This is a genomic window from Methanolobus sp. ZRKC4, assembly GCF_045291305.1.
GTDB lineage: Archaea > Halobacteriota > Methanosarcinia > Methanosarcinales > Methanosarcinaceae > Methanolobus.
In genome coordinates this window covers 2534904-2650246 of sequence record NZ_CP146983.1, presented here as the reverse complement: position 1 = coordinate 2650246, position 115343 = coordinate 2534904, and the positions used below count along the sequence as shown (strand labels likewise).

Sequence of the window (115343 nt, the reverse complement as noted above, 5' to 3'; positions counted from 1 at the left end):
TGGCAGGAACAGGCAAAGAGGATATGGAAGTTCCTCCGGACAGGAAGTGAGAAGGATGTCCCTTCCTACTTTGTGATGGGTTTTCATATCGGTCATGACACCTATGTCATGTACAAGAGCTGCAAACCTTAATGTTTGGCGCAGATTATCATTCAGATTGTGAATTGGTTTGAGAGCATCAAACAGTTTCAGGGAATTTTCTGCAACCTTTCGAGCATGGTCCTGTTCAATATTGTATTCCTCGAACATATCCCTGAGAGGAGAATACACTATTTGCTTGTCTTTGGGAATGATCCCATAATCTATTATTTGAGCATCATTTCGAATATTTTCCATGAACAGTGCAAAACCATTGTCAAATTTGGAACTAGTTCCAACAAGCAGACCCACATCATCCCTGAAGAACGAAGCTACCTGATGAAGTTCAGCTTCATTCCCATCACCCACGAGCTCGACCTCAAGCTCAAGATAGCTATTTCTATTTTCATCGCAAGCGACAATTACATCATCAAAACTCAATTCCAAAATGTGTCTTTCTTTGTCGTAGGCCTGAAAGTCCGTCCTTTTGTGTTCCACAGTAAATAATGGAAATAGAGCACCTGAACCTATTATATTCAATATCCGGTTTTTAAGGGCACATTCATCCCACTCTTTAACAGGAAGTTTCTTTGAAAGAGTGAATTCTGTTTCTTCCCTGATATGAATAAGAGAACTGGCACTTTTCAGCGATTTGAGAGTATAGACTACCTTGTCTTTTTTTTCTCTGCACCTGAATGAGAAACCTGAAGCATATATTGCCATGTCCAGAGTATCAAGATAAGTATCCCTGAATTCTTTAGGCACAGGATCTGAAACACTAAACCCAGCTATTGATCTTATACTCATGAGTTTATCAAAGACATCACGCTCTGAAACAAGGAACTTCGCTTCAATTTCCATAAAAGAAATACTATGTCTTAAGTTAAAAGTTTTCTATTAAAGAACAGGGTCATTTTTATGGAATATATAAGACCCTTCACCAGTGCGTGAAAAACCCATCTTTTCCCAGAAGCCGACAGCTTTTGGTCTTACTCTGTCCGCAATGATAGTATTGAAGTGTTCTTTGAACATTTCTATCGTTTTACTGCCATAGTTATTTCCTTCGAATTCTGGAAAAATAATTATAGAATAAATGGTCAAAACATCATCATCTACTCTGCTCCGGGCCTTTCCAACCCTTTGGTCATTAAGATCGATATTCAGCCATCTGTAATCAGAACCTTTCATCGGCAGGAGAAGATCAAATGATAGCTCATGTGGCATGGTAAAGATATCCATCCAGTTACTGTGATCAACCAACTTTTCGATATAGCTGTGCGTTTGCAACAACCGGCTCAAAGAATTTCTGCATTTGTGGAGGAACTTTCTGAGTTTGTTCAGTTGCAAAATAACCCCCATCCAAAGAATCATAGAACATCCTGAGGACTTCTATCTTTTTTTCGTCCTTAAAATGCAAAAGGACATTCTTGCAGAGAATGAGGTTAAAACCTGTCCTGACAGGTTTCAGATCCAAAAGATCATTTTTTGTGAACTCGACGCATTTCCTTATTTCTTTGGAAATCTGGAAGTTGCCAGGCTCATCTGTCGGTGAGAAATATTTGTTCAATATAGGCTCTGGTATCCTCTGAACCATTTCCCGGGGATATATGCCTTTTTTGATTATGTCCCCAAACAGGTTACTATTATCTATATCAGTTGCATGTATCTTGACATTCCGGAAGGTCATACCCATATTCTCTCTCAATGTAATTGCCAGTGAGTAAGGTTCAGGACCCATAGCACAACCAGCATCCCATATGTGAATATAGTGTCTGCTTCGAAGTTCAGGAATTACATAGTCCCTGATCATTTCCAGTGTTTGCATATCCCTGAAAAAATAAGTGAAAGCTATAATTATCCTCTCCTTTTGCCACACAGACATAAAAAAATATATTTACAATTTCTTTCACAAAATGAAACTAATAATAGAACAAGTAAGAAATAGATAATAAAAAGAAAATATCGGTTGCCTGAATATCAGGCAAGACTTGCGATATTTTCAACTTCTTTTTTGTTCAATACCTTAGCAAGGTCAAGAAGTATCAGAAGGCGATCATCCAATTTACCTACGCCCGTGATATATTGCTTGCTTACACTCGACGTGACAAGTTCAGGAGCGGGGTCGATGCTTGAAGCATTTATCCTCAATACTTCATTCACAGAATCAACTATCATACCCACGACATTGTCACCGATCTCAACGACAATTATACGTGAATGCTCATCTACATCCTTGGAACTAAGATTGAAGCGCTTATCAAGATTTATAACCACAATGATCTTGCCACGAAGATTGATAACACCCTCTACATATTCTGGAGATTGTGGTATCTGTGTGATCTCAGGCATCCTTATAATTTCCTGGACCTTCATGATCTCGACTCCAAATTCCTCACCACCTAGCTGGAAAACTACCATTTGTAACAGTTCATCGGTGGAACCTGTTCCAGATATTAAATCATCTGCCATATTATATCACATTCCATTAAACAAGAGCATGTTCCATTTTTTCAATTGATTCGGTTTTTTCTGAATTATCAGTCTGTCCACCTGACGTGGACGTGGAATCCAGTACAAATTTATCGACGACCACTTTCATTTCACCTGCAAGACTTGAGAGATCCTCTGCTGAATGTGAAAGTTCCTGCATTGTGGCACTTTGTTCCTGAACAGCAGCAGATGCTTCCTCAGTTCCGGCAGCCGATTCCTCGGAAATTGCACTGACCTCTTCAACTGAGGACGTAATCTCTTCTATTGAAGCAGACTGTTCCTGTGCGGCAGCCGCAATATCCTGAACCATATTTGCTATCTGGTTACCTGCCTCTACTACATCTTTAATGACTACTGCCACTTCGTTAAGAGCAGTTGCTCCGGTTTCAACCTCTACAGAACCCTGTTGCATGGAAGTCACTGCATTGGCAGTACCTTCCTGTATTTGGCTTATAAGGCCTGCTATCTGTTTGGCGGCATTGCCTGAATCTTCTGCAAGTTTTCTTACTTCATCCGCAACAACTGCAAACCCATGCCCATGTTCGCCAGCTCTGGCTGCTTCAATGGCAGCATTCAGTGCCAGCAGGTTGGTCTGGTCTGCAATGCTGGTAATAAGATTAACTATTTCTCCTATTTCCCTGGATTTGCTGTCAAGATCCATTATAACACTTGAAGACTCTGCAGATGCACTCTTTATGGATTCCATCTTGGCAAGAAGATCATTGGTTACAGAACCGAGGTTGTTTATCAGTTCGTTTGCATTGTTTGCATTATCGGCTGCTTTTTGTGAATTAGAAGCAACTTCCTGTACACTCTGGTTCATATCAGTCATTGCACGAGAAACATCTTCTGTCTTTGATGACTGGGTCTGTGCACCTCTTGAAATCTCAGATACTGTATCAGCTACCTGGTAAGATGAAGATGACATCTGCTCAACGGATGCAGACATTTCTTCCGCTGTCGATGCAACGTTCCTTGAGCTGTCGTGAACCATGGAAACTACTTCATTTAATGACATTCTGGTGTTTTCGACACCATCAGTCAGGACTTTGAACTCGCCAACACCCTGAATTTGAACAGCTCTGCTAAGATCATTATTAGATATGGCTTCAAGAACATCGGAAGAATCTGCAATAATTGCCTGCAGGTTTTCTCCAAAATTATCAAGTGAATCAGAAAATACCTTAAAGTCACCTTTACTTGTGAAACTGAACCTCGCATCTAGTTCACCTTCGGAATAATCATTGACTATGCGCATTGCCTCATTCAGAGGGGTCACAAGTGCATCTACAGCCTGGTTGACAGTGTTGATAGCATCATTAAAGCGTCCTTCGTAGATGGACCCATCAGCCCTGTAGTCAAGGTTTCCAGCCTCTGCAGCATTGCCAAGTTTAATGAACTCATCCACAATTCCTTCTATGTTGCTCATCATTGAGATATAACATGGGATAAGTTCATCGTTGTCTGATCGCTTACCTACTTTCTTGAGTCCAGCAAGATCACTCAGATCACCTACAGCGATTTTCTTGTTCACGCCCATAACAGTCAGGATCCTGTCACGAATACCATTGGTGGCTGATGCCACTTCAGCGAATATCCCCTGATAATTACCTTCAACAGTTCTTGTATGGTCATTATTTTCTATCAATTGCAAAACCTCATTGCTCTCTACAAGACCGGCAAGACCAGCAATACAGTCGTTGATGTTGTTCTTGATATGATTAAAATCACCCTTATATTCAGCAGTTATTCTCTCAGGTACTTCTCCCCTAGATATCTGCTCAACATATTCAGCAGTCATGTTCAATGGGTTGATAACAGCATCAAAAGCATCGTTGACAGTCGTGATAGCTTCGTTGAACAACCCCTGGAAATGTGATGCATCTGCCCTGTAGTCAAGCTTTCCGGTTTCAGCAGCATGACCTAGACTGATAAATTCATCTGCCATACCCTTTACATTTTCCATCATTCCAATGGTATATGGAAGAAGTTTATCATTCTCAGAACGCTTGCCTACTGCTCTGTATTTTTCAAGATCGCTGAAATCTCCTTTGGTCATGTATTCAAAGGTACGCTGAATATTCTGAAGCCTCTTGCAAACTTCATTTACAGCATAGGCATTATCTTTGAATGTCCCATCGTACTGACCTTCAACACTTGTCTCAAAGTCGTTGACAGCCAGTTTAAGCAGAACATCAGTGCTCTCGTTAAGAGGCTTGGCGATGGAATCAAGTGTATTATTGAGATTCTCGATAATGGTCCTGAACTCTCCACCATGGCGGGAAGCATCAGCACGGACATCTACCTTGCCCTGAGAACCTGCTGTTGCGAGCATCTCTGAATCGACAATCAAGGCATTGATAGCATCAACACAAATATTGAGATTGTTTTTAAGATCGTTGAAGCTACCCTTGAACTCCTTTGTTATCTTTGGCGGGATATCGCCATTTGAAAGGCGGGTTACATATTTGGAAGCTGCCATGAAAGGAATAACAATGGCATCTATCATTGAGTTGATACCTGTAACAAGTTCTTTAAAGTCACCTTCAAAGTTCTCAGGATCTGCACGAACATCAAGATGTCCTTCAACAGTAGAGTTTACAAGCAAAGTAATCTGTTCCGAGAGTTTTTCCTGTTGCTCTACCTCATTCTTCCACCCTGTAGCTTTGTCCAGAAACGCATTCAATGCTTCTGACATCTCACCCTCTAATCCATTGGTCTGAGGACTCAACCTTGAATCTGAATTGCCATTATCAATGGAAGTCAGAACATCAATTATCTCATTGTATAGTTTGTTATTTTTCCCTAGCATGTTTTCACCCTGCCGTATCAAAATTGATGCTCGGCGTAAGTTTAACTTTTGCACATTTAGACCTATAAATTTGCATTCGAACATACAATTCTATATAATTATAATTAGGCTTATTTAAAGATAAACACGATATTATAAAAGTATACCTACACAAAATATATATGTACAAATATAAAATAAGATTGGGTAATAAAGAACTAATGTAACTATTCAGCCTGACTGTTTTAATGATGCAAAAAACAATATACTATGGCTTCATTCTATGTGTTAAAAAATATTCAGTAAAATATCATAAAAAACGTCTATCAATCTGAGGGGATTTGTATAGACCGCGAAGAAATACTTGCAGTTTATGAAGCTGGTCCAGAAGCAGTAGTAGAACTTGTAACTCGATTACTTGGGATAATTGAACATCAATCTCTCCAAATTGCACAACTTGAAGAGCGTGTCAGGCATTTGGAAGAAATGCTTGAAAAGAATAGTCGCAACAGTAGCAAACCACCTTCTACTGATTCTTATGCACGGAATAAACCAACCGTTAAAAGTCAAAGAAAAAAGACCAATAAGCATGTAGGTGGTCAAAACGGTCATCCTGGTACTACATTAAGAATAAATGATGATCCGGATGAAGTTATTGTTCATCCTGTTAATCAATGCGTCAATTGTGGGAGATCGTTAGCTTCTGTTCCCTCTGACTATGAAAGAAGACAGGTCTTTGACATTCCTCCTATAACTATCAATTGCATTGAACATCGTTGCGAGATTAAAACATGTCCCAAATGTTCTCATGTAAACAAAGCTCTTTTTCCAGATGGTGTAACTCAGCCGACTCAATACGGTCATCGAGTTAAGTCATTTGCAGTTTATTTGCACACTTACCAATTACTTCCTTATCAGCGTGTTACCAAGTTGTTCTCTGATATTTTGGGATGCAAGATAAGTCCTGCTACTTTGGTGAACACGGAACGTAGTTGTTTTGAGAAGCTTGGAGCTTTTGAAAATACAGTGAAACATCTCCTGAAAGAATCTCCTGTCATCAATCTGGATGAAACAGGAATGAGAATAAATGCAGTTCGTAATTGGCTTCATGTGGCAGGTACAGACAAACTGACCTATTATTTTGCACATCGCAAAAGGGGCTCAGAAGCAATGGATGCTATGGGCATATTACCAGGTTACACTGGTGTTGCAACACATGATTTTTGGAAACCGTACAACAAATATGAATGTCAACATTCATTATGTAATGCACATTTATTACGAGAGTTAACTGGAGCTTCCGAAAACAGGGATCAACAGTGGCCAAAGATAATGAGTGATCTCTTGATATGCATTAAACATCATGTTGATAATGATCTTTTAGATACTGAGCTAATTCAAAGGTTCAGTGAGGATTATGATCACATAACTTGTTTAGGAGTGAATGAAAATCCTCCTGATCCGGAATCAAATGTGCGGTCTAAAAAACGAGGACGTAAGAAGCAGACCACGGTAAAGAATTTGCTGGATAGGTTTATTGGCCATAAAGAGGATATCTTGCGATTTATGTACGACCAAAACGTTCCGTTTGATAACAATCAGGCTGAAAGAGATATCAGAATGACGAAAGTACAGCAGAAGATATCAGGTACTTTCCGCAGTGAACAGGGTGCAAAAAATTTCTGCCGTATAAGAGGATACGTGTCTACTGTTAATAAGAATTCTGAATCTGTTATCGATGCAATTAGTGCAATATTTTATGGCAATTCATTTGTTCCAAAGTTGCAGAATTGATCGTGGATGAAGAAATCAGCTTGGTGGAAGTGAGCTAGGCTGAATAGTTACGAACTAATAATGAAAAGATATGGTGAGAATGATTACGCTATCATTCTCAATTACTCACCCAAGAGTACAGTGAACACATATTATATCACGCCATATAGTATAATATTCTACTATACCAGATATAATCACACAAAAGCATGCTCTTTCTTTTCAATCTCCGGACCTCTTGCAGAACTGGCTACTTTCCCATCTGATCTTGAAGTGGAATCCAGTATGAACTCATCGACAACTGCTTTCATGTCACCTGCAAGACTTGAGAGGTCTTCTGCAGATCTTGAAAGTTCCTGCATTGTTGCTGTCTGTTCCTGTACAGCCGCAGATGCTTCTTCTGTGCCTGCAGCCGATTCCTCAGAAATGGCACTGACCTCTTCCACAGAAGAAGTGACCTCTTCAATAGAAGCTGACTGCTCCTGTGCAGCAGCGGCAATATCCTGTACCATACTTGCAATGATATCACCGGTAGTTACAACCTTTTCAATTACTACAGCAGCCTCATTGAGTGCCTCCGCACCTGTGGAAACTTCTTCAGAACCCTGCTGCATGGAAGTAACTGCATTGGCAGTACCTGCCTGGATCTGACTTATGAGAGTTGCAATCTGTTTGGCTGCATTGCCCGAATCTTCGGCAAGTTTTCTGACTTCATCCGCAACTACGGCAAATCCACGACCATGTTCACCTGCACGGGCAGCTTCAATTGCAGCATTAAGCGCAAGCAGGTTGGTCTGGTCTGCAATGCTGGTAATAAGATTGACGATTTCACCAATCTGTTTGGACTTGCCATCAAGCTCCATTATTACACCGGAGGAATCGGATGTTGCGTCCTTTATACTATCCATTTTCTTCAGCAGATCCTTGGTAATTGTACCAAGATTGTGGATCAGGTCATTGGACTCTTTTGCAGTTTCAGCAGCCTTTTGGGAATTGGAAGCTACTTCCTGAACGGTCATGGTCATGTCAACCATTGCACGTGAGACTTCCTCAGTCTTTACAGCCTGGTTCTGCGCACCCTTGGAGATCTCGGAAACAGTATCCGCAATCTGGTAGGATGATGAAGTCATTTCTTCTACCGATGCAGACATTTCTTCTGCTGTGGATGCAACATTCCTTGAACTTCCATGTACCATTGAAACAACATCATTCAATGATTTTCTTGTATTCTCTATTCCATCTGTCAGCGCCTTGAAATCACCAACGCCATCAATGCCTACAGGATGAGAAAGATCATTTTCAGAAATTGCTGTAAGTACAGCACTTAGATCGGATATGAGGCTTTGCAAAGAATTACCGAATCCATTGAGAGTATCACCAAGTTCTTTGAAATCTCCACGGACATCTATTGTAAATCTTGCATTAAGGTCGCCGTATGCATAGGCATTTATGACTTTTGTAGCTTCGTTGAACGGATGAATGACAGCATCTAGACATCCATTAACGCCCTCTACGATTTTACGGAAATCACCATGATGTCTGGATGCATCGGCACGTGTGCTTAGCTGACCGTTGATTCCTGCCTGGGCCAAATTATTGGCATCTTCAACTAAAGCATTAATAGCATCGATGCAACCATTAAGATTATTCTTGATATCATTGAAGTCACCATAATATTCCTCCGTGATCTTATCAGGAATATCACCTTTGGAAATGTGATCCACGTATTCAGCAGCAACATTGAGTGGAGATATTACTGAATCAAGGGTGTTATTGACAGCTATCATGATCTCATGGTTATTGCCCGTGAACTTATCTGCATCAGCCCTTACATCCAGTTTTCCTTTAACAGCTGCTTCTGCAAGGTTTAGGACTTCTTCGGTAACACCTACCTCAGTAGTAAGGTCAAACACATACTCAAGCGCACCCACTACGTTGCCATCTGCATCTTTAAGTACTGTGGCGGTGTAGCGTATTGGCAAATCTCCCGAAGGAAGTCTTGCAACAGTATCACTCGTACAAACCTCGCCGGTCTTAATGCTTTTTGCAACCTGACAGTTCTCTGTATTACAGTGCGGAGTCTTGAAAAGATCGTAACATTTCTTGCCAGTACATGCCTCGGTAGTGCTTTTAAGTGCAGCAGCTCCGGCAGGATTAATGAACTTGACATTAAGGTCCGTATCCATTGCCATGATTGGTGTTGGAATACTATTAAGATAGTCGACCTTGGTTCTTGCATCTGCTATTGCAGTCCTGATTTGAGTTTGGTCTGTGAATATTTCCAGACAGCCGATAACTTTGCCCTGTCTGTCCTTAAGAGGTGCACCACTACATTCAAGATTAATATCCTGACCTCCAATGCTAGCTACACCCTCACTTTTTTCGTTGTTTCCAGATACCATTGCCATATGGCAGACACATGAATCAGTCCCACAGGCACTGGTTTTGTAAATGTCATGACACTTACGTTCAAGCATGTCACCTAAACTAAGACTCGCCACACCTGCTGCCTGATTATTGACATAGTTAATTGAGTAGTCATTATCAATTATCATAAATGGAACAGGGACATTATCGAGATGGCCCACAAGTGTATTGACAATATCATTCATTTCCTGTATCAGCTTGGCATACTCACCATTGAACTTCTCAGGGTTTGCGCGAACAGTGAGTTTTCCCTCAATTGCGGAATCTGCAAGGAAACTGGCTTCATCAAGGAGTGAATTATAGTTATTAACCAAACTTTTAATACTAATTGAGTATAACAATACTGTATGGCTAAACCCGAACAAATTCCGATAAAGCATCATCTTTCATCAGAAGAATTGCTTAAACATATTAAGTCATTAGAGAAAGACACACGAGTTCTACAACGTTTATATTTTGTTAAACATCGTTATGAAGGAGCTTCTGTTAATGAAGCAGCTAAACTTGTAGGGATATCAAAACCCGTTGCATATCAATGGCAAGAGCGGTGGAATCAAGACGGATATGAAGGATTAAAGCCTAGGTTTTCAGGAGGATGTCCTTCCAAACTCACTGATGATCAAAAAGAAAAACTAAGGGACATGTTACATGAAAGAGATGATTGGTCTACAAAAGAAGTTCAGGAACTCATTTATAATGAATTTAAGGTTCAATACACCATTAAGCAAATACTAGTGATCTTGAAGAAGTTTGGCATGCATCATGCCAAACCATATGCGCATGATTATCGAAGACCACAAAATGCAGAAGATTGTTTAAAAAAAACTTACCGTTAATCGATGATGATTGCGTTATCGGATTTCTTGATGAATCATCTCCCCAAACAACATCAAATACGGTTCGTTTATGGTCTTTCAATAAACCTGCCATCTTCAAAAACACAACCAGGATAAAAGCAAACTCCTTCGGTTTTTATGCATTGAATGGTAATTCTGTTATTGATTTCAAAGAACATTCAACCAAGGAGGATGTATGTTCGTTTTTATCAGCTGTTAAAAACAATAACATGGGAGAGAGAATCGTAATTATTCTCGACAATTTTAGATCACATCGAGCAAAATATACAGTGGAATTTGCACAGGCAAATGATATTGAATTGGTCTATTTACCTCCATATTCACCCGACTTGAATCCAATCGAATTCATCTGGAAAAGTGTCAAAAGAATTATTTCTCGCAATTTTGTGAAAGATCTGGATCATATGAAAAATCTGATTGCTGAGGAGTTTATTGATTGTTCATCGAAGATTAGCTTCGCAAGAAAATGGATTGAGACATTTCTGGATAATAAGTTGAAAATGTTAAGTTAATAACTATAATCGAATCAATGCACATGTTGAGATTGTTCTTGATCTCGTTAAAATCACCCTTATAATCGTCTGTGATCTTTTCAGGAATGTCACCTTTGGAAATACGATCAATATATTCAGCAGAAACATTCAACGGACCCATTACAGCATCCAGAAGCCTATTTATACCTCCAAGAATGTTTTTACAATTGCCATCCAATTCTGAAATATCACCACGTGTATCGAGTTTTCCCTCTACAATTGCGTCGATAAGTAAAAGAACCTCATTTGCAAGTTTTTTGTTATGGACTTCTTCAGCAGCCATTTGCTCCAATCTATTTTCCTTCTTCGATAATTCATTTTTCAAGGAAACATATTCATCTAAGATCAGATTCACTGATTCTGCCACTTTCTTATCTAAAGAACCATTTTTTGGAGATATTCTAACAGCTGAATCCCCAGATTCCACTGCATCAAGTACATTAATAAGCTCAGTTTTAAGTTTATCATTCATTCCTAGCATTTTTAATCCGTCCGTAAATAAATAAGTTTTATAACTCAAATTTTAGCACGTTTCACTTTATTGCAAGAAAACGTGCATTTGATGAGCAGCTTTGCCTTGCAAAGCTGCATATATACAATTGAATTATATAAAATAAATTAGATATTTAAAGTTATTGATTTTTCATGTGTAAAAATTATTTAACACATGTCTGTTGTTTACGAATTTAGAACAATATGTAACGGTGTTAACAATACACTTATATATGCAGTTGTTACACAAAACCGAAATTAGTAACAATCTCACAAATGTGAATACGAAGTAAAAACTTTGCTACACTTGTGCATTACATTTACGTCAAAGAAACTATAGAGAATATATTAATGCGCATATACAAAAAAGAAACAAGTATGATTAAAAATGTTCTAAAAGACAACCCTCGTGGCCTTAGTGTTACGGATATTTCTAAAAAAATAGGCATTAACCGAAATACTGTTGCAAAGTACCTGGAAATCCTTAGAATCAGTGGGCACATTGAAATGGAATCAATTGGTACTGCCAAAATATATTACTTATCGCAAAAGATACCAATCTCAACATTACTGAATTTTACCTCAGATAATATACTGGTAATAGATAGCGAACACAAAGTCGTTCAGGCAAATGAAAGGTTTGCAGACATGCTTGGTATTCCTAAAAAAGAATTAAGTGGCAGGCCAATCGAAGAGCTAATCACTCCAATGATGTCAACTAGGACATTTATAGAAAAAATAGATGAAGGTATCAAAGGAAAAGAACTGGTAGAGATCCTTGACCTGATCATAAAAAATGAACTACGTTTTTTCAAAACTAAAATAATTCCTTCAACGTTCGATGATGGTGAATCAAGCGTAACCGTGATCATGGAAAATATAACTGAAAACATGAATTCTCTAAATTATTTGAAAGAAGAACAGGAAAAACTTGAAATCCTTGTTTCTGAAAGAACATCAGAACTTAAAAAATCAAACGAATTGCTCAAAAAAGAGATCACTGAGAGAAAAGTAGCAGAAGAGAGAATTCTGGAAGAACATGCAAAAGCACAGAATTATCTTGACGTTGCCGGCGTTTTGATAATGGTACTGGACAAGGATAAAAATTGCACTCTTATAAACAGAAAAGGACTTGGTATCCTTGAATGTGATATTGAGGATATTATTGGCAAAAAATTCCTGGACAATTTCCTTTTAGAAGGGGACAAAGATAATGCTCTGATCAGATGCAATAGAATTCTGAATGAGGGATTTGAAACTAACTGTGAAAGCCACATTGTCACATCCACTGGATAAAATAAATTAATCAAATGGATAAATGTAAGCCTTAAAGACAAAAATGGTAACATTTTGGGAATTATCACATCAGGTGAAGATATTACTAAACAGAGAGAAATGGAAGAAAAACTAAAAGAGAGCGAGAGAAAACACCGGCTTCTTGCTGAAAACACCCTTGACAGTATATGGCAACTGGACGAAAACCTTGTATTTACCTATGCCAATCCTGCCACAATAACAATAACAGATCTTAAATCGGAAGATGTCGTCGGGACTAAACTTCAGGACCATTTTCCTGAAAATGAAATAAAAAAAATGGAAGACGCAATGAAGTATTCTGTGGAAAATAGGTATGATGATGAATTTACAAAAATTGAAACGTTCACATACGATAAAAATAGGAAGCTTGTACCATATAAATATACGCTAAAATATTACTTGATGATGACAGGAATTTTTGTGGATATCAAGGAACCAACAGAAAAAGATCAGATGATTGTGATTCACTAAAATAAATCATTCTGACTCCGGAAAAACCAGCATGTTTTTTTATTGATTACTAATTATATTTGATCAATGCCTTCTTTTTTTATTAATTATTGTGTAGGGCAGGCAGAATATATAAATTACTTACCAGAAACTACATAAAAGAACATGATATATAGAATAGAAATCCATCTGAGACGGAGTTAGATGATTCTCTATTATAATTTACCACTCACACTACTACATAATTTCCCGGAGGATTCCCATGAAAGTAAAAATAACTGAAACCATTCTACGAGATGCGCATCAATCACTTATTGCAACCCGAATGCGCACCCGAAACATGTTACCAGTAGTTGACAAACTGGACGAAATTGGATATTTTTCACTTGAGATGTGGGGAGGTGCTACATTTGATACCTCCATAAGATACCTGAACGAAGACCCTTGGGAAAGGTTGAGGGAGCTAAAAAAGCACATGAAGAATACACCGGCCCAGATGCTCCTGCGCGGACAGAATCTGGTTGGTTACAGGCATTACTCTGATGACGTTGTGGAAAAATTTGTTAAGAAAGCCCATGAGAACGGCATTGATATCTTCAGGGTCTTTGATGCTGTAAATGACATCCGAAACATGGAAAAAGCAATAACCGTGGCTAAAAAGGAAGGTGCACATGTCCAGGGAACAATATGTTACACCATAAGCCCGGTACACACCATTGAGAAATATGTCGAACTTGCAAAAGATCTTGCAGAACTGGAATGTGATTCCCTGTGTATAAAGGATATGGCAGGACTGATTTCACCACAGCAGGCACATGACCTTGTGAAAGCCCTGAAAACCGAAGTGAACCTTCCGGTGGACCTGCACTGCCATTGTACATCAGGCATGGCACCGATGAGTTATACCGCTGCATGCAGGGCAGGTGTCGATGTACTTGACACCGCACTTTCACCCTTCGCATGGGGTACTTCCCAGCCACCTACAGAATCTATTGTTGCCGCACTTGCCGAGACAAAACGTGCTACAGGACTGGACCTTGAACTGATAGCCGAAGTTGCCAAATATTTTGCGGATCTCAAAGAAGAATACAGATGCATACTTAATCCGATATCAGAGCAAATCGACACTAATGTATTGCTTTACCAGATACCGGGCGGTATGCTGTCAAACCTGGTTTCCCAGCTCAAGGAACAGAATGCACTTGATAAGTATAATGATGTACTTGACGAGATGCCAAGGGTCAGAGCCGAACTTGGATATCCTCCGCTTGTCACTCCGACAAGCCAGATAGTAGGTACCCAGGCTGTACTCAATGTCCTGATGGGTGAGAGATATAAGGTAATCCCAAAAGAAGTGAAGGACTACGTGCGTGGCCTTTACGGCAGGCCTCCCCAGAAAATTGATGATGACATCGTCGGAAAGATAATAGGAAATGAGGACCCCATAACATGCCGGCCCGCAGATCTTCTTGAACCTGAATACGAGAAGATGAAAAAGGAAGCCGAAGAAATGGGACTTGTAAAGAAAGAAGAAGACATACTCACATACATCCTTTATCCGGCAGTTGCACCTGCTTTCCTAAAGGGAGAGCTTGAAGAGGAAGACCTTGCACCAATCATGGAAAAGAAAAATCCATGCGCTGCTTCATCCGATGTTTCCGGAATACCAACTGACTTCAAAGTAGAAGTTGACGGGGAAATGTTCAATGTCAAGGTCAACCCGGTTGGAGGAGCAGTAACAGTAGAAGCTCCAAAAGAAGAAGTAACTTCAGAATCAGTCCCAGGAGCAGTTACCAGCCACATGCAGGGAATGATTCTGTCCGTTAAAGTCAAAATTGGAGACCAGATAAGCGAAGGTGACACTGTCTGTGTGATAGAGGCAATGAAAATGGAGAATGCCATTCATGCACCACACGGAGGCACCGTGAAAGAGATATTTGTTGCAGAGGGTGATGCTGTAACTTCCGGTTACGTACTTATGAGCATTGACTAGAGGTAGTTATTATGTTCAAGAAAGTACTTGTTGCAAATCGAGGAGAAATCGCCATCAGGGCGATGAGAGCATGCAGGGAACTGGGAGTCAAGACCGTAGCAGTATACTCGGAAGCAGATAAGAATGCTCTCTTTGCAAAGTATGCGGACGAAGCTTATTATATCGGTCCTGCACCCTCAAGCCAGAGTTATCTTAACATGGACAAGATAATAGAGGTGGCCCTTGAGAGCGGAGCAGAAGGCATACATCCTGGCTACGGATTCCTTTCGGAAAACAGCGTCTTTGCAAGAAAATGTGAAGAGGCAGGAATAGTCTTTATCGGCCCGCCCAGCAAAGCAATCGAGCAGATGGGAAGCAAGATAGCAGCAAGAAATACAATGATAAAGGCAGGTGTTCCGGTAGTTCCCGGAACCGAGGGAGCCATATCAAACGAAGAAGAAGCTATCGAAATAGCCGACTCCATAGGTTATCCGGTCATGATCAAAGCATCAGCAGGAGGGGGCGGAATTGGTATGAAGATAGTCCACTCCAAAGAAGGTTTCAAGGCAGCCCTCAATTCAATCCAGTCTGTTGCTGCTTCAGCTTTTGGTGATCCCACTGTCTTCATAGAGAAATATGTCGAGGAACCCAGGCATATAGAATTCCAGATACTTGCAGATAAATATGGGGATGTCGTTTATGTTATGGAAAGAGAATGCTCCATACAGCGCAGACATCAGAAGCTAATAGAAGAAGCACCATCTCCTGTAATGACACCCGAACTTCGTAAGGAAATGGGTGAAACAGCAGTCAAAGCTGCCAAAGCTATAGGTTATGAGAATGCAGGAACTGTAGAATTCCTCTATTCAAAAGGAGATTACTACTTCCTTGAAGTTAACACTAGGTTGCAGGTCGAGCATACCATTACCGAAATGATCACCGGTATAGACCTTGCTAAACAGCAGTTGCACATTGCATGTGGTGAAAAGCTCCCATACAAGCAGGAAGATATTGTCCACAGAGGATGGGCAATAGAGTGCCGTATCAATGCAGAAGATCCGCTTAATGATTTTGCACCTTCTCCAGGTAAGATAAGGAGATATCGCTCCGCAGGAGGTCCCGGCATACGAGTTGACAGCGGAGTACATATGGGATATACTATATCACCATATTATGATTCCATGATCTCAAAACTATGCGCATGGGGACAGACAAGGGAAGAAGCCATTGACCGGATGAAGCGTGCACTCTATGAGTATGTAGTTGCAGGAGTAACAACAAACATCCCATTCCACAAGGCAGTTCTGAGAAACGAAGCTTTCAGGGAAGGTAAACTTACAACTCACTTCATCGACGAATACAATATCATTGAAGATGTCAAGAAGGTCGTGGAAGAAGATACTACCAAAGGTGTTACCCTGGCTTCAGTACTTGATAACAAGGATCTGAAAATAGCTGCCGTAACAGCTGCTGTAGGTTCATATGTAAATGCTGTCAAAAAACAGACAAAGTAACAAAGTTTTGGTAGCAACATATATCTAGATAGGGAATAAACTTTCGAAGGGGGGAATGACTGTGAATGACAACAGAAAAGAAATCATAAGATTGTTAAGACAATCTGAAGGTAAACCAGTATCCGGTCAGGAGATCGGATCGAAACTTGGCATAACCCGTGCAATGGTCTGGAAATATGTCAGAAATCTCAGAAGAGAAGGGTATGACATTCGTTCTTCTCCAAAGGTAGGTTACATACTTGATGCATGTCCGGACAGAATCGATCCTGATGAACTGAAAGCTATTTTGAAAACAAGTCTCATAGGAACTAATATCAGATATCATACTGAGCTGGAGTCAACCAACAATACGGCCAGGGAAATTGCATTAAAATCGCCAGAGGGCACTGTGGTCATTGCAGAAACACAGAAAAACGGTCGCGGACGTCTGGGGAGTGAATGGCAATCAAACCCTGGAGGTGTATGGTTGTCCCTTATTTTAAAACCGGCCATATCACTTGACAACCTGTCAAAGATAACACTTGTAGCAGGCATTGCTGTAACGAATACATTGAGAGATGCGGGAGTGGATGCACGCATCAAATGGCCAAATGACGTACTTGTTAAAGGCAAAAAGATATGCGGAATACTTACAGAGGTCAGTGCTGAAGTTGACAAGGTCGACTATGTAATCCTTGGAATTGGCATAAATGCAAACATCAAACTTGATGGACTTAAAGAAGAAATTAGAAGAAAATCAACAAGTATTACTAATGAAGTAGGAAAAGCAGTCAACAGAACTACTTTCATTGCATCCCTTCTTTATGAACTGGAACAACAATACATAAAGTTTAAAACGCAAAAATTCACGGACATCGTTGATGAATGGATCAATCTCTCTGATACAATTGGAAAGGAAGTCAGGATAAGGACACCAAACAAACTCATTGAAGGCAAGGTTGTTGGAATTACTGAAAAAGGTGCAATTGTTGTCCTTGACAGGGATAAAAAGAGACATGAGATCATTGCAGGTAACTGTCGCTACTGCAATTGATCAAATGAAGTGATACTTTCATGCTATACTCAAACAGAACCTGCAATATTGTAATTGCATTTATACTTTTTTTTCAATGGCATCATCGGCATGTGCTGACTCCGTATTCACAAGGGACTATAATGAACCCTTAATTATAAGAGAGTACAGAGAACCTTTGTTGATAAACGGAACCGGAATATTCCTGACAACCGGAAACTCATGGAATTTCTATCAGGGATATATTTTTACGGTCAGTAGTGTGAATCTTGAGAAAAAACAGGTCTGGGTAAAACTCCTGAAGGAAGATGAACTTCTGAAGGAAGCAATCTTGTCAGAAGATGAGAAGTTTATCTATTGTAAAGACGAGGAAATTTTAAACATTACAGTGGATACGATATACATCAGTTCCGGCAGAGAACTCATTACCTTCAAGCCGGTGTACCAATACCAGGATAGTGACCTCCCAGATGCCGTATTAGAAGAAGATGAAGAGAACAACGGTCAAAGCGATGACAACCAGACATCTGGAAACAGTACTATCGGACAAACAAGCGGATTTACAATATTCCAGACATTCGCATGCATCTCTTTTTTAATGGCATGCAGACGAATTTTAAATTAATTAAAAAAGAATAGTAGAAAAGGAAATCAGAATTTCAGATCTCCCTTCTCCATTAATACCTTAAGGTCCTCAAGACTCAGGCGGCCACTCTTCTCCAGTTTCTCTTTGGCAACCACGAGATGTTCTTCCTGCTTCTTGTCATCTTTTTCAATCTGGATATCGTTGAGCTTTTCAAGATAGACACCAAGCTCATCTCTAAGCAATTCAATCTTCTTCTTAAGAGGATCGATCTTTTCCCTTATAGGCGCAGTTACAGCATATTTCTCCGATATCTGAGAGTGTGCTTCATCGGCAGCTTTTCTGAATTCATCAGCCTGATTATAGAAATCTATCATTTCAAGATGATATTTCTGGGATTCTTCTGCAAGCTTACCAATCTCATCACCAAAGTCTTCCCTTGAATCAAACACATCTTTTGAAGCTTCATATGTTTGCATTAATTTCTGATGGATATCGTTTGCATCAAATGCTGCTCCAAGACGCTCTTTAAGATCTATCAACCTGCTAAAGAGATCGATCTCATGTTTCAACGGAATATCAGCATTCAGGAAGAGATCAAGGTCTGCAGCATAGGCTTTTGAAAGTGTTTCAACACTACCCTTGGATAACTTGTTGAGATCATCCCTCTTTGTCTTGAGTTCATTGATATTATCTGAGAACTTACGTGTCTTTTCATTAACCACATTTCTTGAAGATTTCAAGGCAGCTATCTTTGCATTGATAGAATCTCTCTTAGACTTGACATCACGTGCCTTTGCCACCAGACCCTTTACCTTGGAATTAAGACCATCACGCTTCTTTTTTAAGTCATCTGTGTTGGTTCGATGAAGTTTGAGTTCCCTGAAGATACCTTTAAGTTCACGCTCATGGTGGCCTACTTGAGTACGAATGTCGTTTACTTTGTTCTTCAGCTCTTTTTCATTCATTGATGAAACATCTATATCAGTCATGCTTCAACCTCTCCCGCATCAATCACATCAGGTTGCTTCTCCCAGTGCTGCAATGCCTCTTTATGGCTTTGTATCCTGTTCTCTAACCATTTATACCTTGGAGAGATTTCGTTCATTTCATCCTCAAGTGAAGATATAGAATTATTGTAACTTTCTTCTGAACTATCGATAGAACTTAGTTCTATTTTTGAACTGAGGGCTTGTTTTATCCTTTCATTAATAGCATCAAGACGATCATCAACTCCTGATGCTTTTGAACTGAGAGCGGAGACACTCAGCAAAATAGAATCTACCCGTGTTTGCTCTTCATCAGGAGTAAGCGAACCTTTCACCTTTAAAAGCTTCTCTTTGACAAAAGACATTTCTCTGGAAAACTCGCTGTTATCGGAAACCGAATCATCCAACTCATCAAGCAACTTTTCTGCCTGATGGTAGAACAATTGTCTCTTTTCAGTTAATATCTCTACTTTTTCCAGAACCATTTCCCTATTGTTCTTAGAGGAATCGATATTTTCCTGAACGACTTTCATTTTATTTCCGAGTTCATTGAATTCAGAAGCATATTCATCTAAGAATTTCTTATGCTTCTTAACAACTCCTTCAATGAGTCCTTTTCTGTCAAAGGTGTTTAGCGCATTGTTTTCTACGCCCGAAACCGCCATCTCATCATTCATAACAAAACCTCGTAACATTTATAGCCTGAATACCTGGGCATGTGCTACTTCATTAATAATCCGTACATTATTTTGATTTACTGCACCGCATTTAACGGCGCATGAAACTGCTTTATCGCCAAATATGTTGATATTTGATGCCTTTGATATAATTTTTATAGCATCTTCCTCTGATATGAGTTCCCCTTTGTAGAATTCTTCTGTTATTGTAACAGTGATATCTCCTTCTTTAAGGGTTTTTCCTATCAATTCCCTGTCGCATAGAGCAACGATAGTTGTGTCACCTGATTTGTGGATCTTGATATACATGGGATCACTTCTTCAAACTACTTTAACATGGTCTTTATCTGGCTTGAGCAGGTCACCCGAGCGTCGCATCTTAGATATAAGCTCTTCTGCATGTTGCTTGTCAACCTGCTGGGCCTGTGCTTCAGCATAGACTTCCTCCAGGGGAGCTTTCCCGCCAGGATGCTTTTCACCAACCATCTTGATTATTTCCTTAATTAACTTTATTTTATCCCTCTGGCTCTTAGTAGTACCAGAGGCTATTATATCAACATCCAATGCCCCGGTATCAGGATCGATACCTACCTGTTTCAGGCATGAATATACTATCCTTGTAGTTCTTTTTGCATCATCGAGAGTAGCCACGTTACTGAGCCTTACCCTGGCACTTGCTTCGGCAAGCCTGACCAGAGCTTCCAATTGACGTGCTGTTACAGGTACAGGAGAATCCTTGCCCTCGCCCATCTTACGCAGATCCATGTAAAATTTAACTAGATGCTCACGGGCATCCTCCTCCATGATAGGATAAATGTTTCTTCTGGAATATGCAACGTACTTGCGCATGATATCTGGATCGATGTCAGGTTTTATCACTTCCATATGCTCCTCTACCTGCTCCTGCGTGATCTCACTGGAGAGGATATTATTGCGCTGTTCCGAAAGCTCGCCTGCATAGTGCGACTTGAGAATGTGCTTGGCAATTTTGGAATCCATTTCCTCATTAGGAGTATCCAGAAGCACAAAGATCATGTCGAACCTGGACATAAGTGCCGGAGGCATGTTTATTTGCTGGGCAATACCCTCATATCGATCAAATCGTCCGTATTTAGGATTTGCAGCACCAAGAAGTGCACAACGAGATTTCAGTGTTGCAATAATACCAGCTTTTGCGACTGAGATAGTCTGTTGTTCCATGGCCTCGTGAAGCGCACTCTTGTCTTCTGCGCTCATTTTGTCCATTTCGTCAATTGAAGCAATACCCATATCAGCCATCACCAGTGCTCCTGCTTCCAGGGTCCATCGGCCATCACCAAGATCATCCTTGACCGCAGCCGCTGTCAGACCACTTGAAGACGCACTCTTACCCGAGGCAAAGACCCCTCTGGGTGCAAGTTTTACCATATATCTCAGTAACTGGCTTTTTGCAACACCGGGGTCACCAACGAACAACATGTGAATATCCCCACGCACTCTGGAACCGTCGGGAAGGTGTTTTGGAACACCTGAAAAAAGTTGAAGAGAAAGTGCCTCCTTCACATCCTCATACCCATAGATTGAAGGAGCTATGGACTTGATAACTTTATTGTAGATCTCAGGATTGCGGCTAAGTTCCATGATCTCTTCCTCATCCTCAGGAGATATCTCAAGTTCATCGAATTCCTGATCCACGTATTCAAGGGAATTAGCATGCAATACAAGATCATAGAAAGGGGACTTGCCTTCCCTTGTAGTCCGCTGGTGGGAACGAAGCACACCATTAATGATTACACGATCGCCCGGCTTTACGATACCTGCAAGGTCATCCTCCACATCCACATCAAGACTCTGTGGCTGTGAACCACCTTTAAGGTTCTCCGGGGATTCCTGAACCTGCAACTTCTGGGCATCGATAAAAAGTGACTGGTTTATCATTATCTTGAAAGGTCCTTTCCTGCCACAGGATTCTTCCTCACATTCCACAGGCTCAACGAACTTGAGCTCTGTCTGTGGAATCATAGTAATATGCTCACAGCGCATGCACTTGAAAGCCGCATTGAGTATCTTCGGGCGGACCTCTGTTGCCTTGCGTATCATGCCCTCGATAGCAACCAATTGAAGAAGATGCTTGCTTCGCAAATCACGATTTGGGATCTTGTTTGGAATCCTGGTAAAACGGACCTTTGCATCATCCAGTGACTTCTCAACCGGAAGATCAATATCCTGAAGCGCATTATCAGCTGACGGTATTACCTCGTCAGGATGAAATAGAAGCTCATCCGCAAGTTCCCTGTCAAAAATTTCGAGATCTGAAAAATCAACATACAGACTACGCTGGTCAGGATAATCATTTGCAAGCTGGAGAATGTTGTCCCAGTAATATTTTTTTAGAAAAGTCCTGAACTTTTCTTCCCACTTACCTTCAGTCATAGTTACACAATAATTAGTTAAAAATCATTTAGGGAATCCAACATAGCCTTCAAATGATATGAACATTTCGAAACATATCTCAAATGTCATCATCATCAGAGTCGCTTTCACCGATGTACTGCCTCTGCATCTTGCGAATGATACCACGAAGTGTCTGTACTTCCCTTGGAAGCAGGCAGGCTCTTCCAAATATTCTCCTGAGCATCAGCTCGGTCTTTTCCCTCTTATGCTCCGGATAGTCAATATCATTAAGAAGTTCGGTAAGATGTTCATACAGTAATTGAATATCAAATGGGTCTGCCAGTGGAGTATCACCGTTTGTAATTTCACTTAACTCATAGAGCACAACAGCAACGGCATGTGAAAGATTCATGACAGGATAGACCTCTGATGTCGGGATCGTCATTATCATATCACAAAGCCTGAGTTCCTCCCTGGAAAATCCCTGATCTTCCCTTCCAAAAAGTATTGCCACCCTGCCACTTAAACCATTCAAACGTTCTTTCATCTGGGCAGGAGAGTATCCCGGAACTCTCAGGTGCAGATCAAACCTGGAACCGGAAATACCCGTAGTACCTATGATAATACTACAGTCATCAATAGCCTCTTCAAGAGTTGAAACTATTCTTGCATTTTCAAGCAGGTCCCATGCATGGGAGGACATTGCTCTGGCTTCTATTTCAAGCTTGCATGGATTTACAAGCACAAGATCGGAGAAACCGAAGTTTTTCATTGCCCGGGCAACCGAGCCGACATTTCCCTGATACAAAGGTTCAACAAGTACTACTTTAAGATCCATTTAAAAGCTACAACCATTACATCCTTTTGTGATTTGCGTTACTTAAGCATGTTACGGCATATAAGGTTAATTAGACTGAAACACTTTGCATTTTGTTAATTAAGAACAACAAAAGGGCTACTGATATAGATTTCTTGAATGACAATCTTTAAATAATATAGATACTACAGTCATGCAAACCAAAGCGGTTACTTATAAGTAAAGATGTATTTCGATTCTTAAAATGATAATTATATTTTGTGATGATATATCAGGAGAAAGGTAAAAATGAGTATGGAGTACTTTGCTGGCGTCTCTGATGCCTTAAGGCTTACTTTCGTACAGGTTATGATACTTGCTAACCTGTCAATTGGTATTTTCCTTATTGGAATGTATATAAACCTCAAAAAATGGGGTATGGGTTCAACCGGTTACGGGCTTGAACCTTCGGGAAGTATCCTTGCATTCCCGAAAATGCTTGCATACCAGATGAGCGAACATGCACATGTTCACAATCAATCTGTGCTTTCAACATTCTTCCTTGACATCCTCCTCCAGAGAAGGATTTTGAGAAGAAGTCCACTCAGATGGTTTATGCACTTCACTATATTCTTCGGCTGGATGGCACTTTTTGTCCTCTCAGTTGCGATGTTCCTTGTGGAAATGGTCTATCTGATAGGTGAGCGGGTAGGATATTCGCATTCACTTCCGGAATTCCTGATCCCCGAAATATTCAGAGAGATACTGGCAGTACCAAACGACATTTTCAGTTATATCCTGCTAACAGGAATTATCATAGCGCTTTACAGAAGACTGTTCGTTGCCAAGGTAAGAGAATCAACTATTGCATATGACTCAATACTCCTTATCGGACTGACTGTAATAACTATATCAGGATTTATTGCAGACGGAATCAGGACAGGCAGGTTCTGGTCACTTGGAATCGACGATCCTACCCTGGCACCTCCAGCAGCATTATTCCACGTAGTAATTTCACTGCTGTTCTGTATAGCATACATACCTTTCAGTAAATACATACACATGATAGCAATACCGCTTGCACTCCTTGCAAACAAAGGAGGAGAATAATAATGGCTAAGCGCGAACCTTCAATTAATACAGAAAACCTTACAGCTGTTCAGTTAATGGAACTCGACTCATGCAGTCGCTGTGGCGAATGTGTGAACTGGTGTCCCACCTATGATGCATCCGGAGAGGATCCGGGACTTGCCCCAAGAGACAAGATCCTCAGATGGAGAGAATTTATGAACAAGTCCTATGGACTAAGGGCAAGGCTCTTCGGACCAAAGCAAATACCAGAAGAAGAGATAGAGCAATTCAAGGATGATGTATACGGATGTACAACCTGTGGCATGTGTGCAACTGTCTGTGAATCTGCGATCAATACCGTAGAACTCTGGGAATCCATGCGTGCAAACCTTGTTAAACGCGGAAACGGTCCTTTCGGCAAGCAGGGTGCTTTCCTCAAACTCATCGGAGAGTACAAGAATCCATACATGGAAGATAACGTCAACAGGACCAATTGGTTCCCTGAAGATATCAAGGTAGAAGACAAGGCAGAAATCCTTTACTTCGGAGGATGTACCGCAGAACTCAAACAGAGGAAACTTGCACTTGCAACTACGCGTGTACTCAACAAGCTTGGCATCAAGTTCACAATGCTCGGCGAAGATGAGATATGCTGTGGATCAGCACTTATCAGGACAGGTCAGTACTTCATCAACGATACTGCAAAGGTCAACGCTCAGGCAAATATCGACAACATCAAGGCAAAGGGTGCAAAGCTTGTACTTTACGCTTGTGCAGGATGTTTCAGAGCATCACTTGTTGACTGGCCAAGACTCACAGGAAAGGAACTTCCATTCAAGGTAATGCACATCACAGAGTTCCTTCAGGGCCTTATCGAGAAAGACGAGATCAAATGGGAAAAGTCCATTGACAAAACTGTCACATACCATGACCCATGCCACCTTGGACGTCACGTAGGTTACTTCGAACCACCAAGAGCGGTTCTTAATGCTATCCCAGGTATTAAGCTCATTGAGATGGAAAGGATCGAAGAGAACCAGCGTTGCTGTGGAGCAGGTGGAGGTGTCAAAGCAGGTATTCCTGACCTTGCACTCGGCATTGCTTCAACACGTGTTGAAGATGCACTTGAGACAAAGGCAGAAATTCTTTCAAGTGCCTGCCCGTTCTGTAAGAGAAACCTAAGTGACGGAAGGGATGCAATTGGTGCAAAGGAACTTGAAGTTGAGGACGTTGTAGTTCTCACTGCTGAAGCAATGGGAATTGACCTCAGCGACGCACCAGACGAGTGATTTACTTCACTCTTCTTTTTTTTATTTACAGGACAAATTGAATATACTTATTACTACTATTTACTTTCACATGCAAATCCCTTATGAATTACTTGGTAAGGTCTTTATTATACTCGCAATAGCTGCAATGGTAGTGCTGGGAATAGCACTGTTACTGGGAGCCTACAGCTACAAAAAGCATAAAATATTATTTCCAAATTTTATTCTTTTTATGCTCTACCTTTTCTACGGACCTGCAAAGCTGATATGCAGGATATTTGGTATCAAGGACACTCTGGTCGACGAGATATTAGTAGAAGTCCGTAACGCTGTTATGCTGGAAGGATTCAGGAAAATCAACAATAACAGGGTTATATTCCTGCCACAATGCATGCGCCATCCTAATTGTAAAGCTCGCTGTGACCCGATTAAAGGGTATGAATGTAAGATGTGCGGGCTATGTGACATAGGAACCATATGTAAAGCTGCTAAGGAGAGAAACTTTAAGGTTTATGTAATACCTGGTGGTAGCTTTGTTAAAAAAATAATAAAAGCCAGACGGCCTGAAAGCTGCATAGGTGTTGCATGCTATCCCGAACTTACCGAGTCAATGCAGGGAGCTTCACCATTTATGGTTGTTCAGGGAGTGACACTGATTCAGGACGGATGCTTCGATACAAAAGTCAATGTGGATGATGTTATAAGAAAAATGGAGGAATGTGATGTATAGAACAATAGGAATATTGGTTACTATAATCGTTGTATTGTCCGTTCTGCTGGCACTCATTGCCTTGGCCGTAAGCCGCATTAGCCTTAACAGGCATGTATGGCTTGCAGGTTTCTTTGCCGGAATACTTGACTTCTTTTATATGCCCTTGAAATATTTCTTTTATAAATTCTCAGACCCACGAATACTTGACAAATGGATGGTATCCCTTAAGAACATTTCAAACAAGAATGAGTTCAGTAAGACTCAAAAGCGCATGATAATAGCACCTCACTGTATGCGTTCCATGGATTGTCCTGCAATATCCACAAGAACAGGGATACAATGTGTTTCCTGTGGTAAATGCGTATTTAGCGAACTTAAGGACGATGCAAAAAAATACGGATATGACCTCTATATCGTAACAGGCTCATCATTTGTAAAACATGTTCTGAAGGAGAAGAACTACGATGCAGCTTTGCTGATAGCCTGTGATTATGAGCTAAACAAGGTTATGATGGGACTTAAAGGGAAGAACCTGATAACATATGGTATTCCCATGCTCAATGATGGGTGTTTCAATACAAAAGTTGAGTATGATGAAGTGATTAAAACGTTAGAGATGTTTTCTGAGTGAAATCTCAGAGCTAACACAATTGCAGAAATCAATGTAAGCTCTGATCAAAAAACAGGACGTTGATTTATTGATATATGATTAATTGTTATTGGTGGAGGCTCAAGCGGAGCCATGGCTGCAAAAACATGTGCCGAAAGTGGTATGAGTGTATTGCTTCTGGAAAAAGAAAAAATACCACGCTACAAAGCATGTGGTGGAGCGGTTTCTAAAAAAGCATTTGACCTTATAGGGAAATATGATGAACTTGAACCATTTTTTAATTTATATGGAGCCAGAACCTTTACACCAGATCTAGAACCATTGGTCCATAAATTTGATGATGTTGTCTCAATATTGACATTCAGGAATTCATTTGATGAATTCCTAATCAAAAATGCAGAATCAAATGGGGCAAAAATCATAGAAAATGAAAAGGTTGTAAACATCAACCAGACAAGCGAAGGTGTGGAAGTTTCAACTTTAAAAAACAAATATCTTTCAAAAATACTGATTGGTGCAGACGGAGTTAACGGAATTGTTGCCAAAAGTAAAAACATGAGAAAGAATTGGGGCAAAGGCAACTCCGGCATTTGTGTTGAGTTAGAGATCGAACTTGATGATACCGCAATAAAAGAATATGTTTTCGACCCGCAACTTATTGATTTCTATTTTATTGAAAACTGGGGTTATGGTTGGATGTTCCCAAAAGGAAACATACTGTCAGTTGGAATTGGGGGTATGAGAAATAGAGTAAATGACCCAATGAGTTCATTATCCACTTTCTTACATTTGTTATCTGATGGGAAAAGTACCAAACTGGATGAACACATAGTTTCAAAAAAAGCACATTTAATACCTGCCGGTGGAGTAAATAGAGTCACATATAGTAACCGTGTTATGTTAGTGGGTGATGCTGCTGGTTTTGTTGATCCTTTTCTGGGAGAAGGTATTTATTACGCAATTGCCAGTGGAATAATAGCAGGAGAAGTCGCCACTGAAGCAATAAGAAGCAACGATTGTTCAGCCGACTTTTTAAAAGAATATGAAAAAAGATGTGATAAGGAATTCAACAATGACCTGAGATTTGCATTCAAATTTGCAAAGAATGCATATAATCATTTAGATTTCTTCATGCTTTGCCTGAAAAGCGACCCTATTTTGTATAAGAACTATCTGCTGACTGCGAAAGGGGATTACACATATAAACAATATTTTAATCAATGCGTGAAAAGATTCCCTATAACTGTTGGAAAAATAATATACAAAAAATACGTGAAAATATAAATATTTAGTGAGTGAGGAGAGTAAGCTCCCTTCTGTTGATGCAATACATCATCCTGCCTGGCAGGAGATGTGCTTTGATAAGCTGCATTGACGGCATTCGGCTAAGCGTCATATAACCAGGATGATCAAAGACCAGTCCTTTTCCGACTTGCACCCACGAGGATTCGCCGTTCCATCCGCAATCCATGCGACCTCAGCCTTTCAGCATCACAGCATTAACATGGTACGGTATCGTTTCTGTGCCAGCACGCAGAAGAACTGCATGAGTTGCATTGCAACTGCCCGGACTCTCGCCAGGTGCCTTTTACGGGCACTCGTGTGTTTAAATGGTGGGGAGACTTTCCTCAGGTCTTACGACCCGGTAGCCGCCCTTCCTCTCTCACCCAGAGACTGGATACCATGTCATATATACCTTATGATAAACAAGACAATATTGTTACGCATTTTTAATTTCATAAAGGATTGTAATTTCATAGTTATTTTGTAACTATTCAGCCTGATAAAAACGCTATCAATAACAATCTTGACAAAAAGTTGAAACGTAAATTTCATTCGGATCATTTATTTTGATTGTTGCTATTGATTGCTTTTTTGATTGTTAGATTGTTAGTGAGCAGACATCTCTATTTCGATGAAATCAGTACCAATAGGCAAATCGTGCCAGGCTGAATAGTTACGTTATTTTTAAAAATAAAGCCTCTGCTTAAAATTATTAGACATAAGTCACAACATTTATTAGCTATACAATGAAACAACTAAATGGTTGGTATGAAATATAACAGATACCTTATAGCAGGTATCACTTTGGTAACAATACTATTGTTGTTCATCTTCTCAGGAGCAGTTACTGAAACCGAAACCGAGTTATTCAAAACTAATGGTTTCGATGCGGCAGAGCATGGATACAGTATGTTATTGTTAGGAATAGGATTGCCCCTCCTACTGGCAACAATTTTTATCTTTACCAGAATGAGAAAAGGCGAACCTCTCCAAAAACAAAAGTAAGGTGTAATTAAATTAAAGTTTAAGTACACCACAGCCGCAGCCACGGTTCAGCAGGAAATCAACTTTTGAAATTATCTCTTCCTGATGAAAATCAGATAGTTCTTCGAACTCTTCTTTATGCTTATCCTTTACGTGCTCTATCATTTTGTCCTTAGCTTTTTTTGGATCGTTGTCTACCACAATGAAATCGTCATTAAAACCAAGGTCTCTGCATCTTAGTATATGTACTATGATAAAACCTCCCTGATTTAATTAGAAACTCCTGCTTTATTAATTTTTGTTTTAACTGCAAAAAAGATATTGTAACTATTCAGCCTGGCACGATTTGCCTATTGGTACTGATTTCATCGAAATAGAGATGTCTGCTCACTAACAATCTAACAATCAAAAAAGCAATCAATAGCAACAATCAAAATAAATGATCCTAATGAAATTTACGTTTCAACTTTTTGTCAAGATTGTTATTGATAGCGTTTTTATCAGGCTGAATAGTTACAAGATATTAATAATGGTCGTACTTCAAAGGAAGAATGAGACACCAATCACAATGAACAGGACACCTGCAGCTGTGGAAATGGTTTTCTTGTCAATCCTTTCCATTAATATCCTTCCAACATATACAGCCATAGAGGACAAGATGAGTAAAGCAAGTACCACCCCTATGAACACAAGTACAGGATCGTACTGTGTGGCAAAGAGAGCAGATGCAAGTTGCGTCTTATCCCCCATCTCAGAAACAAGGATTAGAGCAAATCCAGACATAAATGGACTTTTCAGTTCATAAGAGCCATCGTCATCATCATCTTTCCTGTTCAGCAGCGTTGTTAGGCCAAATATTATGAACAGTATGCCTGCACCTATCTGCACATAGTCCATGGGAATCCTGTTTGCTATGAAATTCCCTAAAAGGATAGCAAGACCATCCGTCAATATGAAGGCAAGCATTACACCAGCAAGTAGCGAAACATATTTTGTGGTCTTTGTAGACAGGACAAGCACTGCAAGCTGGGTTTTATCACCCAATTCAGCGAGGCCAACAAGCAGGAATGGAATAACAATGTCCTGAATCATAATCCATAAATCCCAGACCTAGTATAAAAGTTATTCCAAAGACCATCGGAAAATTGGACCTAAATTAGAATTTAAATGAATATTTAATAGCCAGTTCCCTCCCAAGTCAGGCTTGATAACATCTCTCTTTTTAAGATAATCTATCCGATTTTATGATACTACAATTGTTTCAATTTGATACGATAAAGTATATACTCAGAAATCCATCCAAACTGTTAAAAATTTCAAATACTATTAAATACTGCTAGTCGGAAACAGGCTGGCTGTTGTTGGTTATCCAAGCAAAAAAACCATAGATAATAGATACTTATTAATAATAGCATGCACCAACCGTTATCCTACTATTACCACCTACATGGTTAGAAACAGGCTGGAAATAGGAAGACCGACCTGTATCAAATAGTACTGAATAACAGAGGAAGTGAACACGCATGGTCAACCTTAGGCAACCAAATGCAAATGAAGCTACAAAGACCTTCAACAGGTCAAAAAGCGTCGTACCAATGTCAGGAATCTGTACACGTTGTGTGGACGGATGCCGCGGAAATTGTGAAATTTTTAAATCTACTTTCAGAGGACGTGAAGTCCTTTACCCAGGACCTTTCGGTGAGGTAACAGCAGGTGCTGACAAGAACTATCCTGTCGACTACTCCCACCTCAACATTCAGGGATATGCTGTCGGAGCTATCGGCATGCCCGAAGACATGATACCTGGTCCTGAAACCGCAAGATTCCCGAACGTTAGTACGGAAACCGAATACGGATGGGACAAAAAAGTAAAGATGAAGGTACCTATCTTCACAGGAGCACTTGGTTCTACTGATATCGCAAGAAAGAACTGGGAACACTTCGCAATCGGTGCAGCTATCTCAGGTGTTACTATAGTATGCGGTGAAAACGTATGTGGCGTTGACCCTGAACTCAAGAGGGGAAGTGACGGCCTTGTAACAGAATCTCCTGAAATGGACCGCAGAATCGAGCTTTACAAAAAATTCTACGATGGATACGGCGAAATGCTTGTTCAGATGAACGTAGAAGACACAAACCTTGGTGTAGCAGAATACCTTTCCAGCAAGCACGAGATGGACACTATCGAGCTGAAATGGGGACAAGGCGCAAAATGTATCGGCGGAGAGATTAAAGTAAGAGACCTTGACCGTGCAATTGAGCTTAAGAAGAGAGGCTACATCGTAACCCCTGATCCAGAACTTGCATCCGTCCAGGAAGCATTCAAGGTAGGTGCTATCAGAGAGTTCGAGAGACACTCCAGACTTGGATTTGTCACAGAAGAAGGATTCCACGAAGAATGTGACAGACTCAGAGACCTTGGCTTCAAGCGTATCACCTTAAAGACTGGTGCTTACTCCATGGCAGAAACCGCAATGGCTATCAAGTACAGTTCCGATGCAAAGATCGACCTTTTGACATACGACGGTGCTCCTGGAGGTACCGGTATGAGCCCATGGCCAATGATGGAAGAATGGGGAACTCCTACAATATACCTTCAGTCACTGGTTTACGAGTTCGCAGAAAAGCTGAGCTCAAAGGGCAAGAGAGTACCTGACCTTGCAATGGCAGGTGGCTTCTCAAGCGAAGACGGAATCTACAAGGTACTTGCAATGGGCGCACCTTACTTCAAGGCAGTCTGCATGGGCCGTGGTCTCATGATCCCGGGAATGGTAGGCAAGAATATCGGCAAGTGGCTTGAAGAAGATGATCTTCCAAAGACTGTATCCGAATTCGGACACAGAAAAGAAGAAATCTTCACACACTACGAAGAACTGGAAGAACGCTACGGAAGCGAAATGAAGGACATCCCACTGGGAGCTCTCGGAATCTACTCCTATTCAGAGAAAACCAGGGTAGGACTGCAGCAGCTCATGGCTGGTTCCAGGAGATTCAGCCTTCCAACACTCTCACGTAAGGATCTCATGGCACTTACAGAGGAAGCTGCAAAGGTATCCGGTATCGCTTACGTAATGGATGCATACAGAGACGTTGCAGAAGAAATACTCGACGGATAAGTAAGCCCTGCTTACTTTATCCTTTTCTTACTTTTTTCAAATTATAAATTTCCCGGAAAGTTTCAGTCTTCAACTTCCAGGGCCTGTATAATATCGTAGATGTTAAGTTCCCCTCTTGCGACACGTAGCACCATGGGATATATGAAGGAACAATCATCAATTGCGTTCCAACGTTCTTCACCGACAGTCCTTATTAGCTCATCCATAACTTTCCCGCACTCATCACAATATCTTGCATCACTTTCGACACCACAAACAATACAGTTCATGAATTTACCTCCACATTTCAGTCCCACTTGATGGAATAAATTGTTATTTAAAACGTTTGTGTTGATAGTATTTAGTTTTTGAGTTACTCAATAATCAATTGTGTACATATTTGAAAATTCAGACATCCACTAATTTTCTAAAAATACTTTGCACAAGAATTATCCCGATAATACGATCATTCCTACGATATCTTTTAGTACATTAGCATAAAAACGTTAAGCAGTTAATCATAAAATGGGGGAAATGATATTGATACCTAATAATATCGAAAGGATTCATTTTGACAGCATGAATACATGCAACCTGTGCATGATGGAACTGGAAAATGTGTATGATAATCTAATCCTTTCACCTGAAGAAATTGACCTGCTCGACATGCCAAAACGTTCCTTTACGGTTCATTTCCCAGTCCACATGGATTCAGGAGATACAAAAATGTTCGTTGGACACAGAGTTCAGTATAACGATGCACGGGGACCGACAAAAGGAGGTATCAGATATCACCCCGAACTTAACCTTGAAAACCTCAAGAACCTTGCATTCTTGATGGCAATAAAATGTGCCCTGGTAAACATACCTTTTGGAGGAGCAAAAGGTGGAATTGTTGTCAATACGAAGGAAATCAGCAGGGACGAAATGGAAAGGATAACAAGAGCTTATATTCGTGAAATATCGGACATAATCGGACCATTCAAGGACATACCTGCACCCGACGCGTACACTGATGAAAAGGTCATGGTCTGGATACTTGACGAATTCGAAAGGATCAAAGGAAAGCATGTCCCTTCGATAGTTACAGGCAAACCAATTGAACTGGGGGGCAGTGAAGTAAGAAATATTTCTACAGCCCTCGGCGGGGTTTATGTACTTGAGGAAGCCCTGAAAACAACAGATCTGGACAAAGCCACCCTTGGTGTTGCGATCCAGGGATTTGGAAACGTAGGGAGGAATGCCGCTGAGATCCTTTATGAAAGAGGATACAGGATATGTGCTATTAGTGATTCCAACGGCGGAATAGCCAACAAAGATGGCCTTGATATTCCTAAAGTAATAGAGCATAAATACCAGACAGGAACCGTGCTCGATTTCCCAAATAGTAAAAACATAAGCAACGAGGAATTGTTGACATCAGACTGTGATATCCTTATACCTGCTGCTCTTTCAAAGCAGATCGATGGGAAAAATGTCAGGGACATCAAGGCAAAGATAATCATGGAACTGGCAAATGCACCTACAACACTTGAGGCCAGCAAGATGTTGATCGATCAAGGAGTATTGGTCATACCTGACATACTGGCAAATGCAGGTGGTGTAGTGGTAAGTTACTTCGAATGGATACAGAACCTCAATCAAGACTACTGGGAAGAAGAAAGGGTTCTGAAGAAACTCAACCAGACAATGATAGATGCCTTTGCAAATGTCCACATGATCTGCATTGATGAAAAATGCACCATGAGACGTGCAGCACTGCAATTTGCAATAAGGAGTATCCTGCATGCAGAGAGATTAAGGGGCAATCTTTGAGCATTGATTTTTTCATTTATATTCCACTCAAAATTTCTTCATACTACTTTTTTGGTCCTAATCAAAATTACAGCGTTATATTAATAATAGAATCTACCATTATTCAGCGACATAATACCAATTTACACTTACCTGAGGTAAAAACTTGTCAGATAATCTTTTTGATATTAGAGCAGGAATTTGTTCTTTTAAAAATCCCATTGCACTTGCCCCAATGGGAGGAATAACCGACAGTAATTTTGCGAATGAAAAGGCTAATGATGCAGGTCTTGTAATACTTGGAGGATACAATCTTGACTCTGCAACAGAGAAAGCTGCAGCCGATATGGTTGCAAGGGGCAGGGAAGAATTTGTGTCAGAGAAGCCTTTTGAGCTTATTGAAAATGAGATAAAAGCCGTAAATAGCGGACCTGTTATAGGGATTAATGTCAGGAGTTCAACCATTGAGCCACTTATTGAAGCTGCCAGGTTGGTTAATGATGCAGGTGCAATCCTCGAACTGGATGCACATTGTAGGCAGAAGGAAATGACAGATATTGGAGCAGGACAGGCGCTTCTTGGCAATCTTCCAAAACTCCGTGACTGGATAAGCAGGATCAAAGAAACAGGAGTTATACTCTCTGTAAAGGTTCGTGCGAATGTAGTGGATGACATCGAACTCGTTCAGCAGATTGAAGAAGCCGGAGCTGACATACTCCACCTTGATGCAATGCAGGAAGGTGCAGGAGCAGATCTCAACCTCATCAAGAATGTACGTGATTCCACCCGTATGTTCCTGATTTGCAACAACTCAGTCACGGACTTTGAAACAGCTAAGGATATGTTTACAAGGGGAGCAGATATGATATCCGTTGCAAGGGGATTACTTCAGAATCCAAAACTTATCAGCCAACTTGTCACGAATATGTCAATGCTTCAGGAAGACATGGGATGGTACAACGCTCCAAAACATGTATGTAGAGGTGAAGGTGATCTTAGAGGACTGACGTTCTGTTGCCTACCTGTCAAACAATGCCCTGTACATGGCAAGATCGAAAGACTGGGACTGACAGCACAGGAATTTGCAGACCTTAAAATGGAGTTTGCAAAAGGAACAATGCTGGAATACGGAGACAGTACATGCTTTGGAAGCCTCGTATGGTGTTGCAAGATCTCAAAACCATGTTTCCTCAGAGACGGTGTACTTGAAACACTTGGCCTTTCAGATGCTGAATACATGCGTCTTAAGAAAGAGCTTGCCGATTACATAATTGAAAATGCTAAAAAGCCCATCAATGGCTCAAAGAATTAAGCAGACATGAAAGACTCACTTTATGCAATAGACAGAGGGAACTATCCTCTCCCATCCTATATTGCGCGATGTGCCCAGCTTGCAATGTGCCTTGAAGTCTCATCCTCTCCAAAACCCGGCAATGTGGACAGACACGACGATTATGAGGATACGCGTTACGAGCATTTTCTGGCATCTGCTATCAGTATGTATCCGGTTATAGAAGAAGTTTCATCAGAGACAAAGGGTATTGGCAGGTTTATCAGGAATGCTGTTACCGAGAGTGCAAGATGGCAGAAAGGAGGAAACACTCATTTCGGTGCAATTATACTGCTTATACCTCTTTCAATGGCAGCCGGAAAAATTCTCAAGGAAAAGGATACATTTTCACTTTCCGAAATCACCGAATGTGCAAACAGAATCGTGAAAAATACGGATACATCAGATGCTATTGATTTCTATAGTTGTTTTGAAGCTGCCGGGGTGAAGGTCAATCCTGCAGATGAGTTCGATCTTCAGAATCAGGAAGCTATTGATGAGCTAAACGAAAAGGACATGAGTCTCTACAAACTAATGGATATTGCCAGGGGATACGACCTGATAGCAAACGAGTGGGTCACTGGTTTTAAAAGATGTGCTAATTGTGCTGAAATAATAATTGATGGTATGAACGGTAACCTTAATCCAAAGGTTAAAACTGACATCAATGACGTAACCGTCTATGCTTTTCTGAAAACACTTGCTGAGAATGAAGACACCTTCATCAGTACTAAGTACGATGATGAAACTGCTACTTATGTGTCAGGGCAGGCAAAATTAATATTTGGAGAAATATATAAAACGAATGAAGACTTTAATACTATACTACCATTGATAAAAAAACTGGATGAAGAGCTTCTGGAAAGAAAAATAAATCCAGGGTCCACGGCAGACATTGTAATTGCAGGTCTGTTTATCTCATTGCTTGCAGGAGTCAGGTTCTAATGCTTAATAAGATAAAATATGACAATTATGGTATTTATGACGGAATTTCCGAAACTATTGTAACAACTAACAAGGGATGGACGCCAAACGCGGCGCCTATGGGGATAATAAGAAAAAAAGACAAATTATTCGTACGTATGTTCAAAGGTTCTAATACCTACAACAATGTGCTTTCAGAGAAAACTCTCGTCGTAAATATTACTTTGGACCCTTTGGTCTTCGTCAATTCAACATTTACTGACCTTGATGATTCTGATTTTGAAAGCGTGAATATAGGTGGCAGGAATTTTGCTGCTCTTAAAAAAGCCCAGTGCTGGATCGCTTTTGATTGTACGAACACTAAACTTACATCAGAAGCACTTGTAACAGAACTTGTGCCTGTAGGAACCCGTATGAATAAGCCACTAATAAGAGCACCTAATCGTGGATTTTGTGGTGTCATAGAAGCCTGCATACATGCTACCAGATACCAACTGACAGAAGATGAAAAATATCTCAAGCTAATCAAGGCATATGGAGACATCGTGGAAAAATGTGGCGGAGAAGCCGAAAAAGAAGCAATGAAGCTGATATATGAGTTTCTCTAAAATTTCTCCTGTCAGAAAGATATAATATATAAAAAACCGTTTTGTGCGCTATGAAAAAAACAGTTGCATGGGGCATTACTGGTGCAGGACACTTCCTGACATCCAGTTTTAGAATTTTCGATCAAATAAAAAATGAACATGATATCAGAGTGAATACTTTCCTTTCAAGTGCAGCCGAAGAAGTGGTAAGGATGTACGGACTTGAAAAGGATCTGGAAACAATATCATGTGGAGATTACCTTGAAGAGATATTCCTTGAGACCCAGCAGGGTAAAAGCTGGCCCAAAACCGGCCGCTTCCTTCTTGAAAAATATGATGCACTCATTGTCACCCCTGCCACATCCAATACCGTGTCCAAAATAGCACATGGAACCGCTGACTCTCTTGTTAGTAATGCTGTGGCACAGGCAGTGAAGGGAAGTGTGCCTGTCTATGTAGTACCTGTTGACATCGCAGGTGTCGTTGTGTCCGAGCTTCCTTTCGGGATAGACAGGGAACTTTGCCGCAAATGCAATCCATGTCCACCAAAAGACAACTGTCCGAATAATGCCATAGCTGACCAGATAGACCTTCTTAAATGCAACGGATGCGGCCTATGCAAGGAACTTTGCGATTACAACGCAATCAAAGGCGGACCTGTGGAACTGAAAGTAAGGGATGTCGATACAAGGAACGTGGAGATTATCAAAAACCTTGAAGGTATTACCGTCCTTGAAAAGCCGGAAGACATACCTGGAATTCTCGCAGATATCTAAGTTAAGAGAACTTCATCTGATCTTATTATCTTATTCCAAGACGTCTTCCAAGTTTATTCAAATGACCGACAAACATCTGTTTTACAACAAAGGACGTTGGAGTTTTTCCACCACCGGGACTGGTATGGCCTTTGCGTATGGCATCAAGCACAGCTTCAACTGTTCCGGACTCTGCGTCTATATTTGTATATGACCTGCCAACCATCTCTGCTTCGTGAGAATCACTTCCACCGACCATGGGAAATCCCAGTTCCTGAGCAGCTTTTCTGGCTTTGTTATTTGGACCATCAGTTACACAACGGGAATTCAACACTTCCACTGCATCAGTATCCAGCCCTTCAACATAGCCGATGCCGTGGGATGTCATTTTAAAAGGATGAGGAATAACTACAACAGCTCCCTGTTGTCGTGCTTTTTTGATGGTTTCTTCAGGACTTAGTCCCGGCTCTATAGGTTCACGGATACCAAGTACAAGAATATGACCTTTGGATGAACTTACTTCCACCCCTGGTATGACAATAATATCCGAACCGATTTCCTGTGCTCTTTTTGCACACTTAATTCCACCTTCTATGGAATCATGATCACATATTGCAAAACCATCCAGACCATTCCTTGAAGCATACTTCAGGATGTCATCGTGGCTTGCATTGCTATCCTTGGAAAAAAAAGAATGCACATGAAGATCAAACTTCATAGAAGTATCTTAGTCTTCAGAGTTTATAAAGATAATTTAAAAATAGTTGGTTGCGAACGGGAAAATAGAAGTTTGTGGTTGGTTGGGTGGTTGGATAGGATTGGTGGTACATTAGAGAAGTTACCCGTTCGCATGTTTACAAACAACTTTATTCTATATATATATAGCGCTGCTAATAAAATAGTTCAGCACCAAATATCATGTATTTTAAGGTAGTTTTTCCACTAAAGAAATGGCTTTATTTATAATCTTGTCCCTCGCTTCAAAATCGATTGAAATACCTTTATCGTACACTATATTATGAACAAGACCCTCATCAAATATCCATGCTACAAGGGACATCCCTTCCTCGGACATGGGGAAAGAGAGACTGATCCGCTCCCATTCAGGAAGTTGATTACGTATCTGCGCTTTTAAATCATCAAACCCAAAACCACTTTTTGCAGACACAGCTACGGGATTAGGAGCAAGATAACCAAGATCCAACATACGTTCCTTCAGTTCTTTTTCATCTACAAGATCAGTTTTGTTGAAAACTGTAACAATAGACACGTCCTGCAGTTGGTCCCACATCGTTTCATGACATACAAGCAATTTTTTGCGTATATTTTCCGGATCTTCTGAAGAGTCTACAACCAGAAGGACAACATCTGCAAAGAATATCTCATTGAGAGTAGAGCGAAAAGCATCGACCATCCAGTGCGGAAGATCTTCAATGAAACCTACAGTATCCGTAAGCAAAACGTCCCTGCCATCCACATTCAAACAGCGGGTTGTAGGAAGTAGTGTGGTGAACAACATATCCTTAGACTCGACATTCTCACCTACAAGAGCATTGAAAAGGGTACTTTTTCCTGCGTTGGTATACCCGGCAAGTGCCACCAGTGAAAAACCCCGGGAGTGCCTGTGAGCCCGGAGGGATTCGTTGTCCTTCTGTATCGTTTCCAGTTCTTTACTGATACGTATCATCCGATTCTTCACATCCTGGGCATATGAGTCCTCATAACCTCCAAGACCCATGAAACCCGGGCGCTCTTCTTTTTTAAGTATGGAGACTATAGCCCTTGCCTTTGGAAGCTCGTACTCAAGTCTTGCAAGCTCCACTTGCAGTTTTGAACGATGTGTTGTTGCACGGGTTGCAAATATCTCCAGGATGAGCTGGAATTTATCAATAACTTCGCAGCGGCACACCTCAGAGAGATTATATACCTGCATTGTACTGAGCTGATTGTGAAAAATAATCTTATCAGCTTTCAGATGAACGACCATTTGAGCTAATTCATCCACCTTTCCTCTCCCAAGATGAAACTTCCTGTCAGGATGCCTGGTCTGGGTTAGTTCACACAGAACTTCATAACCTGCCGCTTCAGCCAGTTCCCTGAGCTCATTCAACTGAAGTATGTTCTTGCCATCTTCAGACCTTGGGTCATTCCGCTTTACTAAAATAACACTTTTCATAGGGATACCCTGATTTCCTGAATGGTCATTGAATGCCCATCTCTTTAAGAAGGAGTTTCCTTGCACTTAGGGAAACATGATGTGCAATCTCCATGCAACGCCTCTCGCTTAAGGATTCTTCGTATTTGAACTCCGTTGAAAACATGCTGTCGATAAGCCACTGGGGCTTGTTATACATGTCGCCTGGCTCTGTAACAATTGTACCACCGAACCTGAGTTCTGAAACGGTAGCTTCAATCATCTTCACAACATACGGGACGTCAGGGGCAGATCTGCTCCTGAAGGATCTGATGGCTATCTGATTCACTTTCTCAACATGATCAGGAGTTACGGATGCAGCGACCGCCGCACAAACCATGAGATAATAGTCCTTTACCTTGTGGCGGCCCGAAATATCCACCGCAATTATGTTAAACATCTGCTAAAGCAAAGACAGGTATATTATATAAGTTTGAGCAGAATTTTTACATTTGCATTGACACTTACATCTTTATCCTGCCGATATCGATATACTCAAGACCACTTGTAAATTCCACAGCATATAGCATCTGTTTCCTGACACTGTTGGCAAGTCTTACTGCCCTGGACATGAGAGGAAGGAAGAATTCATAGTCCTGCGGAATTGCATGGACCAGGTGATCCGAATGAGGAAGCTTGCTCAGGGATTTAACTTCATTGTATACCCTGAAGTGAGTGCCAAACTTGAAACCGGTCTTAGGCACAAAACCTCTGCTTCGAAGGTCAACATATGTGCTATACTTGCGTTCAAAATCAGGATCAATAGAGGATGCTGTCTCTGAGAATTCGGCAAGGTCAGGAATATTGCCCGTTGTGCCATCCTTTATCTTTATGACACCCTGCTCCATCAGGTAAGCCGACTCTACAAGGGAAAGCTGAAGACGCTCATCATCAAGTGGCTTCCCGTAAAATCCATCTTCATAGAGCAGATGTGAGGCCTGTTCATCCCATATAAGGACACGGTCCTCCAGCATCGTTGCAGGAATTGGTTCATCCTGTGGTAAAATTGTCTCCATGCTCCCCTTTATATCTGCTTTTTTCACTTCATAATATGTGAGATCACTTTCCTCATCAACGATAGCAAGTATCATCTGCTTGCGTACATTTTCCGCAGCATTGACAGACGGAAGCAGATCGGACAATGGCATGGGTATGCGCTCGGACCTGACATAAACAAAGCTCTTTGCAGGCGTTTTCCCAGGATGACCTCCCCTTGGATATACCCTGAAATCGGTGACACCGGACTGCACATAGAAACCTCTTTCCCTGAGGTCTTTGTAGACGATGTATTTCAGTTCGAAATACTGCTGCCTTTTCGCAGCTTCAGTAAAGAATTCCTCAAATACAAGAGTTCTTCCGTCCATTTCAATATCGAGCTTCTTCTTGTAAAGTAGATACGCCGCCTCAACCAGTGTAAGCTCAAGGGTATCACCCTTCTGCCGCCCGTAATAGCCGGTTTTGTAGAGTTCGTTTATTGCCTGTTTTCCCGGCCTTTACCCTATCGTTGACAAGTTTTCCGATCAAAAAGTTCACCTGAATTAAATAAGAATATGTGTAAGAATGTATATGGATTCAAATATTGGACTAACTATTTAACCATAGTGGACTGGAATCTGCAATTTCAAAATAATGACTGGTGTAAGAATAAAAGCAGAACAACAAAATCGGGTGCATGCAGAATAAATTAAAAAATTCGAAAAAGAAGCCTGAACCCTCTCTCAGAGATAGGCTTCTGTCACATACCTTCGCATCATCCTGTGGCAGTTGAAATAGTAGGCTATCATCTCTACGGAGTTCTTCATTATAGTCACCCATTCATCTCTTCTTTCATAATACTTTGGTATTACATTATACTCCAGTTTGTTGTAAAGATCATCAAGTTCCATCATTTCTACTTGTTCCGGGGACTTGTCCACTTCGGGTTTAGGTCCGATGGCATATCCGGTTACGCCTTCCACGCAGCCTTCCAGCCACCACCCGTCAGGTACGCTGAAATTCACAACTCCATTGTGAGCTGCTTTCATACCGCTTGTACCTGAAGCCTCGAAAGGTCTTTTTGGTGTGTTTAGCCATACATCCACACCTGAAACCATTTTTAAGGCAAGATTCATATCGTAATTTTCCAGGAAAGCTATCTTTATTTCGCTTTTGAGTTCTTCAGCATACCTGAATATGCTTTCAATGAACTGTTTACCCTGAATATCACGTGGATGAGCCTTTCCTGCAAAGATCAACTGTATCTTTCCGGCTTCATTCACCTTTCTGAGTCTTTTAAGGTCTGAAAAGATAAAAGTAGGCCTTTTGTACTCAGTAATACGTCTGGCAAAACCAATAGTCAGTGTATCATAATCCATATCAGTTCCGCATTCACTGTTAACATGATCTATCAGCTCTTTTTTTGCATTACCGTGGGCTTCCCATATTTCGCCATCTGGTATGCTGCGGACCCTGACAAGGAGCTCCGGCTCATTTGCCCATCCGGGAAGGTATTTATCGTAAAGCGTTCTGAAATGAGAGCAAACCCATGTATAGGAATGAACACCATTTGTAATCGAATTGAACTTGTATCCGGGGAACATTTTTTCAGATATCTGCCTGTGTCTTTTTGCAACACCGTTGACATAGTTGGAAAGGTTCAGGCCAAGGACAGTCATATTCAACTGGTGCTCTCCACCATACTTCTTCAGGATCTCAAAATCCGAATTATTCCCAATCAACTCCATAACAAGATCATGTGAGAATACATCGTGTCCGCTTTCAATAGGTGTATGAGTGGTAAAAACACACAGTTCTTTGACCGTAGAGAGAGAAGTGCCATTCTGACGTAGTAATTCAAGGGCCAGAAGACTGGAATGACCTTCATTCATATGATATTTGGTTATGGAATGACCAAGCTCTTTCAGCATCCGGACCCCACCGATTCCCAATATCATTTCCTGCTTCAACCGATATTTTCTATCCCCGCCGTAAAGACTATATGTGATCTGTCGGTCTTCCGAAGAATTACCTTCAACATCCGTATCCAGGAAAAGCACAGGAACTGTTTCCCGGGTCTGGCTTCGGTGTTCATAAAGCCATGCTTTTACCTTCACGTCTCTATTATGAATTTGAACAGTCACTTCAGCAGACAAAAGCTTCATGAAATCAGCTGGAGACCACTCTTGGGGATGTTCGGTTTGCCTGCCTGCAGAATCCAGTTTCTGCATAAAGTATCCCCTTCTGTTCAGGAGAGTGACACCAATAAGTGGAAGTCCCAGATCAGCACTTGCCCTTATTGTATCGCCTGCCAGTATACCCAAACCGCCGCTATAGGTCGGAATCTCCTTCTTTAATCCAATCTCCATTGAAAAATAAGCTATCTTACGCCCTTTTTCCAAAATGACATTATCCATATTATCATGCACCTTCATGTTCTATGAAAGATTTAATGAAAATGTTATATTAAAATTCTTTGTAACTATTCAGCCTGATAAAAACACTATCAATAGCAATCTTGACAAAAAGTTGAGACCTACATTTTATTAGGATCATTAATTTTGATTGTTGCCATTGATTGCTTTTTTGATTCTTAGGTTGTTAGTGAGCAAACATCTCCGTTTTGATTAAATCAGTATCAATAGGCTAATTGTGGTAGGCTGAATAGTTACAATTCTTTAAACAATAAAGAACTCCTGTTTAAAGATAAGCTTTCCCTTCAGTCTTTATATAAGTTCAAGGTCTTTTACAACTGCATTCTTCAGTTGTTCTCTCAAGTCAGGTACTGCTGAAAGTGCCCGTTTCCAGTCAGGCATCTGGACACTCTTATCGACTTCAAGATATGAATTACCAGTCTTCAGAAGGATATCGGAGAAAACTTCAACAAACTTTTCCTCAATATGCCGATCATATATCAGATTATTACAGATCGCATCGGCATAATGCTGGCGAATCAAATCCTGTGCAGAGCGCCTGTATTTAACGTACAATCCCTGAATAAAGGGCTTCGATATCTGTATGCTTGTTGTTTCATTGGCTATACGGAGTAAAGTCAATACAATATCATTGACCATCTTTGAAAGGCCTTCGCTGATATTTTCCCCGGTATCTTTGTGCTTATGGTCGTAGAAACCAAGATCAGTTTGACATGTTCGTTTCAACGAACTGTTCCTATATACCTCGGCAAGAAGACCCACTTCAAGCCCCCAAGATGCCGGAAACCTTAAATGAAGTGCTATATCGGATGTGAGGGCAAATTCACCTGCAAGAGTGTACCTGAATGCCTGAAGATAATCAAGAACTTCCGATTTATAGCCTACATCTGTTTGTAATGCTTCGATAAAAGGTCTGACAAAAAGCCTGAATACCCTCCCATACATCATCCTGTTTTCTTTATTGATGCGTGCATAATATCCTTTGTTGAAAAGGAAGTTTAATTTCGGATTGAGTATCGGATATAGCAATTTAGCAGGAAAACTCTTGGAATATGTAAGTATATCCGCATCGTGAAGTACAATAGCATATGCATCAAGAGTCGCAATACCCATAGCCAACCAGACATCTTTTCCTTTTCCTTTGAACTGGGAAATATCCAGGCCTTTTTCTTTCATATCTTCAATGACCTTTGAAACACACGGACCATTACACCATACAACTAAATGGATCAGGTTCAGGTTCTTAAAGAAACGAACCACCTCCTCGTACTCTTCTTTGTTGCTGGCAGCTAATGCAATGATAATTTCCGAAATGAAATTACATTTGTTCAGTTCATAAACGATATTCACAAGACTTGGATTTTCTATTTCCGAATATAACATAGGAATTATTAAGGCTGAACGTCTGCTTACTACAAGTTCCTGCAGATGATTTATTATCATGTCACCGTCATTTGAAAAATCATGTATCGTTGTTATTTTTTCCTGATAAAAATCCATTTAACCCCAGTCCCCTTTTGACTATTAATGACATAGTCCCAAATTCACACTTTCATTTAGAAGAATTGCCAGCTCCAAATCTATTGACAAAATTGTTGTAAGCACGAAGATATTCCGCATGTGGCCATATCAGAGGAATTGTCACATAAGCCAGACCATCATTCCATTTTGGATGAGAGCGTACATTCTTGATCATGGTCATTTTACTTTCCCTCAGTATGTTGGCATTTGTATAATCCTCTAACCAGAGTTCAAACCTGTCAATCGTGGAAATATGTTCAGGCAGCATGTGATTGTGGGCCATGTCCACCACCCATCCCAGATACATTTCTGCCATATCCATGTTATCAGTTTCAACATAATGATTAGCCAGTTGACATGTAAAATGGCACCAGGGACCATAACCTCCATTGTTTCTTCCCCAGTATTCAGGATACCTGTTAAGCCCGCCTATCTCAGAGTCCCACAATCTTTCATGTATTCTTTTTACCGTGGATTTTATCTTAATATCAGAATCATCCAGAAGCTCAAAATAGGCAGGTGAATATTCTACTGCATCCACATCGATGACAGTTGATGCAAAAGCATCATACCCTATGGGTTTACTGTTACGGTCTTTGACCCGGATACATTTGATAAATGACCTTCTTCGGGGACTATACAGACGAGTTAGGATGGATTCACGTATCTTTTCTGCCTCAGCCTTCCATTCAGAAACTTCCTTACCCAGAGCCTCAGCCATTTTCACAGAAGATAATATTCCAGCACAGCAAGCACAATTAGCATATATCTCAAAACCATGTTCGTAAGCAGGATATTCATGAATACTGTTGATAGTATGGATCAGGTCCACCTCATCATTCTTGTTCATGAGAATGAATCCAACAGCTTTTTCAATCTTCTCCCAATGTTTTTCTACGAAAGCCCTGTCTGCCATCTCATCAAAAAAGGAGGCACCAGTAGCTTCAAAATATTTACCGAGGGCAAAGAGCACAAGACCATTACCGTCTATTTGAAGGTCCTTATAACTTGCATCATTACCATCGACGTCATACCTCTGGGAGAATTCCCCGAGTGGTTTCTGTGCATTAAGAACGAATTCAAGAGCTTTTTTTGCCTCATCCAGCATCCCGGCAGCTACAGCCCCAAGAATATCCACAGAATGGTCTCTTGGGTATATGAACGGATAACGTGTACCTGGCGGACTTGCATAAAATCCACCATTTTCATGTTGGTTCTCTTTTAAAATCTGGATGCTGTTTTCATATATCTTGAGAGCTTCGGAATAATTCAAGATGCTCACTCCTTTTCAAGATATTCTATCCTATATATACAAAAAGAACGGTCAAGCAGTTCACTTACCTGTTCTTTTGTCATCCTGGTCTTTTCAATGGCTTCTTCGTTGTACACTTTTACATTGCTCATAACTGACTTACTGCCTACATTGTATATCCTTGTATCAGCAAGCTCAGCGCGACGTTTGCTGTAGCTGTTATGAAGTATGCCAATCACGCTTGAAAGAGCAGGAAAATTCCATGGTTCATCAGATTCTTCTTTCAGCTTATTTACAAAATTGATAAGTGCATTGAACTGGGAAGGTGTTTCACCATAGATGTTGTTGAAATCAATTAATTCGTTGCCAAAAGGACAAATCGGTAAATAGTTTATATCATCTTCCCAGGCCCCTTCAAATCCCGGTCCTTCGATATCAGCAAGTTTGATACCAATAGAAGTCATCCATTGGTATGTCTTTTGGACACCTGCAATGTCCACCATTTCCACAATACCAATTAAGAATGCTTTAGGAAGTATATTCTTTAATCGAATCATCTTCTACCCCATCTTCGTGATGATTTCGGCACAATCTACATTGATGGCCCTACCCATAAGCCCGGAAGCTATGGATTATCAAAGTCAAATGCTAAGTCTCCCAAATATATATTCTGCATTGACCGTATAAATAATGATAAGCAACAACTCACGAAAATGAACTTGAATAATATATTACAAGTAAAAACAACACAAAAAAATAACAATGTCCATGATCATTTTACCAGACCTGATATCGCCATATTCCATCCCACAGGGCCGACACCTCCAACCCTGTTGACCCTCTCATCCGTGATATTTGAATCATATTTCCCACCTGGTTTCTGCACAAGAAAAGCAATATCCACCACTTTTAGCATGGGATAGTCATTAAGACTATCACCAAGTCCAACAGTTTTTACATCCCCGAATTGTTTCCGATATATCTGTGTGAGAATTCGAACCGCTTTTCCCTTATCGTTGTCACCGATTATGTGCCAGTACCTTCCGCCACGTGTATAGTTGAGTCCCTTTGCCCTGATATCCCTAATTAACTTCTCAGCATCGCTTTCGTCACCATCCAGTTTGAAAGCTTCATCATACTCCCGCTGCTTCGCAAGACAGGCAGACTCTTGATCAAGCCCGGTATCCTCGCTCACCCCTACATCAGTCATGTCACCAAAACCCATTACATCAAACCCCCCTGATGCCGCTATATTCAACAACACGTTCCTCAGTAGATTGTAATCCGTACCAAGCTCAATTATATCATACTTATCCGTGGACCTGGAAGAAACAAAGTCCACATCAAAATACCCATGTGGAATAAAAATAGCTCCTCCATTCTCAGATATGAAAGGATGTACAATATCCAGCTTATCCACATAGACCTCAATCTCTGCTCTGGTCTTGCTGGTACAGAATATAAGCGGTATGTCTTTTTCCTTTAATTGGTTAATTGCTGGCAGTGCTGCCTCGTACGAGTATGTATCGTGATCTACCAAGGTGCCGTCAAGGTCTGTAAAAACGATGTATTGCATGTATCCAACTCCCAAAAATGGTTATGATAATATTTTGGAGGGAATTGTTGTTAAAATGATTGAATGAGAAATAAAATTGATTTTATTTAATCTGAAGCACAAAATCCACAAAACTCTTTGTAAATTCCCTGTAAGAGCTCGCAACAAGATGAGCATAGCAGCCCAGCGTGTTATTAACTGTTAGTCCATCCCAGCCATCAATGATACCCGTTCCACGGGAGAGTTTAATAGCGAATTTCGCATCCTTGGGAATTCCGGTAACTTCGGAGTGGTGGAACTCGTGGCCACGGAAAGAATTGCCCGTTTTACCGATAACCGCATCCATTGCCAGAGAGCCGATATTGTAGCTGACCACACGTTTATGTCCCATTAGAGTATGGCCCGGAAGCGCACCCACCATCTCATGAGTGGACTCCGGCATCTCTGCCATATGATGAGCTCCTTTACCTTTTACACCTGTGCTCAGCTTTTCTGTAAGGTACATTAAGCCACCGCACTCTGCATAGATTGGCAAGCCGGAACGTGATGCATCCAGAATATCATCTCGCATGGAGACATTGTTTTCAAGTTTTGCTGCAAAAAGCTCAGGATAGCCACCACCAAGATACAGGCCATCCACATCAGGCAGCTTACTATCATGAATCGGGCTGAAGTATTTGATTTCGGCACCAGCCATTTCCAGCAGTTCGATGTTGTCATGGTAATAGAAATTGAAAGCCTCATCAAAAGCAACACCGATTGCAGGATGCTCATCTTCAATCTCCCGTGGGGAGAAAACTGTCTTCGATGGCCTCTCAAGATCAGGAGCCTCATGAGCCATCTCAAGCAGACGGTCGACTTGTACCCCTTCCTTGATAGTATTTTTGATGAAATCGATCCTTTCATCAAAATTATCAGCTCTGCGACGCTCCTCAATAGCAGGAACAAGTCCCAGATGCCTCATGGAGATCTTCATGGAATTATTGCGGCGAATTACACCGATAACCGGAATGCCGGTGTAGTGCTCAATGGCCTCTGTAGCTTTTTTAGCATGCCTTGGCCCACCAATGTTGTTAAGGATAACACCTGCAATATGCACGTCCCTGTCAAACTCCTTGAAACCATTAACCAGGGCAGCAGCAGAGCGAGTAATGCTCCTTGCATTGATGATAAGTATGACAGAACATTTCAGTATCTTTGCGATCTGTGCCGTGCTGCCGGTATCTGTAAAACTGTCAAAGCCTTCATACAGGCCACGCACACCCTCGATAATTGCAATGTCAGCATCCCCATCGGCCTCCGCACCGTGGATAAATACATCCCTAACACCCTCCTCATCCATCAGGAAACCATCGATATTTCGGGCTCTGCGACCTGTAATCTCAGAATAGTAACTTGGATCAATATAATCCAGCCCCACCTTATACGGCTGGACTTTGTACCCGGCTTCTACAAGGGCAGCAAGCAGACCAATTGTGATGGTGGTCTTTCCCGAAGAAGAACTGCCGGCTGACAGGAGTATTCGGGGTATGTTCTTTGTCTCCGGTACATGAGGCTTCTCGGACATTGGAACCAACCTTCAGCGTGTTAGCTCACGCAGCCTTTCGTCTTCAAGAGCCGCAGGCAGGACTGAGCTTTCGTTGGTCATAATAGCCTGTGCAAGCTCACGGTAGACACCTGCAACGGATGAATCAGGAGCTTTTTCAAGCACAGAAAAACCATCCCTTTCACAATCCTGTACAATCTGCTCTTTTGGTATGAAAGCCATTAGTTTACTTCCGATTTCCTCGGAAAACTTTCTCACAATTTCCTCTTCGCGGGTTACACTTCTGGAATTGCATATTATGCCGGACAATGGCGTATCAATCTTGGCAAGTCCTCTGCATATGTTATTTGCAGCGTAGAGCGGCATGTATTCGCCTGAAGTAAGAATATAGGCTTCGTTAACAAGTCCCTTGCGTATGGGTGCAACAAATCCTCCACATACGATATCACCGGGTACATCGTAGATTATCAGGTCCATGTCACCCATAGATTTGCAGACTTTGCTTAATTTCTGTATGGCAACAATAATACCGCGACCAGCACAGCCAATACCAGGCTCCGGTCCACCGACTTCCACGCATTTAACACCCTTGTAACCTTCAAAAACTACGTCCTGTTCGGTTACATCGATCTTCTGTCTCAGCAGATCCAGAATAGTTGGTATTCTCTTTCCACCGAGAAGCGTAATGGATGAATCACTTTTAGGATCGCATCCTATTATCATTACCTTGTAACCCTCATCAGCACAGGCTGCTGCAACATTGGAAGCAGTGCTTGATTTACCGATACCACCTTTCCCGTATATGGCAATTCGTTTCTGTGCCATTATGCAATCTCCTTGTTCTCTTCCTGCATATCCTTTGCAAGCTCACGCATTGTTGCACCAAACTCCGATTCTACGATATGGTTAACACCAAGAGTTTTCGGATGCAGATCGATCTCCACGAGAACATGCTCATGTCCCATTTCCTTTAGGGGAATAACCTGCCTCGGACCATTGGTCACGGATATTACTTCCATTCCCTTGAGATTGTCCATAGGTATTGCATGTGGAACACCGGTAATGACAACAAAATCGAAATCCCCGTATTTTTCAGCGATGAGTTCACTTACCCTTTCCCCGGCAATAGGATACTCATCCATGCCACCAATATTCTCATGGATTGTAACACCCTTTTCTCTAAAGTCATCCATTATGCTTTTTGCATGGTAGCGAACACGTGGAAGACCTACGCTGTCATCCACATTTGCCATGTTGATAACATTGTCTTCCCTGCCAAGCTGAGCAGCCACTTCATTGATAGCAACTGTGATATCAGCAAACATGTAACCGGTTTCCTTCTTGGCGTTCATTATTGTCAGGCAGCGTTTGCCTTCTTTCAGGTAGTTGATAACCTTTTCAGCGACCTTGTATTTTACATCGCCCCTGGAAGGTTCCAGATACTCCCTGCTTGCCGCACCATGACGTTTCTCGACATTGGTGGCTTCCTCAAGAAGGAATTTCTGCCTTTCAAGCTCCTCTGCATCGATTATATCTGCATCACATGCAGATTCAAGTGCAAGAAGAACACCTTTTGTGTTATTCGGATATCCTGCATGTACTTCAACCTCTATGACAGGTACATCAAGATTTGCATCCTGCACAGGTTCGCGAAGCTCCTCACCTATTATCATGCTGGCACATGTTCCCACCACACCTATCAGTTTAGGCTGGAACATTTCATTGACTTTTTCCAGCAGGGAAGAAAGCTCTTCACGTCCTCCGAAGACAAAACCGTTTTCATCAAGGGCCGTTGTAACAACATGTATACCATCTTCCTCAAGGAGTCTTGCATGCTTGAATGAACAGCCTGGTGGGCCGTGGAGGATAGCAACATCAACATTCAGGTCACGTAACGTGTATAACGCTGCCACAATAGAACTTGGCCGCGGATGTATGATTGATATATCATTTTCCGCCATATCGATCCCTTTTATTTTCTACTAGAGTAATCTAATTAGTATAATTGTTAAATTTCGTATTAAATAGTATACTTAAAGTATAGGTGTTTTCTGCACTATCTAGTTCTTTATCGTATAAAAGCACTAATCATAACAAAAAAACAGAGGATAAAATAAAGATAAAATCAATTATAAAAGGAGCTTGTATCACCTGAAACATTTCACACACGACAATATAATATCACTTTGTGAAGAGACTTCAAGTGCCGTTTCAAGCCCTTCCCCTATTCCGGGAGCATATGCAACATTTACCCCACCTATCCCCTGCATCCTTTCACCCACTAGTATCAACTGTCCTATATCATTACCACGCCTCATGACAAACTCTGAAACCTTCTCAGGGGGAAGACCTTCACAAACCTGGGCAGCTTCTTCCCCAAGCACCATTATAATTCTTTTGGACTCGGTCTTACTTTTATTCAAAGCATAATCCAATGAGCTTTCTGCTGAGCGTATATCCATGCCGGAATTGGAATTATCAATTAGCTTTCTTCCGGAAAGTTCCTTCTCCTGCATCCTTCCCTGCAAACCTTCAAAAGAGCCAATGACTTTGGATATATCCTTTGTAGATACTCCCATCCACATTGCCACGGAAACTGAAGCTGCAAAAGCAGTCGCATATGACCTGTAATTGTAACTGGACGATAGTGGTGAGGTAAAACTAACATCTCTGTGATCCATAACTAAAGAGTCGTCCTCAAAATTAAGCTTAAGATCAGCGTTCACTTCTGCAGAATCACTGAACGTGAAAAACGTCCTGCCATTTTCCCCTGCCTTAGCCACTGCCTTACAATCCCTTGCATTCAGGAAGAATACCTCTTCTGGTTTGCATTGGGAAAGTGCCCCCATCTTGGAATCGCTTGCATCAGAAGTTGAAGCCGCTATCCTGTAATCAGGTTCCAATGTGGTAATTATCCCCACATCAGCAAATCCGGTCAGACCTATTGAAATTTCAAGAATATAGCAATCTGCAGCAATATCTAACTCAGCCAGCATGTCAACTGCAAGCAATATGCTTCCGGGAGCTATGCTTAAACCAAGGTGAACTGTACTGGAATGTCCCTGTTCCCACAATTCAAGGCCTCTGGAAGTATGGAGTATGACCTTCATCTTCCTTGAAAGCATTTCAGCAAGTAGGGATGCAGAACTTGTTTTGGCTTTTGAACCTGTTATCTCGATCACAGTAGCACCATCAAGAACACCAGTCATGGACAATATCAAACCCACGGCTTTGTGATGGGTAATGATATCAATGCCCTTTTCCCTGGCATCTGCGAGCATGGCATATTCCGGATCCAGATGCGCAGGACTTACTATAAGCTCGAATCCAGCAACATGTATAGGGTCCTTTGAAGTTAATATACCATAATCGGATTCCATTTTTGAGAGAATATCCTCGTCCACGGTCCCGTAAACATCTATTGCTGTCACATTGTAACCAAGGCCAGCAAATTTTTCTGCGATGATAATGCCTGCATGCGTCAGGTCAAGGACTGCAACGTTGGTATGATCTAACATAGTACCAGTATGATATAGAATTTAAAAGAGAAAAAATAAGTTAAAGATAATAATGAAAAAAAGAGAATAGAAAGAACTCAGTTCTTTCCATCGTCCTCTTCATCGTCCTTGTAACTGTCCGAGCCCACCATTGCAGCTGAAATTGACTCTATTCCATCAAGCCATTCCGCTACAAGTCCGTATGGAACTTCTTCCATAGTCTTATCGGAGAAGCTATTTCCTTTCAGGATCAATGCTCCGATCTCGGCGACCGTAGCAAGGGCGATCTCTATGTCATCTGATGCCTCTGCTTCAAGGGCAACCTTTACCAGGTCGTCAACACTGTCTTTTTCGTCGTAATCGCCACCAAGGTAGCATTCACATGCTGCAAAACTTCCTATAAGAGAAGTCTGGAGCGAATCAATCATAAGATCTGCATCCTCGGAGATAGAGTCTATTTCCGCAAGTGCGACATCCCTTATCTGTGCAACATACTCCAATGCAGACTCCGGAGATACCTGCTTCTTTTCACATTTTGCAATTATTTTCAAACAGGCAAGGATAATATCGTCTTCCATATTGACAAAAATAGCTCCTTCTTTTCCCTGTGGCTCATCGGATTCCTCGAACTTGAAATCACTCTCTTTTACCTGGTTTAACCAGTTGTTCCAACGCTCTGCCGTATAAAAATCATGATGTAACACATCACCGTCCTTCCCTGCCATATAATTACCTCTGTATGATAGTATAAATTTAATATTTCAGCTTATTATTACGAATTGCTTTTTATATAAAAGATGTTCGCAACGAAACTATACTTTTAGTTCCACCATTTTAAGAGAACATCCTGAAACCATGTCCTCATCCATAGGACCAAGTACCTTAACAACTGTACATTTGTCCCCTTCCTTAAGACCTTCGGGATAAAAGATGTCATAAACACTGTCATCGAAAGTCTGGCATTTTGGGTGTTCGTAGCTAATCTTAGAACCTTCCACTGCCTTGCGGGACTCAATCGCCGCAACGATCGGGGAACTTTCAACATCAACAGTCAGCACTCCACTATCATGAATGAAACATTCGTGAACTGTATCGCTTCTGACCTTTGCAACACGATACTTGCGACCAGGTACAAGATTCAAACAGGTACGCCTCAGCTTGCATTTCTTACATTCACGGGACTCACCCATAAATATGAAATCCTCGCCTTCTTTTGCAAGCCTTGAACCAATAAGTGTAATGGTAGTATTATTATCTGTCATATAAATCACCTTGATCAATTGAATTTAGCTATCCTACTATGAAATAACTTTTGTTAAGCGTGCGACTTTCTCTGCAGCCTCGGAAGTAAGACCTGCACCAAGTATAGTGTATCTTTCCGGGCGGATCGTATGTGCAACAAGAAGCGCCTCTAATATATACTTATCTTCAATACCAAGTTCTTCAGCGGTCGTAGGTGCTCCTATGATTTCCAGGCATTCTTTTATACTGCACCAGTCACCACCATGCAGATACATCATCATAATTGTTCCGATTCCGCATTGTTCTCCGTGCAAAGCATGTTTTGGAGCTACCGTGTCCAGAGCATGACTGAACATATGCTCCGATCCGGATGCCGGCCTTGATGAACCTGCAATGCTCATTGCAACGCCACTGGATACAAGAGCCTTTACAACCATTCTTACAGAACTTTCCAGATCCGGTTTTATAGAATCAGCAGAATCGATTAGTATCCTTGCAGTCATCAGGGACAGGGCTGCAGCATATTCACTAAAAGATTCATTAGTCAGGCGATGTGCAAGTTCCCAGTCCTTCACGGCCGTATAATTAGAAATGATATCTCCGCATCCTGCTGCAAGCAAACGGTAAGGCGCACTGGCTATTATATGGGTATCCGCTATCACAGCCATGGGAGCATTTACCTCGATTGATGTTTTTTTTCCCTTGTCGTGTATTGAAGCCCTAGAAGATACAATGCCATCATGTGATGCAGCTGTAGGGACACTTATGAAGGGAAGATCGAGCTGTGTGGCGGCAAGTTTCGCCACATCTATGGATTTACCGCTTCCGACTCCGATCAAGTATTTAGAATTTGATTCCTTCGCCTGTGCAGCCGCTTTTTTGACTTCGGCCATGGATGCTTCTTTTGAAACTGTGATAGATGGGTCGTAACCACATTCAGACAGCAGGTCAAATACAACATCTCCTGCTATCTTCTTAGTATTGTTTCCCGTAACAATAAAAGCACCTTCCCTAAGTTTCAGGTCATCGCAAACATCCTTCATGTCATAGATAACATCAGGACCTACAACAACATCCCTTGGTAATTGCATCCATTTTTTCTTGCCTATTGTCGGGATCACTCATATACCTGCCAAAAACTGAATAATTAAATTTTTAATAATCAAATACTATCAAGCATTAGCTGCAAATAGGAACATGACTTGATTTGGGAAATTTCTTTTGATATATTAGGTACTTCCCATAAGCTATTAAATATTAGTTGTATTTAGGATATTCCTATATTATGCTACTGCTGTGATTATAATGCCATTAATAGATAAAGTTACCCGATTCATTAACGATTATTACATAGACCCCATTCTTCATGATAGTGGTTACAATATCGTTAATACAGTTACATGGGCGATATTGCTGGGAATATGTATTTTCGGCGTTGTAAAGTTGTTGAAAAAACTGGATATAGAGATAGATGACAGGTTCACAGTATCTGTTATTCCTTTCATCCTTGCGGGTTCATCCCTCAGGGTTATAGAAGATACGGGAATCCTGACCGCCCCTATAAGTTACCTGTTCATAACCCCAAATATCTATTTTGTTGTATTTGCAATAACAGTGTTCTTCCTGGTCCTTTCAAAATGGATCGTGAAGTTAAATGGAACAGGAGATTATCGAAAGAACTTTGCAGGTTTTGGACTCGCATGGTTCCTTGTGAACCTCACAATCCTGTCCTATCTTGAAGACATGATACTCCCATGGGTGCCTGTTTTTGTCGTATGCGCAGCAAGCCTGATAGTATATTTTACAAAATTCGTATTCGACCGTATAGGTTTTGACCTGCTCAAAAGTAAGATCAATATAGCAATACTCTGGGTTCACCTTATGGATGCATCTTCAACTATTGCAGGAATTGATTTTCTCGGATATTACGAAAAGCATGTAGTACCATCATACCTTATCGACCTTACAGGCACTGCATTTGTGATGTATCCGTTAAAACTATCTATATTCATCCCGGTACTGTATATACTGGATAATCATTTTGACGAGGACGAAGAATCACAGACATTAAAGACCTTCCTTAAACTAGTCATCATAGTCCTTGGATTATCACCTGCATGCAGGAACACTATCAGGATGGCATTTGGGGTTTAAGCCAATGCATAATGAAAACACAAAAGAGGCATTCAGGACATACATTGATGAGCTGATACCTTTCGTATGGATCAGTCTTTTATTTTTTGTATTGTCAACTATTGCAGGTTACGCCTATTACACAATTGAACCTTCATACGCATTGAATTCACTTAGCGGGCTGGAAGAACTCGCAGAAATGCTTCAGGGCCTTTCTGCTTTTGAGATTATGCTGCTTATTTTTGTGAATAATTCTGTGAAAATGTTCTTCTCGATACTGCTTGGTTTCGCCCTGGGTATAATTCCCTTTGGATTTTTGGTGCTGAACGGCTTTATTCTGGGAGTATTCGCACATTATCAGGCAGTTGAAAGTGGAACCCTGTTTATAATTGCAGGCCTGACACCTCACGGAATAATAGAGATACCCATGCTCCTTATTTCATCTGCTATTGGATTGAAGATAGGATACGTGGCACTAAATACCATCCGCTCACAGCCTGCTGACCTTAAGGGAGAGATTATCAGGGGAATTAAATTCTACCTGCACTGGTTGTTCCCACTCATATTACTTGCAGCTATTATAGAGACTTTCATAACACCCGTGATAATTTATCTGGTGGCTGGAATTTGAAATTCCAAACAAAGCATTTTGACGTGAACAGATTTATTAATACTAAATACAATGTCTGGAAAAAGATCGAGGTCGTACGATGATAGACAGAAAAGAGATCATAGAGATTATCGAAGATTATGACATTGACAAATTAAAAATAGGCGCTGTTGCCTCACACTCAGCACTGGACATCTTCGACGGTGCAATTGAAGAAGACTTCAGGACACTGGCCCTTTGCCAGGAAGGCCGTGAAAAAACATACACAGATTATTTTAAGTCACAGAGAAACGCCAATGGCAAAGTTACCAGGGGAATAGTGGACGAATCCATATCCCTGAAAAAGTTCAATGAAGTCATCAAAGCTGAGAACCAGCAGAAGCTCATTGATGAAAATGTACTTTTCATACCAAACAGATCATTCACTTCCTACTGTGGCATCGATGATGTGGAGAACAATTTCAAAGTCCCGCTTGTGGGCAGCAGGAACATGCTCAGGAGTGAGGAAAGAGGAATGGAAAGGGACTATTACTGGTTGCTTGAGAAGGCAGGCCTGCCATTCCCTGAAAGAATAGAAGACCCACAGGATATAGATGAGCTTGTGATGGTCAAACTGCCTCATGCTGTAAAGAAACTTGAAAGGGGTTTCTTCACCGCAGGTACATATGAGGAATATCTTGAAAAATCACAGGCACTCCTGAAACAGGGAGTCATAACAGAAGAAGCTCTTAAGAGTGCAAGGATTGAGAGATACATAATAGGACCTGTTTTCAACCTGGATATGTTCTATTCACCCATCGAGTCAGAGATGAATAAACTCGAGCTGCTGGGCGTAGATTGGAGGTTTGAGACAAGTCTGGACGGTCATGTCAGACTACCTGCACCCCAGCAGATGAATCTGGCAGAACACCAGCTGACTCCCGAGTATACTGTGTGTGGTCACAACTCTGCAACCCTTAGAGAATCACTCCTTGAAGAAGCATTCAGGCTCTGTGAGAAATACGTGGAAGCTGCAAAGAAATATTATGATCCGGGAATCATAGGACCCTTCTGCCTGCAGACCTGTGTCGATAAGGATCTGAACTACTACATCTACGATGTAGCACCAAGGGTAGGCGGAGGTACTAACGTCCACATGTCTGTTGGTCATCCCTACGGCAACACCACATGGAGAAGACCAATGAGCACAGGTCGCCGTGTTGCCCACGAGATCAGAAGGGCTATTGAGACCGATCAGCTCGACAAGATAATAACATAAACGATCTTTTTTGTAATGGTCTGGACAGTTAAGTTCAGACTTTCTTTAATTTTTCAGTTTGCATCAACATGAATTAATATACAGAAGTAAATAAAAGTCTTTTTATACAACTGTGTGCATACTATCATGCGCATGGAAATCAACAGGGTTCCAACAGGAATCTATGAACTTGACGAAATACTCGAAGGTGGGTATCCTTCACAACAGGGCATTCTGATAAGTGGACCCCCTGGATCGGGAAAAAGTATCCTTGCAACTCATTTTCTTCACAGGTCATGCAAAGACGGAAAAAAATGTATGCTAATGCTCACCCAGGTTAACGTTGAGAGTTACCTTGAACAGGCTTTGAGCATAGGAATTGATTTTCAGACTTGCATTGACAAAGGAACCCTGCTTATTACTAAATCATTTGAAACCCGCACGAACAAAATATATAATGCTGAAAGACACGGAACAGGAATAGGATTCCTTGAAAAGGATTGTGTCCAGAACGTACAGGATATACCTGATGACGTAGAGATCGTAGTAATAGACAATCTTGACATGTTGTCCCTTTATCACAGCACAGAAGATTTTGCGGACAAGTTCTTTGCTATAAATGACATCCTATTCGCTAAAAAATGTACAACACTTTTTTTAATAGGTCAGGAAGACTCTAAGACAAAACATGCTATTGCACAGCACACGTCTTTTGGGAACATTGAACTTTATACGGACCGTGATCCTGCAACCGGAAGAGGTATGCGTCAAATGTATATTCCAAAAATGAGATGTACCTATCTTTCACTTGACCCCCTTAATTTCAAGATAACAAAAGAAGGTATAAAAATAGAGAAGATATTCCAGAGGGATGAGATCATAAAAGATGCCCTCAATGCTTTTGTTTGAGAACTGTAAATTCAGGCCCTATCTTCTATGTACTCTTTTTCGTAGTAAGCTATATACACCATTAAAAGAATAAGAACTGTTTTGCCATACTATAGGCATTTGTACTTTCTGTTTTGTTTGAAATCATTTAAATATGATTAATTGAATGATAGCACAAACCTAAACTGCAATCAATAAAATCTTTCATATATTTTGTACATTCGAATTATTGCTCAACCCGGAGGGAAATAAAAAATTGAGTCAACCTAGCGTTAATATCGGCATGGTAGGTCATGTCGACCATGGAAAAACCACACTTGTCAGCGCACTGTCAGGAGTCTGGACAGATACACATAGTGAAGAGATGAAGCGTGGTATATCTATCCGCCTCGGATACGCGGATGCGACATTCAGGAAGTGCCCTAACTGCCCTGAGCCGGAATGTTATACTGTTTCTAAAAAATGTGAAGGGTGTAAAGAGCCCTCTGAAGAGCTCAGGACAGTATCTTTTGTCGATGCACCAGGCCATGAGACACTCATGGCCACTATGCTTTCAGGTGCTGCCATTATGGACGGAGCTATTCTTGTAATCGCTGCTAATGAGGAATGCCCGCAACCACAGACCAAGGAACACTTAATGGCATTGAATATTATTGGCATTAAGAACCTGGTAATAGTGCAGAATAAGATAGACCTGGTATCCAGGGAGCAGCTCATTGAACATTATCACCAGATCAAGGATTTTGTAAAGGGAACTGTTGCTGAGAATGCACCAATCATACCGGTTTCTGCCCAGCAGAATACAAACGTAGATTCCCTCATCCAGGCAATGGAGGAAATCATACCGACACCAGTCCACAAGCTGGACAAGCCGCCACATATGCTTATAGCAAGGTCTTTCGACATTAACAAGCCCGGTACACCTATTAAAGATATAACAGGTGGAGTAATAGGCGGCACACTTACAGAAGGCTCATTGCGTGCCGGTGATGAGATGGAAGTGCGTCCGGGAATAAAGGTTGAAAGCGAAGGAACCACCCGATGGGAGCCTATTAAAACTAAAATATCCAGAATCGTGGCCGGAAAAGAAAATGTGGAAGAAGCAAGCCCAGGCGGATTGCTTGCAGTCGGAACCACACTTGACCCTTCATTGACAAAGAGCGACACACTTACAGGACAGGTCGCAGGTTCACCCGGAACCCTTCCACCAACTCATGACTCATTTGCACTTGAGCTACACCTTCTTGAAAGGGTGGTAGGAGTTAGTGATGAAGAAGAGATCGGGGCCATTAAGACAAGCGAGCCTTTAATGCTCAACGTTGGAACTGCTACTACTGTAGGTATTGTCACCAGTGCGAGGACAGATATCGCCGAGGTCAAGCTAAAGAGACCGGTCTGTGCAGATATCGGATCAACTGTGGCCATCAGCAGGCGTGTAGGATCCCGCTGGCGCCTTATTGGTGTAGGAGTAATTAAGGATTGAAAGTCATTATCGATACAAATGGCCTGATGATACCGGTACAGTTCAATGTCGATATTTTTGAGGAACTCAAAAGACTTGGATATGACACATATCTCGTCCCTACAGCAGTTATCAACGAACTGGATATCCTGATAAAGAATCTCAAAGGCGGAGACAGAACAGCTGCAAAGGTTGCGCGAGCAATGGCAGATAGGTGTGAGATAATCCAGGCAGACGGACATGCAGATGATGTCATCCTGGACCTTGCTATCAGTCATGCGGCATCTGTGCTCACCAATGACATAGGGTTACGGAAAAGATTGAAAAAAAGAGATGTACCCGCCATATGCCTGCGACAGAAAAACAGGCTTGAGAAGATCACAGATGAAGTTTAAAACCAAATAAAGCATTTAAATTAATCATATCGGGATAATTGGAGTCAATCACATGTACAAAAAGATGAAACTAGCGGACACAATTCGTGTGGCGCCAGACCTTTTGGGCGGAGATGTGAAAACAAATGTCAAAGCTGCCCTGAGGGACAAGCTTGAAGGCAGGATCGATAAAGCGCTTGGTGCCATTGTTGCCATTACTGAAATCGATGAGATTGGAGAAGGACACATTCTTGTAGGCGACGGTGCAGTGTATTATGACGTTACTTTTGAAGCAATTGTATTCGTTCCGATAATACAGGAAGTCATTGAAGGAGAAGTTGTCGAGACTGTTGATTTCGGTGCTTTTGTCAGCATCGGAGCAATGGACGGCCTTTTACATGTGAGCCAGATAACCGACGATTTCATGTCTTATGATGGTAAAAACGGCAGGCTTGTAAGCAAAACCGGTGGAAAATCACTTTCTGAAGGTGACAAAGTAAGAGCCCGTATAGTCGCTGTCAGTATCAACGAAAGAGAGCCAAGGGAAAGCAAAATAGGGCTTACCATGAGACAGCACTCTCTCGGAAAGATCGAATGGATCGAGGAACAGAAAAAGCCAAAAGCTGATAAGGCAGAATGATTGGAGGGTGAATAGATGAGTGACCAGGTTTGTCGTGAATGCCATCGCATAATCTCAGGCCAGACATGTCCTATCTGCGGCTCCAGCAATCTCAGTGCAGACTGGAGTGGCATGGTTATTATTATAGATCCGGAACGTTCGGAGATAGCAAAGAAAATCGATGTGAAAGTAGCTGACAAGTATGCTCTGAAGGTGCGCTAGTTGGGCCTTCATTTAACTTTACCCGATACACTGCGACCACGTTTTCGGGAGAGTTTTGGGAGCCTTTACAGAGGAAAAGGCGATGACACTATCAGGAAGCTTTCAGGGGATCTGGGAAGTCCCACAAAACTTATATCCGTAGGTGATGTTACTACATTCCACTTGCTCAACTCAGATATTATACCGGACATCCTGATAGTGGATGACCGGACAAAACGCGGACCGGCTTCTGACCGGGTCGTTGTGGGTACAAAGCATAAAGGCTTCACTGAAATATTCGTTGACAATCCAGCCGGGGTCATAACCGAGGATCTGATAGATGCTGTTGGTAGCGCCATAAGATCAGATGAACGTGTCCGAATATTCGTGCGCGGCGAAGAAGACCTTGCAGCATTGCCCGCAATTCTAATGGCACCTGAAGGCTCAGCTGTTCTTTATGGGCAGCCGGACGAAGGTGTTGTGCTTGTTAAGATAACGTTACCTAAAAAGGAACAAATGAAGAACCTGTTAACTGAAATACTCAAAGAACAGGATCATGATTCAGAAGAAGTAAAAACCATTTGGAGAAAATTAGATGGACATCAAAATCATTAAAGAAAAAAACAACGCACTTCTCAACAGACGTGAGTTGAACCTGGACATTGAATTCGACGGAGCAACACCTTCCAGGGACCAGGTAAAAGGAAAAGTTGCCGCTATGATGAACGTACCTCTGGAACTTGTGATCATCCAGAAAATGGATAACGAGTTCGGTAAGCAGGCAGCAAGCGCATATATAAAAGTATATGAAAATGCCGAAAGGATGAAACAGGTCGAAGCAGACTATGTCCTTAAAAGGAACGTACTCCCTGAGCCTGAAGTTAAGGAAGAGGAAGTAGTTGAAGAAGCAGAAGCATCTGAAACTCCTGAAGAATAAGGTGATATGATGGCAGTAAAGGATTATTACAAAGTCAGTGGCGATTCAATCGAAAGAACACACCAGCCATGTCCCCGTTGCGGTGAAGGCGTATTCCTCGCAGAGCACAAGGACAGACGCTCCTGCGGCAAATGTGGCTACACAGAATTTAAAAAATAATTATTGTATAGTACAGCCCATAAAGGGTTGTCTTCTTTTTTTTAGAACTTTTTCTTAAAAACCAGATGTGCTAGTTACATCTGTATTGAACCTGAAAAATTTACGTTTTAACTATTTTTTGAAGTTACCTCTTTTTTTTCATTATAATAGATAATATATTTTGTATATGTACTGTATCAGCACATTGTGAAATTTTATACTGCCTGATACGCATTTTATGTGAGAACATTCCGAAAGATTTAATAATAGGTAGATTGTTTGCACTTATTAGTTGTAAAGCAAACATGCATAATTTAAATATATATATACATTGTTTAAACTATAATGTATGAGTTGTTTTCACTCATAAAAATTACTCACATCGATATTCATAATAAATTATAAAAAAGAGGAATTCAATGAGCTACGTTTATGCAGCAGTTGTAGGTATCCTTATAGGTATATTCATATTTGGTCTGAAGACCGGAGTAGGATGTGGGTTTTCCACTGTCAGAAAAAGAGATATCCTGATACTTGCAAGCAGTTACTTTGTCATTTCCATAATACTTGGGAGTCTTGTGGAAATAGTGGACCAATCCTATATTGAAGCTATTTCAAATCTTGGAATGACATTACATGTATTCATAGCACTTGTCCTCATTGGTGCCGGGATATATACCCAGAAAAAATGGAACTGCGGACATGATGTTTCAAAGAAAACCTTCCTAGTAATCTCTATCCCCTGCCCGGTTTGTCTTACCGCTCTTTTTGTATCCTGCATGATACTTGCATCCAGTCTTGAAATCAGCGGATGGAAGGTAGGCATCATAGTTGGGATCGTTTTCTTCTTGTCAGTGATATCATCAACCTTTGTTTTCAGGAAGCTGAACCGCTCTCCGGAAGACCTGGGCACAGTGATGATGTTCCTCGGGATATTCTACATGCTCGGAGCAATGCTTGTTCCTGCATATATCAAGGCAAAGAAACTCAACCTGGTACTAAGTAGCGGGGGAGAGTTCGAGATTATTCCACTGTTGGTATTCACCATTTTCATAATAGGGGGCTATGCCCTCAATTATATGAGAGGTCAATAAAAATGGATACAACTTCATCTTTGTTTGGTATACTGTACACATTTTCAGCTTCACTGCTATACCCGGTGATCATTATTCTTATACTGCTCGTGGTATTCTCCCTGATTCTCATCGGAGAATTCCTTTCGGAGTACGCAAAAAGAAACCGTGATATCGAAAATCTCGAACTATGCTGCGATACAGCAAGAAAGCATGTAAATTCCACGGAATTCGGTAAGGCGGCCGGATCTCTGCGTAACGTAAAGCAGAACTTCATGGTCACCAGTTTCGCAAAGTCGGCAGCAGAACATCTTGAAGAGAATATGGTGGCTTCAATCGAATGGCTTTCGCAGGAATATGAGATAAAAATGGCAAAACGACTTGAGCAGACTAGGATCGTTGCAACTATCGCACCAATGCTGGGCCTGATGGGAACTCTAATTCCACTGGGACCTGCACTCATTGGCCTTTCGCAGGGAGATATCGTACAGCTTGCAAACAACCTCATGATCGCTTTTGCTACAACAGTGGTCGGACTGTTCGCAGGAACCATAGGCTATGTGCTTACACAGGTAAGAAAAAGATGGTACTGGCAGGATATGGCTGATATCGACTATATTCTCGACACACTGGAGGTTGGGGAATGAAAAGAAGAAGAAGCCGGCGAACAGGACTTATAAATAATGAGGATGAACAAAACCCCCTTACAGGGGTTGCCAACCTTTTTGATATTGCCATGGTTTTCTCAGTGGCACTACTTATTGCACTGGTTATGTCATACCAACTGCCCGAACTCCTTGCACCGACAGATGATATTACCATCGTAAAAAATCCTGGACAAAAGGATATGAAGATAATCATCAAGGATCAGGGAAAACCAATTGAAGTTCTGAACATGACCGACCAGATAGGCGGTGGAACAGGAGAAGCACTTGGTACTGCTTACAAACTGGCTGATGGAAGGGTTGTTTATGTGCCAGAAGAAGAGGGGGCAAATACTACCTCGACTTAATTTTTTATTTTTTTTTATTATCATGAACGCAAGTTTATTTGTTTTAAAACAATTTATAGTTACTAAACCATAAAAATGGTGGATGAAAAGTCAGTATAAATGGATCAGATGGTGGTCGGTATGATAGAAAAGAGAATAGTTAAAAAAAATTACATCGGAATTGCTGGAAAGATCAGTCTAATCTTTCTTTTAAGCATAGTTATGTTTTCATCTAGTGCAACCGCACTGGACCTGAGCCAGTTTGAGTTTGTTGCGAATACGACCAGTGACTCAAATGGAAATTTTACTTTTGAGAATATTCCAAATGGAGAATACGTCCTGTACTCAGTAAATGAATCATATTCTAAAAAATATGACGAATGGAGATGGTACAATGGAAAAATAGACATAAAAGTAAATAGTTCAGACATTACAGGCCTTGAACTTGAAGTGGCCAGTGGATCAGATATAGATCAAAGCGAAGTATTGGCATATCTGGACAAGTCAGCAATAACAGGAAATACTTACCTCTATGCAATGAGCACCTATTACTACAAAGCAAGTACGTTGGTTCTCATTGACAAACAAACAGATGAACTTATAGCTAACACCACATCTGATAGCAGCGGTAATTTTACTTTTGAAGATATTCCAAATGGAGAATATGTCCTGTACTCGGTCAATGAATCATATTCTAAAAAGTATGATGAGTGGAGATGGTACAACGGAAAAGTGGACATAAAAGTAAACAGCTCAGACATTGCAGGCCTTGAACTTGAAGTGGCCAGCGGATCAGATATAGATCAAAGCGAAGTATTGGCATATCTGGACAAGTCAGCAATAACAGGAAATACTTACCTCTATGCAATGAGCACCTATTACTACAAAGCAAGTACGTTGGTTCTCATTGACAAACAAACAGATGAACTTATAGCTAACACCACATCTGATAGCAGCGGTAATTTTACTTTTGAAGATATTCCAAATGGAGAATATGTCCTGTACTCGGTCAATGAATCATATTCTAAAAAGTATGATGAGTGGAGATGGTACAATGGGAAAGTAGACATAAACATAAAAAGCTCAGACATTACAGACCTTGAGCTTGAAGTAGTCAGCGGATCAGATATAGATCAAAGCGAAGTATTGGCATATCTGGACAAATCAGCAATAACAGGAAATACTTACCTTTATGCAATGAGCACCTATTACTACAAGACAAGTGATCTGGTTCTGCTGAAGCAAAGAGCATCTTCCATCACCAATGAGCCTCACCTGGATGTAGCAATAATTACCGGGTATTCATCATATGAGGAAGAACTTGCCAATTTCACAAACAGGGTTAATTCTAATCCTGAGCTAAACATAAATGTAAGTACATATATCACTACAAAATTGCCTGATAATATTGATCTCAGCAATATGGATATAATTTACATAAAAATGGTTACGCAGAGTGCTTCAGAATTTGAGGATTCGCTTCAGGAAGCTATTGATAATGGCGCATTGGTAATTGGTCAGAATACATATTTGCCTGAGAGCAATTACACACTTCCGTCCAATCCAAATTATGATACAATTACTAAATTCAAAGATCATTTGGACGACTACTGGTCTGGCGCTTCGTTAGATGACACAAACTTTGACAATCTCATATTCTATCTGGCACAGGAATATTATGGTCGTAATGATCTAACTGTAAAAGAACCCAGTGTGATACCAAAGGCAATTTATCACCCAGGAATGGAAAACATGCCTGCTGAATACCTCGTGGTCGATGCAGACGAGTATTTTGGCTGGTATGCCAACAGAACAGATGGACATGCTTTCGATGAGAACGCACCAACCATAGGCATCACATTTTATGGCTCCTACTATCTGGATGACATGGAACCAATTGATAAAATCATAGAGGGATTTGAAAGCAGAGGAGCGAATGTCATTGCATGTTACGGAAAATCAGGCTACTATCTTGAGCCCTATCTGAACCACAGCAGCCAGACAAAAGTTGATGCTGTTGTTTCCTTCCATTATCGTGGAAATTACTTTGATCTTGATGAACTTGGAGTGCCTGTTATGAATGCCATACTCAACGGGTACATGAACACAAGCCAGTGGATGGAAACCAGTACTCCGTTGCCAGTAACTAATATGCTAAGACTTTACAGACCTGAAACTGAAGGTGCTATTGATCCTATTATGATCGGAGCTCTGGAAACGATTGTTGAGGACGACAGTACAGTAGAAAAGTACATTGGACATGATGAACAGATTAACTGGCTAATTGAACGTACAATTGCTCAGGCAGAGCTTGGTATTGAAGAAGAATCTGACAAGAAGATAGCTATAATCTACTACAATCATGGTGGCGGAAAGGACAATATCGGTGCATCATATCTGGAAGTTGCACCAAGTATTGTGAACCTCCTTGAAGGAATGGATGATGCTGGATACGACGTGAATGGAACACTCATACCAAACAAGACAGAACTCGTGGACCTCATGGTCTATCAGGGAAGGAATGTTGGTACATGGGCTCCCGGGGAACTGGACAAGATGGTTGAGACCGGAAAGGTCGAACTCATACCTGAAAGCACATATTTGGGCTGGTTCAATGAACTTCCCGAAGTAAGAAGGACAGAAGTTATCGACATGTGGGGAGAGGCTCCCGGAGAGATAATGGTCTACACCGATGGCAATGATGACAGATTTATCGTCATCCCGAAGATAAGCCTCAGTGACAATGTGATCCTTGCGCCACAGCCAACAAGAGGATGGTTGCAGGACAACGAAGTACTCTACCATGACGAGGAACTACCACCTCACCATCAATACATTGCATTTTATCTATGGATGCAGAACGAGTTCGATGCCGACGCAATAGTTAATATGGGAAGACATGGAACCGTTGAATGGCTACCTGGTAAGGATTTCTGCTTGCTCAGTGAGGAATGGCCTGCTATCATGACAGGTGACATACCTGTTGTATATCCATACGTAATGGATGGTATGGGAGAAGGAATGCAGGCAAAACGCAGAGGCAATGCCGTTATCATTGACCACCTGATACCACCTGTAGTGTCTGCCGGAAGCTACGGTAATTACAGTGTGTTGAATGATAAGATCAATACCTACAAGACATCAGTCACAGAATCCGAATCACTTCTACAGGCTCATCTGCAGGACATAATAACCCTTACACTGGAGCTTGGCCTTGACAGCAGAGTGAACATGAGCCTTGCAGAGAACAATGCCACAGTAGATTTCTTCCTGGATGACCTGGATGACGTGCTAAGGGATCTGAGAAGCCAGTCCATGCCTTACGGACTTCACATACTTGGCGAAGCACCACAGGACGATGAACTTGTAGGTATGATCAATTCCATGCTTGGTGATGACTACACAGAGGCTGTTGCAGTCTACAACGAGTCTGAATCCGCACCATTGGACATACTCAGTCTTGTTCTGCTTGACAGCATGAACACAACAGATGCTCAGATGCAGGTACTACTCGGTAACAGTTCCACAGATTTGGATGGTCACCTTGCCAATGCAATTGATTATGCAGCACTTCTGGTAGAAGCAGATAATGAAGTTGATCAGGTGCTCAAGGCAATGGATGGAGGATTCATCGAGCCAAACCTTGGTGGCGATCCGATACTCCGTCCTGACACTCTGCCAACAGGCAGGAACTTCTATGCATTCGATGAACAATTGATCCCAACAAAACATGCATGGGATGAGGGTACAGCACTGGTAGACCAATGGATAACCGATTACTATGCAGAACATGGTGAATACCCAAACAAGGCAGGATACATACTTTGGGCTGGAGAATCCACACGTCACGAAGGTGTAATGGAAGCACAGATATTCTATCTGCTTGGAGTCAAACCTGTCTGGGATGAGGACGATAGTGAAGTCGTTGATGTGGAACTGATACCAGCAGCTGAACTGGGAAGACCTCGCATCGATGTCATGGTACAAATATCAGGTCTTTACAGGGATACATTCCCAATGAAGGTAGAACTCATCGATAAGGCAGTAAGACTTGCCTACGAGGATGAATCCGGCACCAATTATGTCAGGGAGAACACCGATGCTCTTCAGTCATCTCTTAATGATACCATCAGTAACTACAACCTGTCACTTGATATAGCACAGTTCAGGGTATTCGGTCCGGAGGACGGTTCCTACGGAACGGGAATGTCAAACGCTGTGTCAGCCAGTAACACCTGGGATGACAACAGCGAGCTTGCTGAGCTTTACATCAACAAGATGAGCTACATCTATGGCCAGAACCTCTGGGGACAGACTGTAGAGGAGTACATTAAGCAGCAGACAGGTGAGGATGTAAAGATCGATGATACATTTGTCTTTGAGAACATCCTGGACGGAACCGAAGTGCTTGTACACAGCAGAAGTTCCAACACTTACGGTGCCACAAACACCGATGAGTTCTTCCAGTACATGTCAGGTCTGGCCAATGCCATTGAACACATCTCCGGTGAAATGCCTGATCTTCTGGTAGCCAACCTGGAAAATCCTGACGACCTCGTGGTAGAGGACATGGAAACATACCTCGCGAACGAACTGTACACCGTTTTCAGTGATACTAACATTGAAGGATGGATGGCACATGGTTACGAGGGTGCCAGAATGATGATGAACTTCGTTGAGAACCTCTGGGGACTTGAAGCTCTGACACCTGGTCTTGTAACCGATGACATGTGGGACCAGACCTATGGAAAGTTCGTTGCAGACCAGGCAGTATCGGATTGGATGAAAGATGCTAGTCCCTATGCCTATGAATCAACAACTGGCAGACTGATCGAAGTGGTTCGGACAGGAAACTGGAACCCTTCAGATAATGTTATGGAAGATATTGTGAACGAGTATATTGACACTGTTAACGATAATGGTGTTACATGCTGCCATCACACCTGTGGTAACCCAACACTTGATGAGTTCATCCAGAGTGAGATCGATTCCGGAAGGATTCAGGTGTCACAAGAAAAGATGGACAAGTACAAGAAGATCATGGAGGAAACAAGGAATCCACTCCCGAAAACAGCAACTCCAACTTCAACTCCAAGTAGCAGCAAGAGTTCCAGTAGTACCGGAACTGAACTGAATGTTGTTGAAACCAGTGGAGGAAATCAGAGTAGCTTCACTGATTCCGGTGCAGGAGAAATACTGGAAGAAGAAGCTTCCCTGAAGTCACCTGTTGAAGACAGTTATGTCGAGGGCTATGAAATGACAAGGGAAACTGTTGAAGATGAATCTGAAAGCAGTCCCTATTCTATATCAGGCTCAGACATTGTAGCTTCTGTACTGGTGATTGGCCTTGTAGGAATTATGTATGTAGGATTCTGGAGAAGAAGGCAGTTCTGAAGTGTTTTTGGCGCTTTTCAAAAAAAGCGCATTTTCTTTTTTTATCGCGAAAAAAGCGAAACTTTTATATATACAACAATTATTAGTTTTAACGATTACAAACCTAAGCTAACATATAGTTAATGTTGCTTATAGTGATGTAATTATAACCAATAGTGTAAATGGTGGTTTGTTGAAAAAATTATATATATATTCATTTAAACACACGTAGTGCTATGCAGGAAGAAACGAAGTTTTGGAAAAGCATAGCCTATTTTATGCTTTTGTTGAGCTAGAATTATAACTATTATATAGCACTCCATTAAGCCGCCAAGCAAAAAATGGAGTGCTTGAAACACATTATCAGGTGGATAACATGCGAGTAAAAAATATATTGATAATAGTATTAAGTGTATTGTTAGTTTTATCACTAATAAACACTGTATCGGCAGACGAAAACCATGTGAATATCACCCTCATTACTCTTGATGATGCAGAAGTGATCAGCTATGCCAAAAGCTCAAATATCTATAATGAAAGCATAAATGTTCAATATTTTACAACACTGAGTGACCTGTCAGACATTGACCTGAGCAATCAGGATGTCATATTTACCTATATGCTATGGGGTACTAAATACGACGAATTTTCCACTGAGCTGGAAAAAGCAAAAGATAATGGAACTACCCTTGTAAATATTGCCAGTTTAATAAATACTTCCTTATATGATTATGATTTCCCAAGCGCACCAGAACCCTATGAAAGCGACGATGAGAATTACTTTTTCAATATGGGAATGAAGGAAGATTTCCTGAGAATGAATGGTGAAAATTTCATTGTATACCTTGCAAAGACATATGGAAACAAATCAGCACTTACAGACAGCTGGGAATGTCAGCCTCCCATAACACTTCCACAGGGCCTTTACCATCCGGATGATGATGTTTACTGGTTTGATACTACAAACGAATATCTGGACTGGTACCAGAATGAATCCAATGGTGAACATCACACATATGATCCTTCCAGACCTACGATCGGCATATGGTTCCATAAATCAGATTACAAGAACAGTAACTTGCAGGTTGTTGACGCTCTTATATATGATCTTGAAAGCAAGGGTTGTAACGTTATTGCCGGATTTGATACATTCTATAACATCAGTGATTATTATTGTGATGAAAGTGGAGAACCACTGGTCCAGTGTATGATATCTCTCAAGAGCTTTGGGCTGGATGTTAATAAATATGAGGGATACGGCCTAACTGAACTCACAAATCTTGATGTTCCCGTACTCAAGGGTATGGTTGCAGACCCGGATTCAGGAGATCCTGCAGATACAAACAGAGGAATCTCCAATGAAGAAGCCATAAGGAAAACAGTAAGTCCAAACATTGACGGTATTTTTGAATATGTAGTGCTTGGACAGAGCAAAAAAATAAAATGGGACGTTTACGAGTATGAACCAAATGCTGCACAGATTGATTGGATGACTAACCGTGCTATCAAATGGACAGAGCTTAAACGCTTAGAAAATCCAGACAAGAAAGTTGGTATCATCTATTACAATTATCCATCCGGTAAGGACAACATAGGAGCAAGTTACCTGGATACCATGGCCAGTATGATGAACCTGCTCAACAAGATGAATGAAAGTGACTACAGCCTTAACAATGTTCCTGAGAACAAAACACTCCTTCTGGAAATGATTCAGGAGCAGGGAATAAATGCCGGTTCCTGGGCACCCGGTGTCCTTGATGAAATGGTGAATAACCGCACAGAATGGGGATTACAGCTCATCCCGATGGACGAATATAAACAATGGTTTGAGAATGAGTTGCCTGAAAACCTTAAAGATGATGTAATAAATGAGTGGGGAGAACCCTGGTCCGATGATTTCCCAGAGGACAAAAAACTCATGATATGGGAAAATGAAACCGGCAAGTATATTGTGATCCCTGCGGTCCAGTGTGGCAACGTATGGCTCATGCCACAGCCTGCCCGCGGTTTTATGCAAAATGACAATGTAATGTATCACAGCTCTATTGTTCCTCCACCACACCAGTATATTGCCTTCTACCTCTGGCTAAACAATGATTGGAATCCTGATGCCATTATCCATCTTGGTACCCACGGTACACACGAATGGCTTCCAGGACTTGCATACGGAATGAACAGGACAGCAGACTGGGCACCACTTCTTCTGCAGGACCTGCCTAACATCTACCCATATATCGTAGCAAACGTTGGCGAAGGACTTACAGCAGAATACCGTGGAAATGCTTTGATAATTGACCATCTTACTCCAACCCTCGAACACGGAGGCCTTCATACGGAGATGGCAGAACTTGCATCAAACATTCAGGAGTACTATGATCCTGCAATCTCGGATGAAGTCAGAGACGGATACAGAGAAATTATAATCGACCAAATGGTGGAACTCAATCTCCATAAGGACCTGGATGTGACTGAAAGTATGATCGAGATTTACAGAGCGGATGATTCACAGTTTCAGGCTTTTGTAAAGAACGTGCTCCATGAATATCTGGAAGAGATATCCGAAGAGAACATCCCCTATGGTTTCCATGTGCTTGGAGAAGTCCCACCTATGAATGAAAGCGGACCAGTTGATGACCAGATGTCCGTCATGGTAAGATCAATGCTTGGAAGCAGTTTTGAAAATCTGATATCCGGTACGTTCTATTCGGATACAACTGAATATCCACTTGGAATACCATTAAACGATACAAAAATTGATTGGCTTGTATGGGAAGTTGTTACCAATAACACAGACCCTGCACTAGCTCAGGACATGGTATTTGGATACAATGATTCTTCAGTTACTGCTTTACTTGAAAATGGAATCATACACAAGAACAATCTTGTTGAATCAGCTACCGAGCTTGACCGGGTGATTAATGCTCTGGATGCAGGTTTCGTCCCACCGGGACCTGGAAGGGACCCAATCCAGAATACGGATTCAGTACCTACTGGCCGCAATTTCTATGGAGTCGATTCGAGATTATACCCTTCCAAGGCTACTTGGGACCTTGGTTCCAGACTTGCACAGGATCTGCTGGAAGACTATTATGACAAACATGGAGAATATCCAAGGAAGGTGTCATTCTCAAGATTCGGTGTAGAATTCATAAGAGACCATGGTACACTCGAAGCCGAAATGCTGTACCTGCTTGGAGTAAAACCAGAGTGGGATGATACATCCAAACAGATAAAAGGTCTTGTACTCATGAATGAGTCCGAGCTTATGCCAAGTTATGGCGAATACCCAGGCAGACCTCGTATTGATGTAGTCTATGCAACCGCAGGAATGAGAGACGCCTTCCCGGAAAAGCTCAAGATGATAGATGAAGCAGTAAGACTTGCAAACTCTGCTCCTGCTGGCAATTATACCAACTATGTAAACGAAAGTACAATCTCAATAAAACAGGCATTGATAGAAGCAGGTTATGATAACGAGACTGCTGAGCAGATTTCGACAATGCGTTGTTTTGCTGTCAGAGACGGTACTTATGAGATTGGCATTGCCAATGCCATAGAAGCGAGTGGCACATGGGATGATGAAGCCCAGATAGGAGAACTTTACCTGAGTAAGATGGGATTTGCCTACGGTACAGAACTATGGGGACAGCAATGCCCTGACCTTCTCAAACAGAACCTGATGAATGTTGATGCTTCGGTACATTCAGATTCATCCAACCTGTATGATACTCTGGACAATGATGACGTCTTCCAGTATTTCGGCGGCCTCAACCTTGCAACCAGATATGTTTCCGGCAAGACACCAGAAATGTATATTTCGGACACAAGGGATACTGAAAACGGCGGAATGGTCACCATGCAGAAATACCTGAACACGAACCTGCGCTCCAGATATCTCAACGATAAATGGATAGAAGGTATGATGAGTTCAGAGTATGCCGGAGGGAGGATGATGGCTGAATTCGTAGATAATCTCTGGGGATGGGAAGTCTCCAACCCCGAACTTGTTGATGACAGTATGTGGGAAACTGTGTATAATACATACATTAACGACGAAATGAAAAAGTTCTTCAATGAAAACAACCCCGGAGCTTATCAGTCCATCACAGGCAGGATGTTGGAGGGCTTACGCAAAGGGTATATTGATCTGCCAGACGATATTGTGAACAATCTTGTGAAGGAGTACATGCAATCGGTTGCAGATAATGGTGCAACATGCTGTCACCACACATGTGGAAACCCATTGCTGGATGACTTCGTACAGGGTAATATACCAGCTGACCTTAGCCAGCAAGTGATAGATGACTACAATAAGCAGATGTTCGATGCAACACAGAGAGATGAATTCCAGGTACAGAAACAGACAGAAACTGATTTACAAAAGGTTAAGGATGATTCACTCAACTCTGTCCAAAGAACAATGGCATCAGGATCAGGGTCATCTAACCAGACCATGATGGCAAATTCCGGAGGAGCTGGTCTGGATTCTGACGCGCCTGTGCAGGATTCACCGAAATCAACCCCCGATAACTACGTTGAAGGCTACGAAATGACAAAGCAAAGTATCACGAACAATGATAATGCAAATAGTCCATCAGTATCCAGTTCTGATATAGTAGCTTCGGTATTTGTTCTTGGTGCATTAGGAGCCATGTACTTTGGATTCTGGAGAAGAAGGAAATTCTAAAGACTCTTTTGGTGCTTTTCAAAGAAAGCGTCTTTTCTTTTTTATTTTTTCAAAGTTAATGAATTGTTTTATAAGCACGAACATGTATATTTGTTTTAGCTAATACATGTTTGCACAATCATAATATATGTAGCATTTTTGAATATTTGTATAATTGAAAGAAATTCTATGTGAAACGAGGATGATGATCAAGAAGTTATGAATTAATAAAACAATAGTTGTGATCACTCCTGCATAGCCGCCAAGCAAGTACAGGAGTGTTATACACATTGTCGGGGGACAATATGCAGTGTAAATATATAATATTTATAATATTAAGTTTTTCCCTATTTTTTTCAATAACGAATGTCTCATCAGCTGATTATCATAGTATAGATCAAATAAACTTGATTTAAATCAACTTACATAACTAACTTGGTGGTGAGGTACGATATGGTACTTAAAAACATTAAAAAATACAGGAATATCTTTGCAGCAGCTCTTATAATAGTATTCTTAGCAACAGCATTTGCTGCTGCAGAGAGTGCTGGTAACGATACAATAAATACAACTGACAATGCAGTAGATTCAGCCTTATCGGAAAACGATACAATAGCTGTAAATACTTCTATTATAGTGAAAATACCGGACATGGATATAAGGCCAAAAATAAGCTATGTGCTATCCCGTCCTTATGCGGTCACACTTATGCAGAACGTAGCTGCCGACCCGCAGATAAGTTCACAGATGGATATCAGTATCTATCTTGGCACATCATATGCAGACCTAGGTTTTGATCTGAGCGATCAGGACATGATTGTTCTTAGGAACCTTGATGCCTATGTTGTGGACAGCATTGCACCAACAGTAAATGAAGCGAAAACAAACGGTGCACATGTCGTCTCAATAGGAGAGACCTTGGAAGCTTACGGACTTCATAACGTAAATACATCAGATCCGCAGTACTCTGACATAAATCTTTATCAGGAGTACGCATCCCAGGAGAACTTCAACGGACTCACTACTTTCCTTGGGGTGAAGTTCTTCGGTTTGAACTACTCCATCACAGCACCTGTGGAAAGACCTGTCTACGGTATCTATCATCCACTTGCACCTCAGATATATGATAATCTCAATGATTACCTTGACTGGTACAGTTCAACAGGAACATATGATACAGACAGTCCTACCATTGCAATAATAACCACCAGTTACAAAAGAGTGGAAAGGGACATGCCTCTGCTTGACCCGCTTGTTGAGGATATAGAAGGAAAAGGATACAATACGATTGTAACTACTTATGCTTACAAGGATGAAAAATCCCTTAGCTACCTTATGAAGGATAATATGTCCATTGCAGACGCTGCTATTATGATATCACGTGGGTCACGTCTGCATTATTCAGACAATGAGCATGGAATTTCTGACCTTCAGACACTGAACATAACTGTCCTGAACGGTGCCCGCTTGTTTTCAGGAGTAAATGTGGAAGAATGGGAGAACAGTGTGCATGGTGTGCCGCCTGCTCAACAGTATCAGGTAGCTTATGCAGAACTTGATGGAATCATCGAGCCAATAGTCATCAGCGGAAAAGCCATAGATGAGGCAACAGGAATCGAATATAACCAGCCAATTTATTATCAGATAGATTGGCTTGTCGACAGGACAATAGCCTGGACTGAACTGCACCAAAAATCGAATTCAGAGAAGAAAGTGGTTATACCATATTACAATCCTGAAGGCGGTAAAGCAGATATGGGCGCAGACATTGATTATTATCTTGATGCACAGGCAAGTCTGGCAAACCTTCTTGAAGCTATGCAAGAGAGAGGTTATGATGTTGGCAGTGAGCCACTTCCAAATTCCAGTGAACTTGCAGATATGATGATGGAAAGCGGACACAATATTGGTAGCTGGGCTCCCGGAGAACTTACCAAATGTGTTGAGAATGGAAGCACAATACTCATACCTGAATCCCAGTACAGGGAGTGGTTCGAAGAACTCCCACAGGATAAAATTGATGAAATGACAGCAATGTGGGGTGAAGCTCCTGGAAATATAATGGTCTATGAGAATTCCACAGACAAATATCTGGTCATACCTGTGCTCGAATTCGGAAATGTTCTTCTTGCACCTGACCCACAACACGGATGGTCTTCAAGTGAAAAAGCAATGTATAACAATGCTTCATATCCACCAACACATCAGTGTTTTGCTTTCTACAAATACATGTCAAGGGAATATGAAGCCGACGCATTATTCACTATATTCTCAAGCGTTGAGCTGATGCCCGGTAAAGAATGCGGTCTTTCCGCAAAGGATTGGGGAGCACTCTTACTTGAAGATATGCCACATATCCACGTACTTCCAATGGATGCAGAAGGTGTCTTTGACAGAAGAAGAGCAAATATGCTCATCATTGATTTCATGACACCGACAATAGTGCCGGCAGGTCTTTATGGCGACCTTGCAAACCTCCAGCAGGAGATCACATTATTCAAACAAGCAACAGACAGCGTGGTGAAAGAGAGTTACAGAGAGAGTATCATAAACCAGACAAGAAACCTGAGCCTTGACAATGACCTCAGTGTTGACCTTGACTCAATTTCAGGTGATGCAGACCTTACAGATGCTTTCATTAATGAACTCTCGAATTATCTCTATGAACTGAAGACTGCCTACATGCCATACGGATCTCATATACTTGGTGAGGTTCCTGAAGGCGAGAGTCTCATCATGCTCATAAAAGGCATGCTTGGAGATGAATATGTAGAACATGTGGAAACTCTTGGTGGAAACGAGGAACTTTCAGTATTACTATTGAATGAAACAATACTGAACGGAAGCTTTCCTTACGATGCACAAATAATGCTACTTGGTCAGAACTCCACAGAACTTGGAAGTGACCTGGATCTGGCACTTGAGTATATGGAAAGGATACAGGACTGCGAATGTGAAATAACGAAGATACTCGATGCACTTGACGGTACGTATATCACACCGGGACCATCCGGTGACCCTATCAGGAACCCTGATGCATTGCCAACAGGCAGGAATCTCTACACATTCGATGACCGCCTCATCCCCACAAAAGCGGCATGGGATGTTGGTTCACAACTTGCAGACGATATACTTGCACTGAAACTTGAAGAAGATGGGCAATATCCTGAAAAGATAGCGTTCCTGCTATGGTCTGTGGAAACAACAAGGAACCAGGGAGTTATGGAATCCGAGATATTCAAACTTCTGGGAGTAGAACCCTATTATGACAGCAAGAACAGAGTAAAAGGTTTCACACTAATCGATTCCGAGGAACTTGGCAGATCAAGGATAGATGTTATGGTGGTAACCTCAGGTCTTTACCGTGATGTGTATCCGAGCAAGATTGAGCTCATAGATGAAGCTATCAGGATGGCGGCAGGAGCTGACAATGACACATATCCCAACTATGTGAAAATGCATTCCAGTGAAACATACCATAGCCTCATAGATGAAGGATACAATGAATCGATTGCATACAACCTGTCAGTTTCAAAGATATTCTGTCCCCCACCAGGAGGATATACACCTGGGATACAGGAAGCCATAAGCAGTGATACATGGGAAGATTCAGACGAGATCGCCGACCTCTACATTGACAGGATGGGATATATCTATGGTCAAGAAATATGGGGTGAGCATTACTCAAGTGTACTGGAGAAGAACCTTGCAGACGTTGATACTGCAGTGTTTAGCAGAACATCAAATCTTTACGGTGTGCTTGACCACAATATGGTAGCTGCCTATTTCGGTGGTTTGAGCATGTCAGTTGAAAGAATCAGCGGTTCTGCACCTGACATGTATATCAATGACCTCAGCAGCTCTGCAGACATTGAAACCCTGAGTGAGTTCCTTAACAAGGACTTACGCTCACGTTACCTGAATCCAAACTGGATAGAAGGAATGATGGGTAACGGTTTTGACGGTACAAGATATATGGATTCAGTCTTTGAAGTCCTGCATGTGTTTGATGTAACAGACCCATCTCTTGTTACTGATGATATGTGGAATGAGATGTATGATGTCTACGTCGAGGACAAATATGGCCTTGGTGTAAGCGATTACCTTGAAACTACAAATCCATATGCATCCCAGTCAATGAAAGCTACATTACTGGAATCCGCTCGCACGGATTATTGGAATCCATCTGATGGAGTGACCCACAATCTTGTGAAAGAATATGTTAGATCAGTTGTCGAAAATGATGTTACCTGCTGCCATCATACCTGTGGAAATCCATTGCTTGATAAATTTATACAAGAAAATATGGATCCATCAGGAGTTAGCAAGAAAATGCAGGATGCATATAAGAAAAAAATGTACGATGCAACCCTGAGAGAAGTGGTCCAGACACCACAATCTGAGCAGGAAGAAACGGTTAGTAGCCGAAGTAGCAGTTCAGCCGGAACGGAGCTGAAGATCGTTGAATCCAGCTCTGAATCAGGGTCAACCAACCAGACAACTGCGACTGATTCCGGAGCAGGTATGGATGCTGATACACCTGTACAGGATGTACAACGGTCTACACCGGATGATTACGTAGAAGGTTATGAAATGACAAAGCAAAGTGTCGCAAATACCGAAAGCTCAAGCGGTTTCTCAGTAACCGGTTCTGAGCTGGCAGCTTCTGTGCTGGTACTTGCCGGAGTAGGAGCTATGTATGTAGGATTCTGGAGAAAGAGGAAGTTCTAAAGTATTTTTGACGCTTTTCAGTATAAAAGCGTCTTTTCTTTTTTTTGCTCAACTATTGCATAGTGTCAACCCACATTAATATACACATACAAAAGATACTATTTTTAAGATACTCATTGCGTTTTATATACAAGTTTGCCTGAATATATTTACTACTTAGATATTTCTAATCCTACATATCAGCACAAAAACAGGAACACGGCCCATGAATCGAACAACAACGATATTCATATCCATTATCATTATCCTGCTTTCTGCTCTGGTCGTTTCGGCCAGTGACGAAAATCTAATCTTTTTGAAATCAGGTAATATAGATACAGACCGCCCACCGGAAAAAAATGTATCCGAACAGGATCAGGCCAAAGTATCTTCAACATTTGAATTGGAGGATAGTTCCGAAACATATTATATCGTGCAGTTTGAAGGACCTGTCAGTCAACAATGGAAAGATGAAGTGCAGAATGTCGGAGCCGAATTCTTTGATTATATCCCAAACAACGCTTTTGTGCTCAGGATGAATGGAACAGAGAAGATTCTTGTGGAATCGCTTGATTTTGTGCGTTGGACAGGGGAGTTTCTGCCGGAGTATAAATACACAGATGAAAACCTGATCATTCAGGATACAAATTTGCTTGCAGATGATGTAAATGCTTCTGAGATGATACTATTCATATTTGACCCCATTGAAAGTTATGATATTGAATCAAATGTAGAAACCTTAGGTGGAATAGTTGTTGATGCGTCGGACCGCATATTAAGAATACAAATTCCATCTGACAATCTTGAAGACCTGGCTTCCATTAGTGGAATCTGCTGGATAGATAAATATGAGGAAACATCTGTATCAAACGATGTTGCAGCAAGTATTGTCAAAGTAAATGCAATCCATAATACATTGAAGCTGAACGGAAGCGATCAAATTATTGCGGTCTGCGATACAGGACTTGACACAGGAGTAAATGACAACTCAATGCATGCCGATATAAGAGGCAGGATACTATCTATTACGGACTTTTCCGGAGACGGTGCACAGGATATAACAGGCCATGGAACTCATGTTACTGGCTCCGTCCTTGGTAATGGAGAAATGTCAGATGGTCAGTATGCAGGAATGGCACCCGAAGCATCACTTATATTTCAGGCTGTAGGAACGGACGACTGGGAACTTGGAGGAATACCAACTTCAAACATCAGTATTCTTTTTCAGAATGCATACGATGCAGGCGCAAGGATACACACCAATAGTTGGGGAGCGGATTCCAATGGAGCATATAATTCCTATTCATATTCTGTTGACCAGTTCTCATGGAGTCATCCTGACATGCTGATATTGTTCTCCGCTGGTAATGAAGGGAGTGACTTGGATTATGACAGCGTGGTCGATTCAGATTCACTTAACACACCTGCAACCGCAAAGAACTGTATAGCAGTCGGTGCATCTGAAAATGATAGAGGTGATAATTTTGGAACCGCTTACAAAAAATGGGGAGATATCGATTGGTCAGGTGGGCGATTCTTGATAAACCCCATCAAAGATGATTACACTGCAAACAATCCAGAAGGAATTGCTGCTTTTAGCAGCAGAGGGCCAACTGATGATGGAAGGATTAAACCCGACATTGTTGCCCCAGGTACTTTCATCGCCTCCACAAAATCGAGTCAGGCAAGCTGGTATGATTGGGGTATTGTTACTGAAAATACCAATTATGCATATTTAGGCGGATCAAGCATGTCCACGCCAATTGTTGCCGGTTCCGCAGCGCTTGTCCGGGAATACTACACTGAAATAGAAAATATGGCTAATCCAAGTGCTGCGTTGATGAAAGCAACCCTACTCAATGGTGCATATGATATGGCACCGGGACAGTATGATGACGAGGACACACAGGAGATAGACAGCAGACCTGACTACTCACAAGGATGGGGACGTCTTGATGTCGAGAACTCAATACTTGTGCCATATCCTGAAGTGATAGCATATTTTGATGATATTTCGCTGTCTACTTCGGATTCATGGAGTCATATATATGAATATGTGAAGAGTGGCCAACCAATGAGAGCAACCCTTGCATGGACCGATTATCCGGGAACCATCTTTTCATCAAAAGAACTTGTCAATGATCTTGATATGATAATTTCAGGCCCATCGGGCACATATTATGGTAACAATGGACCAGATCACGTAAACAATGTTGAAGGAATTGAACTCAGTAATACAGCAGAGGGAGATTACACTATCACAGTAGTGGGTTATAGTATCATTCAGCCTTTAGACCTGCCGCAACAGCCCTTTGCACTGGTATTAGCATTTACCTGCGATAATAACAAGTTTCCGGCACAGAACTCCTATACAGAAAATAGCACAACTGTAGTGTCAACAGATGTTGTACATCCGGCAGGAGTAGACCAGAGTTCCATAAATATGTCAATCAACGATATCCCGGTAGTATTCAATTATGGCAGTATACCTGATGGATACAATATCTGGTACAATACACCTGTTCCTTACCAGGAAGGAGAATATAATGTATCTGTTACGGCCATGACAGATAGCGGACAACAATTTTCTTACGGATGGAAATTTAATGTTGAAGCTGCACAAGTTTCTAATCATGCTCCCGTTTTGGAGTACATTGGCGATAAGGTAATCATTGAATCTGAAATTCTTCATATAGATATATCTGCTATTGATGAAGATGATGATAATCTTACCTTTGCTACCAATGCAAGTTTTGGCAGCCTTAATGATAACATATTCACCTGGACTCCAGACTATAATGATTCAGGAGTGTACTATGTAGAATTCAATGTAACCGATGGAATTGAAATTGATAATGAGACAATCACCATAACGGTCGAAAATAAAGACAGAGCACCAGAACTCACCGCAATCGATAACAAGACAGTTGATGAAAATGAGCTGTTAAATTTCACCATCTTGGCAACTGATCCTGATGGTGAAACTGTAGCTTACTTTGCTACTAATTTACCTAATGGAGCGAACCTTGACCCAAGCACAGGAGTCTTTAGCTGGATTCCAGGATATGATCATAAAGGCACTTATAATGTAGAATTCATTGCGACAGCAAACAGTCTTAATGATTCTGAAACTATCGTCATAACAGTGGAAAATGTCGATAGAGCACCAGAGCTTGCTACAATAGGTAACAAGGCCGTTGATGAAAATGAGCTGTTAAGTTTCACAATATCAGCAACTGACCCTGATGATGAAACTGTAACTTACTCTGCTACTAATTTGCCTGATGGAGCTAACCTTGATCCCAGTACAGGAGAATTTAGATGGACACCTGATTATAACGATGAAAATAGTTACGATGTAGAGTTTATTGCAGAATCCAATAGCCTCAGTGACTCTGAAACTATCGTCATAACAGTGGAAAATGTCGATAGAGAACCAGAACTTGCTGCAATCGGTAACAAGGCAGTTAATGAAAACGAATTACTTAGTTTTGCGATATCAGCAACAGATCCTGATGATGAAACTGTAACTTACAATGCTATTAATTTGCCTGATGGAGCTAACCTTAATCCCAGTACAGGAGAATTTAGATGGACACCTGATTATAACGATGAAAATAGTTACGATGTAGAGTTTATTGCAGAATCCAATAGCCTAAGTGACTCTGAAACTATCGTCATAACAGTGGAAAATGTCGATAGAGCACCAGAGCTCGCTACAATAAGTAACAAGGCTGTTGATGAGAATGAGCTGTTAAGTTTCACAATCTCGGCAACTGACCCTGATGATGAAACTATAACTTACTCTGCTACTACTTTACCTGATGGAGCTAACCTTGATCCCAGCACAGGAGAATTTAGATGGATTCCTGATTATAATGATGAAGGTAGTTACTATGTACAGTTTATTGCGGAATCAAATAGCCTCAGTGACTCTGAAACTATCGTCATAACAGTGGAAAATGTCGATAGAGCACCAGAACTTGCTACAATAAGTAACAAGGCTGTTGATGAGAATGAGCTGTTAAGTTTCACAATCTCGGCAACTGACCCTGATGGTGAAACTGTAACTTACTCTACTACTAATTTGCCTGGTGGAGCTAATCTTGATCCCAGTACAGGAGAATTTACCTGGACACCTGCATACGGTGAATCTGGAAACTATGATGTAGAGTTTATTGCTGAAGCTAATGGCCTTGATGATACCGAGACTATAACTATCTCCGTAGGAAATGTCGATAGAGCACCAGAGCTTGCTACAATAGGAAACAAGGCCGTTGATGAAAATGAGCTGTTAAGTTTCACAATATCAGCAACTGACCCTGATGATGAAACTGTAACTTACTCTGCTACTAATTTGCCTGATGGAGCTAACCTTGATCCCAGCACGGGAGAATTTAGATGGACTCCTGGGTACAATGATTCAGGTAGTTATAATGTCAATTTCATTGCAACTGCAAATAGTCTGACTGACTTAGAGACAATAACCATAACAGTAAATAATATTGATAGAGCTCCAAACTTTGAACCAATAGGTAACAGAGTAGTTGATGAAAATGAACTTTTGAGTTTTACCACCTCTGCAATTGATCTCGATGATGACACAATAATCTACTCAACTAATACATTGCCTGCCGGAGCCACCTTCGACTCCATTACGAAAGAGTTTAGATGGACTCCGGGATATGATGATTCAGGTAGTTACGATATCAATTTCATTGCAACTGCAAACAGTCTTACTGACTCAGAGACGATAACCATAACAGTAGATAATATTGATAGAGCTCCCGAACTTGATCCAATAGGTAACAAGGTAACTGATGAGAATGAGCTTCTTATTTTTTCCATTTCAGCTACTGACCCTGATGATGACAAAAGAACTTATTCTGCAGTAGACCTGCCTTCTGAAGCTACTTTTGATTCAAGTACAGGAGAATTTAGATGGACTCCAGGGCACAATGATTCTGGTAGCTACAATATAGAGTTTATTGTAACCGCAAAAAGTCTAAATGACTCAGAAAAAATCACTATAACGGTAGTAAATGTAAATTCTCCACCATCATTTGAATTAGTGTCCTCTAAAACCATAGAAATAAACGAAAACCTTCAGTTCACCATCAATGCAACAGATGCCGATAACGAACATCTTGATTTTTCGAACGTTGGTACTTTACCAGATGGTGCGACATTCAACGACTCGTCTCTCTTGTTCAACTGGACACCAATAGACAATCAAACAGGGACCTACTCTGTGAACTTCACAGTAACAGACGGAATAGACCATGATAACCTTACGGTTCCAATAACAGTAACTGAAGTATCAGTAGCTACAGCCTCAATATCCACAACTAGCGGAGGCGGAGGAGGCGGAGGCGGAGGTGGAACCACAGGAGAGGAATTTGAGAACATTGAACTTAAGGATGTAAGTTCCCTATTTGTTGGAAAAGATAATGTTAAATTCGAATTCCGCAATGAGGACAACGATATCCAGTATATTGGTTACAAATCACTGAAAAATGCAGGAACCATATCTGTGACAGTCGAGATACTCAGAGATAAGTCAACATTTGCTGACTCCCTGCCATCCGGGACGATATACAAAAACATAAACATATGGGTTGGAAAAACAGGATATGCCATCGACAGCAATATCGATGATCCGGTAATAGGATTTAGAGTAGACAGAAAGTGGATAGAGAACTACAATATTGGCCAGGATTCCATTGTGATTAACAGATACAATGGCGTTTGGAGTCGACTTTCAACCACGCAGACAAGTTCAGATGATAACTACCTCTACTTCGAAGCAAGCGTTCCGGGCTTTTCACCGTTTGCAATCACCGGTGAGGCATTGGCCAGTGAGAAAAGCCTGCGTGATGAAACTGATGCACTGTATTCAACAGAAGATAACAGCACATATGACTCCAATGTTTCAAAACCAAATGAAAACCAACCAGAAAACACACTTTATGCTCTTTCCACTTTGGTATCTTGTCTGATAATATCATTTGTCTGTTTTCTTATGAGGAAGCAGTAACCTTTTCTATTATTGGTTCAACGAACCATATCTAAGAACAGCAGCAACATTTCATTTTTTATTAGACAGCAGATATAAATATATTTAGGGTAATATATGGGTGCTTTGAATCTAATCTGAGAATGTTGCTCATGCGCACTAAAAACAAGATCCTGATACTATTTACACTCATAATTTTAGCCATTGCCTCAATTACCTCTGTAAGCGCAGGCAATGGAGATGTAGACAATAATAATCTCCTTCTTTTGAAGGCCGGGAATGTAAATACGGACACAATTACCGGACCTGAAAGACAAATTGATGAACCGGAACTTATGAGCTCTTCAGTTCAATCCATAGACAGTATAGAAAAATACTATATTGTACAGTTCAGCGGACATGTGCAGGAAAAATGGAAACAGGACGTATCATCAAAGGGAGCCGAAATATACAATTACATTCCAAACAATGCATTTGTTTTCAAAATGAATGAAGATGTCAAAATTCAGGTGTACACACTGGATTTCGTAAAATGGATTGGTGATTACAAACCATCATATAAGTATGAACCTAAATTAACATACACCAGCAGTATTCAGACAGCAAGTACTAAAGTTGATACCGAGAATACATATCATGTACTCCTTTTCTCCACAAAAGATAATGAAAGGATAAAAAGTTCCATCGAATCAATTGGTGGAAAAATCCTTTCATGTTCAGGAACAAAACTAAGGATACAGGTTTCAGCAGACAGGTTGCCAGATATAGCAGCAATCAATGGTGTCAGCTGGATAGTGAAATATGTTCAGCCGAATATATACAATGATGTTGCTGCAGATATTATTAATGTAGATACTGTTCATGAGACCTACGGACTGAACGGTAGTGAACAGATAGTGGCAATTTCAGACACAGGACTTGATACAGGAGTAAATAACAGCTCTATGCATGCAGACCTAAGAGGAAGAATACTGAGTATCATAGATACGTCAAATGATGGAAGTGCCGCCGATCAGGCAGGTCATGGAACTCATGTTGCCGGTTCTGTATTAGGCAATGGTTCACTTTCCGAAGGAAATTACAGTGGGATGGCACCTGAAGCAAAATTAGTATTCCAAGCTATTGGAAATAGTAGTGATTATTTGTTCCCCCCGAATGACCTAAACGATCTATTCCAAGAGGCATACACTCTCGGGGCAAGAATACACACTAATAGTTGGGGCAGTAATGTTAATGGAGAATACACGGATTATTCACAAGATGTAGACCAATTTGTCTGGGATCACCCTGATATGCTGATACTTTTTGCATCTGGCAATTCAGGAGTTGATTCAAATGAAGATGGAGTTATAGACGAAGATTCAATTGGATCACCTGCATCTGCAAAGAACTGTCTTGCAGTTGGTGCATCAGAAAGTGAAAGAGGAAATACTTTCGGAATAGCACCTTACCTGAGTTGGACAGTATGGGATCGTTATCCATTAAACCCTATCAGAGATGATTTCATGGCTACCAATAGTGGAGGTCTGGCTGCATTCAGTAGTCGTGGACCAACTGATGACGGCAGGATCAAACCAGATGTTGTTGCACCGGGAACATTCATTGCTTCCACGAACTCAAGTATGGCAAACACATCAGGATGGGGAATTATTGATGAAAATTATCTATATATGGGTGGTACAAGCATGGCCACTCCTGTTGTTGCAGGATCTGCTGCTATTGTCAGGGAGTACTATACCAGAGTTGAAAATCTAAGCAGCCCAAGCGCTGCATTGCTAAAGGCAACATTGATTAACGGTGCATATAACATGACTCCCGGGCAATATGGAACAGGAGATTATCAGGAGATAGCGGGCAGACCTGATTATTCCCAGGGATGGGGACGTGTTGATATTGAGAATTCAATCTATCCTCAATATCCAAAAACGATTAAATATTTTGATAATCCAACTCCTTTGAACTTCAATGAATCATGGAATGTGAGCTATGATCTTCTCTGTACATCTGAACCTCTCAGAGTTACGCTCGTCTGGACAGATTATCCCGGAGATGCTGCTGTAGTCCCACAACTTGTGAACAACCTTGATCTGGTAGTTGTTGGCCCTGATGGCACATATTATGGAAATGGAGCTCCTGACACAGTGAACAATGTAGAAGATGTTGAATTACTGGAACCAGTTATCGGCACATATACCATCATGATAAATGGTACAAACGTCCCACAAGGGCCACAGAATTTCTCACTTGTGGTTTCTTATGGTCATGATGGCACCGATATGTATCCTGAACATAACTCATACACAACTAACAGCACAACTGCTGTCTATATGAACCTTACACATGCAGATGGAATTAATTCCAGCACTATAAACATGATAATTGACGGTTCGGATGTAATCCACTCCCTTGCTAACATCACTGGTGGATACAAAATAGAGAATCTGACGGTACAGCCATATTCAGAAGGTTATCACAATGTATCTGTCAGTGCATTGACAAATCTAAGTGAAGAAATAAGTTATGGATGGAGATTTTACGCCAGCGTTGAAGATAATGTAATAAATATACAGGGTCTTGAGGAAAACACCGTAATACAGAATGATGAATTTGATATCAATATCACCAACAACAAATTATGTGACTTCTGGTACAATACTGATAATGGAACTAATTCCACAAATGAAACCGGATTCTCATTCAATGCAACCCTGAACCTAAGTGAAAGCAATCATAATCTAACGGTCTTTGCTGAAGATATCACAGGATACACTAATTCGACTACTGTGAATTTTACTGTATTTACAAGCCAGCCGACAATCGATACACCTGTGTCCGGAGCGATATATTATCTCCCGGAGAACAGTTTTACAATGAACGGAACTGGCGGCATAGCAACAAATGTTTCGGTCTACGTGAACGAAGCACTTACAAACTGGTCATATCCGGTTTCAAACGAACTGTTCAATCTAAGTAACATTCCGCTTTCTAACGGAACAAACACCGTCAACATCACTTCCATCTTCAATAATTCAGTGGATGACTACTTTAGTTCCAACAAAACCATATATCTCAGTCTTGGAGAGACATTCAACACAGAAGGTAATGATGAAGCTACACTTGCAGTTCCCGGCATGGGAAGCAATATCAGTCACCCAACAATTAACTTCAATGTTACCGGTACATCTGCCAATCCTGGAAATGTGTCTGCTGCAGTTGTAACGGGAGAAGAACCTGAAAACGGATCGATTCTTACAGGTCCGGCAATTGACATCAGGGTACTGAATGAATCAGATGCAAACTATTCACATCAATTCGGAAGAAACGTTTCCCTTACACTTGGATATAATCAGAGTCTTGTAAATGATACTGATAAACTTGTGGTCGCATGGTATGACAATGAGGGGGAGATTTGGACCCCATTCAGAAGTACGGTAAACACCTCTGCACACACAGTTACCGCAAATATTACTCACCTGAGCATATATACACCAATTGAGGATAATACCGCACCTATCATCAGCAATCTTGCTAGTTCCGATAGCACCACATCCATAACTCTCACATGGGAAGCATCAACTGACACAGACTACATGGAAATATGGAAAGATGAGACTTTCCTTGCAAACCATTCAACTTCACCGATGACGGACACAGGTCTGTCTTCCGGCACAAGCTACAATTATAGTCTTAAACCATTCGACTTTGTAGGTAACTCTGGAAACTGGTCCAATACTACCGTAATAACATCCACACCGGTTACTGCCACATCAGCTTCCTCCAGCGGAGGTGGAGGAGGCGGGGGTGGTGGCTCCACAGGCGAAGATGTTGAGAACATCGTATTCAAAGATGTGCTTTCAGTGTATGCCGGAATGGATGACATCGTAGACTTTGATTTTGATGATGATAAGAACGATATTGACTATATCCGCTATCAATCACTGAAAAATGCTGGAAAAATAAGTACTACCATTGAGATATTGAAGAGCACATCCACATTTGCAGATAAGCCGGTCTCCGGGTTAGTATACAAAAATATGAATATCTGGGTGGGTAAGACGGGTTATGCCACAGAGAACAATATCAACAACCCGGTCATAGGGTTCAGGGTCAGTAAAGAATGGATAGAGAACAATGGCATTGATCCAGCCACCATAGCACTAAACAGATACAATGGAAATGCCTGGGAAATGCTGGATACAAAACAAAATGACCCTGGTGATAACTATCTTTACTTTGAAGCAAGCACTCAGGGATTCTCACCTTTTGCAATTACTGCAGAAGAACCACCGAAAAACAATGCAGAAGAAGCTGCAATCACTGACATATTAACAGAAGAGAGCACAGATACCACCACATCCCCGGCAGAAGAAAATGAAAACGGCAGTAGTAGAGACATACCTGCTATATCAGGTCTTGTAACAATATTGATACTAACAATTGTCTGTGTATTTGTAAGGAAACAGCAAAATTAATATTATGATGCTGACCATTAAACGCTGGTGAAATTAGATTTGAAAGGAACAGTCCTTGGTATCGAAGGCACGGCATGGAATCTCAGCGTTGCTGTCGTGAATGAAAAAGACGTAATCTCGGAGGCAACCGACACATACAGCCCTCCAAGCGGAGGCATACATCCGCGTGAAGCTGCGCAGCACCATGCAAAATATGCTTCTGCCATGATTAAAAAAGCACTTGAAGAGGCTAAGGAAAAAGGTATCAAAGCAGATGACATAGATGCTATTTCCTTCTCACAGGGACCCGGACTCGGCGCCTGTTTACGTACGGTTGCAACTGCTGCAAGGATGCTTGCCATTACTCTGGATATCCCGCTTGTAGGCGTTAATCATTGTCTTGCCCACATAGAAGTAGGACGATGGAAGACACCTGCTGATGATCCCGTAACACTTTATGTCAGCGGTGCAAACTCACAGGTACTGGCTTACCGTATGGGAAGATACCGTGTCTTCGGAGAGACACTGGATATAGGTCTTGGAAATGCCTTTGATAAATTTGCAAGAAGCGCAGGCCTCAGCCATCCTGGTGGCCCAAAGATTGAGCAGCTGGCCAAGAAATCAAATAACTATATTCCCATGCCCTATGTAGTCAAGGGGATGGACCTTTCCTTCTCGGGACTTTCCACTGCTGCAACAGAGAGTCTCAAAAAATATCCTATAGAGGATGTATGCTATTCCCTGCAGGAAAATGCCTTTGCCATGGTCGTAGAGGTAACCGAACGCGCACTTGCACATACTGAGAAGAATGAAGTGCTTCTTGCAGGTGGAGTGGGAGCAAATGCAAGGCTTCGGGAAATGCTTGGCATTATGTGTGAAGACAGAGGAGCATCCTTCTATGTTCCCGAAAAAAGATTTATGGGCGACAACGGGGCAATGATAGCCTATCTGGGACTACTGATGTATGAGGCAGGAGATACACTGTCGATTGAGGATTCACATGTGAACCCGAATTTCAGGCCTGACGATGTCAATGTGACCTGGCGTGAATGACTTTCGGTAATATGAGGTAAGCAAAATATGACATATCTGACGAGTGGTGCCGAAGCTACAGTTAAAGTAAAGGGAGAACTTATCGTCAAGGAAAGAGTACCAAAAAGGTACCGTATCAGGGAACTTGATGAACGAATCCGAAAAGAAAGGACAAAGGCCGAAGCCCGCCTGATATCCGAAGCCAGAAGAGCTGGAGTGCCAACACCCATCATCTATGACATCGATAATTCCACCATAAAAATGCAGTACCTCGATGGAACTGCAATGAAACATGTGATCGATGAGAATCTCAGTGAGCAAACAGGAATCCTTGTGGCTGAACTACATATGGCAGGCATTATCCACGGAGACCTCACAACATCCAACCTGATATGTTTCAGCGACAGGATATATATGATAGATTTCGGACTCTCATTTAATGACAGTAGCATCGAGGCACGTGGTGTGGACGTACACGTCCTGTTCCAGACGTTCGAGAGTACACATCATGACTATAGAGCACTTATAGATGCTTTTTCCAGAGGCTACAGGCATACATGTGACAATTCTGGTGAAGTACTGGAAAGAGTAAAGGAAATAGAAAAAAGAGGAAGATATGCGTAAGATCATTTTTGTAACAGGCAACAAAGGCAAGTTCAGTGAAGTGAAGGAAATACTTGCAGCAAAGGACATTGAGGTTATCCAGAATAGTGATGGATATCCCGAGTTGCAGGAGAATGAGCTTGAACCCATTGCAGCTTATGGAGCCAAGTGGGTGGCTGAAAAGCTGGGAATGCCTGTAATGGTGGATGATTCCGGACTGTTCATTAAGGCACTTAACGGTTTTCCAGGCCCTTATTCAGCCTTTGTTGAAGAGAATCTTGGTAACAAAAGGGTACTGAAACTCATGGAAGATGAAGAAGACAGGACTGCAACCTTCAAGTCAGTTATTGGCTACTGCGAACCTGATGGTGAACCGCTCACGTTTACCGGAATAGTGGAAGGAAATATCGCTTTTGAAGAGCTTGGAACCGGCGGGTTCGGATATGACCCTATATTCGATTACAATGGAAAGACCTTTGGAGAACTTGGGGATGAGTTCAAGAATACTGTTTCACATCGCAGAAAAGCACTTGATAAGTTCTTAGAATGGCTTGAATGAAATTGAAGGGGACATAAAAAGTGGTGGGGGTTAAAATAACTACTTTTTTCAGGGATACACGTGGTGTTGACACAATTCCTCTTAAAATGGTGTTTTATCTTGCAGTGACATGTGCTGTCATATTCCTTGTAGCTTTTTCATGGAATAGCCTGTCTCCAATCTATTCAGGGGCAAAGGACAGCAAGCAGATCAATGACGCTGCACTTTTGAGCTCTTGTCTATACAAAACGGATATGCAAGGACCCTTCAGGAACATAATAGCCCACAGGGATCCACGTGCACTATCAAATTGTCAATGCCTGATGTAGATTATCTGGCATTTGGAGTGGACCCGGACCCGGATATGAATCACAATCTTAATGATACTCACTGGATTCAGGAAAACAATACAATTATCTGCCAGTACAAAAACGGTGTCAAGGACAGATATGATATTGATGGTAATGTAATCTATTTCAGAAAAGGAAAGCTGGATAATACCCGAAAGTGGGTTCTTGATGATAGCCAGGATATAAGTGAAAATATGAGAGTTATAATTGAAGGTCCCATATCAGGATACTTCAATTTTGAACTTGTACTTGCAGATAAGAAATATACACTTTCTCATTTTTGAGCTGACCTTCAGTACCTCAGCAGGATATACTTTTCATTGAAGTAAGCACCTGGTGTTATAAAGTCGAAAACTACAAGAGCACCGGCTTCCGGCCTTACCTGGAAAGCAACTTCAGTCCTTGGTTCAAGGCCTTCATAGTCTTCATCATCAATCTGGTAGATTTTTCGCATATCTACTACGATCTCCATGATATCACCTGTCCTTAACACAGGTTGTGTGGCCTTGAATGTTGCTTGATCACGGGAACGTATTGGGCTTACTGAAAAATATTCAGAAGTAGGATTGTGTATTTCAGTGGTCTCAGCATCAGTATTATACCGGACATTAGCAACATGCTCACCATCTGAAAGATAAATAATCAGCTGTGAAAGGTCCACATCTTCACTACCAGGACCAAGTGATACGGATATGTGTAATTTTGTGATCTCACCATACTCTAGTGTGTCACTTACAACAACCGTTCCGGTGGTGGTGGTTGAGCCATCATCTATAGTGAAATTATAAGTCGTGTCCTCTGAAAAACGATATTCGAAGTACGAGCCATCGGCAACAGAATCATTTTCTCCATCCACCGATATATCAAAAGCTCCTGAAGAAGAGATCCATTCAACCATTTGGCCTTCATAAACCGTTATATTTGTAGGAGACACCACACCATCGGTTACAGTAACCGTTTCGTATATTGCACGTTCACCTTCCACACGATCAACACGCATGTTGGAAGCAACCTCTCTGGTAGTTTCCTGGCCAGTCTGGGATGCTTTCTGCTGAAGCACACCGGAAGTTTTGATTAGGAGTGCTGATGCTACTGCAGCCACCAGTACCATTGATATGAAAATGATTAGAGTACCTATACCTACCTGTGCACGGTTGTCACTGTGCATTGTCTGCTTCTGATTTGCTTTCGTGCGACTTCCCTCATCAAACGTTGTAGCAATCGTGTAACATGAGTATATAGTTTATAGTATATTAATTCTGTTATTTAATACTATTGTATCGTTAATATAAATATTGAGATATTTATATCCAAATACGTAACTATATATCGGAATATAAAAGGTATCGTATTTAAAGTAATCTATGAACACTTTAACATTTTACTATGCAAATAATTATATAAAACATGCCTTGTCCATCAGAATTGCACGTGCTGGCGCGCCATCACACCCAATTAGTTTCAATGGAAGGCAGATGAAAAAATAAATGCCAGCTCTTACTTCACTTAAGTGCAAATACTCAACAATACTCAATCCATTGCGCAAAAAAAGATTATGGTTTGGCAGGGTAAATTCTGAATCCACAGAAAGAGTATCCACGCCAACTACGGTAAATCCATTATCCATTATCCAGTTACCTGCAGTTGCCGCAAGCATACGTCCCGAATCGGGAGATTTACAATAATTAGAATGCTTTTCTGTTTTTATCAAAAGAACAGACAAATCCTCTTCATTTATATATTGTACAAAACACTTTTCCAGTTCATCCTCTGTAATGCAGCCATCACCAGAAGATAGGTCAAGCAGAACAGCTTTCCCCATAAATGATCCAGGTGTAAGTTCATCAACACTCTTCCCATTAACAAAAATGTGAGAAGGAGCATCCACATGAGTTCCTGTATGCGTACCGAAACTCACTCTGGATACCACAAAACCATCATTTTCTATTGATGAGACTCTTTCAATAAGTGGTTCTGGATCTCCATCGTATACTGGAGTATCTACAGATATACCAGTAGTTATGTCTATTACATTGAACGACATTTTAAAGAAAACAGGAGGATATTTCACTCCAGAAAACGAAGAGAATTATCAAGTACAGCCTGTGCCTGCTTTTCAGTCAAACCTGCGCCCATGGCAACTTTTAAGGCAAACTCTTTTGTTATGAGATTATCAGGACTATGCGCATCTGTATCGACAACAAGTGTTGCACCGGCTTCCAGTCCAATCCTGGCCACGTGTCCGTTTGTCCTATTGTGGCCGTTGCGCGCAGTTATCTCAAGGCACACATCATTGTCACGGGCAGTCTCAGCTTCTTCCGGGGTGATAAAACCCGGATGTGCGAGTATATCAATATCTTCAAGCTCAACAGAAGCTGCATTTGTACCGGGCATGACAGGCTCGTTTATAGTCTCTCCATGAACAACAACTATCTCTGCACCCAACTCCCTTGCTTTTCTGGCCAGCGGAGCAATCTTCCTTGGAGGTACGTGGGTGATTTCAACACCTACGACTACCTGTATGTCCAGCTCATCTTCCAGATACTTGGCCTTCTTGACATTCTCAAGAACATGTTCCACGTTAGAGAAATCAACGTGATCCGTGATTCCTATCGCTTTGTAGCCCTTGACTACAGCCCTTCTTACAAGCTCGCTGGGAATAAGTTCACCGTCACTGAAAATGGAATGGGTATGCATATCTATCATGATAACACCTCATTAATTATGAGAATGAATTGTTCTATGTTCTGAAAATAGATAAAGTCATTCATAGAAAGACAAAAATAATATAGTGTTTTACATGCAATGCTTAAAAGTTTAAATATTCATAGAACTATGACTTTCTGATAAGGAAGGATGTAAAAATTGACAGGAATCAGAAGACTAGTTCTGGATGTACTAAAGCCCCACCATCCATCGATCGTAGAGTTCTCAAAGATACTAAGTGTAATTGATGGTGTTTATGGAGTCAACCTCAGCCTTTACGAGGTAGACCAGCAGACAGAAACCGTTAAAATCACAATCGAAGGTGAAAACCTTGACTATGAAGAGATAAAGAACTCAATTGAGAATCTGGGCGCTGTCATACACAGTATAGATGAGATTGCTGCCGGCCAAAAACTCGTAGAAGAAGTAGAGACCCTGCAGGAAAGATGAAAAAGTATCGTATAGATACTTTTTTGCCTTTTAAAAAGAGTAACTATTCAGCCTGGCACGATTTGCCTATTGGTACTGATTTCATCGAAATAGAGATGTCTGCTCACTAACAATCTAACAATCAAAAAAGCAATCAATAGCAACAATCAAAATAAATGATCCTAATGAAATTTACGTTTCAACTTTTTGTCAAGATTGTTATTGATAGCGTTTTTATCAGGCTGAATAGTTACTAAAAAGGTAACTATTCAGCCTGGCACGATTTGCCTATTGGTACTGATTTCATCGAAATAGAGATGTCTGCTCACTAACAATCTAACAATCAAAAAAGCAATCAATAGCAACAATCAAAATAAATGATTCTAATGAAATTTACGTTTCAACTTTTTGTCAAGATTGTTATTGATAGCGTTTTTATCAGGCTGAATAGTTACCTAAAAAGATTTATTTGTTGAACATTGTTTACTTAAAGACTTTTATAAGCCCGTGCAATATTGTGAATGACCCCTTCATGCTCACTGGGAAAAAGACCGACAGTAAATATCTTCAATGCCTCATGATAGGCATCAACAGCCATTTCAACATTACTTTCTTTATTCTCTATTTCTGACATGGCCAAATATGCACTCCCAAGGTTGTTCTGAACAGTAGCATATTCTATGGGACGGCTTTCGATAGAATAGACCTCAAGAGCATTGCTAAAAGCAATCATGGCACTATTTATATTGCTCTTTTTATCGCTGAATTCTGACATTTCAATGTAGAGATTTCCAAGGTTGTTCTGAACCCCTGCATACTCTAAAGGATAAGTATCTTTCCTGAAAACTCTTAAAGATTCATTATACGCGCTAAGAGCAGTTTGAAAGTTTTCGGTATCCTTTCCTGTGTTGCCAATCTTACGCCAAGAATTGCCAAGCTTGTTGTTTATAGATGCAAAGTACACGGGATCCACAGCTATGGAATAGTAAGTGAGCGCTTCATTGTAATGGATAATGGAATTATTGATGTTTTCTTCGGTATCCTGAAAGACATATAGTTTCAGGTAAGCACCACCCAGACTGTACTGTACCCTGGCAAATTCAGCCGGATACTCATCTTTTGTGATGTATTTTAGGGAAGAATCATAGGCATATATACTGTTCTTCAGGTTACTTGAAGCATTGGCAGTATATACTGAAGCCATTTCTTCATATGTAGCACCACGATAATAATGATTCATCCCACATTCAAGAGGAAACTCATTTGACGAGATCATTCCGAATACGGACTTGTAGATCTGTAATGACTGATCATAATTACCTTCTTTCCGCAATGTTGATGCATTCCCCCAGGAAGAATCGACATCATGCAATATACTTTGTTTTTGCATATAGTCCCCTAAGAGAAGATAGCCTGCTACAAGAACCACAATAATGGTCAAAATCACAGGGATATATTTTGAATGGTTATTTGGTTCAGGGACTTCAGCATTCATGTAACCAGATTCTTGGAGTGTTTACAGAACCTGTTTGCAAAAGAATAAGGTTCTGGTTAAGAAAGTACTACAAGTATATGTGCCAACCTTGTATAAAATATATTATATAAAGAAGATATATAATTAAAGTTTGGTCATAAATTATATATGAGCCTATTTCAAAACGTCCCTTATACCTTTTCCCAGCATAACATAAAACATGCAATTTCTATTAGCCCCTTGAAAACCACGTTAAGTCTTTCATATCTACTTGCTATTTTTCTGAAAGCCATCTTCAACCATGCAAAGAATCGTTCTATTGTTCCTCTTTTATGGTATGACTCATACTCGAACCTTGTGGGCCTTCCTTTTTTTCTATTTTTCCGAATCCTGATATTGATAGGAATGTTACTTTTGATCGCTCTTGATCTCAAGTATTTTCTGATTACAACATTATCATAAGCAGAATCCGCAAGCACTTCTGATGGTCTCGTACTTGGTCTTCCATCCGTCTTGACCCTGATACTTTCCATGATCTCGATGAAATGCTGACTATCATGCTCTTTTCCAGAAGCGATCTGTATTGTCAAAGGAAAGCCTTCGCAACTTACACAAACATGGATCTTTATGCCGTTCCTTTTTTTGTGGCCGTTGTATACGGAATCTTCTCCCCTTTTTTAGTTTCAATGAAACTGCTATCAACACATACGACATCCATGGTGAACTTACCTTTTTGGTAAGCTGAATCCCAAAGGGATTCCATTATCACAGTCCACATTCCTTCCTCTGACCACCTTTTTAGTCTTCTCCAGGCAGTTGCCTGGGAACCATAACTAACTGGCATATCTCCCCATCTGCAACCGGTTATCAGAACAAAGAGAATACCATTGATGACCTTACGGTCATCAGCTCTCTTTCTTCCGGTTATTGGTTGCGGAGGTAAGTGTGGCCTAATAAACGTCCATTGCTCATCAGAGAGTTCTCTGAATTCCATTCATATCCCCATAATAAACTTCAGAGACATAGTATTTATAGTTTTGAGATAGGTCCTATCAATTAAAGATCTCTTTGTAGAGAAGCAGAGTATACCAATTATGCATGTTGTCCATAATAATGAATTACATGTGAGCTATTCTTATGCCAACAGCTTTTGAAATGAATCACTTTCAAAGTGGTTCATTTAATGCACTTTTCTAATTTGAATATGTTTTACAAAGAGCACTGAATTATCTGCATTCACTTTATTCCCATATATAGCCAAGAACATGGAGCATGTGTTGGTATTTTTTGACTTGTCCGAATAATACTATTTTTGACCGAAAAATCATGTTGTTGACCGAAAATTACCCTATTTTTCGGATAAAGCGTATAAATCTCATTCTAAATTCCCAATTACTTCTGCAAAAGCAAAGTTCGGTTTTACATCCTGAATCTTTATCCTTACACGATCTCCAAGCTCAACCCCTTTGACAAAAACTACAAAATTGTCTATTAGAACCGCACCATCGCCACTTGAGCCAAGTTCTTTGATCTCAACTTCGAACTCATTACCACGTCTGACAGGTGATGTAAGGAACTTTTTACCAATGACATATATCTCGGCGCTCTGTGACCTTGAAGCTTTGGGAGAATAAGAACGAGTAAAGGTGAAGTTATTGCGGACCTCATCAAGGAAATCCTTGAACATGTCTCCCTGGAAAACCTTCACCACAAAGTTACCACCAGGCTTCAGTATCTTCTTGGCACATTCAAGGGCTGATGTAGTCAGGTCTATGGATCTTGCATGGTCAAGACTCCAGTTTCCTGAAAGGTTGGGTGCCGCATCACATATGACAACATCCGCACCTGCTTCACCTACCATTTCCAGTATCTTCTCGATAGTCCTGTCTGAAGTGATGTCACCTTTTATAGTCTCCACACCTTCGATCGGACTGATCCGTTGCAGATCAACGCCAACTATCCGCCCATCGGAAAGCTTCTTTGCAACCTCAAGCCATCCCCCCGGAGCTGCTCCGAGGTCCACTATCGTGTCTCCGGGTTTTATGATATTGTGTTTTTCGTTAATTTGAAAAAGCTTATAGGCAGCTCTGGAGCGAAATCCTTCGTCCTTGGCTCTCCAGTAGTAAGTATCCCGTCTGTCCCTTGCCATGTGAATCTGCTACCTGATTATATCCAACTGTCAAATACCTTATGCCGGTTTCAGAGCTTCTATTCTGCTGCTAAGAACCTGTATCTCGGCTTCAATATCTGACATGTCCCCGGGAAGCCAGAAACTGTAATCATAGTACTGGTTCAATATATCACTATACCTTTGTTCAAGATTCTCAAGGTCTTTTGGATTGACTTTTGCCTGATCAATGGAATCAACCTTGATCTCCAGATTTTTTATCCTTTTATGCAGATTTCTGCTGAACCTGCTTGCAACTTTGCTGAGATCAACTTCCCTCTCTTCAATCTGAAGTATATCGATAACTTCACTCAACTCGAAGGGACTTCAGGAAAGGCGTTTGGTCCTGATATATAGTAGGAAAGGTCATTTTCATCCAGACCAGCAACTTCTTCCCAGGATACAACAGCGATAAGATGTTCTTTTTCAGCCTCTTCGCAAATGTTTTTTATCGAAGGCAAAGTCAATGGAACGCTGCCTCTAAGTAAATATAATTCCTTTGTAACTGAATAAATGTCCCCTATAGACAGGGCGCCAAGGGCATCAATTATCCCGCAGAGCTCTTCTTTACTTTTCATAACATTCAACCCATTAAAGCCTGTACCTACGATAAACCAGCAACTGATTCAGAATATCCTGGACATAATGCTTTTCGATACGTATATCAGATGAAGAGAATACCTGTTCGATATCCAGAGGCACATCTGAAGTCATTTCCTTTGCAAGCTGAAGGTCACCTGCCAGAAAAAGGTAGTCTATGTTCTCTTCGAATTCTTCAAGCAGTTCCTTCAAAGACAACTTTACCTTGTCGATGTGATGGGCTATATCTTCATCCCTTAGGCGCTCGAATCTTCTCTGACTGAAACCTCCCTTTGCATGTTTGGCCTTTACACTGCTCTTTATCACCTGGAATGAATCGAATTCTTCAGAATCAAATGAGTAACCAACAAAAGATTCACCCGCATGTGCTACCAAAACACTCATGCTGACATTTTCTTTTATTGACTCAAGTAAGGAGTCAGTGTCAAAAGTGTTACCTTTGGTCCAGTAAGATCTTTTCAGGGGCAAAGGAGGGACTATCAGTTCATTTACAAGATGATCAGGAGAATAAAACAATACAAGACCTGTGGATGAGGATATCTTCTCGATCAACACAAGAGATTCATTGTCAATCCTTTCAATCAGGTTTTCATGGTCCTTTATGTTATTCAGTTGTTCCCCGGCAGCAACATAGACCGTTAGTAGTGATTCTGTAGAGTAATTTACAGATGAAATGGACGATATAAACTCTTCAGTTCGTTGCTTGCTAAACTGGTCAACATGGGTAAAAGAGAATTCACCTGGTGCGTCAGTCCTTTGTTTCTCAAGTTCATGTTCCAGACTTCGAAGCTTTACTTCCGCAGCTTTCAGCTTTTCTTCAGCCCCCTGTTTTGCTGCAACAGCCCTTTTTTCAGATGCTGCACTCTTCTCATAGCGCTTATTGGCAGTATTCACATCCAGCTCAAGTTCAAGTATGTGTGACTGAAGCTTGTTGATCTCGGCCTCAAGTTCTTCTTTGCCTGAATATTTTTTGAAAATATAGTTGATATTGTTAATGACCCTGTCTTTTTCAACCATCTAACTGCAATAGAAGCGTCCTGTATAAAAAATATGCCTATATGAAATGAGACAATCAAAGCATAAATAGAACCAGAAAACATGACTCAAAATAAACAAAATATAAAAAAGAAAAAAGAAGATCAGGCATCCATAGTAATACGGAAGCCTATTGACGAGTCCCCATCACGAGGATCCTGTTTCTTTCTGTATGCCGTGTAGAGTGCATTTTCCTTACTTGAGAAACTACCGCCTCTGGCAATCCTCATGGAACTTGCTCCTTTTTCAACTGCACTGCCATCTTCGCCTGCACCTGAATAACCATCAACCCAGCTATCCTGCACATATTCCCAAACATTGCCGTGCACATCATAAAGTCCCCATGGATTTGGGATTTTTTCGCCTACGTTATGAGTTCTTTCATAAGAGTTCTCCTGGTACCATGCATAGTCCCCCAGGAAAGGACCATCATCTTCATCTATTTCTCCAAAGGAGTAAAGTGTTGTTGACCCTGCCCTTGCAGCATATTCCCATTCAGCTTCTGTTGGAAGCCTGTATTTTGTGCTATCTTCCATCTCGTTGAGATTGTCAATGAATTCCTGAACATCATTCCATGAAACACTTTCAACAGGCTGGACTTCACCTTTAAAACTTGAAGGGTTGCTACCCATCACTTCTTCCCACTGCTCTTGTGTTACTTCATATGTACCAATGTAGAACGGATCATTCAGTCTTACTTCATGAATCGGCTGGGAATAAGCATATTTCGATGTACCCATATCAAAGCTTCCGGCTTCTATAAGCTGGAGTTCCATACCTATTGAATTGGTGAACTCATCACCAAGGTCACCTGTGTTTGCAGATGAACTGCTGCCTTTATCATCGCTACCATTATCATCAGAAGTACATCCTGTGATAGATATTACAAGCAGGAGCACTGCTAGAATTGTTATTAATCGTTTCGTACCTATCTGCATAATAAGTCCTCTCTTAGAGATTTTTCAGACACTATGATATTAATAGATATCTATTTACCACTCGGCAATACAGTAGAAATATATAAATGTAGAGACGGATATTGATGGACTTGTGATTATTCGATGAAAAAAATAACAGGCATTTTAATTATGATTTTACTCATAGCAACCATGGGTATCGGTTGCGTTGAATCGACTGGGGAGGCTACCAGTGAGTCAGAGGACATAACCATAGGAGCACTTTTACCAATTACAGGAAATCTTGCCTCTATCGGAGAAGCAAGCCAGGCAGCACTTGAAGTATCAACCGAAGACATTAACGGCTATTTCTCAGGACTTGGCTCCGGAAAGAATGTAGAAGTTATTGCAAGGGATACAGAAAGCAATCCTGCAACGGCTCTGGAACAACTCAAGGAACTTGATGAAATGGGAATAAAAATGGTTATCGGCCCGCAGGCAAGTAATGAGGCAGAAGCTGTTTTGAATTATGCAAACGAGAATGGTATTATCCTTCTGAGTACTGCATCAACTGCCCCGTCTTTAGCAATCCCTGACGATAATCTGTTCAGGTTTGTACCTGACGATACCAATCAGGGAATGATACTGGCCACATTCATGAATGATGAAGGGACCAGTGCTATAATTCCGATGTACAGAAATGACGTATGGGGCAACGGACTGGTTGATGAGATTGAAAAGAGTTTTGAGAATCTCAACGGCACAGTGCTTGAAGAAATTGCATATGAACCAGAAAACACAGACCTTTCAGCAGAAGTAGAGGCACTCAATGAAAGAGTAGTAGCTGCCACTGCTGAAAATGATGATGGTTCCGTAGCTGTGCTTCTTTGTTCCTTCGAAGAAGTAACAGAGATATTTAACCTGGCCCGTGAATATCCTGCCCTGTCAGATATCGACTGGTATGGCACTGACGGAATGGCACTGAACAAGGAACTCATAAGCGATAAGGATGCAGCTGCCTTTGCAGCAGAAATAGACCTCAAAGCATCAATATACGGATATGTGGTAGCAAATGACAGATACCAGCAAGTCGGACCCAGAATCGAAGAAAAGCTGGGAAGGATTCCCGAGTCCTATGCACTAACCGCATATGACGCTCTCTGGATAGCTACCTTTGCTGACCTGGATGCCATTCCGGACAACGATCAGAGTATGAAAATGGCAATGAAGACCCTCACAGACACATACTGGGGAATCAGTGGATGGACAATACTTAATGAGAACGGAGACAGGAAATACTGGAACTATGACATCTGGACAGTTACTGATAAAGATGAAAGCTACCAGTGGGAGATTTACGGCAAAATCCTTCTGCCGGTAGAGAATAACATGATGATAGTGCGTGGCGAGAACCTGACGTTTGTCTGATAAATGGTGGTTTACTCAAACCACCGTTCATATTTTTATTATTTCTTTTTTGCAGGCCTAATACCATTATCCTGCCACAGCTACTCAAAATACTCGAAAGCATCTATAATGTCAAGATAGACGCCATCGAATCCCGCATCCAGTATCATATCAAGATACGCATCATCATCCCCATAGATAAAGGCCTGCCATTCTTCATCCCAGTATTGCACCTTGTAGTTACCTTCCCAGTCAGGGTTCTCTGTTTCAAGCCACTCAGGCGACCCTATACGCCACAAATCATCCCAGTAGTAGCGATAGCTTTCAGACTCACCGATGCTCATGTAGGCAATTACAATACGTGAAGCACCGTTGGCTTTGGTTTTCAGAGAAGAAACATCGTCTGCACTCAGAGGAATATCATAATAGAATAGATCGATGAGAATTATATCGTAGTCTGTTTCCTGCAATGCTTCCAGAAACTCTTCCTTGCTGCCTAATTCCTCAGGATTGATGATGTATAGAAAATTCTTCGCATCATCAAGCGATATAATATCACCTGCATTAACATTGAACGGCTCTGCCGGATATTCAGGAATAGAGTCAAGTTCCCTGCGCTCAGCAGCAAAGGAAATGAACTGTCTTTCACTATTCTCACGATAGGAAGCATCGACATATGATTTAGTCCAACAGTAATCAGTTACCAGCACCTCTACGCCATTGTCCATGGCAATGTCAAGCAATGATGCCATGTATTCAGTGTCTTCCTCTTCTGTTGCCACGTTGTCGTCATCATAACCAAAAAAGAAGTCTTCTCTGCCAACTCCATCTATGGCGGCAACATAGTCCTGTGCAACCGGTTCGTCAGGATTGCCGCCTGAGGTTAGAAGCTCCTGACCGTTCTGCGGAATTATTATGAAATCCGGGTTCTTCTGTTTTGAGTATGTGCTGATGCCAATAACAAAATTACGCATTTGCTGGCGGTAGTCCATCTTCGAAGCAGACTTTTCATTGTTACGTGGAGCATCAGGTTCGGTGATTTCTGAAAGGTCTTCATCCTCAATACTCTCCGGGGTATCAGTTCCGTTATCCAGACAGCCGGATGTCAGGATTACGATTGATATTAAAATAATACTTGCCAATAATTTCAGATTCATAAATAGATAGTATAGAAGAAATATGATAAAGGTTAGCCTTTTGCCATTTCATAATCAGGATTAAACCACGCCATGGGAATATCAGCCTCAAATACTCCGTCTGCCCTTCTAATCTTTTTTTCCATCCTGCCTTCCTCGACAAAACCAAGTGATTTGTAAAGGCTTCGTGCGGCATGGTTGCTCTCCTTTGCTATAACCTCGACCCTGAGAACCTCAGGATGATCTGACCTTACCTTCGCGAGCAGAGTGGTAAAGAGCATCCTGCCAATTCCTTTCCGCTGGAAAGACGGATGCACAACAAGAGTAAGGTGCTCAAAAACATGCGAGAACACACAGAAAGAGGGCTTGTAGCTGTGGACCTCACCGATTATCCGGTCACTGTCAACATCATCGATTACGAGGATGATGCCATCTGCTAAGCTGTTTGTGAGGAACTTGCCTATGTATTCCTCTGTAACCTCGTGGGGTTCACGGATAATTCCGCCTGAACGTGAGGCAACCTCACGGTAGAGGACGAAAAGTTTGTGTTTGTCTGCTAGAGTTGCGGGGCGGGGATGTAATTGAGAAGTCAATGTAAAGTCACCTTTTTTTCAATCTGTAAACCTAATATTATCCTAGTATATTATAGTAATATAATAGAGGATTTCGATAAACTACCATCAATACCCATACAATTTAATAAAATTTAAATAATAGCAAAGCAAATTTACTATTATGGATTCTTTTACTGATTTTACCTTAAATGAAGAATATAAGCGTCTCCAATCTGTCGGAGATAAGCTTGCTGAAATTGAATATTTAGTAGATTGGAAGCCTTTTCGCCCTATTCTGGAGTCAATGTACATAAACAGAACAGCTTCAGGCGGACGGCCTGAAGCTGATGTTATTGTAATGTTCAAGATGCTTGTTCTGCAACAATGGCATGGTCTTTCTGATGCTGAGCTTGAAAAGCAGTGTATTGACAGGATATCCTTTAGGAAATTCCTGGGATTTCCTGAATATGTACCAGACAGTACAACTGTCTGGTCATTCAGGAAGAGAATTATCGACAATGGTAAAGAAAAAGCGGTGTGGGATGAAATGCAGAATCAGCTTGATGCTCTTGGTTTGAAGATTAAAAAAGGAATGATCCAGGATGCAACTTTTATTCACTCAGATCCAGGACATGCAAAAGCAGATGTACTCAGAGGAAAAGATGCGAAAACAAGAAGAAGCAAAGATGGAACCTGGACTAAGAAAAATGGTAAATCTCACTTTGGATACAAACTTCATACAATTATTGATAAGGATTATGAACTAATCAGAAGATTTGAGACAACAACTGCATCACTTCACGATTCACAGGTTGATCTGTCTGAAAAGGGTGAAGTGGTGTATAGAGATAAAGGATATTTTGGAGCAATAGCAAAAGGTTTTGCAGCAACAATGCAACGAGCTGTAAGAGGACATCCTTTAGGAATAATGGATATCCTCAGAAATGAAAGAATAAGTGTGAAAAGAGTCCCTTGCGAAAGAGTGTATGCAGTGACAAAAGAAATATTTAAAACCAGAAAGGTTCTTGTTACAACTGTAGAAAGAGTGAATGCAAAAATGTTGATGACAGCTTTTTGTTTTAATCTGCATCAATTGAGGACACTAAAAACCAAAGGAGTAATTTAGGATAGCGGGAGCTATACTAAAAATAAGGATTAATGAAGAGAAATTAAACAAAATGATAAAAAATGAGAGGATATAATTGAGTTTGAATACTTTAATGATCTAAAATGAGGGAATATCGAAATCCTCAATAAATTGTTTAAAATGCACTAAAACCTTCGAACTATTTTATCCACCTTCTTAAATACTAAAAATCCACTTATTTAATCAAAAAAGGACAGAACATGCCTCAAATTCCAAATGAACATCCCACCCTCTGGATAAAATCCGGCAAATCCAGGTCACTTCAGGGAAAAACAATCGTGCTTGCAGTCACAGGCAGCATCGCTGCTGTGAGAACAGTAGAGCTTGCACGGGAATTTATCCGCAGGGGAGCAGATGTATATGTGGTCATGAGTGAAGCTGCCGGGTGGATTATAAACCCTATGGCCCTGCACTACGCCACTGGAAACGAAGTTATCACTTCGATTACCGGAAAAGTTGAGCATGTGGAGTTCTTTGGCAACCTTGGCAGAGCAGACCTCCTACTAGTTGCACCTGCAACAGCTAATACAATCGGAAAAATCGCAGCAGGGATAGATGACACACCTGTGACGACCTTTGCCACCACAGCCATCGGAGCAGGCAAGCCAGTAATGATCGTGCCTGCAATGCATGAGGATATGTACAACCACCCGGCAGTTATGGAAAATATAGAGAAGATAAAAGACTGGGAGATCAGCTTCGTCGGACCAAGGCTAGAAGAAGGCATTGCCAAGATAGCAGGTAATGATGAGATCGTACTGGAAGTCGAACGCCGTATCGGCAGCAACACATTACACGGGAAAAAGGTCCTCATTACAAGCGGTTCAACTGCCGAATCCGTTGACCCTATACGCATAATCACTAACAGGGCATCCGGGAAGACTGGCGTTGAGCTGGCACTGGAAGCTTATCGCAGGGGTGCTGATGTCACCATCGTTCACAGAAACAAGCTTGGAATCTACGGGATAAATGAGATGTATGCAGAAAGCGCCGAGCAGATGACAAATACTGTACTTAATGAACTTAAGGTGGGTTACGATGTGCTCATAAGTTCTGCGGCCATTGCAGATTATACTACAGATGCCAGCGGGCAGAAGATCAAATCCACGGAAGGACTCGAGCTTTCATTCAAACATACGCGCAAGCTCATAAAAGAAGCAAAACAGGCATACCCGCAAGTAAAGGTAATCGGGTTCAAGGCAGAAGCTGGCGTGGATACGGAAGAACTGCTCAGCAGAGCAAAGCAAACACTTGAACATTCCAGGCTGGACATGATAGTTGCCAACGAGGTCAGCAAAGGAGGCATCGGGACAGACAACAACAATGTTACTATAATATACTCTGACAAAAGAGAGAATCTCAACGTAGAAGGCTCCAAAAATCTTATTGCAAATGTCCTTATGAACGAAATAGCAGGACTCCTAGCACCAGAGGACGAAGAATAGATGCCAGGCAAATATATCTTGACTGCCAGAGCTTTTGCACCGGCTCATATTACCGGCTTTTTTCAGATACATGACCATGATGAGCCTATGAAAAAAGGATCCACAGGATGCGGAGTGGTGCTTGACAAAGGAGTTTACACTACAGTTACAATTGGTGAAGATATCACGGATACGGTGGTTAGCCTCAACGGAAATAAAGTCGCAGGGAACACCAGTAAAGCTGTTGTTGAAGCGATGACAGAGCTTCCGGTAAAGGTTGAAAGTGTATCAGACATACCCATTGGATGCGGGTTTGGAGCATCCGGTGCCGGAGCCCTTGGAACTGCCTATGCACTGAACCATGCCCTTTCGCTTGAACTTACCGCAATCCAGCTCAATGACATTGCACATGTGGCGGAGGTTAGTAATGGTAGTGGACTTGGGGACGTTACGGGACAGGCATTTGGAGGTATCCCTGTCAGAAAAACACCCGGTGCGCCTTCCATAGCCACTGTTGACCTGATACCATCAAGTGAAGCGGAGGTATATTGTGTAGTCCTGGGAGAACTGTCCACGAAGTCAGTACTGAATAACCCGGAGATGGTAAGAGATATTAATACCGCCGGGAAGGAAGCCTTGAGAAAACTTATGCAAAAACCGTCAGTGGAAAATTTCATGCTTTGCTCTAATGAGTTCACAATACAGAGCAGACTTGTCAGTGAAAAGGTAATGGATGCCATCGAAGCTGCCCGGTCTATCGGAGTTACAGCATCTCAGGCAATGCTTGGAAATGCTGTATTTTCAATACCTCAGCCATCACTTTGTAAAGAGCTTGAAGAGACTTTTTCGGACTTTGGGACCGTACTCAGATTCAAGGTCAGAACTGGTAGTATCAAAATCACCTGAGTGAAAACATATTTATGAATTCCATTTATATATGCATAACATTAAACGTTTTTAATTATTTGAGAGGTTAAAACATGGTTGTTGAAGGAGAATGGGAACCAGAACCAAAAAGGACACCTGAGTTTCCGATAAAAGAGATACCACCGATATTCGTAACGGTATTCCGATCTATTGCGATCATATTCATAATTTTAATCGTCTTTTCAGTGATGTTCGGCTCGATATTCGTATCCATCGGTGCCGGAGAGGTAGGAGTGAAATTCAACCAGTTCGGGGGCGTTGAAGAAGAGGAACTCGGGGAAGGTCTGCACATAGTCCCTCCATGGGTAAGCGTTACCAAATATTCTGTCAGGAGTGAAACATACACTATGAGCGGAACAGAAGGTGAAGGCCAGGTTTCAGGTGATGACCAGATAAAAGCCCTTACAGTAGAAGGACTTACCCTTGGAATGGATATAACTGTCAGGTACAGGTTAATACCCGATGAAGTCAGCACAGTACATCAGACCCTGGGAAGTAACTATGCTGAAAAGATAATACGTCCCTCAATAAAGTCATCTATACGTGAAGTAGTATCAACCAAAACCGCCCTGGAAGTCTATGGAGAGGAAAGGCAACAGGTAGCAGGAGAAATGCTGACCAATATTGACGAAGCTTTGGGAAGCGATGGTATCATTGTAGAAGAAGTACTGGTAAGAAACGTCGTATTGCCAACAAGAGTCGCAGAGGCTATTGAGGCAAAGCTCCAGGCAGACCAAGAAGCCCAGAGGATGGTCTTCGTTAAGGAAAAAGAACAGCTTGAGGCAGAGAGAAAAATCATCGAGGCAAATGGTCTTGCAAATGCAACCATTGCAAAGGCACATGGTGAGGCCGAGGCATTGAGCGTCATCAATGAAGAACTGTCAAAGAACCCGAACCTGATTGATTACAAGTACATAGAGATGCTTCAGGGCCAGGAAATATCCACAATGATAGTTCCTACAGACCAGGGACTTATACTGGATACAAGCAAATAAGCAACTAAGTGAATCGAAGCAAATTGGGAGATACGGACATAAATGACAGGAATTCCCAGGGATCATCCAAGGTATGAATCCCTCATCACCCGGGAAAAAATAATAGATGGAATACATATGGGCATCACCAGTCAGCAAGGACTGGTGGCCCAGGGCAGAGGAGAAGCATTCGATTACCTTATAGGAGAACGAACAACAGAATCTGCAGCCTTTGCAGAGCGTGCGGCTGTGGCCCATATACTTCTTGCCAAGAACCCGATAATTTCCGTTAACGGGAACACCGCAGCCCTCGTGCCTGAAAGCCTTGTAGCACTTGCAGATGTTACAGGGGCTATGCTTGAGGTGAACCTTTTCCACAGAAGTGATGCAAGGGTACACAAGATAATAGAACATCTCAAAGCCAATGGAGCAGGAAAAGTGCTCGGCGGCAAGGGTGACAAAAGGCTTGGACTGTCCCATGACCGTGCCATAGTGGATGAAGAAGGCATCTTCAGTGCCGATGTGGTGCTCGTACCCCTTGAAGACGGAGACCGTTGTCAAAAACTGGTAGAAATGGAGAAGACTGTGATCACAATTGATCTGAACCCACTCTCAAGAACATCACTTACATCTACGGTCACAATTGTTGACAACGTCACCAGAGCACTCAACAATATGGTCCAGTTTACAGAGGACATGAAAAGCGGAAGTAAGAACTCACTTCAAGCTGTTATTGATACCTATGATAATGACAGGGTCATATCAGATGCCCTTTATTCCATGCAGGAGCACCTGAAAAACAAAGCTGAAGAAAAGGGAATTACATGGATATAATAGAGACAACACGCAATTTTGTTTCAGAGGTGCTTGCAGATGAGCCAAGTACCCATGACATGTCACATATTGAACGTGTTGAAAACACCTGTGTAAAAATACACGAAAAAGAAGGTGGAAATATTCAGACCCTTCGCCTTGCAGCATTGCTGCATGATATCGGAATAGTGAAGGAGCACCAGGAAGGCGGGAACCATGCCGAGTACGGTGCGGAAATTGCACGTGAATTCCTGTCCTCCGAAGGAGCTGACAGTAATGTGATAAACCATGTGACATCCTGCATCCGGACTCACAGATTCAGCAGAGGTATGAAAGCCGAGACCATCGAAGCCTGTATACTTCAAGATGCCGACAGGCTGGATGCACTGGGAGCAGTCGGAATATTCCGCTCACTTGTTTCTATGGGAGCCCTGAGGGCACTGAAACAAACCATTGGTACCGTCAAAGAAACTTCTATGAATGCTTATACTGAAGATCCCTTTGACGGATTCTATGATTACATGCAAAGAAAACCTTTTAAGATAATGGACAGACTTAATACGGAAACTGCAAAGGTGATTGCAGAACAGCGATTAAGGATAATGCACCTGTACCTGGAAGAACTTGAAAAGGAAACAGGTCAAGAGAGGTAAAGATGGCTGATATCATAATAGAGAATGCTTACATACTTACGATGGACCCCGATAAAAGAGACATTGAGAAAGGGGTTGTGGTGATTGAGAATGGTATCATCACAGAAGTCGGCAGTTCGACAGATAAAACTGCAGAGAAAGTAATTGACGCCAAAGACAGCATTGTCATGCCCGGACTGATAAACACTCACTGCCATGCAGGAATGACCTTGTTCAGAGGCTATGCTGATGACATGCCACTACAGGACTGGCTTGAGAATCACATATGGCCCGCAGAAGCTAAGGTCACTGATGAGGATATTTATGTAGGGACACAGCTTGCCTGCCTGGAGATGATTAAATCGGGAACAACGGCTTTTGCAGACATGTACATCCATATGGACAGGGTAGCACAGGCGGTTAATGAATCTGGTATGAAGGCAGCGCTTTCCTACGGAATGATCGACTTTGGAGATAAGGAGAAAGCAGATGCCGAACTTAAAGAAGGTGCCAGGTTCGTAGAAGAATGGAAAAGAAAATCAGATGGCAGAATAACCACAATGTACGGACCCCATGCGCCTAACACGTGTTCAGAGGATTTTCTCATAAGGGTTAAGGAGCAGGCTGTTAAAGACGGCGTAAGGATACACATTCATGTTCTGGAAACTGAAGCTGAACTTAACCACATGAAAGAAAACTTCGGTGTATGTTCCATACATTTCCTCAAGAATATTGACTTCTGGGGACCCGATGTGCTTGCAGCCCACTGTGTCTGGCTATCTGACGGTGATATAAAGATACTTGCAGAACACAATGTGAACATTTCCCATAATGTTATAAGCAATATGAAGCTGGCATCGGGAATTGCACCTGTTGCAAAGCTACTTGATGCCGGAGCCAACGTGTCACTTGGAACGGACGGATGCGCATCCAATAACAATCTTGATCTGTTTGAGGAGATGAAAACAGCAGCATTGCTCCAGAAGGTCAGCACTATGGACCCCACGGTACTACCTGCACGTGAAGTTCTTGAAATGGCCACTGTGAACGGAGCAAAAGCACTTGGCATAAACAGCGGAATGCTTAGGAAAGGATGCAACGCTGATATTATAATTGTTGACATGAAAAAGCCACATCTTACTCCATTGTACGATGTAGCGTCACATATGGTCTATGCTGCCTGTGGAAAAGATGTCAAAACTACCATCGTGAACGGAAAAATACTGATGGAGGACGGAAAGGTCATTTCAATGAATGAGCAGGAAGTAATAGATATTGCAATTCAGAAGTCAGAAGACCTTATATCAAAGATTGGTAATTAATACATATTTATTTTATATTTATGAAATTGGAGAATTTAAATGAGTAATAAAGAAATGGTGGAATCCGGGAACCAGAAAATAGAGTGGGCTCGCAATCACATGCCGGTTCTTGCCGCAGTTAGGGAGCAGTTTGAGAAAGAAAAGCCACTTAAGGGACACAAGGTCGCAATGGCACTACACGTTGAAGCTAAAACAGCAGTGCTTGTAGAGACGCTGGCTGCAGGTGGTGCGGAAGTTGCTATTACCGGTTGTAACCCGTTGAGCACACAGGATGATGTATCACTTGCCCTTGATACGCGTGATTGTATAGATTGCCATGCAAGCTATGACTGTTCTACAGAAGAATATTATGATGCTATCGATAAGGTTCTCGACTTCGGACCCGATATTACAATTGATGATGGTGCCGACCTCATCTTCAAGATGCATACAGAACGTCCGGAAATGCTTGCTACCATCCTCGGAGGCTGTGAAGAAACAACTACCGGAATCCACAGGCTCAAATCCATGGAACGTGAAGGTGCCCTGAAGATGCCTGTTATTGCTGTCAATGATGCTATGACAAAATTCCTTTTTGACAACCGCTATGGTACAGGACAATCATCCTGGGATGGCATAATGAGAACCACAAACCTCCTTGTTGCCGGCAAGAATGCTGTCATCGGCGGATACGGATGGTGTGGAAAAGGAGCTGCTATGCGTGCAAGAGGGCTCGGAGCAAATGTTATCGTTACCGAGGTAGACCCTATAAGAGCACTGGAAGCCCGTATGGATGGGAATGAGGTTATGCCTATGAAAGAAGCAGCAAAGATAGGAGACATATTCCTAACTACCACAGGCAATCGTGATATCCTCACAAAAGAACACTTTAAGGTCATCAAAGACGGCGCAATACTTGCCAATTCAGGTCACTTTAACGTAGAGATAAATCTTGAGGACCTTGAGAAAATGGCTAAGTCAGTTCGAACTGTGAGGAAAAACATTATAGAGTACGACCTTGGCGACAGGAAAGTCAACGTTCTTGCCGAGGGCAGGCTTGTAAACCTTGCAGCAGGCGACGGCCATCCTGCTGAAGTTATGGATATGAGTTTCGCAAACCAGGCGCTCTGTGTAAGATACATTGCAGAGAACAAATTGGTAAATGGTGTGCATTCCGTCCCCCATGAACTGGACATAGGTGTTGCAGAAATGAAACTTAAGTCCATGGGTATCAGCATTGATAAACTGTCAGATGAACAGACAGCATACATGGATGGCTGGGAATCCGGGACATAACCCCGCCATTTTTTTAAAATAAACTGTTAATTGGTGCTAAACCGAAGATACCTTCTGTTTTTAAGGAGATGCAAAATAGCCACGGGAACATAACTGAGACTACTTTGTAAAGTGGGAGAATAATCACATATAAACGTTCTGCTTTTGATTTAAATTAAAAGTACATTAATAAAAAACATATAAGTAACAGTAGGCCATTATAGGCAATTGTAGCTCAAACACAGGAGAGAGCACAAAACTATATATACAATAAGTGCTTCTATCACCCGCTACACCGAAGTCGATGAACGTGAAGCAGCCTCAGCAAATCCACCCAACATATTGGGCTCGTAGCTCAGTCAGGCAGAGCGTCTGGCTTTTAACCAGACGGCCTAGGGTTCAAATCCCTACGAGCCCGCCACATTTTGCAAGGGGTGTTCACGTTCACATTTTTGAGGGAGGAAATTAAGTGAGAAAGTTCAGCCTGCTCGACCATGAGTTAATCCCGAAACATGAGATTATGTCGGAAGAAGAATTAAAAACTGTTTTAAAAGCATACAATATCGGGAAAGAACAACTTCCAAAGATTAAAACTGACGATCCTGTGATACAGGAGATAGGGGCACAGGCAGGAGAAGTTGTCAAGATTACCCGAAATAGCCAGACAGCCGGCGAGGCGTATTATTACAGACTTGTAATTGCGTGAAGAAGCGAATCTTACATTAATCATTTGACATGGGCTTTTTTACCATTTTGATAATATAAACCACATAAAGAGGGTGCTATCATAGCGTTAAGTAAAGGACAGATTGCGAACTCATTTTTTACGAAAGATAAGATCGTACAGCATCACATCGATTCATATAACAAGTTTCTGGAGACCGGGCTTCAGAAGATAATCGATGAACAAAAAATAATTGAAACGGATCTTGAAGATACATACATCAAACTGGGCAAGATACGAGTGGAGAATCCTATTGTAAAAGAGGCTGACGGAGCCATCGAAAGACTCTACCCGAACGAAGCAAGGTTAAGGAATCTCTCATATTCAGCCCCGCTTTATCTCCAGATGAGCGTGGTAGAGGGTGAGGAAGAAAAGGAGCCACAGGAAGCGAAAATCGGCCAGCTTCCCGTAATGATCAAATCCAACATTTGTAACCTGCAAGATATAACTGATGAGGAAATGGTCAAATACGGAGAAGATCCCCTTGACCCGGGAGGATATTTCATTGTTAACGGAACCGAGCGTGTAGTTATGACGCTTGAGGATCTCGCTCCCAACAAGATTCTCGCAGAGTTCGGAGAAAGATACGGCGACATCATAGAGGTTGCAAAAGTATTCTCACAAAGAAGAGGTTACAGGGCACTTGTAGTTGTTGAAAGGGGAAGAAAATCACTTCTTGAGGTCTCATTCCCATCTATCTCAGGACGTGTCAATTTCATCACACTTATGAGAGCACTCGGTGTGGAGACTGACGAGGATCTTGTCAAAATCGTATCCACAGATCCTGAGATCATGAAGTTCATGTTCGAGAACCTTGAGGAAGCAGAAGTCGACACCATGGAAGAAGCCATGGAAAAGATAGGTTCCCGTGTTGCTTCAGGACAGGCCAGAGACTACCAGATCAAACGTGCCAATTACGTTATTGACAGATATCTGTTGCCACATCTGGGTAATGAGCCGGACAACAGGGTGGCAAAGGCAAATTTCCTTGGAAGAATGGCCGAGTCATGTTTCGAACTTGCTCTGTCAAAGAGGAAACAGGATGATAAAGACCACTATTCCAACAAGAGACTCAAGCTTACAGGAGACTTGATGGAAGACCTCTTCAGGGTGGCTTTCAACAGGCTTTCACGTGACATAAAATACCAGCTCGAAAGGGCAAACATGAGAAACCGTGAACTCAACGTTATTACGCTTGTAAGGGCAGATGTGCTTACTGACAGGTTACAGCATCCACTCGCAACAGGAAACTGGGTAGGCGGAAGAACAGGTGTATCACAGCTTCTTGACAGGACAGATTATATCTCAACACTCTCCCACTTAAGGCGTGTTATCTCCCCACTCTCGAGGGCGCAACCGCATTTCGAGGCCCGTGATCTGCATCCCACACAATGGGGAAGGTTATGCCCTTCAGAAACCCCTGAAGGTCCTAACTGTGGTCTGGTGAAGAATTTTGCACAAATGGTAGAACTTTCTACCGGTACTGAGGATAATAAGAAAATAAAGAACATACTCTATGACCTTGGCGTTGTAAAGACAGTTCTTAACTCATCAATAAAAGCACT

Annotated in this window: 99 protein-coding genes, 1 tRNA gene, 1 other RNA gene and 1 pseudogene (2 of these 102 cut by a window edge); 57 read left to right on the top strand and 45 right to left on the bottom strand. The window is 41.4% G+C overall.

Annotated elements, in window-relative coordinates; translation table 11 throughout:
- The 5 genes from V7O67_RS12935 to V7O67_RS12915 form a co-directional block, all read right to left on the bottom strand.
- Nucleotides 1-939, bottom strand: partial view of a CYTH domain-containing protein gene (locus tag V7O67_RS12935; RefSeq protein ID WP_342304448.1) — the 5' portion only. Its footprint begins 315 nt before the window's first position; only the first 939 of its 1254 coding nucleotides appear in the window; its start codon is at nucleotides 937-939; its stop codon lies off the left edge, out of view.
- Between the two features lie 36 nt (nucleotides 940-975).
- Complete coding sequence (locus V7O67_RS12930) at nucleotides 976-1317, bottom strand: GNAT family N-acetyltransferase (protein WP_342304449.1); 342 nt, start codon at nucleotides 1315-1317, stop codon at nucleotides 976-978.
- 13 nt (nucleotides 1318-1330) lie between these two features.
- Nucleotides 1331-1960 (bottom strand): CheR family methyltransferase, encoded by a 630-nt coding sequence (locus V7O67_RS12925; protein ID WP_342304450.1) that lies wholly within the window; start codon nucleotides 1958-1960, stop codon nucleotides 1331-1333.
- A 95-nt stretch (nucleotides 1961-2055) separates the two neighbouring features.
- Nucleotides 2056-2547, bottom strand: coding sequence for a chemotaxis protein CheW (locus V7O67_RS12920; protein ID WP_342304451.1), 492 nt, complete (start codon nucleotides 2545-2547; stop codon nucleotides 2056-2058).
- Between the two features lie 16 nt (nucleotides 2548-2563).
- Nucleotides 2564-5380, bottom strand: coding sequence for a methyl-accepting chemotaxis protein (locus tag V7O67_RS12915; protein ID WP_406670188.1), 2817 nt, complete (start codon nucleotides 5378-5380; stop codon nucleotides 2564-2566).
- Nucleotides 5381-5704: 324 nt separating this feature from the next.
- Here V7O67_RS12915 and tnpC point away from each other — a divergent pair, with 324 nt between their 5' ends.
- Complete coding sequence (gene tnpC, locus V7O67_RS12910; RefSeq protein ID WP_406671410.1) at nucleotides 5705-7153, top strand: IS66 family transposase; 1449 nt, start codon at nucleotides 5705-5707, stop codon at nucleotides 7151-7153.
- Nucleotides 7154-7329: 176 nt separating this feature from the next.
- Here tnpC and V7O67_RS12905 read toward each other — a convergent pair whose 3' ends face one another.
- On the bottom strand, nucleotides 7330-9873 hold the full coding sequence (locus V7O67_RS12905) for a methyl-accepting chemotaxis protein (RefSeq protein WP_406670187.1): 2544 nt from the start codon (nucleotides 9871-9873) through the stop codon (nucleotides 7330-7332).
- A gap of 33 nt (nucleotides 9874-9906) precedes the next feature.
- On the opposite strand from V7O67_RS12905, the pseudogene V7O67_RS12900 reads away from it, so the two are divergent.
- Nucleotides 9907-10928 (top strand): annotated as a pseudogene (locus V7O67_RS12900) (IS630 family transposase).
- Here V7O67_RS12900 and V7O67_RS12895 read toward each other — a convergent pair.
- Nucleotides 10867-11421, bottom strand: coding sequence for a hypothetical protein (locus V7O67_RS12895; protein ID WP_342304455.1), 555 nt, complete (start codon nucleotides 11419-11421; stop codon nucleotides 10867-10869). The pseudogene V7O67_RS12900 and the gene V7O67_RS12895 overlap by 62 nt on opposite strands.
- A gap of 398 nt (nucleotides 11422-11819) precedes the next feature.
- Between V7O67_RS12895 and V7O67_RS12890 the strand changes: the two genes are divergently transcribed.
- From V7O67_RS12890 to V7O67_RS12865, 6 genes are all read left to right on the top strand, one after another.
- Nucleotides 11820-12737, top strand: coding sequence for a PAS domain-containing protein (locus V7O67_RS12890; protein WP_406670186.1), 918 nt, complete (start codon nucleotides 11820-11822; stop codon nucleotides 12735-12737).
- 99 nt (nucleotides 12738-12836) lie between these two features.
- Nucleotides 12837-13229 carry a PAS domain S-box protein gene (locus V7O67_RS12885; protein ID WP_342304457.1) on the top strand — a complete coding sequence of 131 codons (393 nt, stop codon included), beginning with the start codon at nucleotides 12837-12839 and terminating at the stop codon, nucleotides 13227-13229.
- Between the two features lie 241 nt (nucleotides 13230-13470).
- A complete protein-coding gene (gene oadA, locus V7O67_RS12880) occupies nucleotides 13471-15201 on the top strand; it encodes a sodium-extruding oxaloacetate decarboxylase subunit alpha (RefSeq protein WP_406670184.1) in 1731 nt (576 codons plus the stop codon).
- A gap of 11 nt (nucleotides 15202-15212) precedes the next feature.
- Entirely contained in the window at nucleotides 15213-16694 is a 1482-nt protein-coding gene (locus tag V7O67_RS12875; protein WP_406670182.1) for an acetyl-CoA carboxylase biotin carboxylase subunit, read from the top strand.
- A 61-nt stretch (nucleotides 16695-16755) separates the two neighbouring features.
- On the top strand, nucleotides 16756-17727 hold the full coding sequence (locus V7O67_RS12870; protein WP_406670180.1) for a biotin--[acetyl-CoA-carboxylase] ligase: 972 nt from the start codon (nucleotides 16756-16758) through the stop codon (nucleotides 17725-17727).
- A 76-nt stretch (nucleotides 17728-17803) separates the two neighbouring features.
- Nucleotides 17804-18331: an S-layer protein domain-containing protein gene (locus V7O67_RS12865; RefSeq protein ID WP_342304462.1), complete on the top strand. Its 528-nt coding sequence runs from the start codon at nucleotides 17804-17806 to the stop codon at nucleotides 18329-18331.
- A gap of 26 nt (nucleotides 18332-18357) precedes the next feature.
- Here the strand turns inward: V7O67_RS12865 and V7O67_RS12860 are convergent, their stop codons facing one another.
- From V7O67_RS12860 to V7O67_RS12840, 5 genes are all read right to left on the bottom strand, one after another.
- The gene (locus tag V7O67_RS12860; RefSeq protein ID WP_342304463.1) at nucleotides 18358-19281 is read right to left on the bottom strand and encodes a phosphoserine phosphatase; all 924 of its coding nucleotides are present in this window, start codon (nucleotides 19279-19281) and stop codon (nucleotides 18358-18360) included.
- A complete protein-coding gene (locus V7O67_RS12855) occupies nucleotides 19278-19955 on the bottom strand; it encodes a hypothetical protein (protein WP_342304464.1) in 678 nt (225 codons plus the stop codon). The genes V7O67_RS12860 and V7O67_RS12855 overlap by 4 nt, the downstream gene beginning before the upstream one ends.
- Nucleotides 19956-19973: 18 nt before the next feature.
- Nucleotides 19974-20264, bottom strand: coding sequence for a DUF424 family protein (locus V7O67_RS12850; protein ID WP_342304465.1), 291 nt, complete (start codon nucleotides 20262-20264; stop codon nucleotides 19974-19976).
- A 12-nt stretch (nucleotides 20265-20276) separates the two neighbouring features.
- Nucleotides 20277-22367, bottom strand: a complete 2091-nt coding sequence (locus V7O67_RS12845) for a minichromosome maintenance protein MCM (RefSeq protein ID WP_406670178.1) — start codon at nucleotides 22365-22367, stop codon at nucleotides 20277-20279.
- 79 nt (nucleotides 22368-22446) lie between these two features.
- Complete coding sequence (locus V7O67_RS12840) at nucleotides 22447-23166, bottom strand: RNA methyltransferase (protein ID WP_406670177.1); 720 nt, start codon at nucleotides 23164-23166, stop codon at nucleotides 22447-22449.
- Between the two features lie 273 nt (nucleotides 23167-23439).
- On the opposite strand from V7O67_RS12840, the gene V7O67_RS12835 reads away from it, so the two are divergent.
- The 5 genes from V7O67_RS12835 to V7O67_RS12815 all read left to right on the top strand — a co-directional run bounded on the left by V7O67_RS12835 (nucleotide 23440) and on the right by V7O67_RS12815 (nucleotide 28069).
- Complete coding sequence (locus V7O67_RS12835) at nucleotides 23440-24234, top strand: disulfide reductase (RefSeq protein WP_406658342.1); 795 nt, start codon at nucleotides 23440-23442, stop codon at nucleotides 24232-24234.
- A gap of 2 nt (nucleotides 24235-24236) precedes the next feature.
- Complete coding sequence (locus tag V7O67_RS12830; protein WP_406670175.1) at nucleotides 24237-25484, top strand: (Fe-S)-binding protein; 1248 nt, start codon at nucleotides 24237-24239, stop codon at nucleotides 25482-25484.
- Nucleotides 25485-25554: 70 nt separating this feature from the next.
- The gene (locus tag V7O67_RS12825) at nucleotides 25555-26193 is read left to right on the top strand and encodes a DUF116 domain-containing protein (RefSeq protein ID WP_406670174.1); all 639 of its coding nucleotides are present in this window, start codon (nucleotides 25555-25557) and stop codon (nucleotides 26191-26193) included.
- Complete coding sequence (locus V7O67_RS12820; protein ID WP_342304469.1) at nucleotides 26186-26806, top strand: DUF116 domain-containing protein; 621 nt, start codon at nucleotides 26186-26188, stop codon at nucleotides 26804-26806. The genes V7O67_RS12825 and V7O67_RS12820 overlap by 8 nt, the downstream gene beginning before the upstream one ends.
- A gap of 81 nt (nucleotides 26807-26887) precedes the next feature.
- Nucleotides 26888-28069 carry an NAD(P)/FAD-dependent oxidoreductase gene (locus V7O67_RS12815; protein ID WP_406671486.1) on the top strand — a complete coding sequence of 394 codons (1182 nt, stop codon included), beginning with the start codon at nucleotides 26888-26890 and terminating at the stop codon, nucleotides 28067-28069.
- A gap of 9 nt (nucleotides 28070-28078) precedes the next feature.
- Here V7O67_RS12815 and rnpB read toward each other — a convergent pair.
- Nucleotides 28079-28450, bottom strand: an RNA gene (gene rnpB, locus V7O67_RS12810) — RNase P RNA component.
- A gap of 378 nt (nucleotides 28451-28828) precedes the next feature.
- On the opposite strand from rnpB, the gene V7O67_RS12805 reads away from it, so the two are divergent.
- Complete coding sequence (locus tag V7O67_RS12805; RefSeq protein ID WP_406670173.1) at nucleotides 28829-29074, top strand: hypothetical protein; 246 nt, start codon at nucleotides 28829-28831, stop codon at nucleotides 29072-29074.
- 12 nt (nucleotides 29075-29086) lie between these two features.
- Here the strand turns inward: V7O67_RS12805 and V7O67_RS12800 are convergent, their stop codons facing one another.
- Both V7O67_RS12800 and V7O67_RS12795 read right to left on the bottom strand, forming a co-directional pair.
- Nucleotides 29087-29254, bottom strand: coding sequence for a hypothetical protein (locus tag V7O67_RS12800; RefSeq protein ID WP_342304471.1), 168 nt, complete (start codon nucleotides 29252-29254; stop codon nucleotides 29087-29089).
- A gap of 339 nt (nucleotides 29255-29593) precedes the next feature.
- Entirely contained in the window at nucleotides 29594-30145 is a 552-nt protein-coding gene (locus tag V7O67_RS12795) for a TMEM165/GDT1 family protein (protein WP_342304472.1), read from the bottom strand.
- 431 nt (nucleotides 30146-30576) lie between these two features.
- On the opposite strand from V7O67_RS12795, the gene V7O67_RS12790 reads away from it, so the two are divergent.
- Nucleotides 30577-32169, top strand: a complete 1593-nt coding sequence (locus V7O67_RS12790) for an FMN-binding glutamate synthase family protein (RefSeq protein ID WP_406657952.1) — start codon at nucleotides 30577-30579, stop codon at nucleotides 32167-32169.
- Nucleotides 32170-32231: 62 nt separating this feature from the next.
- On the opposite strand, the gene V7O67_RS12785 is transcribed toward V7O67_RS12790, so the two are convergent.
- On the bottom strand, nucleotides 32232-32438 hold the full coding sequence (locus V7O67_RS12785) for a hypothetical protein (RefSeq protein WP_406657953.1): 207 nt from the start codon (nucleotides 32436-32438) through the stop codon (nucleotides 32232-32234).
- A 235-nt stretch (nucleotides 32439-32673) separates the two neighbouring features.
- On the opposite strand from V7O67_RS12785, the gene V7O67_RS12780 reads away from it, so the two are divergent.
- The 5 genes from V7O67_RS12780 to V7O67_RS12760 all read left to right on the top strand — a co-directional run bounded on the left by V7O67_RS12780 (nucleotide 32674) and on the right by V7O67_RS12760 (nucleotide 37559).
- Nucleotides 32674-33963 (top strand): Glu/Leu/Phe/Val family dehydrogenase, encoded by a 1290-nt coding sequence (locus V7O67_RS12780; RefSeq protein WP_406670171.1) that lies wholly within the window; start codon nucleotides 32674-32676, stop codon nucleotides 33961-33963.
- A 145-nt stretch (nucleotides 33964-34108) separates the two neighbouring features.
- Nucleotides 34109-35254, top strand: a complete 1146-nt coding sequence (locus V7O67_RS12775; protein ID WP_406670170.1) for a methanogenesis marker 9 domain-containing protein — start codon at nucleotides 34109-34111, stop codon at nucleotides 35252-35254.
- A 6-nt stretch (nucleotides 35255-35260) separates the two neighbouring features.
- On the top strand, nucleotides 35261-36217 hold the full coding sequence (locus V7O67_RS12770) for a triphosphoribosyl-dephospho-CoA synthase (protein ID WP_406670169.1): 957 nt from the start codon (nucleotides 35261-35263) through the stop codon (nucleotides 36215-36217).
- Nucleotides 36217-36804 (top strand): DUF447 domain-containing protein, encoded by a 588-nt coding sequence (locus V7O67_RS12765; protein WP_406670168.1) that lies wholly within the window; start codon nucleotides 36217-36219, stop codon nucleotides 36802-36804. Before V7O67_RS12770 ends, V7O67_RS12765 begins: the two co-directional genes overlap by 1 nt.
- Nucleotides 36805-36854: 50 nt before the next feature.
- Nucleotides 36855-37559, top strand: a complete 705-nt coding sequence (locus tag V7O67_RS12760; protein ID WP_406670167.1) for a dihydromethanopterin reductase (acceptor) — start codon at nucleotides 36855-36857, stop codon at nucleotides 37557-37559.
- Nucleotides 37560-37584: 25 nt separating this feature from the next.
- Here V7O67_RS12760 and V7O67_RS12755 read toward each other — a convergent pair whose 3' ends face one another.
- The 16 genes from V7O67_RS12755 to V7O67_RS12680 all read right to left on the bottom strand — a co-directional run bounded on the left by V7O67_RS12755 (nucleotide 37585) and on the right by V7O67_RS12680 (nucleotide 54846).
- Nucleotides 37585-38256 carry a PHP domain-containing protein gene (locus V7O67_RS12755; protein WP_406670166.1) on the bottom strand — a complete coding sequence of 224 codons (672 nt, stop codon included), beginning with the start codon at nucleotides 38254-38256 and terminating at the stop codon, nucleotides 37585-37587.
- A gap of 207 nt (nucleotides 38257-38463) precedes the next feature.
- Entirely contained in the window at nucleotides 38464-39714 is a 1251-nt protein-coding gene (gene hflX / locus V7O67_RS12750; protein ID WP_406670165.1) for a GTPase HflX, read from the bottom strand.
- Nucleotides 39715-39739: 25 nt separating this feature from the next.
- A complete protein-coding gene (locus V7O67_RS12745) occupies nucleotides 39740-40132 on the bottom strand; it encodes a DUF2209 domain-containing protein (RefSeq protein WP_406670164.1) in 393 nt (130 codons plus the stop codon).
- A 64-nt stretch (nucleotides 40133-40196) separates the two neighbouring features.
- On the bottom strand, nucleotides 40197-41207 hold the full coding sequence (endA, locus tag V7O67_RS12740) for a tRNA-intron lyase (RefSeq protein WP_406671485.1): 1011 nt from the start codon (nucleotides 41205-41207) through the stop codon (nucleotides 40197-40199).
- 243 nt (nucleotides 41208-41450) lie between these two features.
- The gene (glgP, locus tag V7O67_RS12735) at nucleotides 41451-43124 is read right to left on the bottom strand and encodes an alpha-glucan family phosphorylase (RefSeq protein ID WP_406670163.1); all 1674 of its coding nucleotides are present in this window, start codon (nucleotides 43122-43124) and stop codon (nucleotides 41451-41453) included.
- A gap of 309 nt (nucleotides 43125-43433) precedes the next feature.
- The gene (locus V7O67_RS12730) at nucleotides 43434-44642 is read right to left on the bottom strand and encodes a glucosyl-3-phosphoglycerate synthase (RefSeq protein WP_342304486.1); all 1209 of its coding nucleotides are present in this window, start codon (nucleotides 44640-44642) and stop codon (nucleotides 43434-43436) included.
- A 52-nt stretch (nucleotides 44643-44694) separates the two neighbouring features.
- Nucleotides 44695-45936 carry a glucoamylase gene (locus V7O67_RS12725; protein ID WP_342304487.1) on the bottom strand — a complete coding sequence of 414 codons (1242 nt, stop codon included), beginning with the start codon at nucleotides 45934-45936 and terminating at the stop codon, nucleotides 44695-44697.
- A 5-nt stretch (nucleotides 45937-45941) separates the two neighbouring features.
- Complete coding sequence (locus tag V7O67_RS12720) at nucleotides 45942-46472, bottom strand: hypothetical protein (protein ID WP_342304488.1); 531 nt, start codon at nucleotides 46470-46472, stop codon at nucleotides 45942-45944.
- Between the two features lie 215 nt (nucleotides 46473-46687).
- Entirely contained in the window at nucleotides 46688-47491 is an 804-nt protein-coding gene (gene mpgP / locus V7O67_RS12715; RefSeq protein WP_342304489.1) for a mannosyl-3-phosphoglycerate phosphatase, read from the bottom strand.
- 82 nt (nucleotides 47492-47573) lie between these two features.
- Nucleotides 47574-49037 carry a Ni-sirohydrochlorin a,c-diamide synthase gene (gene cfbB, locus V7O67_RS12710; RefSeq protein ID WP_406670161.1) on the bottom strand — a complete coding sequence of 488 codons (1464 nt, stop codon included), beginning with the start codon at nucleotides 49035-49037 and terminating at the stop codon, nucleotides 47574-47576.
- Between the two features lie 12 nt (nucleotides 49038-49049).
- On the bottom strand, nucleotides 49050-49844 hold the full coding sequence (cfbC, locus tag V7O67_RS12705; RefSeq protein WP_406658250.1) for a Ni-sirohydrochlorin a,c-diamide reductive cyclase ATP-dependent reductase subunit: 795 nt from the start codon (nucleotides 49842-49844) through the stop codon (nucleotides 49050-49052).
- The gene (cfbD, locus tag V7O67_RS12700; RefSeq protein ID WP_406670160.1) at nucleotides 49841-50977 is read right to left on the bottom strand and encodes a Ni-sirohydrochlorin a,c-diamide reductive cyclase catalytic subunit; all 1137 of its coding nucleotides are present in this window, start codon (nucleotides 50975-50977) and stop codon (nucleotides 49841-49843) included. Before cfbD ends, cfbC begins: the two co-directional genes overlap by 4 nt.
- Before the next feature lie 186 nt (nucleotides 50978-51163).
- Nucleotides 51164-52534 carry a coenzyme F430 synthase gene (cfbE, locus tag V7O67_RS12695; protein ID WP_342304493.1) on the bottom strand — a complete coding sequence of 457 codons (1371 nt, stop codon included), beginning with the start codon at nucleotides 52532-52534 and terminating at the stop codon, nucleotides 51164-51166.
- A gap of 77 nt (nucleotides 52535-52611) precedes the next feature.
- Entirely contained in the window at nucleotides 52612-53238 is a 627-nt protein-coding gene (locus V7O67_RS12690) for a DUF2150 family protein (RefSeq protein ID WP_406670159.1), read from the bottom strand.
- Between the two features lie 87 nt (nucleotides 53239-53325).
- Nucleotides 53326-53775: a UPF0179 family protein gene (locus V7O67_RS12685; RefSeq protein WP_342304495.1), complete on the bottom strand. Its 450-nt coding sequence runs from the start codon at nucleotides 53773-53775 to the stop codon at nucleotides 53326-53328.
- A 36-nt stretch (nucleotides 53776-53811) separates the two neighbouring features.
- A complete protein-coding gene (locus V7O67_RS12680; protein ID WP_406671484.1) occupies nucleotides 53812-54846 on the bottom strand; it encodes an NAD(P)-dependent glycerol-1-phosphate dehydrogenase in 1035 nt (344 codons plus the stop codon).
- A gap of 214 nt (nucleotides 54847-55060) precedes the next feature.
- Between V7O67_RS12680 and V7O67_RS12675 the strand changes: the two genes are divergently transcribed.
- The 24 genes from V7O67_RS12675 (at nucleotide 55061) to V7O67_RS12560 (ending at nucleotide 92441) form a co-directional block, all read left to right on the top strand.
- On the top strand, nucleotides 55061-55909 hold the full coding sequence (locus V7O67_RS12675; RefSeq protein WP_342304496.1) for a DUF63 family protein: 849 nt from the start codon (nucleotides 55061-55063) through the stop codon (nucleotides 55907-55909).
- A 4-nt stretch (nucleotides 55910-55913) separates the two neighbouring features.
- Nucleotides 55914-56519 carry a stage II sporulation protein M gene (locus V7O67_RS12670; RefSeq protein WP_406670158.1) on the top strand — a complete coding sequence of 202 codons (606 nt, stop codon included), beginning with the start codon at nucleotides 55914-55916 and terminating at the stop codon, nucleotides 56517-56519.
- Nucleotides 56520-56598: 79 nt separating this feature from the next.
- Entirely contained in the window at nucleotides 56599-57756 is a 1158-nt protein-coding gene (locus V7O67_RS12665; RefSeq protein WP_406670157.1) for a formate--phosphoribosylaminoimidazolecarboxamide ligase family protein, read from the top strand.
- A 132-nt stretch (nucleotides 57757-57888) separates the two neighbouring features.
- Complete coding sequence (locus tag V7O67_RS12660) at nucleotides 57889-58644, top strand: RAD55 family ATPase (protein ID WP_406670156.1); 756 nt, start codon at nucleotides 57889-57891, stop codon at nucleotides 58642-58644.
- 235 nt (nucleotides 58645-58879) lie between these two features.
- Nucleotides 58880-60106: a translation initiation factor IF-2 subunit gamma gene (locus V7O67_RS12655; RefSeq protein ID WP_406657973.1), complete on the top strand. Its 1227-nt coding sequence runs from the start codon at nucleotides 58880-58882 to the stop codon at nucleotides 60104-60106.
- Nucleotides 60103-60480, top strand: a complete 378-nt coding sequence (locus V7O67_RS12650) for a DNA-binding protein (protein ID WP_406670155.1) — start codon at nucleotides 60103-60105, stop codon at nucleotides 60478-60480. The genes V7O67_RS12655 and V7O67_RS12650 overlap by 4 nt, the downstream gene beginning before the upstream one ends.
- A gap of 52 nt (nucleotides 60481-60532) precedes the next feature.
- Nucleotides 60533-61099: a DNA-directed RNA polymerase gene (locus V7O67_RS12645; RefSeq protein WP_406657975.1), complete on the top strand. Its 567-nt coding sequence runs from the start codon at nucleotides 60533-60535 to the stop codon at nucleotides 61097-61099.
- Between the two features lie 15 nt (nucleotides 61100-61114).
- On the top strand, nucleotides 61115-61300 hold the full coding sequence (spt4, locus tag V7O67_RS12640; protein ID WP_406657976.1) for a transcription elongation factor subunit Spt4: 186 nt from the start codon (nucleotides 61115-61117) through the stop codon (nucleotides 61298-61300).
- A complete protein-coding gene (locus V7O67_RS12635; RefSeq protein WP_406670154.1) occupies nucleotides 61301-61894 on the top strand; it encodes a GTP-dependent dephospho-CoA kinase family protein in 594 nt (197 codons plus the stop codon). It begins immediately after the preceding gene.
- Nucleotides 61875-62216: a 30S ribosomal protein S24e gene (locus V7O67_RS12630; protein ID WP_406657978.1), complete on the top strand. Its 342-nt coding sequence runs from the start codon at nucleotides 61875-61877 to the stop codon at nucleotides 62214-62216. The genes V7O67_RS12635 and V7O67_RS12630 overlap by 20 nt, the downstream gene beginning before the upstream one ends.
- Before the next feature lie 9 nt (nucleotides 62217-62225).
- Nucleotides 62226-62375, top strand: a complete 150-nt coding sequence (locus V7O67_RS12625; RefSeq protein WP_406658253.1) for a 30S ribosomal protein S27ae — start codon at nucleotides 62226-62228, stop codon at nucleotides 62373-62375.
- 398 nt (nucleotides 62376-62773) lie between these two features.
- Complete coding sequence (locus V7O67_RS12620) at nucleotides 62774-63448, top strand: DUF2162 domain-containing protein (RefSeq protein WP_406670153.1); 675 nt, start codon at nucleotides 62774-62776, stop codon at nucleotides 63446-63448.
- Between the two features lie 2 nt (nucleotides 63449-63450).
- Nucleotides 63451-64074 carry a MotA/TolQ/ExbB proton channel family protein gene (locus V7O67_RS12615; protein ID WP_406670152.1) on the top strand — a complete coding sequence of 208 codons (624 nt, stop codon included), beginning with the start codon at nucleotides 63451-63453 and terminating at the stop codon, nucleotides 64072-64074.
- Nucleotides 64071-64439 (top strand): DUF2149 domain-containing protein, encoded by a 369-nt coding sequence (locus tag V7O67_RS12610; protein ID WP_406670150.1) that lies wholly within the window; start codon nucleotides 64071-64073, stop codon nucleotides 64437-64439. The genes V7O67_RS12615 and V7O67_RS12610 overlap by 4 nt, the downstream gene beginning before the upstream one ends.
- A gap of 99 nt (nucleotides 64440-64538) precedes the next feature.
- Nucleotides 64539-69812, top strand: a complete 5274-nt coding sequence (gene cobN / locus V7O67_RS12605; protein ID WP_406670148.1) for a cobaltochelatase subunit CobN — start codon at nucleotides 64539-64541, stop codon at nucleotides 69810-69812.
- Between the two features lie 355 nt (nucleotides 69813-70167).
- Complete coding sequence (locus tag V7O67_RS12600) at nucleotides 70168-74478, top strand: cobaltochelatase subunit CobN (protein ID WP_406670147.1); 4311 nt, start codon at nucleotides 70168-70170, stop codon at nucleotides 74476-74478.
- A 432-nt stretch (nucleotides 74479-74910) separates the two neighbouring features.
- Nucleotides 74911-79188, top strand: coding sequence for a cobaltochelatase subunit CobN (locus V7O67_RS12595; RefSeq protein WP_342304512.1), 4278 nt, complete (start codon nucleotides 74911-74913; stop codon nucleotides 79186-79188).
- A 205-nt stretch (nucleotides 79189-79393) separates the two neighbouring features.
- Entirely contained in the window at nucleotides 79394-85204 is a 5811-nt protein-coding gene (locus V7O67_RS12590; protein WP_342304514.1) for a putative Ig domain-containing protein, read from the top strand.
- Nucleotides 85205-85335: 131 nt separating this feature from the next.
- Nucleotides 85336-89655, top strand: coding sequence for a PGF-pre-PGF domain-containing protein (locus V7O67_RS12585; RefSeq protein WP_406670145.1), 4320 nt, complete (start codon nucleotides 85336-85338; stop codon nucleotides 89653-89655).
- A 39-nt stretch (nucleotides 89656-89694) separates the two neighbouring features.
- The gene (locus V7O67_RS12580) at nucleotides 89695-90687 is read left to right on the top strand and encodes a bifunctional N(6)-L-threonylcarbamoyladenine synthase/serine/threonine protein kinase (protein WP_406670143.1); all 993 of its coding nucleotides are present in this window, start codon (nucleotides 89695-89697) and stop codon (nucleotides 90685-90687) included.
- A gap of 27 nt (nucleotides 90688-90714) precedes the next feature.
- A complete protein-coding gene (locus V7O67_RS12575; RefSeq protein WP_406670141.1) occupies nucleotides 90715-91290 on the top strand; it encodes a Kae1-associated kinase Bud32 in 576 nt (191 codons plus the stop codon).
- Nucleotides 91283-91828 carry an XTP/dITP diphosphatase gene (locus V7O67_RS12570; RefSeq protein ID WP_406670140.1) on the top strand — a complete coding sequence of 182 codons (546 nt, stop codon included), beginning with the start codon at nucleotides 91283-91285 and terminating at the stop codon, nucleotides 91826-91828. Before V7O67_RS12575 ends, V7O67_RS12570 begins: the two co-directional genes overlap by 8 nt.
- A gap of 20 nt (nucleotides 91829-91848) precedes the next feature.
- Nucleotides 91849-92136, top strand: coding sequence for a hypothetical protein (locus V7O67_RS12565; RefSeq protein ID WP_342304519.1), 288 nt, complete (start codon nucleotides 91849-91851; stop codon nucleotides 92134-92136).
- Entirely contained in the window at nucleotides 92124-92441 is a 318-nt protein-coding gene (locus tag V7O67_RS12560; protein ID WP_406670138.1) for a hypothetical protein, read from the top strand. The genes V7O67_RS12565 and V7O67_RS12560 overlap by 13 nt, the downstream gene beginning before the upstream one ends.
- 8 nt (nucleotides 92442-92449) lie before the next feature.
- Here V7O67_RS12560 and V7O67_RS12555 read toward each other — a convergent pair whose 3' ends face one another.
- The 3 genes from V7O67_RS12555 to V7O67_RS12545 all read right to left on the bottom strand — a co-directional run bounded on the left by V7O67_RS12555 (nucleotide 92450) and on the right by V7O67_RS12545 (nucleotide 94863).
- Entirely contained in the window at nucleotides 92450-93325 is an 876-nt protein-coding gene (locus V7O67_RS12555) for an archaellin/type IV pilin N-terminal domain-containing protein (protein ID WP_406670137.1), read from the bottom strand.
- 228 nt (nucleotides 93326-93553) lie between these two features.
- Nucleotides 93554-94228, bottom strand: coding sequence for a cyclase family protein (locus V7O67_RS12550; protein WP_406670135.1), 675 nt, complete (start codon nucleotides 94226-94228; stop codon nucleotides 93554-93556).
- A complete protein-coding gene (locus tag V7O67_RS12545; protein WP_406670134.1) occupies nucleotides 94225-94863 on the bottom strand; it encodes a histidinol phosphate phosphatase domain-containing protein in 639 nt (212 codons plus the stop codon). Before V7O67_RS12545 ends, V7O67_RS12550 begins: the two co-directional genes overlap by 4 nt.
- 159 nt (nucleotides 94864-95022) lie before the next feature.
- Between V7O67_RS12545 and V7O67_RS12540 the strand changes: the two genes are divergently transcribed.
- On the top strand, nucleotides 95023-95313 hold the full coding sequence (locus tag V7O67_RS12540) for a DUF211 domain-containing protein (protein ID WP_406657993.1): 291 nt from the start codon (nucleotides 95023-95025) through the stop codon (nucleotides 95311-95313).
- Between the two features lie 466 nt (nucleotides 95314-95779).
- On the opposite strand, the gene V7O67_RS12535 is transcribed toward V7O67_RS12540, so the two are convergent.
- The 8 genes from V7O67_RS12535 to V7O67_RS12500 form a co-directional block, all read right to left on the bottom strand.
- On the bottom strand, nucleotides 95780-96682 hold the full coding sequence (locus V7O67_RS12535; protein WP_406670133.1) for a hypothetical protein: 903 nt from the start codon (nucleotides 96680-96682) through the stop codon (nucleotides 95780-95782).
- Nucleotides 96683-96957: 275 nt separating this feature from the next.
- A complete protein-coding gene (locus tag V7O67_RS12530; protein ID WP_406671483.1) occupies nucleotides 96958-97389 on the bottom strand; it encodes a transposase in 432 nt (143 codons plus the stop codon).
- A gap of 2 nt (nucleotides 97390-97391) precedes the next feature.
- Complete coding sequence (locus V7O67_RS12525) at nucleotides 97392-97760, bottom strand: transposase (RefSeq protein WP_342304526.1); 369 nt, start codon at nucleotides 97758-97760, stop codon at nucleotides 97392-97394.
- 381 nt (nucleotides 97761-98141) lie between these two features.
- Complete coding sequence (locus V7O67_RS12520) at nucleotides 98142-98915, bottom strand: 23S rRNA (uridine(2552)-2'-O)-methyltransferase (protein WP_406670132.1); 774 nt, start codon at nucleotides 98913-98915, stop codon at nucleotides 98142-98144.
- 39 nt (nucleotides 98916-98954) lie between these two features.
- Nucleotides 98955-99248 carry a hypothetical protein gene (locus tag V7O67_RS12515; RefSeq protein WP_406670130.1) on the bottom strand — a complete coding sequence of 98 codons (294 nt, stop codon included), beginning with the start codon at nucleotides 99246-99248 and terminating at the stop codon, nucleotides 98955-98957.
- The gene (locus tag V7O67_RS12510) at nucleotides 99245-99511 is read right to left on the bottom strand and encodes a hypothetical protein (RefSeq protein WP_406670129.1); all 267 of its coding nucleotides are present in this window, start codon (nucleotides 99509-99511) and stop codon (nucleotides 99245-99247) included. The genes V7O67_RS12515 and V7O67_RS12510 overlap by 4 nt, the downstream gene beginning before the upstream one ends.
- 13 nt (nucleotides 99512-99524) lie before the next feature.
- Nucleotides 99525-100550, bottom strand: a complete 1026-nt coding sequence (locus tag V7O67_RS12505) for a Vms1/Ankzf1 family peptidyl-tRNA hydrolase (RefSeq protein ID WP_406670128.1) — start codon at nucleotides 100548-100550, stop codon at nucleotides 99525-99527.
- 122 nt (nucleotides 100551-100672) lie between these two features.
- Nucleotides 100673-101506 carry a formylglycine-generating enzyme family protein gene (locus V7O67_RS12500; RefSeq protein WP_342304530.1) on the bottom strand — a complete coding sequence of 278 codons (834 nt, stop codon included), beginning with the start codon at nucleotides 101504-101506 and terminating at the stop codon, nucleotides 100673-100675.
- A 123-nt stretch (nucleotides 101507-101629) separates the two neighbouring features.
- Here V7O67_RS12500 and V7O67_RS12495 point away from each other — a divergent pair, with 123 nt between their 5' ends.
- Nucleotides 101630-102892, top strand: coding sequence for an ABC transporter substrate-binding protein (locus tag V7O67_RS12495; protein ID WP_342304531.1), 1263 nt, complete (start codon nucleotides 101630-101632; stop codon nucleotides 102890-102892).
- An 80-nt stretch (nucleotides 102893-102972) separates the two neighbouring features.
- Here the strand turns inward: V7O67_RS12495 and V7O67_RS12490 are convergent, their stop codons facing one another.
- Nucleotides 102973-104028, bottom strand: coding sequence for an endo alpha-1,4 polygalactosaminidase (locus V7O67_RS12490; protein WP_406670126.1), 1056 nt, complete (start codon nucleotides 104026-104028; stop codon nucleotides 102973-102975).
- A gap of 32 nt (nucleotides 104029-104060) precedes the next feature.
- Entirely contained in the window at nucleotides 104061-104600 is a 540-nt protein-coding gene (locus V7O67_RS12485; RefSeq protein WP_342304533.1) for a GNAT family N-acetyltransferase, read from the bottom strand.
- 142 nt (nucleotides 104601-104742) lie between these two features.
- On the opposite strand from V7O67_RS12485, the gene V7O67_RS12480 reads away from it, so the two are divergent.
- From V7O67_RS12480 to V7O67_RS12430, 11 genes are all read left to right on the top strand, one after another.
- Nucleotides 104743-105687 carry an IS5 family transposase gene (locus V7O67_RS12480; protein WP_342304534.1) on the top strand — a complete coding sequence of 315 codons (945 nt, stop codon included), beginning with the start codon at nucleotides 104743-104745 and terminating at the stop codon, nucleotides 105685-105687.
- A gap of 221 nt (nucleotides 105688-105908) precedes the next feature.
- A complete protein-coding gene (gene coaBC / locus V7O67_RS12475; RefSeq protein ID WP_406670125.1) occupies nucleotides 105909-107153 on the top strand; it encodes a bifunctional phosphopantothenoylcysteine decarboxylase/phosphopantothenate--cysteine ligase CoaBC in 1245 nt (414 codons plus the stop codon).
- On the top strand, nucleotides 107154-108038 hold the full coding sequence (locus V7O67_RS12470) for a pantoate kinase (RefSeq protein ID WP_342304535.1): 885 nt from the start codon (nucleotides 107154-107156) through the stop codon (nucleotides 108036-108038). It abuts the gene before it with no gap.
- A 74-nt stretch (nucleotides 108039-108112) separates the two neighbouring features.
- Nucleotides 108113-109054: a prohibitin family protein gene (locus V7O67_RS12465; RefSeq protein WP_406670124.1), complete on the top strand. Its 942-nt coding sequence runs from the start codon at nucleotides 108113-108115 to the stop codon at nucleotides 109052-109054.
- A 42-nt stretch (nucleotides 109055-109096) separates the two neighbouring features.
- Entirely contained in the window at nucleotides 109097-109867 is a 771-nt protein-coding gene (locus V7O67_RS12460; protein ID WP_406670123.1) for a 4-phosphopantoate--beta-alanine ligase, read from the top strand.
- On the top strand, nucleotides 109858-110499 hold the full coding sequence (locus V7O67_RS12455) for an HD domain-containing protein (protein ID WP_406670122.1): 642 nt from the start codon (nucleotides 109858-109860) through the stop codon (nucleotides 110497-110499). The genes V7O67_RS12460 and V7O67_RS12455 overlap by 10 nt, the downstream gene beginning before the upstream one ends.
- Nucleotides 110500-110501: 2 nt before the next feature.
- Nucleotides 110502-111800, top strand: a complete 1299-nt coding sequence (locus V7O67_RS12450) for an amidohydrolase family protein (protein ID WP_406670121.1) — start codon at nucleotides 110502-110504, stop codon at nucleotides 111798-111800.
- Nucleotides 111801-111839: 39 nt separating this feature from the next.
- Nucleotides 111840-113075 (top strand): adenosylhomocysteinase, encoded by a 1236-nt coding sequence (locus tag V7O67_RS12445; protein ID WP_406670120.1) that lies wholly within the window; start codon nucleotides 111840-111842, stop codon nucleotides 113073-113075.
- A gap of 323 nt (nucleotides 113076-113398) precedes the next feature.
- A tRNA-Lys gene (locus tag V7O67_RS12440) sits at nucleotides 113399-113475 on the top strand.
- Nucleotides 113476-113523: 48 nt separating this feature from the next.
- Nucleotides 113524-113760: a DNA-directed RNA polymerase subunit H gene (locus tag V7O67_RS12435; RefSeq protein WP_406658010.1), complete on the top strand. Its 237-nt coding sequence runs from the start codon at nucleotides 113524-113526 to the stop codon at nucleotides 113758-113760.
- A gap of 78 nt (nucleotides 113761-113838) precedes the next feature.
- A protein-coding gene (locus V7O67_RS12430; protein WP_406671481.1) for a DNA-directed RNA polymerase subunit B'' crosses the window boundary here: on the top strand, nucleotides 113839-115343 show its 5' portion. The gene runs 148 nt beyond the window's last position; the window shows 1505 of its 1653 coding nt (coding positions 1-1505); it begins with the start codon at nucleotides 113839-113841; its stop codon lies beyond the right edge, outside the window.

Bases quoted from the DNA above. Each gene is read 5' to 3' on its own strand.
- spt4 (WP_406657976.1), top strand. From the start codon at position 61,115: ATGAGTGACCAGGTTTGTCGTGAATGCCATCGCATAATCTCAGGCCAG.
- V7O67_RS12535 (WP_406670133.1), bottom strand. From the start codon at position 96,682: ATGCAAAAACAAAGTATATTGCATGATGTCGATTCTTCCTGGGGGAAT.
- V7O67_RS12555 (WP_406670137.1), bottom strand. From the start codon at position 93,325: ATGCACAGTGACAACCGTGCACAGGTAGGTATAGGTACTCTAATCATT.
- V7O67_RS12620 (WP_406670153.1), top strand. From the start codon at position 62,774: ATGAGCTACGTTTATGCAGCAGTTGTAGGTATCCTTATAGGTATATTC.
- cfbB (WP_406670161.1), bottom strand. From the start codon at position 49,037: ATGTCCGAGAAGCCTCATGTACCGGAGACAAAGAACATACCCCGAATA.
- glgP (WP_406670163.1), bottom strand. From the start codon at position 43,124: ATGGATAATGTCATTTTGGAAAAAGGGCGTAAGATAGCTTATTTTTCA.
- V7O67_RS12780 (WP_406670171.1), top strand. From the start codon at position 32,674: ATGGGGGAAATGATATTGATACCTAATAATATCGAAAGGATTCATTTT.
- V7O67_RS12755 (WP_406670166.1), bottom strand. From the start codon at position 38,256: ATGAAGTTTGATCTTCATGTGCATTCTTTTTTTTCCAAGGATAGCAAT.
- V7O67_RS12595 (WP_342304512.1), top strand. From the start codon at position 74,911: ATGGTACTTAAAAACATTAAAAAATACAGGAATATCTTTGCAGCAGCT.
- V7O67_RS12685 (WP_342304495.1), bottom strand. From the start codon at position 53,775: ATGACAGATAATAATACTACCATTACACTTATTGGTTCAAGGCTTGCA.
- V7O67_RS12500 (WP_342304530.1), bottom strand. From the start codon at position 101,506: ATGCAGATAGGTACGAAACGATTAATAACAATTCTAGCAGTGCTCCTG.
- V7O67_RS12585 (WP_406670145.1), top strand. From the start codon at position 85,336: ATGCGCACTAAAAACAAGATCCTGATACTATTTACACTCATAATTTTA.
- V7O67_RS12630 (WP_406657978.1), top strand. From the start codon at position 61,875: ATGGACATCAAAATCATTAAAGAAAAAAACAACGCACTTCTCAACAGA.
- V7O67_RS12490 (WP_406670126.1), bottom strand. From the start codon at position 104,028: ATGAATCTGAAATTATTGGCAAGTATTATTTTAATATCAATCGTAATC.
- V7O67_RS12840 (WP_406670177.1), bottom strand. From the start codon at position 23,166: ATGGATCTTAAAGTAGTACTTGTTGAACCTTTGTATCAGGGAAATGTC.
- V7O67_RS12460 (WP_406670123.1), top strand. From the start codon at position 109,097: ATGACAGGAATTCCCAGGGATCATCCAAGGTATGAATCCCTCATCACC.
- V7O67_RS12760 (WP_406670167.1), top strand. From the start codon at position 36,855: ATGAAAAAAACAGTTGCATGGGGCATTACTGGTGCAGGACACTTCCTG.
- cobN (WP_406670148.1), top strand. From the start codon at position 64,539: ATGGATCAGATGGTGGTCGGTATGATAGAAAAGAGAATAGTTAAAAAA.
- V7O67_RS12790 (WP_406657952.1), top strand. From the start codon at position 30,577: ATGGTCAACCTTAGGCAACCAAATGCAAATGAAGCTACAAAGACCTTC.
- V7O67_RS12855 (WP_342304464.1), bottom strand. From the start codon at position 19,955: ATGAATGATGAGATGGCGGTTTCGGGCGTAGAAAACAATGCGCTAAAC.
- V7O67_RS12525 (WP_342304526.1), bottom strand. From the start codon at position 97,760: ATGGAATTCAGAGAACTCTCTGATGAGCAATGGACGTTTATTAGGCCA.
- V7O67_RS12720 (WP_342304488.1), bottom strand. From the start codon at position 46,472: ATGATTCGATTAAAGAATATACTTCCTAAAGCATTCTTAATTGGTATT.
- V7O67_RS12805 (WP_406670173.1), top strand. From the start codon at position 28,829: ATGGTTGGTATGAAATATAACAGATACCTTATAGCAGGTATCACTTTG.
- hflX (WP_406670165.1), bottom strand. From the start codon at position 39,714: ATGAAAAGTGTTATTTTAGTAAAGCGGAATGACCCAAGGTCTGAAGAT.
- V7O67_RS12860 (WP_342304463.1), bottom strand. From the start codon at position 19,281: ATGACTGATATAGATGTTTCATCAATGAATGAAAAAGAGCTGAAGAAC.
- V7O67_RS12510 (WP_406670129.1), bottom strand. From the start codon at position 99,511: ATGAAAAGTAAAGAAGAGCTCTGCGGGATAATTGATGCCCTTGGCGCC.
- V7O67_RS12450 (WP_406670121.1), top strand. From the start codon at position 110,502: ATGGCTGATATCATAATAGAGAATGCTTACATACTTACGATGGACCCC.
- V7O67_RS12495 (WP_342304531.1), top strand. From the start codon at position 101,630: ATGAAAAAAATAACAGGCATTTTAATTATGATTTTACTCATAGCAACC.
- V7O67_RS12820 (WP_342304469.1), top strand. From the start codon at position 26,186: ATGTATAGAACAATAGGAATATTGGTTACTATAATCGTTGTATTGTCC.
- V7O67_RS12795 (WP_342304472.1), bottom strand. From the start codon at position 30,145: ATGATTCAGGACATTGTTATTCCATTCCTGCTTGTTGGCCTCGCTGAA.
- V7O67_RS12825 (WP_406670174.1), top strand. From the start codon at position 25,555: ATGCAAATCCCTTATGAATTACTTGGTAAGGTCTTTATTATACTCGCA.
- V7O67_RS12865 (WP_342304462.1), top strand. From the start codon at position 17,804: ATGGCATCATCGGCATGTGCTGACTCCGTATTCACAAGGGACTATAAT.
- V7O67_RS12570 (WP_406670140.1), top strand. From the start codon at position 91,283: ATGCGTAAGATCATTTTTGTAACAGGCAACAAAGGCAAGTTCAGTGAA.
- V7O67_RS12785 (WP_406657953.1), bottom strand. From the start codon at position 32,438: ATGAACTGTATTGTTTGTGGTGTCGAAAGTGATGCAAGATATTGTGAT.
- V7O67_RS12690 (WP_406670159.1), bottom strand. From the start codon at position 53,238: ATGGCAGGGAAGGACGGTGATGTGTTACATCATGATTTTTATACGGCA.
- V7O67_RS12505 (WP_406670128.1), bottom strand. From the start codon at position 100,550: ATGGTTGAAAAAGACAGGGTCATTAACAATATCAACTATATTTTCAAA.
- V7O67_RS12455 (WP_406670122.1), top strand. From the start codon at position 109,858: ATGGATATAATAGAGACAACACGCAATTTTGTTTCAGAGGTGCTTGCA.
- V7O67_RS12895 (WP_342304455.1), bottom strand. From the start codon at position 11,421: ATGAATGATAAACTTAAAACTGAGCTTATTAATGTACTTGATGCAGTG.
- V7O67_RS12470 (WP_342304535.1), top strand. From the start codon at position 107,154: ATGCCAGGCAAATATATCTTGACTGCCAGAGCTTTTGCACCGGCTCAT.
- V7O67_RS12625 (WP_406658253.1), top strand. From the start codon at position 62,226: ATGGCAGTAAAGGATTATTACAAAGTCAGTGGCGATTCAATCGAAAGA.
- V7O67_RS12850 (WP_342304465.1), bottom strand. From the start codon at position 20,264: ATGTATATCAAGATCCACAAATCAGGTGACACAACTATCGTTGCTCTA.
- V7O67_RS12645 (WP_406657975.1), top strand. From the start codon at position 60,533: ATGTACAAAAAGATGAAACTAGCGGACACAATTCGTGTGGCGCCAGAC.
- V7O67_RS12670 (WP_406670158.1), top strand. From the start codon at position 55,914: ATGCATAATGAAAACACAAAAGAGGCATTCAGGACATACATTGATGAG.
- V7O67_RS12465 (WP_406670124.1), top strand. From the start codon at position 108,113: ATGGTTGTTGAAGGAGAATGGGAACCAGAACCAAAAAGGACACCTGAG.
- cfbD (WP_406670160.1), bottom strand. From the start codon at position 50,977: ATGGCGGAAAATGATATATCAATCATACATCCGCGGCCAAGTTCTATT.
- V7O67_RS12445 (WP_406670120.1), top strand. From the start codon at position 111,840: ATGAGTAATAAAGAAATGGTGGAATCCGGGAACCAGAAAATAGAGTGG.
- V7O67_RS12680 (WP_406671484.1), bottom strand. From the start codon at position 54,846: ATGCAATTACCAAGGGATGTTGTTGTAGGTCCTGATGTTATCTATGAC.
- V7O67_RS12845 (WP_406670178.1), bottom strand. From the start codon at position 22,367: ATGACTGAAGGTAAGTGGGAAGAAAAGTTCAGGACTTTTCTAAAAAAA.
- V7O67_RS12560 (WP_406670138.1), top strand. From the start codon at position 92,124: ATGCCTGATGTAGATTATCTGGCATTTGGAGTGGACCCGGACCCGGAT.
- V7O67_RS12520 (WP_406670132.1), bottom strand. From the start codon at position 98,915: ATGGCAAGGGACAGACGGGATACTTACTACTGGAGAGCCAAGGACGAA.
- cfbE (WP_342304493.1), bottom strand. From the start codon at position 52,534: ATGTTAGATCATACCAACGTTGCAGTCCTTGACCTGACGCATGCAGGC.
- V7O67_RS12675 (WP_342304496.1), top strand. From the start codon at position 55,061: ATGCCATTAATAGATAAAGTTACCCGATTCATTAACGATTATTACATA.
- V7O67_RS12770 (WP_406670169.1), top strand. From the start codon at position 35,261: ATGAAAGACTCACTTTATGCAATAGACAGAGGGAACTATCCTCTCCCA.
- V7O67_RS12915 (WP_406670188.1), bottom strand. From the start codon at position 5,380: ATGCTAGGGAAAAATAACAAACTATACAATGAGATAATTGATGTTCTG.
- V7O67_RS12875 (WP_406670182.1), top strand. From the start codon at position 15,213: ATGTTCAAGAAAGTACTTGTTGCAAATCGAGGAGAAATCGCCATCAGG.
- V7O67_RS12590 (WP_342304514.1), top strand. From the start codon at position 79,394: ATGAATCGAACAACAACGATATTCATATCCATTATCATTATCCTGCTT.
- V7O67_RS12665 (WP_406670157.1), top strand. From the start codon at position 56,599: ATGATAGACAGAAAAGAGATCATAGAGATTATCGAAGATTATGACATT.
- V7O67_RS12600 (WP_406670147.1), top strand. From the start codon at position 70,168: ATGCGAGTAAAAAATATATTGATAATAGTATTAAGTGTATTGTTAGTT.
- V7O67_RS12890 (WP_406670186.1), top strand. From the start codon at position 11,820: ATGATTAAAAATGTTCTAAAAGACAACCCTCGTGGCCTTAGTGTTACG.
- V7O67_RS12745 (WP_406670164.1), bottom strand. From the start codon at position 40,132: ATGTTTAACATAATTGCGGTGGATATTTCGGGCCGCCACAAGGTAAAG.
- V7O67_RS12930 (WP_342304449.1), bottom strand. From the start codon at position 1,317: ATGGATATCTTTACCATGCCACATGAGCTATCATTTGATCTTCTCCTG.
- V7O67_RS12610 (WP_406670150.1), top strand. From the start codon at position 64,071: ATGAAAAGAAGAAGAAGCCGGCGAACAGGACTTATAAATAATGAGGAT.
- V7O67_RS12730 (WP_342304486.1), bottom strand. From the start codon at position 44,642: ATGGATTTTTATCAGGAAAAAATAACAACGATACATGATTTTTCAAAT.
- V7O67_RS12575 (WP_406670141.1), top strand. From the start codon at position 90,715: ATGACATATCTGACGAGTGGTGCCGAAGCTACAGTTAAAGTAAAGGGA.
- V7O67_RS12660 (WP_406670156.1), top strand. From the start codon at position 57,889: ATGGAAATCAACAGGGTTCCAACAGGAATCTATGAACTTGACGAAATA.
- V7O67_RS12835 (WP_406658342.1), top strand. From the start codon at position 23,440: ATGGAGTACTTTGCTGGCGTCTCTGATGCCTTAAGGCTTACTTTCGTA.
- V7O67_RS12545 (WP_406670134.1), bottom strand. From the start codon at position 94,863: ATGATAGATATGCATACCCATTCCATTTTCAGTGACGGTGAACTTATT.
- V7O67_RS12480 (WP_342304534.1), top strand. From the start codon at position 104,743: ATGGATTCTTTTACTGATTTTACCTTAAATGAAGAATATAAGCGTCTC.
- V7O67_RS12925 (WP_342304450.1), bottom strand. From the start codon at position 1,960: ATGTCTGTGTGGCAAAAGGAGAGGATAATTATAGCTTTCACTTATTTT.
- V7O67_RS12920 (WP_342304451.1), bottom strand. From the start codon at position 2,547: ATGGCAGATGATTTAATATCTGGAACAGGTTCCACCGATGAACTGTTA.
- V7O67_RS12830 (WP_406670175.1), top strand. From the start codon at position 24,237: ATGGCTAAGCGCGAACCTTCAATTAATACAGAAAACCTTACAGCTGTT.
- mpgP (WP_342304489.1), bottom strand. From the start codon at position 47,491: ATGCAATACATCGTTTTTACAGACCTTGACGGCACCTTGGTAGATCAC.
- V7O67_RS12765 (WP_406670168.1), top strand. From the start codon at position 36,217: ATGCTTAATAAGATAAAATATGACAATTATGGTATTTATGACGGAATT.
- oadA (WP_406670184.1), top strand. From the start codon at position 13,471: ATGAAAGTAAAAATAACTGAAACCATTCTACGAGATGCGCATCAATCA.
- V7O67_RS12885 (WP_342304457.1), top strand. From the start codon at position 12,837: ATGGAAGAAAAACTAAAAGAGAGCGAGAGAAAACACCGGCTTCTTGCT.
- coaBC (WP_406670125.1), top strand. From the start codon at position 105,909: ATGCCTCAAATTCCAAATGAACATCCCACCCTCTGGATAAAATCCGGC.
- V7O67_RS12615 (WP_406670152.1), top strand. From the start codon at position 63,451: ATGGATACAACTTCATCTTTGTTTGGTATACTGTACACATTTTCAGCT.